Genomic DNA, 114,219 nt, shown 5'->3' with positions numbered 1-114,219 from the left:
GCCGCCCCTGATCGATGCGCCCGCCGCCGTGCAGGAAATCAAGCACCTGCTCGAAGACAACGCGCCCTACAACGCCAAGGTGACCTTCCACGCCGACAAGGGCGCGGCCACCGGATGGAACGCGCCGGAAACGGCCCTGTGGCTGGCTGACGCGCTCGACCGCGCCTCCAACCAGTACTATGGCGCGCCGTGCGGCTTCATCGGCCAGGGCGGCACGATTCCGCTCATGAGCATCCTGCAGCAGGGCTTTCCCAAGGCGCAGTTCATGGTGTGCGGCGTACTCGGCCCCAAGTCCAACGCGCACGGCCCCAATGAGTTTCTGCACGTACCCTACGGCAAAAAAATCACCGCTTCCGTGGCGCAGATCATGGCGGACCTGCCCGCATGAGCGCGCCGGGCCGCCCCAAGCGCTCATTCCCCCTTGGGGGGAGGGGCGCGCAGCGCCAAGGGGGCGTCCTGAGCGCGCCGGGCCGCCCCAAGCGCTCATTCCCCCTTGGGGGGGGGCGGGCGCGCAGCGCCAAGGGGGCGCCATGATCGTCGAAGACGTGTCGGCCTGTCAGGCGGCGGCCGACACACGGCTCTGGGTCGAGAGGGCCGTCATCGGCCTGAATCTGTGCCCCTTTGCCAAGGCGGTGCAGATCAAGGGCCAGGTGCGCTACGCGGTGAGCGACGCGGTGGACGAGGAGGGCGTGCTGGCCGACCTCGAGGACGAGCTGATGCTGATCTGCGAGGCCGACCCGGACGCAATCGATACCACGCTGCTTATCCTGCCCGAGGCCTTGCACGACTTCTACGCGTTCAACGATTTCGGCGAGCTGTCCGACCGCCTGCTCAAGCGCATGCGCCTGGTGGGCAGCTTGCAGGTCGCGACCTTCCATCCGGCGTTCCAGTTCGCCGATACCGATCCGCGCGACATGGGCAACTACACCAACCGGTCGCCGTATCCGACGCTGCATATCCTGCGCGAAGACAGCCTCGACCGCGCGGTCGAGGCCTTTCCCGAGGCCGAGACGATCTACGAAAGAAATATCGAGACCATGGAAAGCCTGGGAATCGAAGGGTGGCGCAAGTTGATGCAGGCGTAGCGCCCTGGCGTTGTGCAGGCTTGTAACGCAACGCATGGCGGCCGGCGAGCCGCGACTGGAATATGTAAGACGATGAATATCGAGGGAAACTCCGAAACGCTTATCGCGCGTCAGGCGATCATGAATCGGCAGAGCGAGTGCGTTGCCCATGAGTTGCTGTTTCGCGGGCGCAGCCGGGATACGTCGGCTGTCGTCGACGACGGCTTCGCAAGCACGATGACGGTTGTACAGAATCTGCTTGGCAGGATAGGCATCGAGACCGTTCTGGGCGAGGGCGACGGTTTTCTGAATTGCCCCGACGAATTCCTTGCTTCCGGATTCATCGACATTCTGCCTGCTCGTCGAATGGTGCTCGAGATTCTGGAGAGCAGCAGGCTGGGCGATGCGCTTGCGCGGCGGTGCCGCGCCTTGCGAAGCAGGGGGTTTCGTATCGCGCTGGACGATGTCAGGGCAATCAACCCGGAAATGCTCGCCTTTTTGTCCAATGTCGATCTGGTCAAGATAGACTGGCCCTACGTTGACCTGGACACCGCGACCCGCATCACGCAGGCGTGCCACGCAGCCGGCAAGATAGTGCTTGCGGAAAAGGTCGAAACGCCCGAGGACTACGCGCAGGCGCTTGAAATCGGCTGCGACCTGTTCCAGGGCTTCTACTTCACCCGGCCGCAGCTGCTAAAGAGCGGCAACAAGGCAACCGAGAATTCCGCAGCGCTGTTGGGCATACTCGACCTGGTCCTGCAGGAGGCCGATATCGAAGATATCGAGCACGCCCTGAAGATCGTGCCATCGCTGACGGTCAAGTTCTTGCGCCTGGCCAACAGCAGCAGCCTGTGGCGCACGCACATGTCCGAAATCACCTCGGTGCGCAAGGCCCTGTCCCTGGTCGGATACAAGCAATTGGCGCGCTGGTGCTGCTTCATGCTCTATGGCGCCGATAAGAACGGCGAGACGGATCCGCTCGCGCAGCTTGTCATGCGCCGCGCGGACTTCATGGAGCGTATCGCGCACAAGATATCTCCTTTTGACGAGCGCCTGCAGCACCAGGCCTATCTTTCCGCGCTGCTGTCCCTGGCCCATATTCCACAGGGCTCGGATGCGCACAGTTTCATGAGCGGCGTAGCCGTGGGGGAGGCGATCCGCGAGGCGGTCGTCTCGCACAGCGGCTGGCTTGGTACCTTGCTGACGGTGGCCGAGTGCGCGGAGAGGGGGGATTTCCCGACGCAGGCACAGCTTGCCGACCTCTGTCCCGAAGGTCAGCCGGAAGCGCTGCTGGACGGTCTCTACCTTTAGGTCCTTTCATGCCTGGCCGGCATTTGTTGACCTGAGTCAAATGCACCGACAGACTTACTTCCATACTAATTTCTAAGGATTAAGATCATGTGACGGATGGCGCAGTCGACGAGCGACTGGCGCCCTGGCCTCTGGGAGCGGGCCTATCGGTACAGCGTATAAGTGGCCCGCTGGCCGCCACGGGAACATAGAACAACGATGCATATCGAAGAAAGTTCCGAAACGCTCATTGCACGCCAGTCGATCATGAATCGACAAGGCGAGTGCGTGGCCCATGAGCTGCTGTTTCGCGGCCGCAGCCTGGATGCATCGGCCGTCGTCGACGACGACTTCGCAAGCACGATGACGGTCGTGCAGAATCTGCTTGGCAGGATAGGCATCGAGACCGTTCTGGGCGAGGGCGACGGCTTTCTGAACTGCACCGCTGAATTTCTTGAATCCAGCTTCATCGATATTTTGCCCGCCCCGCGGATCGTGCTGGAAATTCTGGAGACCTGCGAACTGAATGACGCGCTCGCGCAGCGGTGCCGCGTGTTGCGCGGCAGAGGGTTTCGCGTCGCGCTGGACGATGTCAGGGAAATGACTCCGGAAGTATCCGCCTTCCTGCCCTATGTCGACGTGGTCAAGATCGACTGGCCGTTCGTCGGGCAGGATATGTTGAAGCGCATCACGCAGGTCTGCCACGCGGCGGGCAAGTTGGTGCTTGCGGAAAAGGTCGAGACCCTCGAGGACTACGCGCAGGCGCGTGAAATCGGCTGCGACCTGTTTCAGGGCTTTTACTTCACCCGGCCGCAGCTGTTCAAGAGCAACAAGGCAACCGAGAATTCCGCAGCGCTGCTGGGCATACTCGATCTGGTTATGCGCGAAGTCGATGTCAACGACATCGAGCATGCGCTGAAAATGGCTCCTTCGCTGACCGTGAAATTTCTGCGGCTGGCCAACAGCAGCAGCCGGTGGCGCACGCGCGTGGCCGAGATTACCTCGGTGCGTAAAGCGCTGTCGCTGGTCGGATACAAGCAATTGGCGCGCTGGTGCTGCTTTATGTTGTATGGCGCCAATGAAAACGACGTTGCCGATCCGCTCGCTCAGCTCATCATGCGCCGCGCAAATTTCGTCGAGCGAATTGTGCGCAAGATATCTCCCCACGACGAGCGCCTGCAGCAGGAAGCGTATCTTTCAGCGCTGCTGTCGCTGGCTCATATTCCGCAAGGCACGGACGCGGGCAGTTTCATGCGCGGCGTGGCGGTGGGCGGCTCCATCCGCAAAGCGGTCGTCTCGCGCGGCGGTTGGTTGGGCACCTTGTTGGCGGTGGCCGAGTGTGTAGAAAGAGGGGAATTCCCGACGCAGGCCCAGCTTGCCGATCTCTGCTCCGACTGCCACCGCGAAGCGCTGTTGGACGGCCTCTATCTCTAGATTCTTCCGGGCCCTTGCAAAGTCCGGCTTTTGCACTGCGCCACCCTGTAGTTGCCTTATCCGGCCAGCATCTGTTGATCTGTGTCAAACGCGCCGGCGGCCTTGTTTTCTACACTGATTTCATTAACAAGCAACGCAATCGATGGACGTGCCGACCGCGGCGCATTCCGATTGCATAATTTCAAGGAGCGAGATCATGTTCAAGAAAATCCTGATTTCCACCGACGGTTCCGAACTGTCGAACCAGGCCGCCAGCGCCGGTGTCGACTTCGCGCGCCGCATGGGCGCCCAGGTGCTGGCGGTGTATGTCGCGCAGCCCATGGAAGCCTTCATGGGTTTCGAAGGCGCGGCGGTTGCCTATGCCGGCAATTACGAGAAAGATATAGCCGAACAGGCCGGAAAATATCTTACGCGTATCAGCGACCTTGCCCGGACCGCGGGCGTAAAAGCGCAGACGCTTACGGTGTCCGCCTATAACGCCGCCGACGGCATTATGCAGGCCGCCTCGGAAGAGCACTGCGACCTGATCTTCATCGGCAGCCATGGCCGTAGCGGCCTGTCGCGCCTGGTTCTGGGCAGCGTCTCGTCCAGGGTGGCCAGTCTCTCCAAAATTTCCACGCTGGTGTTCCACATCAAACAAGAGGCTTGAATGAAAGCCCTCTCCCCGCGCCGCGTGCCGCTGCCGTGGGAGCATGAAAAATCCCGCGATGAGGACGCACAGGCCGGGCAGCGCATCGGCGCGATCATGCGTGATGCCTCCTATTTGCAGGCCGATTGCGACACGACATTCCTGCGCGAGGACATCACGCGCGGCGTGCGCCTGCAGTTGGACTATCTCAAGGCCGAACAGGTGTTGCGCGCCCACGGCATCGACAGGACGATCGTCGTCTTCGGCAGTACGCGCCTTCGCGAACCGACGACCGCGCGCAGCGAACTGGAATCGGCCCGCGGCAAGGCGCTTGCCTGCCCCGGCGACGCAGTGCTCGGGCGGGCGCTGCGCATTGCCGAGCATCGCGCCGAACTATCCCGCTACTACGACATCGGAAGGCAGTTGGGGCGCCTGGTGGGCAAGGCGGGTGATCCGGGGCTGGCCGTCCTGACGGGCGGCGGTCCGGGCGGCATGGAGGCGGCAAACCGCGGTGCATTCGATGCGGGTGCCAAAAGCGTAGGCCTGAATATTTCCTTGCCGCGCGAGCAGTATCCCAACCCCTATCTGACGCCCGGCCTGTGCATGAGCTTTCACTACTTCGCCATGCGCAAGCTGCATTTCATGAAAAGAGCGGTGGCGCTGGTTGCGCTGCCGGGCGGATTTGGCACATTGGACGAATTATTTTGCGCGCTGACGCTGATCCAGACGCGCAAGACCGCCGCGATCCCCGTGGTGCTCATCGGCCAGGCGTATTGGCGCAAAGTCTTCGACGCCGATTTTCTCGCCGAGTCGGGCGGTATCGACGAGGAAGACCGCGAGCTGTTCTGGTATGCCGAGTCGGCGCAGGAGGCTTGGGACGGCATTCTTGCCTGGCATCGCCGCAACGGCGCAGCGCTATTCGCTCAAGCCGGGCCGAAAGAGAATCGATCATGAAAATTTCGTTTCACGGCGCGGATCGAGAAGTGACCGGCTCGTGCCATCTGCTGCAGGCTGGCGGCCTGCGCGTGCTGATCGATTGCGGCATGTACCAGGGTGGCCGCGAACTCGAAGAGGAGAACGCGCAGGATTTCGGCTTCGATCCGGGCTCGATCGATTACCTTCTTCTCACGCACGCGCATCTGGACCACTGCGGACGTATTCCTTTGCTGGTCAGGCGCGGCTTTCGTGGCGAGATCATCGCGACCGCCGCCACCCGCGAACTGGCGCGGCTGGTCATGCTCGATGCCGCGCGCCTGCAGGAAGAGGAAGCTGAGCGCGGCGCACGGCACGCGCGTCGCGGTGGCGCGGTGCCGGACCAGTCCCTCTACGGCACGCTGGACGCACTCAACGCGCTGGAGCGCTTCGGGCGCGCGGCAGCTTATGGCGAGCCGATCGCATTGACGCCAGCGTTGCGCGCCACGTTCCACGACGCCGGGCATATTCTCGGATCGGCGAGCATCCGTATCGAGGATACAAGCGGGCCGGTCCGGTCGGTCATTTTCTCCGGCGACCTGGGCAGCAGCGGCCGGGCGATCCTGAGCGATCCCGAAACACCGCCTCCGGCCGATGTCGTCGTGATGGAGACCACCTACGGCGACCGGGCGCACAAGGCACTGGAGCCGTCGGTCGAGGAGTTGTACCAGGCGATTACCGATACCTTCGCAAGAGGCGGCAATGTCGTAATCCCGACTTTCGCGCTGGAGCGCGCGCAGGAAATTCTCTTTTACCTGCGCCAAGGGGTGGAACTTGGGCGCTTGCCGCGTTCGATGTCGGTGTTCCTCGATTCGCCGATGGCGATCTCGGCCACGGAAATATTCCGCCGCCACGCGGAATGCTTTTCATCAAAAAGCCAGGCCTTGTTCGACGAAGGCCGCGATCCTTTCACGCTGCCGGGCTTGCGCTTTACACGCGATGTCGCGGGCTCGATGGCCTTGAACAGGATCGTAGGCGGCGCCGTCATCATGGCCGGCTCGGGCATGTGCACGGGCGGCCGGGTGCGCCATCACCTGCGGCACAATCTCGGGCGGCGCGATTCAAGTGTCATTTTCGTCGGCTACGCTGCGCGCGGCACGCTTGCGCGCGAGCTCATCGACGGAGCCAAGCAGGTGACGCTGTTCGGAGAAAAATTTTCCGTGCGCGCGCGGCTGCATACGATCAACGGCTTTTCCGCGCACGCCGACCGCGACGAATTGCTGGCCTGGCATCGTGCGCTGAAACCGGCGCACACGATACTCGTGCATGGCGACGAGCAGTCGATGCAGCGCTTCGCATCGGTGCTGGAAAACACCGAGGTTTGCATGCCCAAGCGCGGCGATGCGTTCGTCTTTTGAGCGATAGTCGCATTCAGCCATGGAAAATGCCGTCGCCCGCCCGCTATCGGATACCCGCATCGCCGCCATCGATCGGTACTGAAAGGCCTCGCTCTAGCTTTGCGCTGGCATGCTCTATCTCAGGGACAACCCCTTGCTGCGCGATCCGCTCGTTCCAGCCCACGCTTTTGGCGCAGCCTTGGACAATTTCGCATCAGGATCCGGGTTTTCTGGACGTCGTGGCCAACAAGAGTCCGCGTGTGACGCGCATCTATCTGCCTCCCGATGCCAATTGTCTTCTGGCCCTCGCCGATCAATGCCTGGACAGCCTGGACAGGATCAACGTGATCGTGGATGACAAGCAGCCGCATCTGCAGTATCTGTCCATGGACGACGCGATCTGCCATTGCGCAAAGAAAGGGCCTGGGTATATGGAACTGGGCCGGCAGCGATGCGGATATCGAGCCTGACCTTGTGATGGCGAACGCGGGCGACGTGCCGACGATGCAAGCGCTTGCCGCGACAGACCTGCCGCGCGGGTATTTCTCCGATCTGAGGATCCGCTTGGTCAACGTCGTGGATCTGTATCGCCTGATGCCTGATGACGACTACGATCATGACCTGAGCAATGCGGATTTTGATGCCATCTTCACGTCGGACAAGCCGGTGATCTTCAATTTCCACGGCTACCCATCCTTGATCCGCAAGCGGGTATACCGCCGTGACGGCGGCCGGCATTTTCATGTTCGCGGCTACCAGGAACATGGAAACATCGACACGCCGCTCGGGCTGGCGATCCGTAACCGGATCGAACGGCTCAATCTCGCAATCGATGCAATAGAGTGCGTGCCGCGCCTGCGTGCCATCGGCGCCTATGTACAGGAACGCATACGCGAGAACATCGCCCGATGCCAGCGCTTTGCATGGGAAGAGGGCTGCGACCCTCCCGACTACGCCGGTTGGACCGGCGCCGCTCGCCGCGCGGCCAGATCTGCGCTCGGGCTGAAATATGCCGCGGATGATCCCGTCCGCGTTGCTTGATCTGCGTCAAGCACGCGGGCGCCCCGGCTTCCTACACTGGACTTGATCGACCGGTTCTCCCTTACCGTCTTTTCCACGGCGGATCGAGTCCGATGCGAATTTAGCTACAGGAACATTCATGGCAGTCACCGAAAATCAATCGTTCGACGATTCGCAGCACGGGCAGGCGGCCGGCTTCATTGCGAGTCCCGCGCGCGCAGGCCTGGAACATGCGGAACCCGCGCCACCGGTGCACATCGGTTCGCGCGCGGGGCATCGCTACGAATACCTGATTGCCATGACGCGCGGGCTCGCGCCATTGCGTACCGCGGTCGTTCATCCTGTCGATGAGCCCTCGTTGACGGGCGCGATCGAAGCGGCGCGGGCCAATCTCATCGTTCCCGTCCTGATCGGCCCGCAAGCGAAAATCCGCGCGGCCGCCGACAAGGCGGGCATGGACATCACCGCGTTCGAAACCGTGCCGGTCGAGCACAGCGACGCGGCGGCCGAGCGCGCGGTGGCGATGGCACGCGCGGGACAGGTCGAGGCGCTGATGAAGGGCGCGCTGCATACCGACGAGCTGATGCGGGCGGTCGTCGACGCCGAGCATGGCTTGCGCACCGGGCGCAGGATCAGCCATGTGTTCGCGATCGACGCGCCGGCCTATCCGCGGCCGCTGTTCGTGACCGATGCGGCAATCAACGTCACGCCTACGCTTACCGACAAGCGCGACATCGTCCAGAACGCGATTGAGCTCGCGCATGCCCTGGGCAACCCTGATCCGCGCGTCGCGATCCTTTCGGCCGTCGAGACGGTTACCGAGAAGCTGCGTTCGACGATCGACGCCGCTGCGCTTTGCAAGATGGCCGATCGCGGGCAAATCACGGGCGGTATCCTCGACGGCCCGCTCGCGTTCGACAACGCGGTGTCGCCGGAGGCGGCGCGCATGAAGGCGATCATATCGCCCGTCGCTGGCCGCGCGGACATTCTCGTGGTGCCGGATCTTGAAGCAGGCAATATGCTTGCCAAGCAGCTCGAATATCTGGGAGGAGCCCAGATCGCGGGCATCGTGCTCGGCGCGCGCGTGCCGATCATCCTGACCAGCCGCGCCGACAAAACCTTGGCGCGGTTGGGTTCTTGCGCGATCGCGCTGCTGCTCGCGCGCCACGCGGCGGGAGCGCGCGCATGAACGATGCGATCCTGGTTTTGAACGCAGGTTCTTCGAGCATCAAATTCGCGCTTTTCCCCGGCGATGCCTATCCGGCGCGCCAGGCGCTCATCTGCGAAGGAGAAATCGAGAATATCGGCCATGTTTTGCATTTCATCGCCCGCGACGGCACAGGAGCTACGCTGGCCGCCAATCAGCCCCGCGGCACGAGTCACGAGGATGCGCTTGCCGCATTACTGGGCTGGCTGGGCGTGCGCTTCGAGCGCTATCGCCTGATCGCGGCGGGGCATCGCGTCGTTCATGGCGGCGCGAGTTATACCGGTCCGGTCCGTATCGACGCGCGCGTCATCGCCGCGCTGCGCGCGCTGATCCCGCTCGCGCCGCTGCACCAGCCGCATCATCTCGCGGCGATCGATGCGCTGTCGAAGCTGCATCCAGAGCTAGTGCAGATCGCATGCTTTGATACCGCCTTCCATCGCACGCAATCCGATCTGGCCACTGCGTTCGCACTACCGCGCGCACTGACAGCCGAGGGCGTACGCCGCTACGGCTTTCACGGGCTTTCGTACGAGTACATCGCGGATGCCTTGCCCGGCATCATGGGCGCCGCAACGGCAGACGGCCGTGTGGTCGTGGCGCATCTGGGCAGCGGGGCAAGCCTTTGCGCGATGCGCGGCCGCCGCAGCGTCGCGACGACCATGGGGTTCACCGCGCTGGACGGCCTGCCCATGAGCCGTCGCTGCGGCAGTCTCGATCCCGGTGTCGTGCTGTACCTGATGCAGCAAAAAGGCATGACGGCCGATCAGGTCAGCCATCTTCTCTACCAGGAGTCGGGACTTTATGGAGTGTCCGGAGTAAGCGACGACATGCGCGAACTGCTTGCAAGCAGGCAACCGGCGGCGCGGGAGGCAGTCGCCTTGTTCGCATACCGCATCGGCCGCGAGATCGGGTCGCTCGCGGCGGCGCTGGGCGGACTGGACGCGGTCGTCTTCACCGCCGGCATCGGCGAGCATGCAGCCCAAGTGCGCCGCATGGTTTGCGAGGGCGCAGCATGGCTGGGCGTGGCGCTGGACCCGGCCGCCAATGCGGCGGGCGCGCCGCGGATCACGCGCAAGACCAGCCGGGTGTCGGCCTGGGTCATTCCGACCGACGAGGATCTGATGATCGCGCGCCATGTATATGAGACGCTTTTTTCAAGGACGGCGGCGCTGGAAAGCCCGCAGCGAGTCCGGCGCGGCGCGCCGGCCAAGTCACCGGAAGTTCTTTAGAAAACCAGGAGAATCGATCATGTCCAGTACCATGAAGGCCGCTGTCGTACGGGAATTCGGCAAGCCGCTCGTTTTCGAGGAGGTGCCGGTTCCTATGCCCGGCCCGGGCCGGATACTCGTCAAAATCGCCGCGGCAGGCGTCTGCCACACCGACCTGCATGCCGCCGGCGGCGATTGGCCGGTCAAGCCCAAGCCGCCGTTTATCCCGGGCCACGAGGGCGTAGGCTACGTGGTCGCGGTCGGTTCCGGTGTCACGCATGTGAAAGAGGGCGATCGGGTCGGCGTGCCGTGGCTCTATACCGCCTGCGGCCATTGCAGGCACTGTCTGGGCGGCTGGGAGACCTTGTGCAACGAACAGCAAAATACCGGCTATTCGGTCAACGGCAGTTTCGCCGAGTATGTGCTGGCCGACCCGAACTATGTCGGGCATCTGCCGGACAATGTGTCCTTCGTCGACATTGCCCCGATCCTGTGCGCAGGCGTGACGGTCTACAAGGGGCTGAAGGTCACCGATACCAAGCCGGACGACTGGGTGGTGATCTCGGGTATTGGCGGCCTGGGCCATCTCGCGGTCCAGTACGCGAAGGCGATGGGACTCAATGTGATCGCGGTCGACATCGACGATGCGAAACTGGACTTGGCCCGCCGACTCGGCGCCGCGCTGGCGGTGAATGCACGCAAGCAGGATCCGGTAGCCTTCGTCAAGAATGAGGTCGGCGGCGCCCAGGGCGTGCTCGTGACCGCTGTTTCGCCCAAGGCTTTTGAACAGGCGCTGGGCATGGTCGGCCGCGGCGGAACCGTGTCCTTGAATGGACTGCCGCCGGGCGATTTTCCGATGCCGATCTTCGACACCGTGCTCAACGGCATCACCGTGCGCGGCTCCATCGTCGGCACGCGGCTCGATCTACAGGAAGCGCTGAACTTCGCCGGCGAAGGCAAGGTCAAGGCGACGGTCGAAACCGCCCGGCTCGAAGACATCAACAAGGTCTTCGACCGGATGCGCCACGGCGAAATCCAGGGCCGCGTGGTGCTCGACTTCGAGGCTTGAACCCTAGGTTGCCGGCGTAAAGAACCTGTCCTGGAGCTGCTGCAGGCCGATGCGATCGAGCATCTCCCGCAGGCGCTCGGCGGGCTTGCCGCGCGGCAGGTTCTTGTATTGCGCGATGATGAGTTCGTTCTTCATCGAGTGCTCCCATCCGACCAGCTCCGTCACGCTGACCTGGTAGCCGTGCGCTTCCAGCTGCAGGCAGCGCAGCACATTGGTGACCTGGCTGCCAAACTCGCGGGTGTGCAGCGGATGGCGCCAGATCTCGGCCAGCGGGTCGGACAGGGACCGGGCCTTGTTCTTGCGCAGCACCGAGGCTACTTCGGCCTGGCAGCAGGGCACCACTACCAGGTACCTGGCCTGCTTTTGCAGCGCGAACCGGATCGCATCGTCCGTGGCCGTATCGCAGGCATGCAGCGCCGTCACCACGTCAAGGGTGGGCGGCAGTTCGGGCGATGCGATGGATTCGGCCACCGACAGGTTCAGGAACGACATGCCTTGCGCGAAGCCCAGGCTTGCGGCCAGCTCGCGCGAGCGCTGCACCAGCTCCTCGCGGGTCTCGATGCCGTAGATGTGCGAGCGGAAGGGGGCATCGCCGGCCTGCCGCGCCATCTCGGCGCGCGCCTTGAAGAACAGGTCGTACAGGATGAAACCCAGGTAGGACTTGCCCGCGCCGTGGTCCACCAGTGTCACCGCGCCGCGCGCGTCCTGCACGCTTTGCAGCAGCGGTTCGATGAACTGGAACAGGTGGTAGACCTGCTTGAGCTTGCGGCGGCTATCCTGATTCATCTTGCCGTCGCGCGTCAGGATGTGCAGCGCCTTGAGCAGCTCGACAGACTGTCCGGGACGGATTTCGTGGGGGGTGTGGGGCATGGCGCGATTTTACCTGCGATCCCCGATTTCCTAGGGTTGACCCCTAGGAAATCGGGCAAGTACGCGTATAATCGGACTTTGCGCCTGGAGCTTTCTCATGCGTCTCGTCCAAAGAGCACTCACCTTCGACGATGTGTTGCTGGTGCCCGCTTATTCCGAGGTATTGCCGCGCGACACCTCGCTCGCTACTCGTCTTACCCGCAACATCACTCTCAATATTCCGCTCGTGTCCGCCGCCATGGACACGGTGACCGAATCGCGCCTGGCCATCGCCATGGCGCAGGAGGGCGGCGTCGGCATCATCCACAAGAATCTCACCGCCGACGAGCAGGCCAAGGAAGTCGCCCGCGTCAAGCGTCACGAGTTCGGGATCGTCACCGATCCGGTCACCGTTACGCCCGACATGAAGGTGCGCGACGTCATCGCCCTGCAGAGCCAGCACGGAATCTCCGGCCTTCCCGTGGTCGAGGGCCGCAAGCTCGTGGGCATCGTCACCAACCGCGACCTGCGCTTTGAGGACCGTCTGGACCAGCCCCTGCGCAACATCATGACCCCCAAGGAACGCCTGGTCACGATGAAAGAGGGCGCCACGCTCAACGAAGCCCAGGCCCTGATGCACAAGCACCGCCTGGAGCGCGTGCTCATCGTCAACGACGCCTTCGAACTGCGCGGCCTTGCCACTGTCAAGGACATTGTCAAGAACACCGCGCACCCGGTCGCCAACAAGGATGCGCACGGCCAGCTGCGCGTGGGCGCCGCGGTCGGCGTGGGTGAGGGTACCGAAGAACGCGTCGAAAAGCTCGTCGCCGCCGGCGTGGACGTGATCGTGGTCGACACCGCGCACGGCCACTCCAAGGGCGTGCTCGATCGCGTGCGCTGGGTCAAGCAAAACTTTCCCAAGGTCGAGGTTATCGGCGGCAATATCGCCACCGGCGCCGCGGCCCGGGCCCTGGTCGAACACGGCGCCGATGGCGTCAAGGTCGGCATCGGTCCCGGCTCCATCTGCACCACCCGCGTGGTGGCCGGCGTGGGCGTGCCGCAGATCACCGCCATCTCCGATGTGGCCCGCGCGCTGGAAGGCACGGGCGTGCCCCTCATCGCCGACGGCGGCATCCGCTACTCGGGCGACATCGCCAAGGCCCTGTCGGCCGGCGCCTCCTCCTGCATGATGGGCGGCATGTTCGCCGGCACCGAAGAGGCGCCCGGCGAGGTCGTGCTGTTCCAGGGGCGCTCGTACAAGTCGTACCGCGGCATGGGCAGCCTGGGCGCCATGACCGACGGTTCGGCCGACCGCTACTTCCAGGATCCGGCCAACAACGCCGACAAGTTCGTGCCCGAAGGCATCGAAGGCCGTGTGCCCTACAAGGGCAGCGTGCTCGCCATCATCTACCAACTGGTGGGCGGCGTCCGGTCCTCGATGGGCTATTGCGGCTGCGCCTCGATCGACGACATGCGCACCAAGACCGAATTCGTCGAGATCACCTCGGCAGGTTTCCGCGAGTCGCACGTCCACGACGTGCAGATCACCAAGGAAGCTCCCAACTACCGCGCCGATTGATTCCGGCGGCAGTAATGCAAGCCATCTCGCACCGGCAGAGCGCAAGCTCTGGCCGGTGCGCTCATTTTATCTTCTAACCGGCAGAACTCCATGCACCAGCGCATCCTGATTCTCGATTACGGTTCGCAAGTCACCCAGCTCATTGCGCGCCGCGTGCGCGAGGCGGGCGTCTACTCCGAGATCCATCCCGGCGACGCCCAGGACGACTTCATACGCGAACAGGCCAGGCTGGGCCTGAAGGGCGTGATCCTCTCCGGCAGCCACGCCTCGGCCTACGACGAGGCTTCGATGCGCGTGCCCCAGGCCGTGTTCGAACTGGGCCTGCCGGTGTTGGGCATCTGCTACGGCATGCAAGCCATGGCGCACCAGTTGGGCGGCAAGGTCACGTACAAGGACCACCGCGAGTTCGGCTATGCCGAAGTCCGCGCCCACGGGCGCACCCGGCTGCTCGACGGCCTGCAGGACTTCGCCACGCCCGAGGGCCACGGCATGCTCAAGGTGTGGATGAGCCACGGCGACAGCGTCGACGAAATGCCGCCGGGATTCAAGCTCATGGCCTCCACGCCCTCGTGCCCCATCGCCGGCATGGCCGACGAGGCGCGCGGCTACTACGCCGTGCAGTTTCACCCCGAGGTCACGCACACCGTACAGGGCAAGGCCCTGCTCGCGCGCTTCGTGCGCGAGATCTGCGGCTGCTCGGGCGACTGGAACATGCCCGACTATGTGTCCGAAGCCGTGGCCGGCATCCGCGAGCAGGTCGGCCAGGACGAGGTCATCCTGGGCCTGTCGGGCGGCGTCGATTCTTCCGTCGCTGCGGCGCTCATCCACAAGGCCATCGGCGACCAGCTTACCTGCGTCTTCGTCGATCACGGCCTCTTGCGCCTGAACGAAGGCAAGCAGGTCATGGAGACCTTCGCCAGGAACATGGGTGTGAAGGTCGTGCACGTGGACGCCACCGCCCAGTTCATGGGCAAACTCGCTGGCGTGAGCGACCCCGAAGCCAAGCGCAAGATCATCGGCCGCGAATTCGTCGAGGTCTTCTCGGCAGAGAAGGCCAAGCTCAAGAGCGCCAAGTGGCTGGCCCAGGGCACCATCTACCCCGACGTGGTCGAGTCCGCCGGCACCAAGACCGGCAAGGCCGCGGCCATCAAGTCGCACCACAACGTCGGCGGCCTGCCTGACGACCTGGACTTCAAGCTGCTCGAACCGCTGCGTGAACTCTTCAAGGACGAAGTGCGCGAACTGGGCGTCACCCTGGGCCTGCCGCCCGAGATGGTCTATCGCCATCCTTTCCCCGGCCCCGGCCTGGGCGTGCGCATCCTGGGCGAGGTCAAGCTCGAATACGCCGATCTGCTGCGCCGCGCCGATGCGATTTTCATCGAGGAACTGCGTTCGACTATCGACAAGGAAACCGGCAAGAACTGGTACGACCTGACTTCACAGGCCTTCGCCGTCTTCCTGCCGGTCAAGTCGGTGGGCGTGATGGGCGACGGGCGCACCTACGAATACGTTGCGGCGCTGCGCGCCGTGCAGACCTTCGATTTCATGACCGCCGACTGGGCCCCGCTGCCGCACGCGCTATTGGCCAAGGTGTCCTCGCGCATCATCAACGAGGTGCGAGGCTTCAATCGGGTGGTGTACGACGTGAGTAGCAAGCCGCCGGCGACAATCGAGTGGGAATGATTTGATGTCTGGCAACGGCAGGCATTGAGAAGCACAAAAAGCATGTAAGCCCGCGTCACTGCGGGCTTTTTTGCTTCTTTGTCTGGCACCGACTGGCAACACATAGCACCGCCAAGCACTGTTTTTTTATGGCATGGCGGATGGTACTATCTTCGCTGATGCCATGAACAGCGCTCGATACCATGCCATGATTTTTCAATGTCGCATGGTATTGAAATTTTCTAAGTAATTGATTTATAAAAAGAAAATTGAATATTTTGCGCCTGTTTTGAACATGGTATTTTGAGTCGAGATAGGACGGATACCATGCTGACCGATACCAAGCTGCGCAACCTCAAGCCGCAGGACAAGATCTACAAAGTGAACGACCGTGACGGCCTCTATGTGGCCGTCACGCCCGCCGGGGCGATCTCGTTCCGATACAACTACTCGATCAACGGAAGACAGGAGACCATCACCTTCGGGCGCTATGGCACCGGAGGCATCACCCTGTCGGAAGCCCGCGAGCAGTTGGGCGAGGCCAAGAAGATGATCGCCGCCGGGAAGTCACCGGCCAGGGAGAAGGCGCGTGACAAAGCCCGCGTGAAAGATGCCGAGACATTCGGTGCCTGGGCGGAAAAGTGGTTACGCGGTTACCAGATGGCCGACTCGACCCGCGACATGCGCCGTGCGGTCTATGAACGGGAATTGAAGCCCAAGTTCGGCAACCAGAAGCTAGCCGAGATTACGCACGAGGACTTGCGCACCCTGACCGATACGATTGTGGAACGCGGCGCACCGGCCACGGCGGTGCATGTGCGCGAGGTGGTCATGCAGGTGTTCCGGTGGGCGATTGAGCGTGGCCAGAAGGTTGAGAATCCGGCGGATATGGTCAGGCCAACCACCATTGCCAAGTTTGAACCCCGCGACCGGGCGCTGACACCCGACGAGATCGGGCTGATGTACCAGTACATGGAGCGTATCGGCACCACGCCCTCGATTCGGGCTGCGGCCAAGTTGCTGCTGTTGACGATGGTGCGCAAGAGTGAATTGACGAACGCGACATGGAGCGAGGTCAATTTCAGCGAGGCGCTTTGGACCGTTCCCAAGGAGCGGATGAAGCGGCGCAACCCGCACCACGTGTACCTATCTCGGCAGGCACTGGACATATTCATCGCGCTCAAGACGTTTGCCGGTGGGTCTGAATACGTGCTGCCGTCACGTTATGACTCGGACTTGCCAATGAGCAGTGCCACGCTCAACCAGGTGCTGACGCTGACCTACAGGCTAGCGCAGAAGGAGAGCAAGGCCCTGGCGAAGTTCGGGCCGCACGACTTGCGTAGGACGGCCAGCACCTTGTTACATGAAGCTGGGTACAACACCGATTGGATTGAGAAGTGTCTCGCCCACGAACAGAAGGGTGTGAGGGCGGTGTACAACAAGGCCGAATATCGGGAGCAGCGCACGGCCATGTTGCAAGATTGGGCTGACATGCTTGATGAGTGGACGGTCAAGCGACTGCGGCCGACGGAGTGAAGCCGGGGCGTGTGGCCTGGTTGCCCGATGACTTCCGAGCCTCGATCCATTCCTCAACATCGGTCAAGTCCCAAGCCACGTTGCGACTGGTGAGTGCGATGCGGCGCGGGAATTCACCCCGCTGCTCCATGTTGAAGATCGTGCGCTCAGACAGCGGAATCATCGCCAGTAGTTTCTTGCGGTTGATGAGCGTCTTGTTTGTGGTTGCGTGCATGCCTTGCCCTCTTTCAGTCACTTGCGAACATGTGCCTGATGGTGCCTGGCAATGCAGATTGTGTCGGCCTAGTTGTTGGTCAATTTGGTTGACGCCACGTAATGTCAGCGAACGGGGCGTTTCTTTTGCTTCAGGTGAAACATTGCGGGTATCGATGCGAGTGCCTTAGATACTGCCTGACGCGTCAGTGCCCGATTGTCTTTACCAAGAAGATGCTCCGCAATCTCCGATTGATTGAACCCAGAGTACCGGAGCATCAATATTTTCTTCCTGGTGTCCGATAGCTTTGAGTCCACCATCAGCCGCGCTAAGTTGCGCAAGTCTGCTTTGTCGGCAGGTTGTAAGGTTTGGCCTGAGAAATAGTGGAAAAAGTAGCTGTCAACCAGCGAGTCACCCGACGTCATCGCATTTGGGCTAGACCGCTTTGCGCACTGTCGATTTATCCTGCCCAGTTCAAGATTGAATTGCTCTATTGATCGCTTCGCCTGCCTGTATGCGGGGTTCCACTCGCCATTCGTTAGCTTTGGCCGATGCCCAGTGCAATACTGGTGGCTGAGTTCGAGCTTTTTTTCATCGTGAAGTTCTGTCTCATTGACCTGCTGCTCTGCAACCTTCGCCATGAAGGCCGAGAGTTCTGTCAGGTTTCCGCAGAGATCGCAAAAGCCGTGTTTCCGTTGTGCATTCAGGCTGACTCCCTTCGCGGGAACTGACGTTTTTGGGCGTTTGCAAGAGCAGGCCAATACCAATTCGATCAATGATTCGAGCGTGGCAACAAAGCGCTTATCTCTTGCAGTCTGTTTGTCCTCTGTGAGGATAAACGCCCGCAGCAACTGACGTTGCAGCCGAACCATTGCATCAAGTCCCACCAAGCGAATAATTCCGCTGACGGCCACCCCTGTCCCGGCTCCCGGAAGGTGGGCTAGGTAGCGTGGTGGCAGTTTAGCCGTGTACGCGGACACGGCGGGATCGATCAGCTCCTGTATCAATTTTCCGATAGGGTAACGCCGCGAGGATGCGGAATATGGCCGCCAGCGATCCTGAAAGCGTCCGATGGCCTCCGAGACGATGGAATCGCAACCGTCCCAGATGGCAATGGGTAGTTCCTTTTTGCTGGCACGTACCCAGCTAAAGAGGGTGCTTTTCGGTATCGCGAGCTGCTTCGCCACGCGATCCACAGACATACCGTCATCATTGACTAGGCTGACTGCTTTGGCTCGAAACGCTGGTGAGTACGATTTTTCCATGTCAACCATTATGTGCAATTAATGGGGTGTAGTAAATCCCAATGATGCCTAATCTCCGTAGTCATTCGGTTGATTACGGAGTTTTACGCAATGACGATAGAAGACACTTTGCTGCAACGGTTCGGCCCGCTGTTGAGCATCGCGCAATTGGCGGCTGTCCTTGACCGCTCACCCGACGGGTTACGAATCAGCCTGCGAACAACGAACGAGTGGACGCAACGCATAAACAAGACCCGCTTGAAGATTGGGCAGCGGGTTTACTTTCGTACCTCGCAGATCGCCGAACTCTTCAGTGACGAGTCCCTGAGCGACACGGGGAATTGAGCCGTGGCGATTGATGTACTGGAAGCATTCGAACACGAGCCGCCTACGCTGGATTTCATATGGCCAGGCTTTCTGGCGGGGACTGTCGGCGCGCTCGTCGCCCCAGGGGCCACAGGCAAGAGCTTCTGGGCGCTGGAAGCGGCGATGAGCATCGCATGTAGCGTTGCTGGTGGCGACCTTGTGGGCCTTGCTCCCCCACACACCGGGCGCGTGGTCTATCTGGCCGGGGAAGACCCGCCGCCCGCGCTTGTGCGGCGCATTCATGCCATCGGCCAGCACCTCGGGCACGCAGCCCGCCAAGCCATCGCGGAGAACCTCGCGCTAGAGCCGATCATGGGCAAGCGCCTGAACATCATGGATGATGCTCACTTGCGCCGTGTCATCGAGTACAGCGCCGGGGCGCGGCTGATCGTGCTGGATACCCTGAGCCGCATTCACGCCCTCGATGAGAACAGCAACGGCAACATGGCCCATCTCGTGGCCGTGCTTGAGCACGTTGCGGCTACTACGGGCGCATCCGTGCTCTACCTGCACCATGTCAGCAAGGGAAGCGTCCGTGAAGGGCAGACTGACCAGCAACAGGCAGCGCGGGGAGCATCGGCCCTGATCGACAACGCCCGCTGGTGCGGCTACGTCGCCAAGATGACAGAGCAGGAAGCCGAGCGCATGAGTGACCGGGGCTTTGATCGTTCGCCCATCGGCAACGACCGGCGCGGTCTCTTTGTCCGCTTTGGTGTGAGCAAACAAAACTACGACGCGACCCCGCTAGACCGTTGGTATCAGCGGCACAGCGGCGGGGTGTTGCTGCCCGTCGAACTACAAGATGCCGCCAGCAATGGCGCAGGAAAGAAAGGGGGAAAACGTGAGCAAGCATGACCTGACCCACGCACGGCACGACCCTGCGCATTGCCTTGCCCGCGGACTTTTCCGCAGCCTTCAGCGTGGCGAACGCAAACGCGGCAAGCTGGACGTGGTGCATGACTACGGCGACGGCAAGCGCATCGAGTTCAGCGGCCCAGAGCCGCTAGGTGCTGATGATCTCCGCATCCTGCAAGGACTGGTGGCAATGGCGGGGCCGAGTGGCATTGTGCTGTCACCTGAACCGCGAACCGAAGGCGGGCGACAACTCCGGCTATTCCTTGAACCGAAGTGGGAAGCTGTCCAGCAAGATGCAATGGTGGTCAAGGGCAGTTATCGGGCGTTAGCCCGCGAAATCGGCTACGCCAACCCCGACGACACCAAGCCGGTACGGGAGTGCATCGAACGGCTTTGGAAGGTATCCATCATCGCCCAGAACGGCAGGAAGCGGCAGGGCTTCCGCCTGCTGTCCGAGTACGCCAGTGATGAGCAGGATGGAAAGCTGTATGTGGCCCTAAACCCCCTGCTTGCCCAAGCTGTAATGGGCTGCGGGCAACATGTCCGCATCAACATGGACGAGGTGCGAGCGTTACAGGCCGACCCAACACGACTGCTACATCAGCGGCTGTGCGGCTGGATTGACCCCGGCAAGGCTGGCAAGGCTGAAATCGACACTCTGTGCGGCTATGTATGGCCAGATGCGGCCAACGATGAAGCAATGAAAAAGCGCCGCCAGACCGCCCGCAAGGCACTTGCCGAGCTTGCCGCCGTGGGCTGGACAGTGAGCGAGTACGCCAAAGGGAAATGGGAAATTAGCAGGCCGAAGGCTCCCGGAGTAACGTTCCCCACCCCCACGGTAACGTTCCCCCACCCCCACGGTAACGTTCCCCAATCCCCACGGTAACGTTCCCCGCCCAAATCTTAAAAACCCAGCAACGGCGCGGGTTTGCTGGCGATTCGCAAAATCCATCCATGATCTTCCAAGATCATCCACTAGGCGCGGCACTTGCCGCCGCCCTTTAGGGCGACGCCAAGCCTTTGCCGATGGTCGGCTTTCGGCCTTTGGGTTGTACGCCAGAAGGGAAGAGCAGTGTCGGCCACTTCGAAGACCGTGCCACCGTAATCGGCGCAAGGTCTTTGCGTTCTGGGCGGCTAACGCCGCTGTTTGGACGCCAGAAAGAAAGTAGCCCGAATCGCCGGCACCGTTGTCTTTTTAGCGGCTAAAGAACCGTGCGCCCCTCAAGTGTCAATGAAGTTGCATATGAAATGCGAACCCGGATTTTTTCTTCTCTCTCTGGCGTCAAAACAGTCTTGGTTTGATGGGGCGACCATTCTTGTGGCTTCGGCAGCGCTTTTCACTCGAATGGCATTGACACTTGAGGGGCGGTGCTGGTAAGAATAATAAGAATATTATTCTTATTATTCTTACCGGGAGCTGTCCGTTCATTACTCAAATTTTTAGCCGCTAAAATTTCACGCGAGCATCAAACCCGGCTGTTTTCAGTTTGCCCAGGCGAATCCTAGTGCCGCCCACCGGGAGTCGTGAGATATGAAGGCTAGCGGGTTCCTCACGTACCCGGCCAGGTCATCAACGGCAACGGACGCACGATAAGACCTTTCACGCTTCAGTCGGCCAAGTTCCATATCAGCTAAATGGCCTGCCAGTAGGTCACCAATGCCCAGGCGGCCTAATTCACTTCGCACCGCCGCATCTTCCAAGCACATGCGCACGCATCGATACGCGCCGACACCATCCACGTCGGACGGAGCAATGCTGTTCATGTGCTGGTGCAACCTGTAGAGGGCGATGGCTTCGGTCAAGTGACGAAGCGCGAGCGGTTCGCGATAGGCGTCGGCTAGCAATAAGTCACCCTCGAATTCCCGGAGCGTGGAACCGAAGGAAATTTCGTCAGCGAATTCGTCCTCAATTGCTGACCATATACGGTCATCCAGTGTTGAGCCATGGATGCAAAAGCGCCTGCGGGACAGCGCCCATAACTCGTGGACATCGCCCCACAGTGCACGCCATATGTCGGCGGGTCCATTGCGGTGCAGTTGCGCTACGTCGCCATCAAGGCGCGACAGCAATTGAAGCTGTTGAGGGGAAAGTGGCCGGTCGCCACTGAAATTCAGGCGCCATTTTCCTGACGCCTGCGTATCCATGCCGGTACGTTCATCAAACCATCCGGCGAACTGATGGGGGTTCTCCGCTCCGACTCGCTTGGCCAGCTCGCGCATGAGTGCCACTGCTCGCATTCCGCCACGTAGTTGTTCAGTCGTGGTGCGTGTTGGTCGGGCCATAGGGCAATTCGTCCTAGTAAGAAAACTCGATGTTTTTCACACTGACATCTTACCCCTGTCTGCCCAAGAATTCATACATGAGCTTCAGTCAATCAGCATTAGGCCAAGCATGTGAATTCGACATTCGAGATTCTTATAGAGCAATACGGGGTGGTCATGACGCTCGAACAAGTCGCCACGACTCTGAGCCGAAAACCAGAGGGATTGCGAATGGCATTACTCAAGCCAAAGGACGCGTGGGCACACGAGATGAATCATCGCAAGGTCTATATCGGGCGGCGGATGTATTTCCAAACCAAGGACGTTGCCGCGCTATTGGACGGCGACCTCAGCATCGGAGAAAAAAACAATGAAGCGAATCGTCATCCAAGTGAGTGAAGAAACGGTTTCAAATCTTCGCGCATTGGCCGTGCGCTGCACCGATGAACATCGACGCCAGAAAGGTTTTACAAGCCACGGGGAACTGACCGTATCGAAGCTACTTGCCATGCTGGCCGAGGACGCTGCAATGGTCATAAGTCGGCCGGGAAGCTGGGAAGGTTCGAATATGGCTCAAGTGTTCCAGTCGCATGGCTATGAGGTCTGATCCCATGAAAAGCCTATCCGAGCGGATCGCCGATAGCACATTGAAAAACAGCGCTGGTCGAAATGATAGAAATCGCGCGGCATTCATATTGGTTCGTGGCGATGTTTCAAAAGCTGTCGATGATGGTTATTCGCTGCTGTCGATTTGGGAAACGCTCCGTGACGAGGGGCGTATCTCGTACACATATCAGACGTTTCGCCGTTATGCCCGGGTCTTGCTTCCCGCTCGGCCTGGTAGGTCGCAAAAGTGGACAAGCAAATGATCCTGCTTCGTTCAATTGCCGAAATTGCATCCATCAAAACCATGCGCAACATCGTTCATGGCGTTGTTTCTCCCGTCTTCCTTCTTTCAATCGAAAGAAGAATGCTTAAAGGCAAGGGGCTGTTCGATGCCGTGATGGTGAGTCAGTGCGGAAAGCACGGTGAAGTACGGGGCAGGATATGTGAAGTAGGCCCACCCGCAAGCGGGTTGTCCTTCTTCACTGGCCCTTATTCGCACTACGTGCTCAACGGGCATCCTGCTCTGCGAGGCAGACGGCTACCGCCGTCAAAAGAAAGGCGGAACGATGGAAAAAACCGACAAAGCGACACGGAAATGCAGCCCACCAATCAAGGTGTATTGCCTTCCCGAAGAACGAAATCAGATCGAGGTGAACGCCAAGGCCACAGGCTTGAGCCTGTCCACCTACCTATTGAATGTGGGTATGGGCTACCGGGTGCGTGGAATTCTGGATCACAAGCGCGTGGAGGAACTGGCGCGTATCAATGGCGACCTTGGCCGCCTTGGTGGTCTGCTGAAACTCTGGCTGACCGACGACCCGCGAACCGCACGATTCGGCGAATCCACCATTCGCGCCCTGCTTTCCAAGATCGAGGATACGCAGGACAAGATGCACGAGGCCATGCGTGCCGTGGTCATGCCAAAGACTGACCAGTGAATTTTTAGCCGCTAAAACCAAAGGAGTTTTGATATGAGAAAGACGAAAGTAACCGCAACTCTTGCCCTGGTACTGACCCTTGCCGGTGGTATATCGATTCCGGCGCATGCTGGAATCCCCGTCATCGACGGTGGAAATTTGACTCAAAATATTTTGTCGGCGCAAGAATCAGTTGCGCAGACACTCAAGCAGATTTTGCAATATCAAACGCAGTTGCAGCAGTACGAGAACATGATTCAAAACACGGCGGCACCAGCCGCCTATATCTGGGATCAAGCCCAATCGACTATCAACGGTTTGATGAATGCCGTCAATACGCTGGATTACTACAAGAACCAGCTCGGCAGCCTCGATAGCTACCTGGGAAAGTTCCAGGATGTGAGCTACTACAAATACTCTCCGTGTTTCTCGTCGGCAGGATGCACGGCCGCCCAATGGGCAGCGATGGGGCAGGTCGGGCAGCTCGGGAGCGAGTCGCAGAAGAAGGCCAACGATGCGCTTTTTAAGGGATTGGATCAGCAACAAAGGAACCTGCAAAACGACTCAGCAACGCTGCAACGCTTGCAGTCTTCAGCTCAAGGTGCGAGCGGCCAAATGCAGGCAATCGGCTACGCCAACCAGTTAGCCAGCCAGCAGGCAAACCAGCTCTTGCAGATTCGAGGTCTGTTGATCGCGCAGCAGAACGCGGTGGCTACCAAGATGCAGGCTGATGCCGACAAAGAGGCGCAGCAGGCAACAGCGCACGCCACTTCAACGGAGAGCCGCATCGACAAGACCAACAGCCCGAAGAACTGGCTCGAACTAAACCGCTAACCAGGGGAATGCACCATGCAAGCCAAGCACATCACGCCTTTGATTTTCGCCGTGGCCGTGGCGCTTCTGGTTTCTGGGTGTGGTCGGCGTGAGCTTGACTGCAAAAACCCGAGCAACCAAGAAGAGCAGCGGCAATGTGCCCATAAGGCATCGACCGAAAGCAGGATCGCTCCGACCGAGAAGCCGAAAAACTGGCTCGAACTGACCAACCCGAAAAGGTGAAAATATGAAGGCAATCAAAACAGCAGCGCTCATCGGCACGGTTCTGATGCTGTACTCGGCTGGTGCTGCCGCCCAGCTCACCAATCAGGGAATGCTCGACCAGGTAGTAACTGAGTTCGCCACACGTGCATCAAGCTGGCAAACCGTAGTGTTGAACGCGGCCACGTGGCTTTTTTGGACGCTAGGCACCATCAGCTTGGTATGGACAGGTGGCATGCTCATTCTGCGTAAGGCTGACATTGGTGACTTCTTCGCCGAATTTGTCCGCTTCATCTTGTTCTTCGGCTTCTTCCTCTGGTTACTGAGAAACGGGCCTTCGTTCGCGTCCTCGATCATCCGATCCTTGCAGCAGCTTGGGGAGCAAGCCTCTGGCGTTTCGTCGGTCACGCCATCGGGCATTGTTGATATCGGCTTCATGATTTGGAAGCAGGCAATCACCAACCTGTCGCTCTGGAGTCCCATTGATAGCTTTGTTGGCACGGCCTTGAGCGCCGGGATCATGTTGCTGCTTGCAGCCGTTGCGGTGAACATGCTGCTGATATTAGTTTCCGCGTGGATATTGATGTATGCCGGAATATTTTTCCTTGGCTTCGGGGGATCACGTTGGACTTCGGATATGGCGATCAACTACTACAAGACCGTCCTCGGGGTCGCTGTGCAACTCTTCGCTATGGTGCTTCTGGTCGGCATTGGCAATGACTTGCTTTCGACCTTTTACGCCAAGATGAACAAGGGTGTGCTCAACTTTGAAGAGCTGGGCGTGATGTTGATTTTCTGCTTCGCCCTGCTGATGCTCGTCACCAAGATTCCGGGACTACTGTCCGGGGTTATCACCGGTGCCGGTGTTGGCCAGGCGGGCATCGGTAATTTCGGTGCGGGTGCTATTGCCGGTGCGGCAATGGGTGCAGCAGGAATGGCTGCTACGGCAGGCGCGGCGCTGGCCGCTGGTGCAACCAACATGGCGGGTGGTGCACAGGCCCTCATGGCGGCCTTCTCGAAAGCCAACGCCTCCGAAAGCGGTGGTGGTGGCAGTTCTGGCACTGGCGACCTGATGGCCGCTGCGGGCGGCGTCGGCGGTGGCTCTGGTGGTGACTCGGGCGGCGGCAGTTCCCTCGCATCCGCGATGGGCGATTCTGGCGGCGGCAGCGCCCCGGCGATGGGCGGCAGTTCATCCGGTGGCGGCTCGTCAAGCTCCGCAGACGGCGGCGGAGCACCTGGTGAAGTGAGGTCGGGCGGTTCGCGGGTTGCTGCTGCTGCCGCCAAGGTCGGTCGGGTGGCAGCCGGCACGGCTGGCAACCTGGCGCAAGGGTCGTGGGACGTTGCCAAGGCCAAGGCCAGCTCGATGAAGGACACTGCGATGGATCGCATCAGCGAAACCACGGGCGGCAAGATCGCGGCGGCGATTAAGGCCAGGGACACCTCGGAGCCAGCATTCGCGGGGGATAGCCTGAGTGGCGCAACCGATGAGGTATCAGCCTTCGTCAACAAGACAGAGGCCGGTGCCGATGAGAGGGGACTCGGTTCGTCCATGCCGGCCAGCACCGGCAGCAGTGATGTAAGCCCTAAATCCGTTTTTGATTGACGCCAGGAGAAATAGCCATGAATACCGTTATCACGAGTGAACGAGTCAAACAGTACGCCGAGGTCTTGCATGACATGCTGGCGGTTGCCGAGGCTCAGACTCAAGGCAGAGTGCGCCGCCCTCGCCGTGAAGTCGTGGATCTTCTTGAGGCGATGACGAGCGCCTGCGTCTTGCTGAATTGCCAGGTATCAGGTGGGCCGCAGCCTAGGCCACACGATATCGCCTCGATCAAGCAGCAGGCCGCTCGACTTATTCCGGGAACTGCGCAATGAGCGGCCCTGGCGGCATCGCCGATGATCGGGCACAAGAAGAGCCGGCATTCCTGGACGATGACGGCCCCAGCGCGGAAGTCCCGCCGTTTATCACCACGACCAACGCCCGCGAGCTGTACGACCTTCAGCCTGGTGAAACCGTGTCGGAGGCCATCGCCAGATGCAAGGCTAAAAAAGGATGATTAGATTCAATCAACGACTAATCGGCTCGGCAGGAGCTTGGCCACTCATGATGGTCTTGTGCGCGGCAGGGGGTTAATTGTCGCTGCTAGCCATCGTTGTCGCGCCTTGACGAATCTGTGCCCGCAATTCGTTCAGATGTGTTCGGGCCGAGATCACTCGCTCTACGCGCTCGTACAGCGATTTCCAGCCCGGCCAGTAGTCATGCTTCGGTGCCATCTCGTGATCCCATATGTCCTCCCACCACATAGACCGCGATCCCTCCTTGAGCAGAGACCCGGGGTGAGTGTTTCCATTGGTCAATTGCGCGATGTCGTCGGGCCGCAGTTGGTAACCTAGAACCATGATGCCGCTACCCATCGCGGTGTAGCGCTTGTACAGAAGTTCGAGCGTCACGAAAAGCGCGGCTAGTGAAGCTTCACCGCCTGCACCAATCTCCTCTGATACATGAATCGGCGTGTAAAACGTCCGAAAGTGACCCTTGTCGGATTCCTTCACCATGTACAGCCCGCCGGTGGGATTGTCGGCTCGGATCAGGTGCAAGGTTTTGAGCTTTTCATCATTCTGGTTGTTGACGAGGTTCCAGCTCAGAAGCCAATCCACGGCTTCGAACGGGTTCTCAGACAACCGTTCATATGCGGGTGGATAGAGCGTTTTGTCGCCATGCTTGAGCCAGTCTGAATCGACGCCTAGGAAGCTTGCGATGGCCGACAGTTGGGAAAAACTCGGCTCCTTTTCCCCAAGAAACCAGTCCTCGACATCTTCCGCTCGCTCCTCCTTAATGGCTTCGGCGATGTGTGATGGAGTGAGCTTTGTGCCTCGCTGGCCGGAGTTGACTTGCGTCAGCATTCGGTTGAGTCGCTCTGCGACTTCTTTGCGGCGGGTGTTTCGACTTTCTTGAACCAACAGCGGCTCAACCCAGGCTCGCAGCGCTTGCCGAGCTTCGGCCTCCGTGGAGCGGTCATGGAGGTCAGCCAGTGTTTCAAGTGCCCGAAAGATTTGGCTGGGTATGTTCCGAATCGCGATCTTGCTAAACATGATGGCTTTCTGATGTTGTAAAACATAATGATATCACTTTGATACATTGGTGCAATCTGTGCGTGTCTTGATTGTTTGATTTCATACTCGAAGTGGTATGGACTGGCTACTCGTTGAATGGAGCGAGTGTGGGCAAAGGAGCTACGACATGACAAAGCGCATGATTGAAGGCGTCGAGATCGGCACCAGCTCGGGCAACGTGTTCGCCGACCTCGGACTGCCCAATGCCGAGAAGCTCAAGATCAAGTCCGGGCTGGTGATTGAGATCATCCGCGCCGTGCGTCGTCTCGGCCTGACCCGAGAAGAGGCCGGTCGGCGCATGGGCATTCCACAACCGAAGGTGTCGGGGATGATGCGTGGTGACTTTGCCAACCTCTCTGAGCGAAAATTGATGGACTGCCTGAGTCGTCTCGGGTACGACATTGAGATCAAAGTACGGCCTGCCGCCGACCCGACTGGACAGCTGACGCTAGCAATCGCCTAATCTGGCGCGAAAGGATGACTGCTTTGAATGCTTCGCTTAGACAAATTCTCGGGCCGTGGGATGGCGGATGGGTGCTGGACAAGCGCACCCTGCAAAGCGTTTATTCCGACTATCCAAGGGCAGGCGCTGGATGCTTGGGGTGCGTTGTTCAGCCTGCCGGTAGTATGCGCCACGAACATTTGAGTTAGCTTCACATCAAACGGTGTTTTTAGTGAGGCACGTGGCGTGTTTCGTAGACTGGAAGGGCGGGGCACAAACAAGCGTAACTGATGTGGTTATGGTATAGTGAGCACAATTCCGTTTCTAGATTGCTTAACACAACAGGGCCGGAAGGAAGCTTTCTCCGACACGAGGTTGTCTAGTGTGCTAACCAACGCCACAGCATACTAAACACGCTTCGAGTATCGTCCAAGAAAGTATGGTGGCGTGACAAAATACACTAACGGGGCCATTGGCCCCGTTTTTCATTCGATAGAGAAAAGATCATGAGCCTGCAAGAAACTTGGGTACCGGTCGTTCAGGCCGCTCTCGAAGAGTATTTAAGCAAGAAATCAGGAGCCACCTCTGTCGTGGTGCCTGCCGCTCCGCTTAAGCCTTTGGTTGTTCGCAATGCTGAACAACTGGGTCTTAAATTTCCGCCCGAGGGATATGAGCGCATCAAATTTGTCGATTTTCTTGATCTCTTTCCCTCCGTTATCAGAACTCGCCGCCGCCCCGGGCAAGACACGTTAGTAGTAAAGGCTCAGGATGTTGATCTCCTGAATCAGGTAGATAAGGAAGACTCGGATCTTGCCACCAAGCGTGAGCGCATCTCGTTTAGGACGGATGTATTTAACGCCTTTACCAAAATACTTTCTGAGGGCCAATGCTACTGGTACTCCAGAGAAAAGGATGAATTTTTTGTAGATGGGGCAAACGCGGAAGGGCAGTCCGATATTCAGGTTCCTTTCCTCACTCTTGAAGATGTTCTTACTGAGAGACGAGATTTTGCCAACACAGTTACGGCTATGGCGCAGCGCGACGAATTACTTGGCGCACTGAATGCAGGAGAAGCTCCGCTTGGGTCGTTTAGTCGTGCGGTGAAGATAAATCACCTTGAACGCGCTTGGCATATATTTAGGGTTGCCCGTCTTGCGCAACGGATTAAGGGATGGGCAGAATCTGTCGGCGTAAAAAACAGTCCTTCTTGGGAGTGTGGGGCACAATCAGCCAAGTCAGAGCCAGATACGGTCACAGCGAGAGACACAAATGCTTTCCTGGCTGGATTGATGCAGATGAGACCAGAAGATGTGTCGCGCATCATGGTGCCTCTCGATATTGTTTTGAAATTGATTCGACGTGACTGACAATGCCAGTGGCTATCATTTTCGGCTTGCCTAAGCCGCAGGCTGATCGTATCAAGGGCGAAATCAAGAAGGGCGTCCATGTATGGAGCGACGGCTGGATTGTTCATTTTGTTCCACCTACTGGCGCAAAATCTCAAATGCGTGAGGCGGACATACGGGTGGCATTGACGAACGCAACAGCAGCAAATCAGTCGGTTCACGTGCTTGGTATTACAAACCAAGGGGGTGACACAAAGAAAGAGACTGCCGCACACTTCTTGCCGTACTTCCGATTTCGATGGCTCCCTGGCCAATGGTTGGCGCTTCCGTACCCCTCACCTGAAGACTTCATAAGCAAGGTTAATGAAACTTTGGTCGATGAGGATGACTGGAGGCGGGTAGTCCAGCCAGATAGTATTGCCTCGCCTTTGTTGCTACCAGAGTCTTCTTTTTCAACAAAGCTATCAGATATATGGGACTTGGCTACAAGGTACGGTGATGGGTGCAACGCCGGTTGTGATCGGCGGAAAAATGAGTTTGATCGCATTCATTACAAGCCGCACACCTCAAAAAAACACGCAAAGGATTATTTCTGGACGGACGATGCTCAACGGATATTTGACCACACCAAGGAGCAGCACGGAGAGGCCCCCGAATTGAGGCAATGGAAATATTCTTTTAGAATCCCCATTGGCTTTCACTACGATGTTCGGCATGCGGAAGCCCGCAAGTTTACTGTGGCCGGAGCTATTCGGTCTGAGAATGTTGAGTCGGGGGGATACGTAAATCTCGATTCACATGGGCACTTTCGCGATTGAGGGAAGACTCACGACGAGTTGCAAATTTCTCATGGCATGCATTCCTCTAAATATGGTATTTTTCATGGCATCGGATCGTATGCATTCACCTAAGCGATTGATTTTATTTGTATTTTCTACCTAATTGACATCTGAGTGGGAATGACCTAAACTGTTCCGAAGTCGCTTCGAGAGCTCGGTTTTTCGTGTTTTTCCTTTTAAAACATGGGGTTATTGTCCGTGTAGATCTGTGTTGATCCGGGCAATGCCAGGTGGGAATGTCGGTACTGTTGACGGTATTGACGTTCCCTCCTCGGATGGCCTTGCCCGATACCGTCAAACTGCTATGACGGTATCGGTTGACGGTATACGTTCGAGGAGGCTGTATGCTCACCGATATGCAACTACGGGCGCTAAAGCCCGGTGAAAGAATCTACAAAGTGGCTGACCAACTGGGGCTTTACGTCGCCGTAATGCCTTCCGGTGCGATTAGTTTCCGATATGACTATCGAGTGAATCGCCGTCGGGAGACCTTGGTCATCGGCCGATATGACCCGCAACTTCCGTCTCGGAAGGCACGTGAAGCAGACGAATTGAGTTTTGGTATGTCCGTCGGCCTCGCGGAAGCTCGGCTTTTGCTTGCTCAGGCACGTAGGGAAATCCAGCAAGGGAATAGCCCCTCCCGCTCAAAAGTCGAAAAGCGGGTGGAAGCCAATGACGCTTTCACGTTCGGAAATTGGGCCGAAAAGTATTTCGCGGAAGCGGCCTTAGCGGAGTCAACGTGCTCGATGCGCAAATCCGTGTACGAGCGCAATCCCGCGTCGGAACTTGGCAAGCTGAAGCTGGAGGAAATCACGCCGGCTCGACTTATGGCACGTTGCGAGAAGATTAAGGAGCGCGGTGCTGCTGCGCAGGCGGTCCACGCAAGGGAAATCGTGCTGCAGGTGTTTCGCTTCGTGCAGGCGAGGGGAATCAAGGTCGAGAATCCGGCTGCGTCCATCAGACCCAGTGCGATCGCCACGTTCAAGGCGCGTGATAGGGCACTGAACCCGGAAGAGATTCATATCTTCTTCAACGCTCTTGAGCAGACAGCCACTATGTCAACGTTACGTCTCGCAGTGAAGTTCATGCTGCTGACGCTTGTCCGTAAATCAGAATTTATCGACGCCACATGGAACGAAATTGACTTTGAAACTGCAATCTGGACCATCCCAAAAGAACGCATGAAGGCTGGACGTCCGCATCGGGTCTACAGCCATTGAACACTGAACTCTCTGTTCATGGAGAGTGGAGCCCCAAGGGGCGTGCTGAAATATAGTCGAAAGCCATCGTTTCCATTCTAATTCGTAATTATGCTAAATGGCTATATTGGCTGTGGTTCTGAATATGTCCGGTAATTTCGTGAGGTCTCTGAGCAGGTTATGTCCGCCTTGAAACCCGAAAAATACGAATGGCAGATGCGACCAACGCGAGGACTAGGTCCTGTTAACACAAAACACGAAGACCATCGACAACCAGCACGAAGCTGAGAAAGCCGAGGAACATCGCATCGAGTTTTTCGAAGCGAGAAAATATCCTCCGAAAACCTTTTAAGCGGCGAAACAAGCGCTCGACTTCGTTGCGGCGCTTGTACATCTCTCGGTCGTATTCCCAGGGTTCGATGCGGGTGCTGATCGGTGGGACCACCGGGATAAAACCGAGGTCCAGAGCGAGCTGACGCGTCTGGTTGCCTTCATAGGCTCGGTCCATCAGCAAGTGAATGGGACGACTCGTTGCGCCCAGGCTCGCGAGCAACCGCCTACCTTCTGGCGCATCGTGCGCCTGCCCGGGGGACAAGCCAAACGTTACGGCCGTTCGAGCATCCGCGGCAACCATATGAATCTTGGTGTTCCATCCGCCTCGGGACTTGCCGATAGCCTGGGGGCCGTTTTTTTTAGCGCACCTGTCCCATCGGGATGCACCTTGATGCTGGTGCTGTCCAGCGACACCGCCTCGATCTTGATGCGCACGACCTGCTCGCGCTGCAGTTGCTCGAACATCTTGTCCAGTACACCCGACTGGGTCCAGCGACGCATGCGCGTGTAGATCGTGTGCCAGTTGCCGAACCGCTTTGGCAGGCCCCGCCACTTGCAGCCATGTTCTGCAACGTACAGCATCGCGTTGACCACTTGCAAATTGGTCATGCTGACGTTGCCTCGCTGCTTGGGCAGACAATGTTCGACAAGGGCAAATTGCTCAGGTGTGATCTCCATGAACAACACTATCACGCATCCGAGGCATTAATTCAATTAGTGTTAACACGCCATAGTGTAGACCGGCTAAAGGTGATTGACCGATTGCCGTTAATGCAATGAGATCGCGTGCAGATGGCTATGGCGTGAATTTTTTCAGCTGATTCGCTTCGACAAACTGACGAACGTCGAGACTGGATTTCGGATGGGCACGAAACCGACTTACATTGTTTTGGTATTCACAGCGATGGATGGACACGCTGTCACGTCGTGTGTTCGACGCGCGATTGAAATTCAATGAATAGCGATAGCGTCAGTATCAAAGATACGGAAAGCAAATGTTCGGAAAAATCTGGCAAAGCATATCAGGGGTGCTCACAGAAGCATTTGGTATAAGGACATCGCCTGCCAGGAATGAGCCTGTCGCCGGCAAAAACAAACCATTTGACGAGGTGCGGAGCCATGTTGGGACGAAGCCGATTCCTGTCCTCGCGGCGTCTGATACTGATTCGTCTCCGCCAACGTCTCCTCGGCGCCTCGCACTTGCCGGGGACCGGTCGGTCCGCGTTCTGTCTCGCGATGTCTTGAAGTACTGGCACCAATGCCTGATTGCCGACGATGTATCCGGGATGGCGAGAGTCGATATCCGGATTGCCGTCAGCGAGCCAGGAAAACTCAAATGGAGTAATTTCAATCTCGGGTACGGTCCGAGGGCAGGTGAAGCGCTTCGAGTCCTGATTGCACGCGCCGATAAAGCCGATTCGCCCCGCTCGCAGGCGCTGCCGGTTGCGCCATCCGACATGGCTGATTCCGACGACGAGACAGAGGCCAGTGACGCAGACGATGAAGATGAACTCGATGACGAGCCGGAGTTCGTGGGCGACCTCCTGTCGATGGCGCTCGTCTTTCACCACACCGATAACCAGTCCTTCAGGACGATCTGGCCGAGCGAGGTTGTCGCCGATCAGAAGAAAAAGCAGGCGCCTGATCTGGATATCGTTTTCTGGTTTCCGTTCGATCTCGACAAGCAGGGTCACGTCTTTCCGCCGCGTGACGCGGAGGACCAATGGCCGCGCGTCGTGCGGCAATGGCTCGATCCACAACCTGCGAGTGAGCGCAAAGAGCTGCCGGATCCCATCGGCCATCTCGAATCATACCGGCAAACATTGGGGACTTTCTTTGCCGCCGCAGACCGGGACGCATCGTTTGACGGCTATATAGACGGCTGCTGTCGGGTTTTCGAGGCGTTGCAATCGAGCGCTGCCGATGCGGGCTACCGGCGTGCGCAGGGGCACTGGGTCGCCATTCCGCGAACGCTGGGTTTTGCGGTCCGAGCCCTATCGTCCGTCTACGAAGCCATGCCTGCGGATCGGCCGCTCGGCGCCCTGGAGCAACTGCTTGGCAACGGCGGCCCGTCGCTTGCCTCCGATGTGAGCGTGCCGCTCAGTGAAGACACCAGCCGGCGTCATATTGCAATGGTTGACAAAGGCGCGAAGGCTGAGCGTCCAGACCTCGAGCGGAGCGCGGATCCATTGAACGACTCCCAGCGCCGCGCGGTGCATGCGCTGATCGAGTTGCGCAACGAACCGGGCGTGATCTCGGTCAGCGGCCCGCCTGGGACCGGGAAAACGGCCATGTTGCGGGCCATGATCGCTAATCAGTGGGTCACTGCGGCCTACGAAGGCCGCGATTCATGTCCGGTGACGCTGGTATGCGGCGCGACTAATCAAAGCGTGGAAAACGTCATGGGTACGTTTGACGGCGCGGTGGGTGAAAAAAACGCGCTTTCGAAACGCTGGCTCAGGGGGTTCGGCAGGCAAAGACTTGGGCTTACCGCCAGTCTTCCGTCCGGAAGGAAGCGTGACAATCATAGGAAGCGCTTTGCCATCATGGTGACGCGGCGCAACGGCACGATCCAGGTCGGCGGAGTCGGTGCGTCGCGCACGTACGCCAGGAAGCGGCATCTGCCTGCGGCTGCGTTGCACTGGGCTAGCGAATTCGCGAACGCGCTCCAGCACGTCGATGCGCTGCGTGCGATGTTTACCGACGCGCAGCGCACGGAGGTCGAACGCGGGGTAAAGGCGCTTGTTTCGATTGCCAAGGCCGTCGGTCAGTGGAGCAAACAATGCAAGTATCGCGATTTGCCGACCGGCGCGGTGACCGACAAGGTGCTCGGCGACACGGTGTCGCTATTGAGCGGGCTTGTGAGCATTTTGCATGAGGGCTTGCGCATGGCTGTTCATACACAGGCTCAGGCGCGTGACGCGCTGCTACTCGAACCGGGTATGGACCTGGAGGCGCGGTTTCCGTCCGTGGGCGGGTCGTCGAAGTGGATTGCGGCGTTGTGCGAGGACCTCGCGCAATCGGCGAGTAGCGATGAACGGCGGCTCGGCGCCGAAAAAATGCTCGATGTCGTGCTTCGTCCGACCGCGTTTCATCTGGCGGCACGTTACTGGGAAGTGCGCTGGCTGATCGGTCTTGCCTCGCCTGAAGCCGGCAGGCAAGCGGAATTGCGGCGTCTCGCGATGTTGTTTCCTTGCATGGTCTCGACCCTGCACAGCGCACCGAGGTTATTGAAGGACGGTGACTCGCCGATGTTCGGCTTCGCCGATCTGCTGATCGTCGACGAAGCGGGGCAGGCGGCGCCGGAACTGGGCGCGGCCGTCTTGAGCCTCGCGCACCAGGCCGCGGTGGTGGGCGACATGAAACAGCTTGCGCCCATCTCGTCGGTGACGCAGGAGTTGGACAAGCGGCAGATCGACGATCGTTGGGGCGGCGACGCCGTGCTTGATGTCTGGAAGCGGCGCGGCGCAGATGCCGCAACCGGGTCGGTCATGAAGCTCGCGGCAACGGGCGCGTCGCGGTCGGAATGCGCGCCGGACGGTACGGTGCGCGATGGCCTGCTGCTGCGGGAGCACTACCGCTGCGCTCGATCGATCATCAACGTCTGCATCGATCTGCTGTACCACGATCATGACCGCGACGCGAAAGGAAATGTGGTTGCGCGCGAGCTGGTGCCAATGATCGGGGACCCGCTTGCCGGCGCGTTGAGCGACGCCGATCTGGCGATTTTCGACGATGAGTCGCATGAGGGGGTATTGCGCGAGCGGATGAAACGCAGCTATCCGCTGCCGCCGCTCGCCTTCTATCAAACCGGTGGTCCGAACGATGAGCCGGTCAAGGGTGATTCATGGTCGAATCAGGGCGAAGTCGATGCGATCGTGCAGTGGCTGGCGACGACGGGACGGCAACTGTGCAAGTGGATCGCGCGCTCTGAGGGCCGGGTCGGGCAGTTCGAAGACCTGGCGAGCGTGGTGGCGATTGTCACGCCGTTTCGAGGCCAGGCGCAGGCGATCCGCGAGGCCATCGAGAAGGCGCTCGACGCCGACTGGTCGTTGGCCGGGAAGCCCGATCTGAGCAAACGGATGACGATCGGAACCGTGCATACGCTGCAGGGTGCCGAAAAGCCGGTGGTGCTGTTCAGCGCGGTGAACAAGGACAGCCGCGCGACGCGGCGCGCGCCCGACAACTACCGCGAGCGGGTATTCATCGACCGCGACGACGGCCGCCTGTTGAACGTCGCGATCAGTCGCGCGCAGAAGAGTTTCATTCTGTTCGGTCACACGGATCTGTTTTTCTCGCAGGAAGCGTTGCATCCGGAAAACGATCTGCCGTCTGCGATAGTGGGCCGGTGCCTTGCCGGTGTGCGCGAGCCTGAGCGCGAAGCGCGCACCGGCGCATGCCGTGCCCCGGCAACCAAGCTCGGACCGACACAACTGATGGTCGTGGAATCCACCCACAAGGCGAAGATCATCCAGGCGCTGATGCCGCTGCAGATGCAGGTCTTCGGTTCCGGCGGTCATATCCGGGATTTGCGCGGACCCGGCGCGGTTCGCTGGGAGGAGGGGCTGCTGCCTCGCTGGCATCTCAGCGAACGGGACGTTCAGAACGACGTGCAAGGGTTGTTGAGGCGTACGGCATCACGCTTGCTACAGTGCGAAGAACTGGTGCTGGGCACCGACAACGATGCGCAAGGCGAGGCGATCGCATGGCATATCCTCGACGTGTTGCGAACCGCACCATGGTTTGCACATGTGAAACGGATCCGGCGCGTCCGGTTCGACGCACTGACGGCGCCGGCGCTCACCAGCGCGCTCGCCGTCGCGACCGTCGTCGAGTTGACCGGCGATACGCCGCAAGCCCGTCTGCACAGCGCGTGCGCGGCGTTGAACATGGGTGTGGCCTACGGCGCACTGGCAACGAGAGTGCTCGACAATCTGATTGGCTCGGTCTATGCGCGACATGACGTGCCAGGCGGCGGCCGGGTCAAGGGCCCCTTGCTGCGCGCGCTGGCGGGCGAGGGCGATGAACGCGACGCGCCCGGTGGTTGCTACGGTCTCGACATCCACCTGCGGATGAAGCAGATCCCGCAGTCCGTTCCGGCGCGTCTGGTCGTGAGCCGCGCGGCGGGCGCCTGGAGACCATGGGGCACGGCGAGCCGCGAGGACGCCGAGCGCAGTATCGAACTGCTTCGACAGGCACGGTTGAGCACGCACGCCTGTCTCGTGTCGGAAGACATTGTTAGTGTGCCGAGCGACGCGGCGATCGGCACCAATGCGGTGTTGAGGGAAGCGTTTCGCCGTTTGGGCCTGATGCCATGGGAGACCATGGCAGCGCTGCAGGCACTGTATGAGCATCTGCCTGCGGCGAGCGTGTCGCAGCAAGGTGCCGATGCACCGCGCAGCCGTCTGGCGGCCGGTGCGTGGGCCTTGGTGGACGAGGCCGGCGTCATCCAGTTGACGCAGGAGGGCGTCGTGCAGGCGGGCAAGGTGCTGCGCGATCCGTGGCTGTCGACCATCAGTTCTGGAGCGCTGCTCAATGCGTTCGATCACGCGCTTTCGCTGTTGGCGCAACAGCGATCCGCGAGCGTCGACGACTATACGGCTTTCGTGTCGCACTGGGCGCGTCGTTTCGACGATGCGCCCAGTGCCGCAAGTGTGCAAGCGCCGGCCGGCCCGACGCTCCATGCATCCGGCTGCGAACTCGACCTGTTCGCCGGGCTGCCGCACGTGGCCCGTCCCGCCTGGCGAAGCTGCAGCGCTCATCCAGCCGTGAACGATCGCGGTGCAAATTTCGAAACCCTCGGAGGCGAGCTTGCGCCGGCCGACCCCGCAGCGGGCGAAGACGCCGGCGCGCGCGACGGCGCTCACGGCGCGTTGACGCCGCTCGATATGAGGTTGTCCGCGCAGAGCGAGCTGATGGCGCGGTTTTCGCCTAGGCAACGCGAGGTCTATGCGATGTTGCGCGATATGACGCTGGCGTCGGTCGTCAGGGATGGCGAGGTAAGGCTGCTTCGGCAGGTCTTCCCGCTTGAAGGCATCGACATCGGAAGCGGCGGCGTGCAGTGGGGTGTCGAGATCGTCGCCGCCGCCGAGGTGACGTATCGCGGGTGGTTCGACGCCGACCCGGCCGGCTGGGAATGCGTGGCACGCCAATGGGGTGGTGCCGGCGTCGGTGCGAGGCTGTCTGATGGCTATGTGAACGGCGTGCTGCGGGTCGACCCGCATGTGCGTACGCGATCCCTGTCGACGCCGACCGTCGACCGTCTGTTGGACTGGATGGAGGCGCGTGGCCTCGGCCGGCCGTCGACCTTCAGCGCGCACATCGAAGCCTTGCTGAATGGCGTTCCCCGCGTCGCGCAGGTGTCCAGCGAAGCGGAACTGGAGACCGCGCCATGAGCCAGGTTTTCCAGCACATGACGGCCGTGCGGACAGCTTTCGACGCCTGTCTGCGGACTCCGGGCGATGCTGCGGCGCGCGCCCGGTTCGTCGCCGAGCATCAAAACCACCAGGGCAGTTTCGTCGAGTCGTTCGATGTGGGTGGCATCACCTATCCACGCACCGATGGCCATCGGCTCAGCGAATTGCTAGCTCGCTCCGCGATCGATGAATTCTTGAACCGCAACGGTGCGCCGTCCGATCTAAAGCTGGATGTGGTTGCGGTGGCCTATCCCCTGTCGGGCGAAGTGCTGCGACAGGAAATCGAGGCGGTCGTGAAGACGGCCAGGGCCATTGCCGCACTGGACTGGAAGGCGGCGAGCGTTGCCGTGGACGACGCTCGCGCACTGCGCGAGTTGCTGCGTATGCCAACCACCGCCGACACTTATGACGCGCTTCGGGCGAAGGTGCGGACCGGCATGGTGGACGGCATCAATCCGTATTTCGGCTTTAACGCCGATCACCTGATCGCGGACAAGGCATTGCGCGGCGTTGGCACGGGGCGCGGCGATTCCAGTACCAAAGCGGAAGGTTTCGCCACGTTTTTGCAGGATGGGCAGAACAAGGGCTCGCAGCACAAGTTCGCGACCGACGCGCAAAACGCGGTGTATCAGACATTCAAGCTGCTTGGCCGCAATCCGACTCTGGGTGAATATCTCGAACGCGTGCATATCTGGATGACGAATATCTATACGCTGGCGGATCTGACAGTCGACGCCGTGGCGAACAACCGTCACATGAGCAGCGCGCGAGACTTTCAGGAACATCAGGTCAAAGGTTTCGCGATAGCTCAGGCCGGTTTCATGACCTGGCCGGAGCGTCAACAGGTGGGACGGGCCATCGCGACCGCCTTGCTGATCGAAGCGCGTGAACACTACACCCGAATCGGCTGGCCGATGACGCGTGAATTGCCCTTGATCAGTGACACGCTCGCGGCGTCTGCCCCCGTCATTGTGCCGCCACAACCCGCGCTGGGCGGTGACGCATGACGTCCTCCAATGCAACTGACAAAGCAATGCGTTTTCATCGATATGAATCGGCCGATCTCACGATGATCCAGGACACGGCTTTTTGGGCGATCCATGCGCGAGACGACGAAGGTCAGAAAACGTCGTGGATACTGCATGGCAATCTGCAACGGGATCGCTTCGAACTGTCGTGCGACGTCTGGGTGCCGGATGCGATTCAGGCGATTGTCGGCGATGTGAACGGGTATGTCTGGGGTATCACGGCCAATAACCTGCTCGTGACCAACGCGCCGATGCACGGACAGTCCGGTTGGTCGGCGATGGCAGTGCATCCCGGTCTTCATGGCGCGCCGGTCTGGCATGCGCGCGAACTGGTATTCGCGCGCGCCGGCGGTGCGGCTGGCGAGGTGGCGGTCTGCCTGCTCTGGGACGCGGGCGATTTGCTGATCGGAACGTTCAGTCGGCGCGTGTACTGTTGGGACGGTGAGGTCGCGCGTCTTGAATACGACGGCGGGGCGCCCGATTTCGCCGGCGGCATCAACGATCTGGTGGCGACGCGCAGTGGCGTGTTTGCGCTTGGATACGGCGGCACGCTCGTGCGGCGCGGCGACAATCGGAACTGGTTGGCACTCGATACGCCGTGGTCCAGGGACGACGCTGCATACGTGAACGTGGTCGCGGGCGTCCAAGATCCGAGCGGAGAACTTCGTGTGGTCGTCGATGGCGGCTGGGTGTTGGCGGCGGATCATGCAACCGCGCGCGTGACGCAGAGGGTTTCGGCCAAGCCGCTTGGCATTGCGCTGTTTCAGGAAGACCTGTACGTCGGCACGATGGCCGGCTGCTATCAACTGATGGGGGCGGGCTACGCCGCGCCGGTCAAACGCGGTGTGGCAATAGGCAAGCTGATAGGCGCCGGCCACACTTTGTTGGCTATCGACGCGGCGCCGGACGATCCGGATCGGGCCGCGCTCCGTGTATGGATTCGGACGCGGACGACTGATCGGTGGTTGACGCGCTCCGTTGGCTAAGCGAAGTTTACCGGCAGCCGCGAAGAACCTCTACGGGTCGATCGCGAACCGGAGCGAGTAAGAGTATACGCGGCTTCGCGCATCCTCGGATCCACAACAGCTGATCAAAAGTCAGTTCGATGGCAAGTTGAACCGCCCCGGGTTTCGCGGAGGCTGTTTAGTTAAAGTAAGACGGCCTCATCGGATGGGGTTCCGAGTCGGTTGTAGTAGTTTGCCTCAGCTTCGGCAGGCGGGATATAGCCGATCGATGAGAGCAGGCGTTTATGGTTGAACCAGGCGACCCATTCGAGGGTAGCCAGTTCGACCGATTCCCGGTTTTTCCAGCGGCCGCGCCGATGAACCAATTCGGCTTTGTAGAGTCCATTGATTGTCTCAGCCAGTGCGTTGTCGTAGCTGTCGCCGCGGCTGCCGACCGAGGGCTCGATGCCAGCCTCGGCCAGGCGCTCGCTATAGCGAATACTGACGTATCGGGCGGATTCAACCGGTCGTCGGTGTTCTTTCGTTCCAGCAACCAGCGCGCTTCAGCTGCGCCGGCGCAGACCGCTTCGGTCGCGTCGGCATCCGGCCTGGCGGGCTTCGACCCGCAGGCCGCCGGCCTGGCCTCGATGGCGGCGCAGCCGGCCGACCCGACTGCCGTGCAGAACCGGCAAGACCAGAAGGAGGCGTTCCAGAAAGCCGGAACTACGGAAATCCATAATTCCGGCAACCTGCAAATGCCGACCTCGCCGTATCAGGTCATGGCCGGAACAGTAATCGCGGCGGCGCTGGTGACGGGCATCAAATCCGACCTGCCGGGTGACGTGATCGGCGCTGTGACAGCGCCGGTCTACGACACGGCGACCGGACGCTATCTGCTGATCCCGCAGGGCTCGCGCATCCTCGGCAAATACAACAGCCAGGTCGCCTACGGGCAGAGCCGTGTGCAGATCGTGTGGAACCGCATCATCCTGTCGGACACGTCTTCGCTCACGCTCGACAACCTGGTCGGTGCCGATCCGGCCGGCTATGCCGGCCTAGAGGATGGCGTCGATTGGCATTGGGGACGCATCCTGGCGGGTGCAGCACTGTCCACCGTGTTGGGTGTGGGTTCCGAACTGGCTGTCTCCAATCAGGGAAACGTCAACGGCAATACCGTCATCGCGCTACGAGACAGCGCGCAGGACACGGCCAATCAGGTCGGCCAGGAATTCACGCGCCGCAACCTCAACATCCAACCGACGCTGACCGAACGGCTGGGCTTGCCGGTCAGCATCATCGTCAACCGCGACCTAGTGCTGCGGCCGTACCAGCCGATGTTCTTCAACCGGGGGACTTCACGATGAGCACGGCTCGTAAGCTGCGGCTGGGGCCGCTACCCAAGACCGAGAGCGTGAAGCTGACCTTCGCGTGCCCGGCCACGCTCAAGGCCGACCTCGACCGATACGCGGCCATGCACGCGCAGACCTACGGCGAAGCGGTCGATGCGACGACGCAGATCCCGCACATGCTGGAGGCGTTCATCGCGGGGGATCGGGGGTTCAGACGGGGCAGGGGAGACGACACCCGACTAGCCCCCCCGCGCGGCTATGCCGAAGGGGTGAGATTTTGGAAATGTTGTTGTTGTCGTATCTATACTACGACTGGTTGCACCATATCAAATTGACTTCCACTTGGGAAAGTTATAGAAGTCGTAGTATGGCTACGACTAACTCAAGCAAACTAAATGCGCTCTACACCCGGCTGGCACCGGGGACGCCACTGACTTCTGAGGACTTGGCGGCGCTGGGCATCTCTGCCGATCTGGCCGTCCACTACGTCCGGGCAGGTTGGCTCACGCGCCTGGCCCGCGGGGTGTTTGGTCACCCGAACGATCCCTTGGCCCTGCATCCCAGCCTGCTGCTGTTGCAGCGTAGGTTCGAGGGCTTGCACGTCGGCGGCAAGTCGGCGCTCGACTGGTATGGCGTGCGCCAGTACGTGTCGCAACAGCCGGTGCTGCATCTGTATGGATGGACGGCGGCGCGTCTGCCGGAATGGTTCACCGAACGCTTCCCGGCCGAGTACCACCGCAAGCGTCTGTTCGACGAACAGCCGGACGCCTTGCTGCACGTCGGCCCGTTCGAGCAGCGCAGCGGAGCGCCGAAGGTGTCGGCGCCGGAGCGCGCCTTGCTGGAACTGTTGAGCGAAGTTGGCGTGCGCCAGCCCTTGCAGGAAGCCCGCGAACTCGTCGAAAGCGCGTACAGCCTGCGCGCCGACGTGCTGCGCGAGCTGTTGCAGCACTGTACGAACATCAAGACTGTACGGCTGTGCCTGCAACTCGGCCGCGAGGCATCGCTGCCTTGGGTGGACAAGCTTGATCCTGCCACACTGCCAACGGGCAGCGACCGGCCCTGGGTGTCTCGCTCGACCGATGGCCTCTTGGTACTCAAGCCATGAACCAGACCTATCTCGATACCGCGCGCCTGCTGACGCAGGTGGCGCCGCTGGTGTTCGTGGACGACACCTTCGCATTGAAGGGCGGCACGGCAATCAATCTGTTCGTGCGCGACATGCCGCGTCTGTCGGTCGATCTCGATTTGGTTTTTCCCGATCACACGTCGCCGCGTGACGAGGCGCTGGCGCTCATCAACGAGGCCGTCAGGCAAGCCGCCGAGCGGCTGAAGAAGCGAGGGTTCCAGACACACACGCCGGCGGCGGCAGCAGGGGAGACGAAGCTGCTGGTGCGCCGTGGCTCGATCCAGGTCAAGGTCGAAGTCAACTTCGTCATGCGTGGCACGGTGCAGCCGGTGCGTCACGCGTCACTCACGCCGACCGCGCGCGACGTGCTGATGGCCGATCTGGACATCCCGGTGGTGTCGTTGGAGGACGTGTACGGCGGCAAGCTGGTTGCGGCGTTGGATCGGCAGCACCCGCGCGACCTGTTCGACGTGATGCAGCTCTTTGCACACGAGGGCATCACGCCCGGCATCCGGCGCGCCTTCGTGGTCTATCTGTCCAGCAGCAACCGGCCGATCCATGAAGTGCTGTTCACACCATTGCGGGACATCCGGCACGACTACGAGCACAACTTTCAAGGCATGACGGCCGAGCCGGTGCCGCTCGATGCGCTGCTCGCCGCGCGAGAACGTATGGTGCGCGAAATCCAGCAGGGCTTGGACGAGAACGAAAGACGCTTCCTGCTGTCGCTGGCTGCCGGCACACCGCAGTGGTCGTTGCTCGGCATCGCGCACCTCGAACACCTGCCGGGCATCCGTTGGAAGCTGCACAACCTGGCGCAGTTGCAGAAGACCGATGCGAAGAAGTTTGCCGAGCAAGCAGATACGCTGGCCGCACGGTTGGGGTAGGGGAGATTCCTCAACACAAGTCGGCCTGCCCCGAAGCCCGTTGGACCTTAACAATGGACACGAAACCCAGTGACTTCTCCTCGCATTGCCGACCGATTTGCGTTCCATCTTTCTACGCCACAGATCACGGTCGATGAGTACGAGCGACGCCGCGTGATCGAACTCGGCGAGTGGGTCGCTGCGCGGGATCGTATCTATCTCGACAAGTGCTTCTGGATTCACCTGCGCGCCGCACGCACGCTCGCGTCGAGTCCACCGGGCGCGGCGGATCTGTTGGATGCCCTCGTAGCGGGTGTCTCCAATGGGCAGTTGGTGTGTCCCATCAGCGATGCACTGTTTCTTGAACTAATGAAGCAGTCGGACCCAGTAACCCGGGGTGCAACGGCCGAACTGATTGACGAGCTGAGCTGCGGTATCACGCTTAGCCCCGAACCGACGCGCGTGGCGACGGAGGTGGCGCATTTCCTCCACGCGAATGTTGGGCACAGCGTTCATCCATTGGAACACTTGGTCTGGACCAAGGTCCCGTACATCCTGGGTGTCCAGCATCCGGTGGCCACAGCCTTCCCAGAGGATGAGCGGCTCGTCATTCAGAAGGCGTTCTTCGACCACTTCTGGGAGGTTTCTTTATCGACGATGGTTGGGACCATCGGAGACGCTTGGCCGCTCGCTTCGCCATTCGTCGACATCGCCGATCGGCTGAATCGTGACAACGCGGCGCATGCTCCGTCGATGAAGAGCTTCGCGCAGGTCTATCGCGACGAGATTAATGGTGTCCTGGAACTCGCAGCTCCGATCGCCGCCGAGGTGCTGCACGACATGGCCGTGAAGTCGCTTGGCCCTGGCATCCAACCTTCAGCAGATGAGCGGGAAGGAATCACGAGGCAGTGTCTCGGCTTGTTACGGGCAGCGGTTCGGAAGCCAGTCGGTCGGCGGGCTCTGCGCACGCTGCAAGTTGGTGCTCTGTTGCATGCGGCGCTACGCTGGAACCGCACGCAGAAACTGAATGCCAACGACATGTTCGACTTTCATCATGCCGGCGCCGCGTTAGGCTACTGCGATGCTCTTTTGACGGACGGGCCTATGCACACGCTTCTGATGCAGCGGCACTTGGCCATTGAGCGCGATTTCCCGTGCCGGGTCATGTCTTCCGTTGAAGACGCTGCCACTTGGGTTCGGCATCGCATCGCGTGATGGGTCGGAAGAAACTCTCGTATGCGAAATCACAGTGCGAGGTGAGAGGCTGAAGTTCGGCCCCTTGTTCGGTATGATCGAAGCTGATTGATGATGAGCCGATGCCGCGTAAACCCGCGCCAGCAAAGGGTGTGTTTTTCTGACGGTAAAAGCGACGGTAAAGGCTCATGTCGATCAAAGCCAATCCCTTTAACCACGCGGACTTGCATGACTCGTTGATGATCGAGTGGGAGTGAGGGGTGTGTATAATTCCTATATAAATCAATGGTTTATATCGATTTTTGATGTACGTGAGCACGATATCAATGGTGCTTCTCGAAAACTCTAAGCTATTGAAAGATATGGATTTTTTGTTGCAGTAAAAAACCTTTCGAAGTGATCAGCGAAGAATGCTGCGCTACTTTTTGACGGTATTTTTGACGGCATCCCAGCGTTGCTGGATTGACGCCGATTTTTACCGCCATTCGCTCGGGCAGAACGAGGCCGCGTTCTGGCGCGGGAGGATGCCGCCAAGGAACTGCTGAAGCTGGAGAACACGTGAGCATGGCTGCAAAGAAAGCGCCGGGGTGGAGCGACGTCAAGGAGAAGCTTGCCGACTTCGAGCGTTCGGGCTTGATCGGCCTGCTGCAGGACCTCTACGCCGCCAGCAAAGATAACCAGGCGTTCCTGCACGCGCGCTTCGGGCTCGGCGACGATGTGCTGAAGCCGTATAAGGTAACCATCGACCGCTGGCTTTGGCCCGATGTGTTCAAGAATCAGGACACCTCGGTCGCGAAGGCCAAAAAGGCCATCGCGGATTACAAGAAGGCCATCGGTCAGCCGGAGAGCCTGGCCGAGCTGATGGTATTTTTCTGCGAGCGGGCGGCGGGCTTTAGCAACGATGTCGGTTCGCAGGACGAGGGCTACTTCGACGCCCTGGTGCGTATGTTCGGGCAGGCGTTGAAATTGATCGACGCTTTGCCCGAGGGACGCAGGTACGCATTGTTGGGTCGCCTCGCTGCTGTCCGAAGCCTCGGCCACAACTTGGGTTATGGCGTTGGTGACGACATGGACGACCTGCTGGTCGAGCATGGATTTGATGGCGGACAGTGATGAGTTCACCACGCTGCGCGCGGAGAACGGCCGGCTGATCGCGCTGCTCGAATCGCACGGCATCGAATGGCGGGCACAGCAGCAGCCGTCCGCACCGCCCGTCGAGCCATCGAGACTGTCCACCGACGAGAAGGTCGCTATCTTCCGACGGCTCTTCCGCGGCCGTACCGATGTGTTCCCTGTCCGATGGGAAAGTAAGACCACGGGCTAGGGCGTGTTAACACTAATTGAATTAATGCCTCGGATGCGTGATAGTGTTGTTCATGGAGATCACACCTGAGCAATTTGCCCTTGTCGAACATTGTCTGCCCAAGCAGCGAGGCAACGTCAGCATGACCAATTTGCAAGTGGTCAACGCGATGCTGTACGTTGCAGAACATGGCTGCAAGTGGCGGGGCCTGCCAAAGCGGTTCGGCAACTGGCACACGATCTACACGCGCATGCGTCGCTGGACCCAGTCGGGTGTACTGGACAAGATGTTCGAGCAACTGCAGCGCGAGCAGGTCGTGCGCATCAAGATCGAGGCGGTGTCGCTGGACAGCACCAGCATCAAGGTGCATCCCGATGGGACAGGTGCGCTAAAAAAAACGGCCCCCAGGCTATCGGCAAGTCCCGAGGCGGATGGAACACCAAGATTCATATGGTTGCCGCGGATGCTCGAACGGCCGTAACGTTTGGCTTGTCCCCCGGGCAGGCGCACGATGCGCCAGAAGGTAGGCGGTTGCTCGCGAGCCTGGGCGCAACGAGTCGTCCCATTCACTTGCTGATGGACCGGGCCTATGAAGGCAACCAGACGCGTCAGCTCGCTCTGGACCTCGGTTTTATCCCAGTGGTCCCACCGATCAGCACCCGCATCGAACCCTGGGAATACGACCGAGAGATGTACAAGCGCCGCAACGAAGTCGAGCGCTTGTTTCGCCGCTTAAAAGGGTTTCGGAGGATATTTTCTCGCTTCGAAAAACTCGATGCGATGTTCCTCGGCTTTCTCAGCTTCGTGCTGGTTGTCGATGGTCTTCGTGTTTTGTGTTAACAGGCCCTAGAACGATCCGCGCACTGGGGTTGATGTACTCGAATGGCGCGTAATAGATCTTCACGTCGCCGCTTGCATCCATCAACAGGCGCAGATCGCGCACTACCGGAGGCATAAGCCCACAAAGAATCGGCTCGTACTTTTCGATCAAGTCTGTTTTCATTGTTTGATGTGTCCTGGTCTACGACTGGTCCGCCAGCCTGCTGGAATCAGTCCGAAGCCCACAGCCGGTCGTCATCCTGGGTCGCGGCCCAGAAGTCATCGAAAAGGGCCAGCTTGGCTTCGTCCTTGGTTGTGTAGGTCTTGGTGCTGAACCGGCTGCCGATCCGGTAGCCCCAGCGCTTAAACTTGTTCATGTGGACGCCGAGGTTGTGCCCATCGACGTTCAGAAAGCTGTTCCCCTTGGGGACACCCGCCACTTGCGCTGCAGCCATCGGGTCCGGCGTGCTGCGCGGTTGCGCAACTTAGCCTCACGCCGTTTCGGCCCCTCGTAGTCGCCGCTCATCTTCTCGGCGCAGACGCACCCTACGTCGAAGCTCTCGTCCAGATCTGGATGCTCCATGATGTGGACGTAGCGGATCTTCTCGTTGCCGCACATTTGGCAGGTCGCGGAGTCGGTCTCGCCTGCGGACGCGACCGTCGGCCCGCAGGTCGACCACGTCAACGCAGTGCCATCCCTTGTGGGGTACACCCGACTGGTCCCATCGATTTCCACTCACCACTGACCTCCCTGATCCTGGATCATCGAATACTTTCCTGTATGGCATTCCACGCCACATCCCAGCGTATCCGCTCCTGTTCGAGGCGGACTTGTTGGTCCCAGGCATTTCCTTTAATCGACTGGTAGAGCCTTTGTTCGGTATTGGTGAGTAGTGGGAGTTCTGTGGAAGAGTGCTGGTCTTTCTCCTCGACCCATAAATCGCGATGACTCATCAGCGTTGACTCATCCATCAGCACGGCCTTCAGGCTTGGGATGTATGTTCTGGCTCGATTAAGAATGGCAAAGCCATGAGTATCGATGTCACCCCAGTAGATACATTGCGCCTGTTGTAGCCATGGAAGCTGTCCCAAAACGTCAACCGCGTAGCCTAGTCGCATGATCACAACTGCCCCTGGTAGATCATCAAAAGCAAGGCCAGTTTGAAGGTTCTCAACAACGAAGACATGCTTTGGTCGTACACCAATGCTTGCGAACTCCTCACAGGGAGCGGAGATATCGCCAAGACCGCCCAAACGGGTTCTTAACTCCGGGTCTAGAACGCGCATGCGCAATAACTGCGGCTGTGCCCTCAAGCCGCAGCGCCAGAAGAAGTCGCGCTCTCCTGTTGGGTCACCCTGGAGCGTTGCAATCAAGTCAGAGATGATGCCCTTTCGAGAATCCAGCCATTTGCTGTCGGCACCGGCAACCGGAATTTGTCGTGGGTAGAGATTCGATTTCGGATTGCGATTGATCCAATCCAACATCTCTGCCAGTCGATGGAAATCGGCATCGCGGTAGTCAGCGAGGACATCAAAATATCTCGGCAACTGCTGCGCAAGTACCGGCCAGAGAGCAGTGAGCGTCTGATACCGAGACAGGGCGCGAACCCACCGTGCGGATGCACCGATCCACAGGGCAACATCTTCAGGGCCTCGTAACGCCAGTTTCTCTGGCAGTCGCTGAACGCCAAGCGCTTTCCATCGCCGCTCACACCAAGATAGTGTGCCGACCCCTTGCCAGCCTTGCCATGCGCTCACCCAAGCACGAACGCCGTCGACTTGTCTCAGTGCAGCCTGCTCCGTCGGAATGCCGAGCGGAACTTCCAGCGGCCATTGGACCTCGCCCGGATCACCGATCAACCATTCGCGGTGCTTGCTTTGAAAGCGACGGGCAAGAAGCTGCCGAACATCTTCAGGAAGCTTCAACGCTAGCCTCCTCTCGTGCGTGCTCTGGCAGCTTCAACCGCTGACGATCACCGTCGTACTCGATCAGCAGGACGCCTGAGACTCGCCGATCGCTGATATCCACGAAACAGGCACCACCGATGAATGGTTCAAGGGTCATGACTGACTTCAACGGCGTAGCGACCACCATCTGGAATCCGAAATTGGTAAAGATGTTCATCGCCAAAGCGGTGAACTCATTATCCGCCTTGTCGAAGGCTTCATCCAGCACGACGGGCGCGTACATCGGCACGCCGTGGTCGTTCCCGCCCAGTTGATATCGCAGGGCTGCGGCCAAGCACGTGGTGGCTAGCTTCTGCCGTTGGCCGCCAGACTTGCCTGCTCCGCTGCGGTAGATCTCGATCTCGACACCGCTTTCATCGATTTCCCGTCCGATGAACTCGACATGCTGTCGAACATCGAGCACAGTCTCACGCCAGCGCTTTTGCTCGGGGTCCTGACTGGCGAGTCGATCAACAAGTCGTCGCAAGGCCAGAAACCGTGCCTCGGCAAACTCGCGATCCTCCGTCCATGCATGGCTCAGCGCCTGCTGGATCTCCTGCTTGAACTCCTTGACGTCGACAAGCTGCCGGTCACTGGCGTCGATGTGGAGATAAGTGCGTTGATTGGCGCTCTGGTTGAAGGGCACCTGGCCAAGGCTGTCGTTGACCAGATCCATCCGTTCCAGGATCGCCTTACGCGCATCGTTCAGGTAGGTGGAAAGCGCCGCCAGATTCTGGTGACTTTGGTTCTGCAGCAATTCAAAGAACCGCTGCTCATAGGCGGGCAGACCATCCGTCTCCAGCCGAACCAGTTTGGCGAAGAAGTCTGGCGCGCTGGCAAGGCTCGTGTCCATATCGCCCGCGTCCATCGGCCATTGCCGTTTGAAATCGGCAAAGCGTGCTTCTATTTCTTTCTCGCACTCGGCGATCTTATCTTTGATCTCACTGATTTCTGTGTTGAGCCCTCTCTCAACAGCAGTTGTTACCTTGTCGAGGCTTTCGAGCCTGATCACGTCTGACTGCTGGGTGAATCGTTCGTCGAGCCCCTTGATCTGGTGGGGGGTCAATGAAACTCTGGAAGCATCTTGAAGGAGGGATTCGAGCTTTTGCGTGCTGTCTTTGATCTGCTTGAGAACTGAGTCATGCGCGACCTTGGCTTCGCGGAGATCCTTGTCAGCCTGCTCAACCAGGTCCTTTTGCTTGTCGATCCGTTGACTGATTTGCAGTAGGGCTGTATTGCCTTCCCGCGCTTCGCGGATCTGTCGCTCAATGGTGGAAATGCGATCCAGCAATGGGAGCAGATCTATTTCTTGCCACTGGAGATTCACCAGGGTTTGGCACTGTATCGCTCGGGTCGCACGATTCTTGTCTTGGTCGGAGAGTTTGTCGATCTCCCCGCCGAGGCGAGAAATGGTGTCAGCCAGTTCCTGCGCCTGAGCTTGAAAGAGCTCGAGCTTCTCCCGGTTATCGAATCCGAGCACCCAGTTTCGTCGGTCGCCGACACTTCTACGGTCGTCTTTTTCGTGCCGGGTTTTGCTGTGCTTGACCTGGCCTTCACGGGTGATGGCTCGATCTGCGCTCCTGAAGGACTGAATAGAGTCGACGCACGCGTAATCGAAGCGTTGCCGTAGTTCGGCCTGGAGCCAATCGGCATACGTCCCCTCCTTGACGTTCAGCTTGAGGACGAGCGAATTGGCACCAATGGGCTTGGCCTGCCACGTCTCCGGGCGGCCAGTCCGGTAATACACCAAGCGCTGCCCAAGGTGGGTGGTGTTGATGTGATTGGCCAATGCCGAATACTGGCGTTCGTCTACCAGGAGTGAGAGCGCAAATCCGTGCAGTACGCGCTCGATGGCTCCCTGCCATTCGGCCTCGTCAGGCTTCACCTCGACGAGTTCGCCAACAAAGGGAAGCGCCGACTCCGAGATTCCGATGGCGGCAGCGATGTCTCGACGCATTTCCAGCATGTCCGCCGGAATGTTCGATGGCTGGCGCTGAAGTGCCTGCACCTCTTTCAGTGCTTGCGAAAACGCGGTCTCGGCATCCTTCTTTTCTCTGTCCAGGCGGAACTGCTCGGCGCGGCTATCGTTGCTGCGCTGCTCCCAGTTTTCGACTTCCTGCCGCGCGCTGCCCAACAGCTCAGCGAAAGATTGAGGCGAATCCGGGAGACTCCAGCCCAGCTTCTTGCACGCATCTTCGGCCTGACCGCGTTTGCGCAGGCGATCTGTGCGCTGACCCTCCAGCCCCAATTTCTCGGCTTCCCATTGCTCGATCTGATCACCGCCTGCTTCACGGTGCTGTCGCTCCAGATCGCGCAAGGTCGTGGAATGGTTATCCAGAGTGCTTTGACGTCGACTGACTTCGCCTTCAGTGCCACTCGCTTGCACCTGCAGGGATTCGACATGCTGCTTGAGCAGATCAATGCGGCGGGTCTCTCGGTAGCCGTCCACGCCCAGTCGAAGCTCATCCAAGCCATTGCGCTGCAGCATCAACGAGTCCCTACGGATGTGCTGGTCCCGCGCTGGCGCGAGCGTTTGAACCTGCTCGCGGGCCGTGACGACTGCCTGGTGGGCCGCACTGAGTTCGCCGAATTCGCTGACCAAGCGATCCGCCACCTCGAAGGTCTCGGGCTTGTCGAGCATGAAGTCGCGCAGGAAGGTATTGAGGTCGCCGAGATTCTTGGCCGACTGGGTTTTGTGCAGCAAACGCAGCGCCATTTCGCTCTCGATGCCAAGCAGGCGACAGAACCGTTCGCAATAGGGACGAAATTCGTCGCGGGCGAATGCCTCCGGGAAGGACTGCTTGAGCTTACGGATGTCGAAGTTGGATTGGCCGAAGTCCTCGAGCTCGCGCAGGTCAAAGGCCCGCTCCATGACGAGGTGGTGGCGTTTGACGTCGGCGTTGCCGTTCGCATTGCCTCGCAGCCAGAACACCTGAACCAGCACCACAGACTGACCCAACGCATTCTGGTAGGTCAGCGCCAAGGCAGACCAGGTCGTCCCCGCGCGCAGGTAGCGAGTTGCGATTTCTCCCGACTCCCCATCCTTCTGTTCAGCCCACGCACCACGTATGTAGGTGACGAGGTTCCGGTCACGGCCACTGCGGTCCGCCTCGCGCGCAGCCGCGTTGAAATCGATCCAGCGAGGTGGCGTCAGCAATGCCGAAAATGCATCGAGAAGCGTTGACTTCCCAGCGCCGGATCGACCTACAAACAGAAAGCCTCGCTCGCTGATCGGCACGTCGTGCAGGCCGGAGAAAGTCCCCCAGTTGTAAACCTGCAGGCGGGTCATCCGGAACTGCTCGCGGGCAAACAAAGAGGCGGTTTGGGGTTTCGGGATCATTGGTCGGCCTCCTCATCAGCTTCAGTCTGAACCAATTGCGCTGGTGTCTCTCCGGCCGCCATGCGCTGATACAGGTGCGTCAGCGCTTGTATTTCCTCCGCCGAGAAGAGGAGCTTCAGCGTCGGCGAAATCTCGAAGCGATCCTCGCTCGAGCGAATCTTCTGCAGGATGCTGTGCTTCTTAATCTTCTCAATGGAGGCGTGAACTCGTTTCACGAACCCTGCACGGTCGGTATTGGCGGCGCGCTCGTAGAGGGAGAGAAACTCTGTGATCTCGTCTGTCGACACCACGGCACGGTCGCCCTGCGAGTCCGCCTGGGTCAGTCGTTGGCGAAGGTGAAGCAGCAGAATGGAGTCAATGAACGTAAGCTGGGCGCGACGCAACAGGAGAGGCACCTCAAGGTCGCCGGTATCTGCCTGGCGCGTGAAAGCCACTTGTACGTCTCTGTCGATAACCAGTTCGAGAAACAGCTCGGCAAGGCGCCGACGGATCACCGCTTCGTCTCGTACCAAGATCGGCCAGAGTTTTGGATGTCGACGTCTGTCGAGCGATGGCCCTGCCAGTAGCTGCACCAGGGCGCGCCGGGTATCCAGCGGCAACTCGCCGGTGTCGCCCATGAACAGGGTGTTGGCGGGTGCCTGAGCAGCATCTGGTGCTTGTGCTTCGGCTGGCATTGCCGCTTCGTCGTTCTCAGACCAGTTCATTGGCCCGCTCCCTCAAAAAGAAGATCTTTGGAATTCGGGCGCTACGACGCTCGTCGTCGCCTCCAACCCAGCCTACGGTTTCACTGTGGGCGGCCTTGAACCCATGCCGACTGCCCAACGCAAGCAGGCCGACGACGCTGCCCAACCCCTGTGCAGCGGGGAACTGCTCCAGCACGTCGGCAATCGATGCCTGAGAGCGCTGATCCAGGACTGCCAACACGTTGGCCTTCAGTGTTCGGAAGTCGATTTCCGACTGTGCGACCAGTTCGCTCACAGACTCCAGGTCGATTGGCGGCGCATCCCCTTCTGCCATCTGCCCGGGTAATGCTTGTAGTGATGGGTCGTGCAGCACCCATTGGGACAAGGAGCGCAATCGACTGCTCGTGAGCTCAAGCGTGTACTGGAGGGTTTCTGTGGCCCTGACCTCGTTCTTCAGGGCCAGTGCTGCGCGCTGGGCGTCTTTCAGTAGGTGGTTGAGTCGGCGTTGCTCGAGGTATTCACGACTCTGGACGAAGTGCTTCAGGCTGCGCGCGAAAGTCTGGAGCACCTCGTGAACCATGCCGCCCTGCTCAAGAAGGGTGCGCGTTAGCCGCAGTAGGAATCGTCTTTCCTTGGCTTCGAGCTGCCCCACGAACTCCCGCGACATGACGTTATCGAGCGCCTGGTCGAGCGTGGCCGCCTGTTCTGGGTCCGTAAGCAATCGCCAGAAAGCGGAGAAAGTCCTTCCGGCGTCGCTCTCTGAAATCAGGTCTATTCCGGCGAACAGCGAATCCAGCACATCTCCACGATTGCCATCGTTGTCCATGATGCGTTCACGGAGATCGCGATTGAGCTGGTCGAACTGATCGCGGACACGGCGGAAATCACCGGCCAGATCGTCGGCCAGCATGATGATCTCCCGCGTGCGCTCGAGCGCCATTGTATGAGGCAGCACGCGCATCTGCCCCTTCTGGATAGCGTCAATCTCCTTGTCGATGCGGGCTTGCTCGGCCATGAGCCGGTCGATGCGGCGGAATTTGTCAGTGTCGGTGTCCTCGGCAAGTCGGGCCAAGGCTTCAATGACGAGCGTCAGGCGACTTTCGGTTGCAGCGGAGTGCGGCTGTGCCAGTCCAGATACAAACCGAATGGCTTCGACGGCCGCCGTGGAGAGTTCATATTCCTCCTCTGAAGCCCCAGCCGGGAAGCGTCGCTCCAGGAACCCATCGGCGAGCCAGCTGGCGACATACGCCTGCGCCGTTTGAGGAAAGTCTTCACCTTGGGCGCGCAGCTCTTCCAGATCTCTTGCGATGCGTTCGTGAAAAATGGAGGCAGGGAGGCTTCGCTCGCCCTCATACAGATGAGATTGAAGCAGGCCAATGACGGTAGGCCCGGTAGTCGAGGCAAGCAGACGCCACGGCGGCTGCGCCCGCATGCGCCGGTAGGTTGCGATGGCTTTGTCTGCTTTCACTCCCATGCTCCAAAGTGCGGGCATTGCCCATCATACGGTAATCATAGTACGACGTATACAAGAATTAAAAACATTGTATTGTCACATTTTAAAGCGGCTTATATACTTAATACAACAATCCGCACAAGCATTCGTTAACCCGATAGAGCACTCAGGAATGCCCAAAGACCAACTTGCAGAACTAACCCAGCCTCAGCGCGACCGGCTCGCGTTCATTGAGCTGCGTGTGCGCTTCGTGGGGGAGATCCGTCGGCAGGACCTGGTTGCGCGGTTTGGCATCCAGTCCGCAGCGGCAACCCGGGATTTGGCGCTCTACAAGGAATTATCTCCGGGCAACATCGACTACGACCCAAAAGGCAAGGCCTACGTCCTGGGGCCCGACTTCCGCCCAATCTTCGACTTTCCTGCGGAGCGGGCGCTGTCTTGGCTGACGCAGGGCTTTGGAGACGGCGAGCCGATGCGGCTCAAGGCATGGGTGGCCAGCGAAAGCCCGTCACGGCTTACGCATCCGGATCTGGATGTGCTGGCAAGGGTGACCCGGGCGATCCATCAGGGGTGTCCGCTTGGCATCGAGTACCACTCAATCTCTAGCGGGCGGTCGGATCGCGAGATCGTTCCTTTCGCCCTGATCGACAACGGCCTGCGCTGGCATGTCCGTGCCTTCGATCGCAAGTCTCAAGAGTTCAGAGATTTCGTCATCACCCGCATCAAGCAGCCAATGGTGCTCAAGGGGATGCCGGTGGCTTCTCACGAAGTCAATGACCAGGACATCCAGTGGACCCGAATTCTGGAGCTGGATCTGGTTCCACACCCTGACCAGCCGCACCCTGAAATCTCCGAGATGGACTACGGTATGGAGCGGGGCATGTTGAAGATGAAGCTGCGCGCTGCCATGGCCGGTTACATCTTGCGTAAATGGAGCGTGGACTGCTCACCGACCCATAAATTGAACAGCCCTGAGCACAGGCTCTGGCTCAGAAATCACCTGGCGCTGTATGGCGTCCGAAGCGCTGTACTGGCACCCGGCTACGAAAGCCCAGAGCCCGTTGAGCCAGAACAGGACTGCGACTGATATGAATCCTCCACCAAACAATAGAGGAAGGTCGGGTGCATCCGATCATCATCGGACTTGCTGCGTCACCACGGACGGAGGTCCCCGATGAGTGGGCGCTGGAAGACGATTTCGCCATCCCAATTTCCGTGGGAGCAGGACGCTCTCGACTTTGTGCGGCGCGCGCTGCCAAACCGCGAGCCTTTTCGCGCCTACAGCAACTTCGAGTTTGTTGCCGATGACGGGAGCATTAATGAAGTCGATTTGCTGATCGTTTCCCGTTACGGCATCTTCCTCGTTGAAATCAAGAGCCGCCCCGGGGAGGTCAGTGGCGACTCCCGCACCTGGATCTGGCGAGACGGAGCGCGCGAATACTTTGACGACAACCCCTTGCTGCTCACGAACCGCAAGGCAAAAAAGCTCGCATCGCTGCTGCGAAAGCAGTTGACTGTTCAGAAACGTCGCACGCCCTACATCCAGTCCCTGGTCTTCCTGTCCGACCCGGCGCAACGGTGCAAGCTCGCAGGTCCTGCCCGGGAAAATGTCCATCTGCGGGCCGACATAGCAAACAAGCTGTTTGACGAAACAGCCCCGGTTGCCAGCGCGCAGCCAATTGACCGTGATCTGGCGACGTCGCTGAACCGGGCTCTGGAGACCATCGGCATCCGACCGCCGCAGCAGAGCCGGCGCGTTGGCGATTACCAGCTCGAGCAAGTCCTCGCTGAGACAGACTTTCACCAGGACTGGGAGTGTGTGCAGAATTTTGTGTAAACGGTTCGTTGGTAGGAAACTTCCGCAATCTGACCTGGAAACACGATGTCTACGAAGAGGCACGACGTACCGAGTCAGTTGCACATGGCATCTTGATTTATATATACAAATACGTTAACGTTTTTGTATATATTTCTGCTTGGAGATGGTCATGCCCATCACTTCCCAGGACATCGTTCCTTTCAACAAAGCGCGCACCAACCTGACGGCCTTGGCGGATGAGGTTCGCGCTGGTAGCGAAAAAATCATTACGCGCAATGGCGAAAGCTATGTGGCCTTGGTGGATGCACGCAAGCTCGACTATTACCACGAGCTAGAGCGTGAAAAACAGGCCCAGGCCGGTTTTCATGCAAGCCTATTGCACGATGCGATTGGTGGCATGCGGGACATTCGTGCGGGCAAGCCCGGCATCGACCCGGAGCAGGCCAAGGCGCGCGGTCAAAAAAAACTGGACGCAGCCATCGCCGCGCACAAGGCGCGGGTGTAGTTCATGCGTGTTGTGCTGCGCGAAGCCTACGAGCGTAGGGTTGATGAAGAACTGGCGTATCTGATTGAAAATGGCGCATATGCCGCCGCGCAGCGTCTGCTCAATCAAGCCTATGACGTGCTGCCGGATTTGCTGGGAAAATTTCCTCAGATTGGCCGAGACTTCATTGGCCGCAATCCAGCAACGCCGCAAGTGCAGGATGCATGGGAGCAAGCCCGCGAACTATTGGGCGACGACATGGAGCTGCGCGAATACATCTTGGGTGACCCTGTCTCGTTTCCACGTACATCAAGTCATGCAGCCGAACGGGCATTCTCCCATGCGACAGGGGCGAGGAAGCCGTTGGCCGAGTGCAGGCGCTGGCGGTTGTACCAGCCCTCGATCCAGTCGACGATGTCTAGCCGCGCCTGCGCCCGCGTTTCGTAGCGTACCTGGTAGACACGTTCGACCTTCAGCGTCTTGAAGAAACTCTCCATCGGTGCGTTGTCCCAAGCATTGGCCCTGCGGCTCATAGACATCGTGATGCCCAGGCCGGCCGCCAACGCTCGGTAGCGCCCGCTGGCATACTGCGATCCGCGATCGGTATGTACGAGCAGACCCTTTTCGGGCTTGCGTTGCCACCAGGCCGATTGCAGCGCGGCGCATACCAAGCCCGCATCGATGGCCTCGGACATCGACCACCCCACGATCCGCCGGCCTGCCAAGTCCATCACTGCCGCAAGATACAGCCAGCCCTCGCCGGTGGGCACATACGTGATGTCGGCCACCCAGGCTTGGTCGGGCTGCCAGCCATCGAAACGTCGATCCAGCAGGTTCGGCGCCACCGGCAGGCGGTGGGCCGAGTCGGTAGTCACCACGAACGGCCTTCTGTACACCGGCCGCAGCCCTTGGCGCCGCAGGCTTTTGCGAACCCGCTCGGCACCGACGATCTGGCCCTGCTGGCGCAGTCTTTGCACGATTCGAGGACGTCCGTAGCTGCGGCGGCTGGCCTGGTGGAGAGCGGCCACCTTGGCATCCAGGGCCTGATTGGCCAACGCCCTCTTGCTGGGCGGGCGCACGCGCCATTGGCAGTAGCCGCTGCGCGAGACACCCAGCACGCGGCACAACCGGCTAACAGGGTACTGGTCGCGATGTTTGTCGATCCAGGCGTACTTCATCGCGACACTTTGGCGAAGTACGCCGTCGCTTTTCGCAGGATTTCTACATCCAGCTTCGCTTCGGCCAATTCCCGGCGCAGGCGGCTGTTCTCCGCCTCCAACTCACTGATGGGGCGACGGGTAGGCGCCTCCCCCGCGACTGCCCCTACGCCGGTGCTGGCCGAGGCAACGCTCCGCCTTGACCAGTTTCCCAGCGTGGCCACCGGCACGCCAAGGCGCCGTGCCGCTTCGTGCCCGCCCACCGAGGCCGCGAGCCTGACAGCCTCTGCCTTGAATTGCTCTGTGTACTGCCTCTTGGGCAGCCTGCCTTCTTTCATCTCGATTCTCCGTACCTTTGAAGTTAACAACTTCTTGATGTACGTGAAATCGAGGCAGGGTCATTCGCTGCTTGTCAGCCCTTCGCGCTTGCCATTGTCGATCTCCTGGCGCTTGACCCAGGTCAGCAGGGTCTGCGATGAACAGCCAATCTTCGGCGCGATCGACTCGACCGCCAGCCACAGCGATGGGTAGTCCGCACGGTGCTCCTGCACCAGGCGCACCGCCCGTTCACGCACTTCCGGGGAAAACTTGCTCGTATTGCTCTTGCTCATGGCTCTATTCTCTCAAGAGTTAGAGCCTCCGCAAAACCCGGGGCGGTTCAATACTGATTTAGACTGTTTAGGGCAAAAAAAAGCCTTAGAGCTTTGATCTCTAAGGCTTTTTAGTCTAATTTAGACTCATTGATACGGGTTTTTGGTGGAGCCGGCGGGAATTGAACCCGCGTCCGTAAACCGTCCACAATCAGTTCTACATGCGTAGTCGGCCTATTTGGATTTAACCCTGGACTTAGCCGGACGACAGGCCGGACCAGGGCGATTCACGTAATTTAAGCGGGCGCCGTGTGACCCCAGCGCAAACCGATTCCCTGTAAATGACGCTGCTGCGGTTCAGGATGAGCTTGCTTCGGGGGTTATGGCCCTATGCAAGAATCCTTAGAAGGGTTGCCCCCTCTCCGCCCGACCCAAGGACAGATCGGTGCAGCGGCTCACCGCTTACGCGGCGAGAGCGAAACGCTCGTCGTTGGCGTTTAGTTTGTTTCCAGTGGTTTTACGAGCTTACTGGTGCTCGGCATGCGCTGAGTTGTTTCTTGATCCACGTCGAATCCGGATCGGCCCCGCAGAGCTATTGTAACCCGCAATTGATCAAAATAGCCGGTTTTAGGGCCGCGTGCGCAATCAATCAGTACGGCGCTGCTCAGCTACATTCAGGGCTGGCACAAACTCGTGGCCATGCCGTTTCAGGCTGAATAAAAGGGTAATCTTGCCGCCTGCCTCGCCCGATACCTCGCTGATCCACCGGTTGTCCCTGACGCTTTGGGGGCTGTTCCTGGCATTGCTTCTGGCGCTGTCGATATTGGGATTTGCCGCGTTGCGGCTAGCGGCTGATCGGGTCGTGCCGTTGGTCATCCAGCAGTGGGCGCAACTGAAGGCGCAAACCAACGAAGGTCTGCTCGTGCAGGCCGAGGCCAGCGTACGCCGGCTGCGTACGCAACTGGTACAGCGTCTGGACAACGCTGCGCCCGGCACTATCGCGCGTTTTGATAATTTGTTCGAACTCGATCCTGATGGCTTGTGGCGCGTGCGCTTCGATCAGGTGGATCCGATCAATGCGCCCACGCTGTACCTGCACAATGGGCCCGATGGCCTATCCGATTCGGAAAAACTGCGTGCCGTGGTCAGCTACGATCTCTTGCGCGAGCAGGGTCCGGCGTTGGTGCCGCCATTCTTCTCGGTCTACATGGATTTCGTGGAAAACGGGTTGATGGTGTATTCCCGCGGCATCAATTGGGGCGGCAACGCAGACGCGAACGCCAGCAACGCCGACTACCCCACCATGCGGGGTTCCGATCCGCGCCGCAATCCCAAGCGCCAGGTCTTCTGGACGCCGGTGTACCTGGACAAACAGGTCCACACGTGGATGGTTTCGGTCATCGCGCCACTGGACTGGCGGGGGCGCTGGATAGGTACCGTAGGACACGATGTGGCCATCCAGACCTTGATCGATTCGGTGGACAGCAATAACGGCACGTCCGTGCGGCAGCTCATCATGGACGGTCATGGCAACCTGATTGCCTACTCACAGTTGCGCCGGCGCATCGCCCAAGCGCAGGGCCAGCTGAGAATTTCCATGCTGCAAGATCCGGCGCTCGAGCAGGTGCAGCACATGGTGTTAGCCGCTCATACCGACACTGGCGCGGGCCGTACGCCCGACGGCAGCCAGTGGGTGGCCTGGTCACGCATCCGCGGACCGGACTGGTTCCAGGTCGACGTGCTGCCGCAGGCGCGCGTCAACCATCTGGTGCAACTGGGCTGGATGGCGATGTTCGTTACCGGCTTGGTGATCCTGTTGCCCTTGCTGTGGCTGCTGCGCAGGCGTGTTCATACGCTGGTAACCCGCCCCTTGCTAAGGCTGACAAATGCCGTGGACGCGCTGAGTCAGGGACGTATGCCGCAGCCCATCGGGCTGGGCAGCCCTGATGAGCTGGGTCGGCTGGCGGCGGCCTTCGACACCATGGTGGCCGAGTTGGCGCAGCGGCGCGAGCAGCTTGTCACTCAGGCCGAACGTGACGCGCTCACCGGGCTTTACAACCGCCGCCGCTTCGAGGACGAACTGGCGCGTTTCCTCAAGGACGATTCGGGTGCGGACCAGCATGGCGCCGTGCTGCTGTTCGACCTGGACGAGTTCAAGTACGTCAACGACACGTTCGGCCATCTGGCCGGAGACGCGATGCTGGTTCGCGTGGCGGGCGAAGCCGGTGCGCTGATGCGCGACACCGACATTCTTTGCCGGTTGGGTGGCGACGAGTTCGCCGTGTTCATGCCTCGTGCTACGCCGGCAGGCGTGCAGGCGCTGGCCGAGCGCATTGTGCGCGTCGTGGCGCTCACTACACTGGAAATCGAAGGCCGGACCGTGCGCCTGACCACCAGCCTGGGCGTGGCGAACTATCCGGAGCACGGGCAAGGCGCCGAGGAATTGGTCTCGCACGCTGATATGGCCATGTACCAAGCCAAGCGCCTGGGCAAGAACCGCTGGAGCATCTACCGGCCCGACCATGACGCCGTTCGGGCTATGGCGGCTCGCATGGCTTGGAACGAGCGCATCGACCGCGCGCTTGAGCGCAGTCTGTTACGTCTGCACTTCCAGGGCGTATACCGCGCAGACTCCGGCGAACTGGCGCACCTGGAAGCCCTGCTGCGAATGGTGGACGAAGCCGACCCGACGCAGTGCATCCTCCCAGGTCAATTCATCCTCCACGCCGAAAAAAGCGGCAGGATCCTCGATATCGACCGCTGGGTGGTGCGCGAAAGTATTGCGTTGCTGGCCGCGCATCCGGGGCTGCCCGCGCTGGCCGTCAATATTTCCGGTCGCTCGCTCGACGACCCCGATCTGCCCGGATTCATCGCTACGTTGCTGGCCGAGCACGGGGTGGCTGCGCAGCGGCTGCTGCTGGAGTTGACCGAGACGGCCGCCATCTCCGACCTGTGTGAGGCCGAGCGCTTTATCGACGCGCTGCGGCACACCGGCTGCACCCTGTGCCTGGACGACTTCGGCAGCGGTTTCGCCTCGTTTGCCTACCTCAAGCACCTGAAGGTTGGCGTCCTGAAGATCGACGGCATGTTCATCCGCGATCTTCCGCAGGAACACGGCAATCAGGTGTTCGTGCGCTCCATCATCGAAGTGGCACGCAGCATGGGCCAGCAAACCGTGGCCGAATTCGTGGAAGATGCCCAAACCCTGCGCTTGCTGCAGGAATACGGCATCGATTTCGTGCAGGGCTATTATCTGGACAGGCCTCGGGCGGATCATCCCGCACTGCGCAAGTAAGGCGCCGTCCCGAGGGGGCAGGCGTGGCACTTCAGGCCGGATCCGGCGCGACGGTCTTGGCGTGGGCGCGGCCGCGCAGCCATTCGAGCGTCAGCAGCAGCAGCACCGAGAACACGATCAGTATCGTGGCCACGGCCGCAATCACGGGGCTGATGTTTTCGCGTATGCCCGTGAACATCTGGCGCGGCAGGGTAACTTGATCGGGGCCGGCCAGGAATAGCGTTACTACGACCTCGTCGAACGAGGTGGAAAACGCGAACAAGGCTCCCGACACAACGCCTGGCGCAATGATGGGCAGCGTGATGCGCAGGAACGTGCCTACCGGCCCTGCGCCCAGACTATTGCTCGCGCGCACCAGATTCTGGTCGAATCCCTGCAAGGTGGCGGTGACCGTAGTGACGACGAAAGGCGCGCCCAGCGCCGCATGGGCCAGTATCAGGCCGGTATAGCTGTTGGTCAGGCCGTAAGGGGCGAAGAATAGGTAGATGCCCACGCCCACCACAACCAGCGGCACGATCATGGGCGAGATCAGCACTGCCATGAGCAGGCCCTTGCCGCGAAACTCGGTGCGGTGCAGGCCGGCTGCGGCCAGCGTGCCCAGCACCGTGGCGACGATCGTAGCCGAGGGCGCCACGATGAAGCTGTTGCGGGTCGCGCGGATCCACTCGTCCGAGTGAAACAACGCGTGATACCACTTGAGCGAGAAAGCGTGGATGGGATAGAGCAGCAGCGAGCTGTCGCTGAACGACAGCGGCACGATCACCAGTATCGGCAGCAGCAGGAAAAGCAGCAGCAGGAGACAGTAATAGCGCTGGAAGTAAAACCAGGCTTTTTCCAGGCGCGAGGCATGAGGCGGGAAGCGGTTCAGCTGTTTGTGCATGGTGTCACCCGAGTCCGAGTTCCCGTCCCGACAGCCGCCGGTAAAGCGAATAGAGCAGCAGCGTTCCCAGGAGCAGGATGAAGCCTAGCGCGCTCGCCATGCCCCAGTTGATGGTTTCGTTGGTGAAATAGGCGATGTAATAGCTGATCATCTGGTCGCTCGCGCCGCCCAGCAGGGCGGGGGTGATGTAGTAGCCGATGGCCATGATGAAGACCAGCAGCGTGCCCGCGCCGACGCCGGGGTAGGTCTGCGGCACATAGACGCGCCAGAACGCCGCGAACGGGTGGCTACCCAGCGAAATCGCGGCACGCTGGTAGGTACCGGGCACCGACTGCATCACGCTGTAGACGGGCAGCAGCATGAAGGGCAGCAGGATGTGCGTCATGGCGATGTAGACTCCGACGCGGTTGAACAGGAGGTCGAACGGCGTCTCGATCAGGCCCAGGTGCATCAGCGCCTTGTTGACCAGGCCCTCGCGCTGCAGCAGCACGATCCACGCGGCGATGCGCACTAGGATGGAAGTCCAGAACGGGATGAGCACGCAGATCATGACCAGGTTGGCCTTGCGCCGAGGTAGTCTGGATATCCAGTAGGCCAGCGGGTAGCCTAGCGCCAGCGTCAGCAACGTGACCACCAGGCTGATCAGGAAGGTTCGGCCGTAGATGTCGCGAAACGCCGAAGATCCGGCCGGGACATGGACGATGTCGCCGTGCGCATCGCGCTGCAGGTCCATGGACGCAAGCAGGTAGTACGACGAATACCGCGAGTCGTTGTCGACGATGGCGCGCCAGAATCGGGGCTCTGCCCAGCGCGGGTCGATGCCGAGCAATCTGTCCTTGGCGCTCTGGCCGGCATCGGCGGTTTCAAGATGCCGCATGGTCTTGAACACCAGCGAGCGGTATCCGGGAATTTCGTAGTTCAGCCGGCGCGCCAGTGTGCCGGCGCTTGCCGTGTTCCGGACTTTGCCCAGGTCTTGGATCAGCGCATCGTAGACTGCCGGGGCGGGCTCGGAGGTCTTGTCCCAGGACTTGAGCGCAGCGAGCGTGCGCGGCAGGCTATGGATGACTTCCGGGTTGTCGATGGCGCGTTCCAGCAGCGCGCCGATGGGGATAATGAAGATCACCAGCAGGAACAGGACCAGCGGCGCCACCAGGAAAAAGGCGCGAAGCTTGCGCCGCCGGTCGGCTTTGCGCATGGCCGACCGGATGGCGCGGGTATTGGATTCGAAGAGGGTTGCCGTCATGCCGGTGCTCGCTCGCGTGAGAACCCGCCGCCCCTCGGGGAGGCGGGGCCGGAAGTGATATCCGGCGGGTTACTGCGTGGACCAGGCGGTGAAGCGCTGTTCGAGCTCTTCGCCGTGATCAGCCCAGAAATCGTAGCTGGACAGCAGGGCGTTTTTACCGTTCTCGGGCGAGTTCGGCAGGTCGGCCAGGGTCTTGGCGTCGAGATTCTTGATGGCGGCCTTGTTGGTCGGACCGTAGGCGATCTGGTGGGAATAGGCAGCTTGCGGGCCGGGCGAGGTGGCGAACTTGATGTATTGCTCGGCCAGCGCCTTGTTGGGCGTTCCGGTCGGGATGACCCAGTAGTCCAGATCGTAGATGTTTTGGTTCCAGACGGTCTTGAGCGACAGGTGATTCTCCTGATTGGCGGCGCTGATGCGTCCGTTGTAGGCGGTGGACATGACCACGTCGCCGGCGGCCAGCATCTGCGGCGGCTGTGCCCCCGCTTCCCACCATTGGATGTAGGGCTTGAGTTCGGTCAGCTTCTTGAAGGCGCGGTCCACGCCGGCGGGCGTGCTCAGCACTTTGTAGACGTCCTGGGGAGCCACGCCATCGGCCATCAGGGCGAATTCCAGGTTGTAGCGTGCTCCCTTGCGCATGCCGCGCTTGCCGGGGAATTTCTTCACGTTCCAGAAGTCGGCCCAGCTCGTGGGCGCTGTCTTCAGGGCCTTGCCGTCGTAGGCCAGCACGGTGGACCACACGAAGGCGCCAACTCCGCATTCGCGCACGGCGGCGGGGATAAAATCGGATTTCTTGCCGATGTGGTCCCAGTTCAGTTTTTCGTACAGCCCTTCGTCGCATCCGCGGCCCAGGTCGCCGGTCTCGACCTCGACGGCGTCCCACACCACATCGTGGGTATCGACCATGGCCTTGATCTTGGCCTGCTCGCCGTTATAGGCGACGGCGATGATTTTCTTGCCCATCTCTTTTTCGAGCGGCTTGATGAAGGCGATCTTCTGCGCGTCGCCATTGGCGCCGCCGAAATTGACGACAGTAAGGTCGCGAGCCTGCGCATGTCCTGCTCCCACGGCGAGAAGGGCCGAGGCGAACGCGAGCGAGGAAAACTTTTTGCTGACTTTCATGGATTGTCTCCGTTATGGTTTGCTTGCTGGGTCAGTCGGTTGTTGCGAGCGGAAAAACAGCGTTGAAGGAACACCGCCGCGTCAGGGTTCGAAAGCCCGGACGTGTTCGGTGGGTACGGAAAGAAACAAGGGACTGCCGGCGCTGGCGCGGCTCAGGGATGCTCTCTGGTCCAGCGGCAGCTTGACGAACACGGTGGTCGAGTCCAGGACGCGGCAGCGCAGCCGCACGTGGTCGCCGAAATACACCTGGTCCTGGGCCTGCGCGGGCAGCGCGTTGCCGTCCTGTGGACCTTCGGCGATGCGCATACGCTCGGGGCGGATCGCCAGTATGCAGGCGGAGCCGGGCTGCAGTCGGCCGATGTTCAGGGCGTGGACGGCGGTGCCGTCGGAAAGGCGCACCACGCAGTTTTCACCGTTTAGGGTCTCGACCGTCCCGGCTATCTGGTTGCAGTCGCCCACGAAGCTCGCGACGAAGCGGTTGCGTGGTTCCTCATACAGGGTGCGCACGGGCGAAATCTGCTGGATCACGCCCTGGTCGAACACCGCGACGCGGTCGGACATGGTCAGCGCTTCGCTCTGGTCGTGCGTGACATAGACGAAGGTAATTCCCAGGGAACGATGCAGCGCCTTGAGTTCGAGCTGCATGTGTTCGCGCAACTGCTTGTCGAGCGCACCCAGGGGTTCGTCCATGAGCACCAGCTTGGGACCGAATACCAGCGCGCGCGCCAGCGCGATGCGCTGTTGCTGCCCGCCGGACAGCTGACCCGGATAGCGTTTGGCAAACCCGCTCATCTGGACCATGGCAAGCGCCTCGGCCACGCGCCTGGCGCGTTCGTCGGCGGGGACGTTGCGCACCTTCAGCGGGTAGTGCAGGTTCCTTTCCACCGTCATGTGCGGGAACAGGGCGTAGTTCTGGAAGACCATGCCAATGTTGCGCTTGTGGGGCGGCACGTCGTTCAGGCGCTGGCCGTCCAGAACGATGTCGCCGGCCGTGGGGAATTCGAAGCCGGCGAGCATCATCAGGCAGGTGGTCTTGCCCGATCCCGAAGGCCCCAGCAGGGACAGGAATTCGCCGTGCTGGATGTCAAGGTCCAGGTTGCGCACGACCAGCGTCTGGCCGTCGTAGGATTTCTGGACGCCGCGAAAGCGGACTAAAGGCTCGGACGGGGCGATGGACACGTGGCGGGCTCTTGTGGGTTGTTGTGTACGTTGACGGAGCGTCTTTAGCCCCGGATCGCTTCGGAAAGGATGTGCAGTCCTTCATCCAGGACGGCGTCTTCTATCGTGAGCGGGAACAGGAAGCGGATGACGTTGCCGTGGACGCCGCAGGTTAGTAGGACCAGGCCGTTGCGCAGAGCCCGCTTCTGGATGCCGGCCGCCAGTTCGGCGTTGGGACGGCGATCTTGCGGATGGTGGAATTCGACCGCGATCATGGCGCCCAGACCGCGCACTTCGGCGATGGCGGGTGTCGAGGCGGCCAGATCGTTTAGCGTGGCGCGCAGCCTGCTGCCCGTGACGCTCGCGCGTTCGACCAGGCTTTCGGTATCGATGATGTCCAGCACCGCCAGCGCCGCAGCCACGGCCAGCGGGTTGCCGGCATAGGTGCCGCCCAGGGCGCCGGGGACCGGGGCATCCATGATGTCGGCGCGCCCGCAGACGCCGGACAGGGGCATCCCGCCAGCCAGACTCTTGGCAATGGCCATCAGGTCGGGAACGACGCCCGAGTGCTCGATGGCGAACATCCTGCCGGTGCGTCCGAAGCCCGTCTGGACTTCGTCGGCGATCAGCAGGATGCCGTGCTGGTCGCACAGGCTGCGCAGCGCCTGCAGGAACTGCGGCGGGGCGACGTTGAACCCGCCTTCGCCTTGCACCGGCTCGACGATGATGGCGGCCACGCGGCGCGGATCGATGTCGGATTTGAACAGGGCCTGGACGGCGTCGAGCGAATCCTGCACGCTGACCCCATGCAGGGCATTGGGGAACGGCGCATGGTAGACCTCACCGGGGAAGAGGCCGAATCCCAGCTTGTAGGGAGCGACCTTGCCGGTGAGCGCCAACCCCATGAAGGTGCGGCCGTGGAACGCACCCGAGAACGCGATGACACCGGTACGCCCGGTGGCCGCGCGCGCAATTTTCACCGCGTTTTCGACGGCCTCGGCGCCGGTGGTGAAAAAGGCGGTCTTCTTCTTGTGGCTGCCAGGCGCGCGTGCGTTGATTTTTTCCGCCAGTTCGACGTAGCTGGAATAGGGCGAGACCTGGAACGCCGTATGCGTGAACTTGTTCAGCTGTTGCGAGACGGCGGCCACGACGCGCGGGTGGCAGTGCCCGGTATTGGTGACGGCGATGCCTGCGGCGAAATCGATGTAACGGCGGCCCTGGACGTCCCATAGCTCTGCGTTGAGCGCCCGATCCATATAGAAGTCGCACAGAACGCCGATGCCGTGGGGTATCGCTTCGGTTTTGCGGGCTTGCCAGGTTTGATTGTCCATGAGGTCTGTCCGTCTACAGATGGCAGCAAAGGGCGGGTTTTGCGGCCATTATGTGGATTGTCTGGTCTACAATCCAGAGCCATTTTTAAAAAAATGATGGAGCCAATCATGGATTCAGGATCGTTCACGCTGGCGGACTGGTTACAGCAGTGGCTGGACGTGGGCGCGGACGAGCCGGCCTACCGGCAGTTGTACCGCCTGATCCGCGACGCCATTCTGGACAACCGGCTGACTGCGGGTGCGCGGCTTGCGTCCTCGCGCGTCCTGGCCCGCGACCTGTCCATCGCGCGCAATACGGTGCTCCAGGTCTACGAGCAGCTCGAAATCGAAGGGTATGTCACCGCCGCCACCGGCCGCGGCACCTTCGTCGTCGACATCAGCCAGGACATGCCCGACCAGGCGGAGGCCCGAGCCAGCGCTCCGTCGTCTCGGAGCCCGGCGCAGGGACTTTCGCCGCGGGGCAGCAAGCTGATCGAGGGGGCCGGCTTCTCGAACCGGCAATGGGGAGCGTTCATGCCGGGGATCCCCGACGTAGCGGAGTTTCCGTACAAGGCATGGAACCGCATCCAGGGCAGGCACTGGCGCCGCGCGCCGACCGAACTGCTCATCTACGCGCCTGCGGGGGGGTATGAGCCGCTACGCCATGAAGTCGCCAACTACCTGAACAGCGCGCGGTCGGTCAACGGCACCGCGGAACAGGTCGTCATGACGACGGGCATCCACCAGGCCGTGGACGTGGCGACCCGGCTGCTGTGCCAGCCGGGCGACCTGGTCTGGATCGAAGAGCCTTCCTACTGGGGGGTGCGCAATCTGCTACTGTCGTCTGGCCTGCGCGTGGTTTCGGTGCCGGTGGACGACGAAGGCATGTGCCTGGCATCGGCGGACCTGTCGCGCCCGCCCAGGCTGATCGTCGTGTCGCCCTCGCACCAGTACCCCCTGGGCATGGTCATGAGCCTCGCGCGCCGGCGCATGCTGCTGGAATACGCCCGCCAGCACGGCTGCTGGATTCTCGAGGACGACTACGACAGCGAATTTCGCTATGGCAGCCGGCCGCTGCCTTCCCTGCAGGGACTCGATGAAAGCGGCCTGGTGCTGTATGCGGGAAGTTTCAGCAAGACGCTATTCCCGGGCTTGCGCGTGGGCTACCTGGTCGTGCCTGAGCACCTGTCTAGCGCCTTTGCCGTCGCAGTCGCGGAGTTATACCGTGAAGGGCAGCTGATCACGCAGTCGATCCTGGCCGAGTTCATCCGCGAAGGCCATCTGTCCTCGCACATCCGCCGCGTGCGCAATCTGTATGCCGAACGGCGGGTGGCCATGATCGCGGCCATCGAGCGGCACTTCGGCGACAGCCTGGAAATCCACGGTGGGCAGGCCGGCCTGCATCTGGTGCTGGGCCTGCCGCCCCACGTTGATGACTGCCTCGTCACGAAGGAGGCCTTTGTGCGCGGCGTGATCGTGCGCTCCCTGAGTCGCTACTACATGCGGCGCGCATGCGTTCGTCAGGGGCTGCTGCTTGGCTACGCCTCGGTGCCGCTCGATCGTATCGACGCCGCGTTCGACGTGTTGGCGACCGTGATCTGCCGCCACGTGCGCGGCGAGATCATATAGCGGGGATTGCGGCGGTCAGGCCGCCAGGGCTTGCGCCTCGGCCGGCACCGGCATGCGGATCAGGTGGTCGAAGGCCGAGAGCGCGGCCTTGGAACCTTCGCCCATGGCGATGACGATCTGCTTGTACGGCACGGTAGTGCAGTCGCCGGCGGCGAATACGCCTGGCACCGAGGTCTGGCCGCGGGCATCGACCTCGATTTCGCCGAACCTGGACAAGGCCACCGTGCCCTTGAGCCATTCCGTGTTGGGCACCAGGCCGATCTGCACGAACACCGCTTCAAGCGCGACGTGACGGCTTTCGCCCGTCTTGCGGTCGGTATAGGTCAGGCCGTTGACCTTGGTGCCGTCGCCGGTGATCTCGGTGGTCTGCGCCAAGGTATGCACCGTGACGTTGGGCAGGCTGTACAGCTTGCGCTGCAGGACGGCATCGGCACGCAGCGCTTCACCGAATTCCAGCAGGGTCACGTGCTCGGTGATGCCGGCCAGGTCGATGGCCGCCTCCACGCCGGAGTTGCCCCCGCCGATCACCGAGACGCGCTTGCCCTTGAACAGGGGGCCGTCGCAATGCGGGCAGTAGGCCACGCCGTGGTTGCGGTATTCCTGCTCGCCCGGCACGTTGACGTTGCGCCAGCGCGCTCCGGTGGACAGGATGACCGAGCGGCTTTTGAGCAGGGCACCGTTTTCGAGCTTGACCTGGATGCAATCCGCGCCAGGAATCAGTTCGACGGCGCGCTGCGTATTCATGATATCTACGCCATATTCCTTGACGTGCTCTTCGAGTGCCGCGGCCAGGCGTGGGCCTTCGGTCTCCTTGACCGAGATGAAGTTCTCGATGGCCAACGTGTCGAGCACCTGACCGCCGAAACGCTCGGCAACCACGCCGGTGCGCACGCCCTTGCGGGCTGCATAAATAGCCGAGGCTGCACCGGCCGGGCCGCCGCCGACGATCAGTACGTCAAAGGGGTCGCGGGCATTGAGCCTGGCGGCGTCGAGGGTGCTGGCATTGGCGTCGAGCTTGGCGAGGAAGTCGGCAACGCCCATGCGACCCTGACCAAAAGTCTCGCCGTTCAGGTAGATCGTGGGAACGGCCATGATCTCGCGGCTTTCGACTTCGTTCTGGAAGAGGGCGCCGTCTATCGTGGTGTTGCGGATGCGCGGGTTGATAAGCGACATTACGTTGAGCGACTGCACTACTTCCGGGCAGTTCTGGCACGACAGCGACATATAAGTCTCGAAGGTGTAGTCGCCGTCGAGGTTCTTGATCTGCTCGATCACGTCGGCATCGAGCTTGATCGGGTGGCCGCCGGCTTGCAGCAGGGCAAGCACCAGCGAGGTGAATTCGTGGCCCAGGGGAATGGCGGCAAAGCGGATGCCAAGATTTTCGCCGGGGCGGTTGATGCTGAAGGACGGCTTGCGCTCGTTGTCGTCGCGACGTTCGGTGTAGGAGATCTTGTCCGACATGGCGGCGATATCCTGCAGGAGCTCGATCAATTCGCGCGATTTCTCGCTGTCATCGACCGATGCGACGATCTCGATGGGCTGCGAGATCATCTGCATATAGGTTTGCATCTGGGTCTTGATGGCGGCGTCCAGCATGATCGTATTTCCTGTGTTCTGGTAGTTCGTGGGCTTGCTGCGCGTGCCCGGGACTCGTGGCCCCGGGCATCAGGGGGCTTGCATACTGCTTGCCGCTCTCGCGGCGTTACTTAGATCTTGCCGACCAGGTCCAGCGAGGGGGCGAGAGTCTTCTCGCCTTCTTTCCACTTGGCGGGGCAGACTTCACCCGGGTGCGAGGCCACGTATTGGGCGGCCTTGACCTTGCGCAGCAGCTCCTTGGCGTCGCGGCCGATGCCTTCGGCGGTAACTTCGACGCCCTGGATCACGCCGTTGGGGTCGATGATGAAGGTGCCGCGGTCGGCCAGACCCTGGCCCGCGCGCAGAACCTCGAAGTTCTGCGACAGTTCCCAGGTCGGATCGCCGATCATCGTGTATTTGATCTTCTTGATGGCGTCCGAGGTGTCGTGCCAGGCCTTGTGCGAGAAGTGGGTGTCGGTCGACACGGAGTAGACCTCCACGCCCAGTTTCTGGAATTCAGCGTAGTTGTCGGCCAGATCTTCCAGTTCGGTGGGGCACACGAAAGTGAAGTCGGCGGGATAGAACACCATCACGGCCCACTTGCCCTTCAGGGTGGCTTCGGTCACTTCGATGAACTTGCCGTCGCGCAGCGCTTGGGCCTTGAAGGGTTTGATTTGGGTATTGACGAGAGACATTGCAATTTCCTCTGTACGTGGGTGAAAAGACGGTATGGATGCAATGTTAGGGAGTCTTGTCGATTAGATCAAATTTATTAATTAAATCAAACCTATTGTTTTTAACTATACAAAGGGGGTGAACCCTCGATATCGACAAGTCGACCCATGCATCATTGGAGGGAAAGAACTGTCGTGTCGCGCCGGGAGCGGGAGCCGGGCGCTGGTGCACACCCGCTATTTTGGCAGCAAAGCGGTGATAGCGGGCCATAGTCCCGCGACGTCGTCGGCGCGCGCCTCGGCCCGCCAGGTATCGACCGCGCCGCTATCGCCCAGATAGCCGTAGGCGGCGGCAATGGCCGGCATGCCGGCGGCGTGTGCGGCCTGCACGTCGCGCAGATCGTCCCCCACGTAGAGGCAGCGGTCGGTGCCGAAACCGGCTTCCTGGGCCGCGTGCAACAGCGGTGCCGGGTGGGGTTTGGAGTGGGGGGTGGTATCGCCGCATACCAGGGTGGCGCAGTGCCGTGCCAGGCCCAGATGCGAAACGAGGGGGCGCGTGAGATGGGTGGCCTTGTTGGTGACGATGCCCCAGGCATGGCCCTGCATGCGGAGGTGTTCCAGCAGTTCGGCAATGCCCGGGAAAAGCCTGCTGTGCACGGTGGAATTGGCCGAGTAATGATCGAGGAACTGACGGCGGGCGGTTTCGTAATCGGGATGCTCGGGCTGCAGATCCAGCGCCACGCGCAGCATGCCGCGTGCGCCTTGCGAGGCGACGGGCCGCAGCACGTCGACGGGTAGGGGCGCCATGCCGCGCAGCGCGCGCTGAGCATTGGCTGCCGCGGCCAGGTCGGGGGCCGTATCGGCCAGGGTGCCGTCGAAGTCGAATAAAACCAGCGCGCTCATAAGGGTCATTGCTCTTTGCGTGTGGCGACCAGGTAGTTCACCGAGGTATTGCCGCTGAGCGTATAGACCTGGGTGAGGGGGTTGTATTCCATGCCCTTGAGCTCGACGGTGGTCAGGTCCGCCTTGCGTGTGTAGGCCGCCAGTTCGCTGGGCTTGATGAAGCTGGCATAGCTGTGGGTGCCACGCGGCAGGAGCTTGAGCAGGTATTCGGCGCCGACGATGGCAAACAGGAAGGACTTGGGGTTGCGGTTGAGCGTGGAGAAAAACACCCAACCGCCGGGTTTGGCCAACTGGGCGCAGGCATGCACGATGGAACCCGGATCGGGGACATGTTCGAGCATTTCCATGCAGGTGATTACGTCGAAGGAAGCGGGCTGCTCGGCCGCCAGCTGTTCGACCGGCACATTGCGGTAGTCCACCTTAATTCCGGATTCCAGGCCGTGCAGCTTGGCGATTTTCAGCGATCTCTCTGCCAGATCGATACCGGTGACCTCGGCGCCGGCTCGTGCCATGCTTTCGGACAGGATGCCGCCGCCGCAGCCCACGTCCAGGATGCGCCGCCCGGCAAGGCTGCCTAGGCGCTCGCGTATCCAATCCAGGCGCAGGGGGTTGATGGCATGCAGAGGCTTGAACTCGCTTTCCGGGTCCCACCAGCGGGAGGCCAGGGCACTGAATTTATCGAGTTCGGCTTGGTCGGCATTCACGCCGGTATTGGAGGAGGTGTCGGTGCTCATGGCATTAGGAAAAAAAAAGAGCCTCGCATGGCGAGGCTCTTCATTGTAGCGGCTGGGGGGGGCCAGCCGCGCGTCGGCAGCAATTACTTGCGGGTACCGACGATTTCGATTTCCACGCGGCGGTTCTTGGCACGGCCAGCGGCGGTGGCATTGCTCGCGACGGGATTGGACTTGCCCTTGCCTTCCGTGTAGATGCGGTTGGCGTCGATGCCCTTGCCCACCAGATAGGCCTTGACGGCGTTGGCGCGGCGTTGGGAAAGCTTCAGGTTGTAAGCAACCGAACCGATCGAGTCGGTGTAGCCGACGGCGATGATGGTTTCCAGGTTGATGGTCTGGACTTGAGTAGCGACCTGGTCCAGCAGTTTGCGGCCTTCGGGCTTCAGGACAGCCTTGTCGAAGTCGAAGAAGGCGTCGGCGTTAAAGACGACCTTCGAAGCCACCGGCGTGGGCTTGGCGGCCTGGGCAACCTGGGCGCCGCAAGCTTGCGAAGCGGTAGCGGGCGTCCAGAAATTATCGCGCCAGCACAGTCCAGTGTTGTTCTTGACTACTTCGCCAAAATTGCCGTGCCAGTTGTTGATGACGGTTTGGGCGGAAGCAGCGCCCGAAGCCGTCACGGCGGCAAAGGCGAGCGCCAGGGCGAATTTGGAGGGTTTGTTCATGTTTCTCCTCGTTGAGCTTGAAGCTGAGATAGGTGACTCGCAGCGTCCCCCGCCGCATATTAGGAAAACGGGGCCAGTATAGCAGTGCAAAGAACAGGTTCAAAGCGCGCCACTGGCTGCGTGCTGGAAACAATCTTAAGCCATTTACCGGGCTTTGGCGCCTCCCGCTTCTCGCATTGCCGCGGGATGTGATCTTTTCGGCACTGTAAGGGATTTTCCTGTTGGTTTTTGGCAACAAGCCTCAATGAGATGAACTGAATAAATTCATGAATTTGTCAGATTTTCGGCTGCTGATGCGTATTTCTGGCGCCAGCGCAATGGCCGACAGGACAAAAGTAGGTCAATGATAGAATTTTCTGTTTCCCGGCCAGGGCCATCGGCTCGGCTTGCCCCCGGACTTATCCCAGGGCCGGGTCCGGCTTACTCTTTGACGACCTAATCGCTAATTCAATATGGATTCCTTTGCCAAGGAGACGCTTCCGGTATCGCTGGAAGAAGAGATGCGCCGCAGCTACCTCGATTACGCCATGAGCGTGATCGTGGGGCGGGCCCTGCCGGATGTGCGCGATGGCCTCAAGCCGGTGCATCGGCGCGTGCTGTTCGCCATGCACGAACTGAACAACGACTGGAACCGGGCCTACAAGAAGTCGGCCCGTATCGTCGGCGACGTCATCGGTAAGTACCACCCGCACGGCGACCAGTCGGTCTATGACACCATCGTCCGCATGGCGCAGGATTTCTCCATGCGCTACATGCTGGTGGACGGCCAGGGCAACTTCGGCTCGATCGACGGCGACAACGCCGCGGCCATGCGCTACACCGAAATCCGCCTGGCCAAGATCGCCCACGAACTGCTGGCCGACATTGACCAGGAAACCGTTGATTTTGGCCCCAATTACGATGGCAGCGAACAAGAACCGCTGCTGCTGCCTTCGCGCCTGCCCAATCTGCTGGTCAACGGCAGTTCGGGTATCGCGGTGGGCATGGCCACCAATATTCCGCCGCACAATTTGTCGGAAGTGGTCGACGGCTGCCTGTATTGCCTGCGCAATCCCGAATGCACGGTCGACGAGCTGATCGAGCTCATCCCAGCTCCGGATTTCCCCACGGGGGCCATCATCTATGGCATCTCGGGTGTGCGCGAGGGTTATCGCACCGGCCGCGGTCGGGTGGTGATGCGTGCCAAGACGCACTTCGAGGACATGGAGAAGGGCAACCGTCAGGCCATCGTGGTCGACGCGATTCCTTATCAGGTCAACAAAAAATCGCTGCAGGAGCGCATTGCCGAGCTGGTCAACGAAAAGAAGATCGAAGGTATCTCCGATATCCGCGACGAGTCCGACAAAGACGGCATGCGCCTGGTGATCGAGCTCAAGCGCGGCGAGGTGCCCGAGGTCGTCCTCAATAATCTGTACAAGAACACGCAGTTGCAGGACACCTTCGGGATGAACCTGGTGGCGCTGGTCGACGGCCAGCCGCGCCTCCTGAACCTGAAGCAGCTGATCCACTACTTCCTGCTGCATCGCCGCGAAGTGGTGACGCGCCGCACGGTGTTCCAGCTGCGCAAGGCGCGCGAGCGCGGGCACGTACTGGAAGGCCTGGCGGTGGCGCTGGCTAATATCGACGATTTCATCGCCATCATCCGTGCGGCGCCCACGCCGCCGGTCGCCAAGCAGGACCTGATGGCGCGCTCGTGGGATTCCTCCCTGGTGCGCGAGATGTTGGCGCGCGCCGAAGGCAATGTGCTGGGCGGCAGCGCGGCGTATCGCCCCGATGGCCTGGAAGCCAATTACGGCCTGCAGGGCGATGGCCTGTATCGCCTGAGCGATACCCAGGCGCAGGAAATCCTGAACATGCGCTTGCAGCGCCTGACTGGCCTGGAGCAGGACAAGATCGTCGGCGAATACCGCGAAGTGATGGACAACATCTCCGACCTGCTCGACATCCTGTCGCGCCCCGAGCGCATCACGGACATCATCAGTGACGAACTCACGGCGATCAAGGCCGAGTTCTCGACAGGCGCGAAAGACACGCGCCGCGCCGAGATCGAAACCAATGCCACCGAGATCGACACCGAAGACCTGATCACTCCCATGGACATGGTGGTGACCATGTCGCACGGCGGCTATATCAAGAGCCAGCCGCTGTCCGAATACCGTTCGCAGCGTCGCGGCGGCCGCGGTAAGCAGGCCACCACCATGAAGGAAGACGACTGGATCGACCAGCTCTTCATCGCCAACACGCACGATTACCTGCTGTGCTTCTCCAACCGCGGCCGGGTGTATTGGCTGAAAGTCTGGGAAGTGCCTTCGGGCTCGCGCGGTTCGCGCGGCCGGCCTATCGTCAACATGTTTCCGCTGGCCGACGGCGAGAAGGTCACGGTGGTGCTGCCGGTCAAGGAGTTCAGCGACGATCACTACATCTTCATGGCCACATCGCGTGGCACGGTCAAGAAGACGCCGCTGTCCGATTTCTCCAATCCGCGCAAGGCCGGCATCATTGCGGTTGACCTGGACGAGGGCGATTACCTGATCGGCGCTGACCTGACCGACGGCAAGCACGATGTGATGCTGTTCTCCGACTCCGGCAAGGCGGTGCGCTTTGACGAGAACGATGTGCGCCCGATGGGTCGCAATGCCCGTGGCGTGCGCGGCATGATGCTCGAGGACAGCCAGTCGGTGATTTCGTTGCTGGTGGCCGGCGACGAGTCGCAAAGCGTGCTCACCGCCACCGAGAACGGCTACGGCAAGCGTACGTCCATCGTGGAATACACTCGCCACGGCCGCGGCACCAAGGGCATGATCGCCATCCAGACCTCGTCGCGCAATGGCAAGGTGGTGGGAGCCGTATTGGTGGATGCGGCCGACGAGATCATGCTCATCACGACGGGCGGCGTGCTGGTGCGCACTCGCGTGAGTGAAATCCGCGAGATGGGCCGCGCCACGCAAGGCGTGACGCTCATCAACGTCGACGACGGCAGCAGCCTGTCGGGCGTGCGCCGCGTGGTCGAGAGCGATGCCGACGAAGAAGATGTCGCGGAACAGGACGACGGCGCTCAAGCGCAGCAAGATACACAATAGAGGTGAAGGAGCAGCAGTATGGCGCGTCCCTGGAATTTTTCGGCCGGTCCGGCCGCCATCCCCGAGGCCGTGCTGCGGCAGGCGGCCGCCCAGATGCTGGACTGGCACGGCAGCGGCATGTCGGTGATGGAAATGAGCCATCGCGGCAAGCACTTCGTGCAGATCTGCGATGAGGCCGAGGGCGATCTGCGCGAACTGCTGTCCCTGCCTTCCGATTACGCTATTCTTTTCATGCAAGGCGGCGGCCTGGGCGAGAACGCCATCGTGCCCATGAATCTGCTGGGCCGGCGCGCCAGCCCGGCGGCGGATTTCCTGGTGACGGGCCACTGGTCCGTGCGCTCGCACAAGGAAGCCGGCCGCTATGGCGATGCCCGCGTCATCGCATCGAGTGCGCAAGCCACACAGATCGACGGGCGCGAACAATTGCCCTGGACCTGGGTGCCGGGCACGGACACCTGGACCGTCAACCGGGACGCGGCCTATCTGCATTTGTGCAGCAACGAGACCATAGGCGGCCTCGAGTACATGGACTGGCCGGATATGGCCGCGCTGGGCGCCCCCGACGTGCCGCTGGTGGTCGATGCGTCCTCGCATTTCCTGTCGCGCGCCTTGCCCATCGAGAAGACGGGCTTGGTGTTCGCGGGCGCGCAGAAGAATGTCGGCCCGGCCGGCGTCACCGTGGTGATCGCGCGTCGCGACCTGCTGGGCCACGCGCTGTCCATCTGCCCCTCGGCCTTCGATTATGCCAATGTGGCGGCCGAGCATTCGCGCTACAACACGCCGCCCACCTTCGGTATCTACATGGCCGGGCTGGTGTTCAAGTGGATCAAGGCGCTGGGCGGCGTCGCGGCTATCGAGGCTGCCAACATTGCCAAGTCCGAGCTGCTGTACGGCTGCCTGGATGCAAGCGGGTTCTATCGCAATCCGGTGCACAAGCCACTGCGCTCGCGCATGAACGTGCCTTTCGTGTTGCGCGATGAATCGCTCAATGATGCCTTTCTGGCCGGCGCGGACCAGGCCGGTTTGTTGGCCCTGAAGGGGCACAAGAGCGTGGGCGGTATGCGCGCCTCGATCTACAACGCCATGCCGCTCGAAGGTGTGCAGGCCTTGGTCGACTACCTCAAGGATTTCGAGCGACGCTATGGATGAGACATTGCAGGCCAGACTGGCCCCCTTGCGGGCGCGCATCGACGCGCTCGATGCGCAGATCCTCGATCTGTTGAGCCAGCGCGCCCGCGCGGCCCAGGAGGTTGGGGCGGTCAAGCACGAGCTGCACGCCGACGGGCCGGTGCTCAAGCCCGAGCGCGAGGCGCAGGTCATACGCACCTTGCAGGACAGCAATCCGGGGCCGCTGCCCGATGTGGCCATCGCTGCGGTATGGACCGAAATCATCTCCGCCTGCCGCGGGCTGGAACGGGGCATGACGGTGGCCTATCTGGGGCCGCGCGGCTCGTTTTCCGAGCAGGCTGCTTACGAGCACTTTGGCCGCGCAGTGAGCGGCCTGCCGTGCTCCTCTTTCGACGAGGTGTTCCGAGCGGTGGAGGCCGGTCAGGCCGAGGTGGGCATGGTGCCGGTCGAGAACTCCACCGAAGGCGCAGTCAATCGCAACCTGGACCTTTTGCTGAGTTCACCGCTTAAAATCCTGGGCGAGCGTTCGCTCCTGATACGCCACTGCCTGATGACACGCTCGGGCAATATGGATGGCATCACCACGATTTCGGCTCATCCGCAGGCGCTGGCCCAGTGCCAGGGCTGGCTGGCGCGCCATTATCCCGACCTGCGCACCGCGGCGGCGGCCAGCAATTCCGAGGCGGCGCGCGTGGCAGCCGAGGACGCGAGCGTTGCCGCGATCGCGGGCGAGACCGCGGCAACGGCCTGGGGGCTGTCCGTGGTGGAGGCCGGCATCCAGGACGACACCCAGAATCGCACGCGTTTTCTGGCCATAGGCCGCATCCAGCCGACAGGCAGCGGCCGCGACAAGACCAGCCTGATACTAGCCGTGCCCAACCGGGCCGGCGCGGTGTACGAGATGCTGGCGCCGCTGGCCGAGAACGGCGTGTCCATGAGCCGCTTCGAGTCGCGCCCGGCACGCACGGGGCAGTGGGAGTACTACTTCTACGTCGACATCGAAGGTCATCGCGACGATCCGGCGGTGGCTAAGGCGCTGGCCATTCTGCAAAAGCAGGTGGCGTATTTCAAGCTGCTGGGTTCGTATCCGGCCCAGTAGGCCGAGTGCGGCGGCATGCAGTGACGGATTCCGACAATATCCACGAGACATCGAGCCAGACATGAGCAAGCAAGAGTTTGCAGCACCGTCCTATATCGGCAACCTGCCGGCCTACCAGGCCGGCAAACCCATCGAAGAACTGGCCCGAGAATACGGGCTGGATCCGAAGCGCATCATCAAGCTGGCCTCCAACGAAAATCCGTTGGGCATGCCGGCTTCGGCGCGCGCAGCGCTGGGTGAGGCGGCCGCGACGCTGGCGCGCTACCCCGATGCCAACGGCTTCGACCTGAAATCGGCCCTGTCGTCGCGCTACGGCGTGCCCATGAATTGGCTGACGCTGGGCAACGGTTCGAACGACCTGCTCGAGATGATTGCGATGACGCTGCTGCCGAGGGAAAGCTCGGCTGTGTATGCGCAATATGCCTTCGTGGTGTATCGCCTGGCCACGCAGGCGCGCGGCGCGCGTCACATCATGGTGCCGGCCAAGGACTACGGCCACGACCTGGAAGCGATGTTCGAGGCCATCGCCGACGACACGCGGCTGCTGTTTCTGGCCAACCCCAACAACCCCACCGGTACCTTCCATACCGGCGCGCAAATCGAGGCTTTCCTGGCCAAGGTGCACGCCGCTCACGGCGACCGGGTGACAGTGGTCCTGGACGAGGCCTACAACGAGTTCCTTGATCCCGAGTTGCGTTTCGACAGCGTGGAACTGGTGCGCCGCTATCCCAATCTGGTGGTGTCGCGCACTTTCTCCAAGGCCTATGGCCTGGCAGGCCTGCGCGTGGGCTACGCGATCGCGCAGCCTTACCTGACCGAGTTGTTCAACCGCGTACGCCAGCCTTTCAACGTGAACACGCTGGCTCAGGCCGCAGCGATCGCGGCGCTCAAGGATGCGGACTTCCTGCAGCAAGCCTACGAAAGCAACAAGGCCGGCAAAGCGCAACTGTCGCAGGCCTTCGAGAAATTGGGCCTGCGCTATGTGCCCAGCTATGGCAATTTCGTGCTGGTGCACGTGGGCGATGCCGCGCGCATCAATCTCGAACTGCTCAAGCGCGGCATCATCGTGCGTCCCACGGCCAACGACGGCCTGCCCGAGTGGCTGCGCGTCTCCATCGGCCTGCCGCAGGAGAACGAGCGTTTCATCGAGGCGCTGGCGCAGATCCTGCAAGACAAATGAACGCGCCCAGTCGCCTCAAGGGTGCCAAGGGGGCTTCATGAGCGCTCTGCGCGTTCCGGTGTTGGCCGTGATCGGCGTCGGGTTGATCGGCGGATCCTTTGCGGCGGCTCTGAGGCGCGCCGGAGGGGTGGGGCGCGTGCTGGGCATCGGGCGCGATCCGAATTCGCTGGCGCGCGCCCGCGAATTGGGTCTGATCGACGAAGCCGTGAGCGCCGCCGAGGCGGCGCAGCGCGCCGATCTGGTGATGCTGGCCACGCCGGTGGGCAGCGTGGGCCGATTGCTGGCCCAGATGCGCCCACACCTGAAGCCAGGCATCGTGCTGACCGACGCCGGCAGCACCAAGGCCGAGGTGGCGCGCGCTGCGCGCCAGGCGCTGGGCCAGGACATAGGCTGCTTCGTGCCGGGCCACCCCATTGCCGGAGCCGAACGCACCGGGCCGGATGCCGCCGATGCCGATCTGTATCGGGATCGCAACGTGGTGCTGTGTCCTTTGCCGGAAAACCCGCCTCAGGCGGTCGATCTGGTGCGCCTGACGTGGCAGGACTGCGGCGCGCGCCTGATCGAGATGGACGTCCAATTGCACGATCGCGTGCTGGCTTCGGTAAGCCATATTCCTCATTTTCTTTCGGCCGCGTACATGGCGCAGGTGGCGGGCGAGCCGGATTCCGAGCGGCGCCTGGGCCTGGCCGGTTCGGGCTTTCGCGATTTCACGCGCATCGCGGCGGGTTCGCCCGAGATGTGGCGTGATATTTTTCTATCGAACCGCTCTGCCATGCAGGCTGAGTTGCTTGCCGTACGCGCCGTGTTGGATCAGGCCGAGCAGGCGCTGGCGGCCGGCGACGGTGCCGCGCTGCTGCAATTGCTGCAGCGCGCCGCATGCGCGCGCCGCGATTGGCGGCTCGGATCAACGGAGTCGTAATGACGCATGACTATCTCGACCTACCGCACGCGGCCCGGGCCCAGGGCACCGTGGCGCTGCCGGGTTCCAAGAGCATTTCCAACCGCGTGCTGCTGCTGTCCGCGCTGGCCGAGGGCAGCACGGAAATTTCCGGCCTGCTCGATTCCGACGACACTCGCGTCATGCTGGCAGCTTTGCGTCAATTGGGCATTCCGGTGAAGGAAAGAGGCCGCGGCAGTGCGCGCGTGCAGGGCACCGCGTCCTTTCCCGTCAAACAGGCCGATATATTCCTGGGCAACGCCGGCACGGCGTTCCGGTCGATGACGGCGGCACTGGCCTTGATGGACGGCGACTATCGTCTGTCGGGCGTGCCGCGCATGCACGAGAGGCCCATCGGCGACCTGGTCGATGCCCTGAACGCGCTGGGCGCGAGGGTCGAGTATCTGGGCCAGCCGGGCTATCCGCCGTTGAGCATCGGCCGCGGAAGGCCGCGCGCAGCTACCCCGGTGCGGGTACAGGGCAATGTGTCCAGCCAGTTCCTCACGGCCTTGCTGTTGATCTCGCCCCTGCTGGCGCGTGCCGCGGACCGGGAGGTCGTCGTCGAAGTCGTCGGCGAGCTGATATCCAAGCCCTATATCGAAATCACGCTCAACCTGATGGCGCGCTACGGCGTGACGGTGGCGCGCGAGGGCTGGCAGCGTTTCACCGTGCCGGCCGACGCCATCTATCGCAGCCCGAGTCGCATTCTGGTCGAAGGCGATGCCTCGTCGGCCTCTTACATTCTGGCGCTGGGCGCGATCGGCGGCGGTCCGGTGCGCATGAGCGGCGTGGGGGTCGACAGCATCCAGGGCGACGTGGCCTTTGTCCAAACCCTGAAGGCCATGGGCGCGCGCATCGACGCCGGTCCCGACTGGCTTGAATCCCGCGGTGTGCATGTCGCCGCAGGGGAGCGGCTGCGCGCCTTTGACGCCGACTTCAATCTCATCCCCGACGCCGCCATGACGGCCGCGGTCCTGGCGCTGTACGCCGACGGCCCTTGTCGCCTGCGCAATATCGGCAGCTGGCGCGTCAAAGAAACGGATCGTATCCATGCCATGCATACCGAGTTGGCCAAGCTGGGCGCCCGGGTCCAATCCGGTCCGGACTGGTTGCAAGTGGCGCCGCCCCTCCAATGGCGCGATGCGCACATCGGCACCTATGATGACCATCGCATGGCCATGTGTTTTTCGCTGGCCGCTTTCGGTCCGGCAAAGGTGCGCATACTTGACCCCGGCTGCGTGAGCAAGACCTTTCCGACGTATTTCGAGGTGTATTCGGGGTTGGTGAGTCATTGAGGCGTTTGTCGTGTGCGGGCAGTGTTGCTGCACGGGAAACCATTGGACTTGCGCGTTAAGAATTCGACATTTCAACCACATCGCTCCCCATCATGAATCCCATTCCAGTCATCGCCATCGACGGCCCCACCGCCTCCGGCAAGGGTTCCGTGGCCCATCTCGTCGCGCAGGCCCTGGGCTGGTCGGTGCTGGACAGCGGCGCGCTTTATCGCCTGACCGCCCTGGCTGCGCTCAGGCGCGGCATCGCGGTCGAGGATGCGCCCGCCCTGGCCCAGGCCGCCGCGCGGCTGGACGTGCGATTCCAGAGCGAATGCATCTACCTGAAGGGCGAGGATGTCACTGACGCCATTCGCCAGGAGCAGGTCGGCAACCTGGCCTCGCGTATCGCCGGCTACCCTGATCTGCGCCGCGCGCTCCTGGAGCGGCAGCGGGCTTTTCGGGTCGCGCCGGGGCTGGTGGCTGATGGTCGGGATATGGGGACGGTTGTCTTTCCCGATGCGCCCTTGAAGGTCTTTCTTGTCGCGGCCGCCGAGGCTAGGGCGAAAAGACGCCATAAGCAATTGATCAATAAGGGAATTTCTGCTAATATAGAAGAGCTTTTGCAAGATTTGCGGGCGCGGGACGCGCGTGACATGCAGCGCGCCGCTGCGCCGCTGAAGCCTGCGCAAGATGCCCGCGAGCTCGATTCGTCATGCTTGACCCTCGAGCAAACGGTGCAAGCCGTGTTGGATATGTGGAAAGTAATCTCCGCATATTGATGTGCGTTTTTTAAGCAGCAACGTCCTGTCGGCCGTGTTCGATTCCGAGTGGCGGCGGCAGGTTTTACCACTCCACTGCGTGCGTCGCGGTGTGTATTTTTAACGGCCAATTCCGGCCAGGACCTTTAACCTAAATGTCTTCCCTTAACCAAGCTACCGGCGGCGAAAGCTTTGCCGACCTGTTTGCCCAAAGCCTCAAGAGCCAGGACATGAAGTCCGGCGAGGTCATCAGCGCCGAAGTCGTGCGCATCGACCACAATTTCGTGGTCGTCAACGCCGGCCTGAAATCCGAAGCGCTCATCCCGCTCGAAGAATTCCTGAACGATCAGGGCGAGATCGAAGTCAACCCCGGCGATTACGTCTCGGTGGCCATCGATGCCCTGGAAAACGGCTACGGCGACACCATCCTGTCGCGCGACCGCGCCAAGCGCCTGTCGGCCTGGCTGTCGCTGGAAACCGCGCTGGATAACGGCGAACTGGTCACCGGCACCATCACCGGCAAGGTCAAGGGCGGCCTGACCGTCATGACCAACGGCATCCGCGCTTTCCTGCCCGGCTCGCTGGTCGATCTGCGTCCCGTCAAGGACACCACGCCGTACGAAGGCAAGACCCTCGAATTCAAGGTCATCAAGCTCGACCGCAAGCGCAACAACGTCGTGCTGTCGCGCCGCCAGGTGCTGGAAGCCAGCATGGGCGAAGAGCGCCAGAAGCTGCTCGAGACCCTGCACGAAGGTGCCGTGGTCAAGGGCGTGGTCAAGAACATCACCGATTACGGCGCGTTCGTGGACCTGGGCGGTATCGACGGCCTGCTGCACATCACCGACATGGCCTGGCGCCGCGTGCGTCACCCCTCCGAAGTCCTGGCCGTTGGCCAGGAAGTCGAAGCCAAGGTCTTGAAGTTCGACCAGGAAAAGAGCCGCGTCTCGCTGGGCGTCAAGCAGCTGGGCGAAGATCCGTGGGTGGGCCTGGCTCGCCGCTACCCGCAAGGCACGCGCCTGTTCGGCAAGGTCACCAACCTGACCGACTACGGCTCGTTCGTTGAAGTCGAAGCCGGCATCGAAGGCCTGGTGCACGTGTCCGAGATGGACTGGACCAACAAGAACGTCGATCCGCGCAAGGTCGTGACCCTGGGCGAAGAAGTCGAAGTCATGGTCCTGGAAATCGACGAAGACCGTCGCCGCATCTCGCTGGGCATGAAGCAGTGCCGCCAGAACCCGTGGGAAGAGTTCGCCACCAACTTCAAGCGTGGTGACAAGGTCCGCGGCGCCATCAAGTCGATCACCGACTTCGGCGTGTTCGTCGGCCTGCCCGGCGGCATCGACGGCCTGGTGCATCTGTCCGATCTGTCCTGGACGGATACCGGCGAAGAAGCCGTGCGCAACTTCAAGAAGGGCGACGAGATCGAAGCCGTGGTTTTGGGCATCGATACCGACAAGGAGCGCATCTCGCTGGGCGTCAAGCAGTTGGAAGGCGATCCCTTCAACAACTTCGTCGCTACGCATGACAAGGGTGCCGTCGTCCCCGGCACGATCAAGTTGGTCGAAGCCAAGGGCGCCATCGTGACCCTGTCGGTCGAAGTCGAAGGCTACCTGCGCGCTTCGGAAATCTCCGCGGGCCGCGTCGAAGACGCCACCACGGTCCTGAAGGCCGGCGAGAACATCGAAGCCATGATCATCAACGTCGACCGCAAGACGCGCTCGATTCAGCTGTCGATCAAGGCTCGCGACAACGCCGAGACCGCTGAGACCATCCAGCGCATGTCCGAAGCCAGCGCTTCGTCGGGCACGACCAACCTGGGCGCTTTGCTCAAGGCCAAGCTCGACCAGCAGCGCGGCGAAGGCTGATAGCGGGTTGGTGCCTCAGTGACCAAGTCGGAGCTGATCGCAGCGTTGGCGGCCCATTATCCCCAGTTGGCCGCCCGCGACACCGATTACGCCGTCAAGACCATGCTCGATGCCATGACCCAGGCCCTGGCCACGGGTCAGCGCATCGAGATCCGTGGCTTTGGCAGCTTCTCGCTGTCGCAACGGTCTCCTCGCGTCGGACGCAACCCCAAGTCGGGCGAGCAGGTGCTGGTGCCTGGCAAGCAGGTGCCGCACTTCAAGGCCGGCAAGGAGTTGCGCGAGCGTGTCGACCAGGTTGCCGACGAACAACTTGCCGGCAGTGCTGAAGGGTCTTCCGATCCCGCGTCATCCGAGATGGATCTGCACGCCATGCATTGAGCTTCTCATGGCGGCGAACCAAAGAGAAAACCCTTCCGACCAGGAAGGGTTTTTTGTTTGCAAAGCGGACTTGTATTCGAGTTTCTTGCCCGTTACCCGGCAGCTTCAATCAGACCGCTTCGAGCGCCGCCGCGACCGCCTTGCCCGCCTCGGTGGTATTGAGCTTGCCGCCCAGGTCCGCCGTGGTCTGGCCTGCGGCCAGGGTCTTCTCGATGGCCTGCAGGATGGCGTCGTGGGCCTGGCGGTAGACGCCCTGGCCGTTGCCCAGGAAGTCCAACATCATGGCCCCCGACCAGATCATGCCCACCGGGTTGGCGATGTTCTGGCCGTAGATGTCGGGTGCCGAGCCGTGCACGGGTTCGAAAAGAGAGGGGAAGGTGCGCTCGGGGTTGAGGTTGGCCGACGGGGCGATGCCGATGGTGCCGGTGCAGGCCGGACCCAGGTCGGACAGGATGTCGCCGAACAGGTTCGAGGCCACGACCACGTCGAAGCGCTCGGGGCTGATGACAAAGCGAGCCGCCAGAATGTCGATGTGATATTTGTCCTGGCGTACGTCGGGGTACTGCTTGCCCATTTCGGCGAAGCGCTCGTCCCAGTAGGGCATGCTGATGAAGATGCCGTTGGACTTGGTGGCCGAGGTCAGATGCTTCTTGGGCCGGCTTTGCGCCAGTTCGAAGGCGTATTTGAGGATACGGTCGGTGCCCTTGCGGGTGAAGATCGATTCCTGCAGCACGAACTCGCGGTCGGTGCCCGCGAACATCTTGCCGCCCACGGACGAATATTCACCCTCGGTGTTCTCGCGCACGATGTACATGTCGATATCGCCCGGCTTGCGGCCGGCCAGGGGGCAGGGTACGCCGGGCATGAGGCGGGCGGGGCGCAGGTTGACGTATTCGTCGAAGTCGCGGCGGAACTTCAGGAGCGATCCCCAGAGCGAAATATGGTCGGGCACGATGTCGGGCCAACCCACGGCGCCGAAATAGAGGGCATCGCAGTCCTTGAGCTGGTAGAACCAGTCGGCCGGCATCATGTCGCCGTGCTTGGCGTAGTAGTCGCAGCTCGCCCATTCGATGTGCTTGAATTCGAGCTTGATGCCGAATCGCCTAGCGGCGGCCTCGACCACGCGCAGGCCTTCGGGCATGACTTCCTTGCCGATGCCGTCTCCGGGAATGACGGCGATCTTGTGCGTCTTCACTGCTTGCCTCGCTGTGTTCGTTGATGGTATCGGACAATCTAGCACGGCCGTCGACGGGTGGGATTAGGCCGCCGTGCAAGTTACAATCCGAAGCCCGAAGTCCGAATTCCTAGCTGGGAGTCTGTCTCATGCGCTATTTCGTCTGGATCCTGCGCCTGTTGGTCTTCATCGCCGTATTGATCTTCGCCGTGAAGAACACCGATCCGGTCAAGGTCAATTTTTACGCCGACTACGCGATACAGAACGTGCCGCTCATCGTGGTCATGCTGGTCACCTTCGTGGTGGGGGCCGTTTTCGGCCTACTGCTGACGGTGCCCATGGCCATGCGCCGCCGCCGTGAGGCCTCGCGCCTGCGCCGCGAGGTCGACCGCCTGAAGTCCCTGGCCCAAGCCGCCGCGTCGCCGACCCCGGTGTCGCCGGAGGCCATCGCACCCATGTCGCCGCTGTGAGTCGGCTGTTTTTCTTAGCATCGAGCACGATACGTGGATTTTGAACCCTGGTGGCTGATTTTCATTCCCATGCTGTTCGGCCTGGGATGGGTGGCTGCGCGCTTCGATTTTCGTCAGATGTTGCGTGAAACGCGCACCCTGCCGGATTCGTACTTCCGTGGCCTGAATTTTCTGCTCAACGAAGAACCCGACCGGGCCATCGACGCCTTCGTCGAGGTGGCCAAGCTCGATCCGGAAACCACCGAGCTGCACTTTGCCTTGGGCAGCCTGTTTCGCCGGCGCGGCGAAATGGAGCGCGCCATCCGCGTGCATCAAAGCCTGCTGAACCGTGCCGATCTGCCGGTGGCCGAGCGCGACCACGCCCAGCACGAACTAGCGCAGGATTTCCTCAAGGCCGGCATGCTGGATCGCGCCGAAAGCACCTTCAACACGCTCAAGGACACGCGCTTTGCCTTGCCGGCGCTGCGTTCGCTGGTGCGCATCTACGAATCCGAGCACGACTGGCCGCGCGCCATCGAGGTGGTCAAGACGCTGCAAGGCCTGGTGGACGAGCCTGTGCCTCAGATCGTGCACTACCACTGCGAACTGGCGCAGACGGCGCTGGCTGCCAAGCCAATGAACGCCGAGGCTGCCAATGTGGCGCTGGACGCCGCCGATCACGCAGCCAAAGGTTTCGACGCGGCAGCCTCGCGCGGGGCGCGGGCGCGCGTCGCCATGCTGCGCGCGCAGTTGGCGCAGATCGAGCAGAACCCCAAGCGCGAGCGCCTGTACCTGGAGTCGGTCCTGACCGACGCGTCGGAATATGCGGGCCTGGTGGCCGAGCGCCTGCTGGCCAATTACACCCAGTCGGGCGAGGCGGCCCAGGGGCTGGACGTGCTCAGCCGGCACTATGCGCAGCATGCCTCGCTCGATCTTTTCAACGTGGTTTTCCGCGAGTTGCGGGCCCAGCGAGGCCAGGCGCAGGCCTGGCGTTTCGCGCGCGAGGCAATGCGCAGCCATCCATCGTTGCTTGGGCTGGATCGCCTGCTCGAAGTCGAGCTGGCCAACCCCACGGCGGGCAGCCCGGCCGCAGGCGCTTCCGATGCCGTGCCCACTGATGCGCGCCGCGACGATGCCGTGCCCGGCGGGGATCTGACCCTGCTGCGCAGCCTCATTCACAAGCACACGCAGCGGTTGGACCGCTACGTTTGCAAGTCCTGCGGCTTTCAGCCGCGCCGTTTCTATTGGCAATGCCCGGGCTGCAATGCCTGGGAAACCTCGGCTCCTCGTCGTCTGGAGGAACTGGAATGACCGACATATCGTCTTTTCCTGCCCGTGCCATCGCACGCAGTCGCGTGCTGGTGGTGGGCGATGTCATGCTGGATCGCTACTGGTTCGGCGAAGTGGACCGCATTTCGCCGGAGGCGCCGGTGCCCGTGGTTCACGTGGCGCGCCGTGAAGACCGACTCGGCGGGGCGGCCAACGTGGCGCGCAACGTCGCAGCCCTGGGCGGCCTGGTCACGCTGGTGGGCGTGACGGGTGCGGACGAGGCCGGCGCGTGTGTCGGCCAGCTTGCGCAGCAAGCCGGCGTGCATGCGGATCTAGTCAGCGACGCTGCGCATCCCACCACGCTCAAGATGCGTGTGCTGGGACGACAGCAGCAGATGCTGCGCATCGATTTCGAGCAGCGTCCTGCGCAGACCTCGCTAGATGGCGTGAGCGCGGCCGTGGCGCGCCATCTGCCCAATCACGATGTGATTGTTCTGTCCGACTATGCCAAGGGCGCGCTGGACCGCGTCCAGGACCTGATCGCCCTGGCGCGCGAGCACAAGGTGCCGGTACTGGTCGACCCCAAAGGCGACGATTACGATCGCTATAAGGGCGCGACGCTGGTCACGCCCAACCGCTCAGAAATGCGCCAGGCCGTGGGCCGCTGGAAGGACGAGGACGACCTGACCGCGCGCGCGCAGCTACTGCGTGCCCACCTGCAGCTTGAGGCTTTGCTGGTGACGCGCTCGGAGCAAGGCATGACGCTGTTCTCGGCGGGTTCGCGCGAGCACGTCGACGCGCAGGCGCACGAAGTGTTCGACGTTTCCGGCGCGGGCGATACCGTGCTGGCCACTCTGGCGCTGATGCGTGCCGCGGGCCTGTCCTGGGTCCAGGCCATGGGCTGGGCCAATCGAGCCGGCGGCATTGTGGTGGGCAAGCTAGGTACTTCAACCGTCACCGCCGCGGAACTGGCGGGAGGCTGATCATGACATATATTGTTACCGGCGCTGCCGGCTTTATCGGCAGCAATCTGGTGCGAGGCCTGAACCGCCGCGGCATCGACGACATCATCGCCGTCGACGATCTGACCGATGGCGACAAATTTCGCAATATGACTGACTGCCGCATCGCCGATTACCTGGATAAGGACGATTTCCGCGTTCGCGTGCGGGAAGGCCGCTTGCCCGACGTGCGTGCCGTGTTGCACCAGGGCGCCTGCTCGGACACGACCGAGCGCAACGGACAATTCATGCTCGATAACAATTACCGCGTCACGCTGGAATTGTTCGAATATTGCCAGAGCCGCGCCACCCCCTTCCTGTATGCCTCGTCGGCGGCCGTGTATGGCGGCTCGGCGGTCTATGCGGAAGAGCCGGCCAACGAGGCGCCGCTCAACGTCTACGGCTATTCCAAGCTGCTTTTCGACCAGGTGCTGCGTCGGCGCATGCAGCGGCTTGTCGCGCAGGTGGTGGGTCTGCGCTATTTCAACGTCTATGGTCCGCACGAGCAGCACAAGGGTCGCATGGCCTCGGTGGCCTTCCATAATATGAATCAGTTCCTGGCCGAAGGACATGTGCGCCTGTTCGGCGGTTGGGACGGCTATGGCGACGGCCAGCAGAGCCGCGATTTCATCTCGGTGCAGGACGTGGTGGCCGTGAACCTGTACTTCCTCGACCACCCTGAGCAGTCCGGCATCTTCAATTGCGGCACCGGCCGCGCCCAGCCGTTCAACGACGTGGCCGCTGCCGTGGTCAACACGCTGCGCGCCGAGAAGGGCGAGGCGGCGCTGCCGTTGGCCGAACTGGTCGAGGCCGGGCTCATTCGCTACGTGGCGTTCCCCGACGATTTGAAGGGCTACTACCAGAGCTATACCCAGGCCGATGCATCCAATCTGCGCGCTGCTGGTTTTACTGAACCCATGCGCGATGTGCAAACCGGCGTAGCCGAATACGTGCGCTATTGGCGCGCCAAATAAGGCCGCGCTAGGTACTTCCCGGGACGGACATTTCCGTACACCGCGTTCTCCGGCATCGCGCGCCGCCGCGCATGATGGCCGGCCGGGCTGCATCCAGCACCCCGGCCAACCAGGAGAAGCGCATGAATCCCTTTCTGAACGACACGATTGCCCGGCCTGCGCCGCGCGCCGATTTCGCGATGGGCCGCCTTTTGCCGGCGGGCCGCCGGTTCGTGGGTGGTGTGGCGGGGCGCCTGGCGGTGGCGGGCGGTCTGGCCCTGGTCATGGCATCGTCGGCCCACGCGCTCGACGCCAACAGCGCCAGCGCCGAGCAACTGGAGTCCTTGCGCGGCATCGGCCCCAAGACGGCACGCATCATCGTCCAGGAGCGCCAGCGTGGCGGCCGCTTCGAATCCATCGAGGATCTTTCCGATCGCGTGCGGGGCATCGGTCCGAAGCGGGCCCAGTCCCTGCAGGCTGCCGGACTTACCGTGGGCGGCAGCCCGGCTGCCGGCACACCGGCAGGCGCGCCCCGACCCGTGCCGGCGCGGCTGCCGGGGCGGCCTTGAGTAGGCCACCCTGAATTGAACATGGATATGCCGGGTTGGAATTTGGCCGGGCGGTATGATCGAAGCCTGTATTTTTCGGCATCCAGCAATGAACATCATCGATTACCCCACCATCGAACAGACCATCGGCAACACGCCCCTGGTACGCCTGCAGCGCATTCCCGGACAGGCCGGCGCGGCGCGCGGCAACGTTATCCTGGCCAAGCTCGAAGGCAACAATCCTGCGGGTTCCGTGAAAGACAGGCCGGCCCTGTCCATGATCCGGCGCGCCGAAGAGCGCGGCGAGATCCGGCCCGGCGACACCCTGATCGAAGCCACCAGCGGCAATACCGGCATAGGCCTGGCCATGGTTGCGGCCATGCGCGGCTATCGCATGATCCTCATCATGCCCGACAATCTTTCGCTGGAACGCCGTGCTTCCATGACAGCCTATGGCGCCCAGCTTATTCTCACGCCCGCCGACAAGGGCGGTATGGAATACGCGCGCGACCTGGCCATGGAAATGCAGTCCGAAGGCAAGGGCAAGGTGCTCGACCAGTTCGCGAATCCCGACAATCCGCGCGCCCACATCGAGACCACGGGTCCCGAGATTTGGCAACAGACGGGAGGGCGCGTTAGCCATTTCGTCAGCGCCATGGGGACGACGGGCACCATCATGGGCATGTCCATTTACCTCAAGGAGCGCAACCCGGCCATCCAGGTCATCGGCGCCCAGCCGGCTCCCGGCTCGCAGATTCCCGGCATCCGCAAATGGCCCGAGGCCTACCTGCCCAGGATTTTCGATGCCAGCCGCGTCGACGCATATGAGTCGATCGAGCAGAACGATGCGCAAGAGATGGCCCGACGCCTCGCGGCCGAAGAGGGTATCTTCGCGGGTATTTCATCGGCTGGCGCCCTGGTGGCCGCGCTGCGCCTGGCCGAGCGCGTGAACGACGCCACCATCGTCTTCATCGCCTGCGATCGCGGCGATCGCTATCTGTCCACCGGCGTGTTCAATTCGCAGGGTTGACCGGGTTCCCGAGACGTGCGAGGCGGCTGGAACCCCGACGCCGCGCAGATGAATCAAGAACCCAGGCAGTCAAAGCCCGGATCCCGCCAATATCGGCCCCACCTGCTGCGCGACGGCATCCGCCAGATCCGATACCGCCGTCGCATAGAAGTAGCTGTGGTTGTACTGCGTGATCGCAAAGAAATTCGGCGTTCCCGTCCGGTACTGCGCCGTTCCGCGCGCTTCTTCGTCCAGATCGACGATGCCCAGCCGCTGCTGGCCCCATCTCCCGGCCTGGGCGCCAGGCGCCAGCCGGGCGCCGTCGGCCTGCAATTGGTCCCAGCTCATGGTGGGCGCCAGCCCCCCCACCACCAGGGCGGAAGGGTCTGCCGGCAGTCGCACCGGCGCGAATACGGGCACGCCGCGCACCCAGCCGTGCTGAGCCAGGTAATTGCCCACCGACATGATGGCGGCGGCCGGATCGTTGGCCAGGTCGATATGTCCGCCGGTATTGCCCGAACTGTCCACTGCGTATTGCATGATGCTGCGCGGCATGAACTGCGGCATGCCGATCGCGCCGGCATACGAGCCGCGCGTATCGATGTCCAACCTGCCCTGCAGCGCCAGCGTGAGGAAGTCGCCCAACTGGCCGCGGAACATCGCCGCGCGATCGGGCTTGTCGGGCACCGGGTAATCGAAGGCCAGGGTCGAGAGCGCATCGATCACACGAAAGCTGCCCATATTGCGGCCGTAGAGGGTTTCCACGCCGATGATTCCGGCGATAATTTTGGCCGGCACGCCATAGCGCTGTTGCGCCTGATTCAATGCCGCGGCGTTTTCGCGCCAGAATTCGGCGCCCCAGCGGATGCGCCTGGGTTCGACGAAGCGCGAGCGGTAGGTGAGCCAACTGCGCCACACCTTGTGTCCGGGCACGGACGGCATGATCAGGCGCGCCACCGTCGCGCTATAGCGCGCGCCGGACAGGCTTGCAAGCACCTGATCCAGCGGCAGGTCCCGGCGGGCGGCCAGATCGCGCGCGAAGTTGTCCACGTCGGGGCGAAGCCGGCCGTCTGGCAGGGTGGTGGAGGACGGTTCGTCCGAGGGACCGGGTTCGGACGGTCCAATGTGTATCGCGCCGGAAGACGAGGATGTGGGGGGCAGGGTTGGAACAGGCGTCCTGGGGGGGGAGGAAGCGCAGCCGGCAAGCATGAAGGGAACCACCAACCCGCCGATCCGCAGCAAACGCCTGAGCATGAACATACAATCTTCCCTATGGAGACCTTGTATTTTACCCACCCGTCGTGCCGGCAGCACGAAATGGGCGACTGGCATCCCGAGAGTCCGCAGAGGCTCGATGCCATATCCGATCAATTGCTGGCCAGCGGGCTGATGTCCTTGCTCGATGCGCGCCCGGCGCCTGCGGCGGACCGCGCGGCGCTGCTGCGCGTGCACGAGGCGGCGTATCTCGACTTCCTGGCGGCGAGCGTGCCGGCGCAGGGCGAGTACACCCCCCTGGACCCCGATACGCTGATGAACTGCCATACGCTGGATGCGGCGCTGCACGCGGCCGGCGCCGCGGTGGCGGCGGTAGACGCCGTGATGACGGGCCAGGCCGAGACCGCCTTCTGTTCGGTTCGTCCCCCCGGGCACCATGCCTGCCGCGACCGCGCCATGGGCTTTTGCTTTCTCAACAATATCGCCATCGGCGCCGCGCACGCCATGGCCGTTCATGGCCTGCGGCGTCTGGCCATCGTCGACTTCGATGTGCATCACGGCAACGGCACCGAGGAGATGTTCGCGGGCGACGATCGCGTGCTGATGTGCAGTTTCTTCCAGCACCCGCTCTTTCCCCACAGCGGGACGAGCCAGCCGGCGGCCAATATGGTCAATGTGCCGGTGCCGCCCTATACCACAGGGCCGGCCGTGCGCGCCATCGTCTCCGAACAGTGGCTGCCGCGGCTGGACGCGCACCGGCCCGAGCTGATCCTGGTGTCGGCGGGCTTTGACGCCCATCGCGAGGATGACATGAGCCAGATGGGCCTGGTCGAGTCCGACTACGCTTGGATTACCGACAAAATCGTGGGTGTGGCCGACCGCCACGCGGGGGGGCGCATTGTCAGCACGCTCGAGGGTGGCTATGAACTGTCGGCCTTGGGCCGCAGCGTGGTGGCCCACATACGGGCGCTGTCCAAGCTGTAGAATCGAAAGATTGCCGTAAAAATTTCATAGTCGGAAAGGTTACTCGGATAGATAGGAGACTGTTGGATGAAGGTGCTTGTACCCGTCAAGCGCGTGGTTGACTACAACGTCAAGGTGCGCGTCAAGAGCGATCAGACCGGTGTCGATATCGCCAATGTAAAGATGTCGATGAATCCGTTCGACGAGATCGCGGTGGAAGAAGCCACGCGGTTGAAGGAATCGGGCAAGGCCACCGAAGTGGTGGCGGTGTCGTGCGGCGTGGCCCAGGCGCAGGAAACCCTGCGCACGGCGCTGGCCATTGGCGCGGACCGCGGCATCCTGGTGCAGACCGACGCCGAACTGCAGCCGCTGGCAGTAGCCAAGCTGCTCAAGGCGCTGGCCGAGAAGGAAGCCCCGCAACTGATCATCCTGGGCAAGCAGGCCATCGACGACGACGCCAACCAGACCGGCCAGATGCTGGCCGCGCTGCTGGGCTGGCCTCAGGCCACCTTCGCCAGCAAGATTGAACTGGGTGATGGTTCGGCCACGGTGACCCGAGAAGTGGACGGCGGCCTTGAGACGATCAAGATCAAGCTGCCCGCCATCGTCACCACCGACTTGCGCCTGAACGAGCCGCGCTACGTGACGCTGCCCAACATCATGAAGGCCAAGAAAAAGCCGCTCGAGACGCTGACTCCGGCCGACCTGGGCGTCGATCCAGCTCCGCGCATCAAGACGCTGAAGGTGACCGATCCGCCGGCGCGCAAGGCCGGCATCAAGGTGGCTGACGTGGCCGCGCTGGTGGACAAGCTCAAGAACGAAGCGAAGGTGGTGTGAAGATGACGATCCTGGTTATTGCCGAACACGATAACGTCCACCTGAAGGGCGCGACGCTGAACACGGTGGCCGCGGCAGCGGGGATACAAAAATACGCCGGCGGCGAGGTGCACGTGCTGGTGGCGGGCAGCAGCGTGCGCGCCGTCGCCGATGCCGCCGCGCAGGTCGCGGGCGTGGCCAAGGTGCTGCTGGCCGACGCGCCGCATCTGGCCGACGGCCTGGCCGAGAACCTGCAGGCCCAGGTGCTGGCCATTGCCTCGAGTTACAGCCACATCCTGTTCCCGGCCACGGCCTCGGGCAAGAACGTGGCCCCGCGCGTGGCGGCCAAGCTGGATGTGGCGCAAATTTCGGACATCATCGGCGTGGAATCGGCCGATACCTTCGTGCGCCCGATCTACGCGGGCAACGCGATCGCCACCGTGCAGTCGGGCGATGCGGTCAAGGTGATCACGGTGCGCACGACGGGCTTTGACGCGGTGGCCGCCACGGGCGGTTCGGCTGCGGTGGAGCCGCTGGCCGCCGCCGCCGATTCGGGGCTTTCCAGCTTCGTGGGCCGCGAGGTGGCCAAGAGTGACCGCCCCGAACTGGCAGGCGCCAAGGTCGTGGTCTCGGGCGGTCGCGGCATGGGCAGCGCCGAGAATTTCAAGATTCTCGAACCGCTGGCCGACAAACTGGGCGCGGCCATGGGCGCCTCGCGCGCGGCAGTCGATGCGGGCTACGCGCCCAACGACTGGCAGGTGGGCCAAACGGGCAAAATCGTCGCGCCGCAGCTATACGTGGCCGTGGGCATTTCGGGCGCGATCCAGCACCTGGCCGGCATGAAGGATTCGAAGGTGATCGTGGCGATCAACAAGGATCCTGAGGCGCCGATCTTCGGCGTGGCAGACTACGGCCTGGTGGGCGACCTGTTCCAGCTCGTGCCCGAGTTGGCCGAGGCGCTTTAAGGCCGCTATACGGCGTGATGCTGCAAACCCGAGGCTGCCGGGGGGATCCGGCGGTCTCGGACGATTGAGCAATCGGAAATTCAGCGGTGGCCTTGCATCCTCTTGGCGACCATGCCCTTGAGCGCGGCGTCCCTCACGAATATGCCGGCACGGCATTCGAATTGGATGGGGCTGGAGAAGACGCTTTTCTCGTCGTGGCGGGCGGTTGGTTTTTTTGAATGCCGGCCGACTGTCGACCTTGCCGAAGCCGCGCTCATTACGCGTTACCTTACATGTCGTCACGCCCGTGCCGATCGGGAGGGAACCGGAAATATAATGATGGGATAAATCGAGGAGACAACCTTGGCCTATCAGGTTCCACTGCAGGACATACGTTTCACGCTCAACGAGCTGGCTGGCCTGTCCGATGTGCTCGGGCTGCCGAACCAGGAGGAGATCGGCCCCGATCTGGTCGACGCGATACTTGAAGAAAACGCCCGGTTGGTCGAGGAGGTGGTGGCGCCGTTGAACGCGCAGGGCGATCGTCAACCGCCTGTCTGGCAGGACGGCCGGGTGCATGTGCTGCCTGCCTGGGCGAAGGCTTACGCTCAGTATGGCGAGGGCGGCTGGCAAGGTCTGCCGCACCCCGTGCGGTGGGGCGGACAGGGCCTACCCAAGCTGGTGGCGGCACCGGTGCATGAAAGCTTCCAATCAGCCAGCCTGGCCTTCACGCTGTGTCCCATGCTGACCGATGCGGTAATTGAGGCGCTGCTAACGGTGGGCAGTCAGGCGCAGCAGCAGCGCTATCTGCCCAAGCTGGTCAGCGGCCAGTGGTCGGGTACCATGAATCTGACCGAACCGCAGGCCGGCTCGGACCTGGCCCTGATCGCTTCACGCGCCGTGCGCCAGAACGAGGGCAGCTACCGGCTTTACGGCCAGAAAATATTCATCACCTACGGCGAGCACGACCAGGCCGAGAACATCGTGCATCTGGTGCTGGCGCGCACGCCGGACGCGCCGCCGGGCGTGAAGGGCATCTCGCTTTTCATCGTGCCCAAGTTCCTGGTCGAGGACGACGGCAGTCTGGGCAAGCGCAACGACATCTGGTGTGCCAAGCTCGAACATAAGTTGGGCATACACGCCAGCCCGACCTGTGAACTGATCTACGGTTCGGGCAAGGGCGAAGTGGGCGAGGGCGCAGTGGCCTATCTGGTGGGCGAGGAAAGGCGCGGCCTGGAATACATGTTCATCATGATGAACGCGGCGCGTTTTGCGGTGGGGCAGCAGGGCGTCGCGGTGGCCGAGCGGGCCTATCAGCATGCGCGCGATTATGCTCTGGGGCGCATCCAGAGCCGCGCCGTGGAGGGTTCGGCCGGCCCGGTGGCGATTGCGCACCACCCCGACGTGCAGCGCATGCTGCTGACCATGCAGGCCCTGACCGAGGCGGCACGATCCGTCTCCTACGTGGCTGCGGCGGCTCACGATTTGGGCGCACACCATCCCGACGCGGCCGTGCGCGCGAGCCAGCAGGCCCTGTACGAATACCTGGTGCCCGTGGTGAAGGGTTTTTCCACCGAAGCGGCCGTGGAGGTGGCTTCGCTGGGCATCCAGGTGCACGGCGGCATGGGTTTCATGGAAGAGGCCGGCGCGGCCCAGTATTACCGCGATGCCCGCATCCTGCCCATCTACGAAGGTACCACGGCCATCCAGGCCAATGACTTCGTGGGCCGCAAGATCGCGCGCGACGGCGGCGCGGCGGCCCACGCTTGCATTACCGCCATGCGCGAGACGCTCAAGTTTGTGGCGGCTCAGGCGCAGAAGGCCGATGCCGGTGACCGCGACGCGCTAGAGCTGCTGCGTCTGAATTTCGAGCAGGCCATCTGTGCCTATGAAGATGCCGTGGCCTATGTGGTGCAGAACGCCGCAGGACAGATCAGGGCGGTGTATTCGGGCAGCGTGCCCTTGCTGATGCTGGCGGGCACGGTGCATGGCGGCTGGCAGATGGCGCGCGCGGCTCTGGTCTGCCGCAGGCACCTGGCCGCGGGTTCCACCGATGCCTATCACCGCCGCAAACTGGCGACCAGCCTGTTCTATGCCGCGCATATCCTGCCGCGCGCGCTGAGTCTGTCGGCCGCGGTGCGCGGCGGCGCTATTGCCGATGCGTGCGGCATGCAATGGGAAAAGGCCAGCATTACATAAGATTATGCGGGCAGGCTATTTTTGCCTGTCCTTCTTGGGTGCCAGAATGACCGACATGGCCCCATAACTTTGCAGGAGAGTTTCCATGGCACAGCTACGCCTGGGCGACGTCGCCCCCGATTTCGAACAGCAATCTTCCTCCGGCCCCATTCGTTTTTACGAATACCTGGGCAACAGCTGGGGCGTGCTGTTCTCGCATCCCGCCGACTTCACACCAGTGTGCACCACCGAACTGGGCTATACCGCCAAGCTTGCCAGCGAGTTTGCCCGGCGCAACGTCAAGGTGTTGGCCTTGTCGGTGGATGGTGCCCAGTCGCACAAGGACTGGATCCACGACATCAACGATACGCAATCGACCACGGTGAACTTTCCCATCCTGGCCGACGAAGACCGCAAGGTTTCCGAACTCTACGACATGATCCACCCCAATGCCAGCGCCACGGCCACGGTGCGCTCGGTATTCATCGTCGACCCGGCCAAGAAGGTGCGGCTCATCATCACCTATCCGGCCAGCACAGGGCGCAATTTCAATGAGATCCTGCGCGTGATCGATTCGCTGCAGCTGACCGACAGCCACAGCGTGGCCACGCCGGTGAACTGGCAGGACGGCGACGACGTGATCATCGTGCCTTCGCTCAAGGACGAGGCCGTGCTCAAGGAAAAATTCCCCAAAGGCTACAAGGCCGTGCGGCCCTATCTGCGCATCACGCCGCAACCCAACAAGTGACCCCAGGCCGGCAATCGGCCGTAATTCGGGGCCGGGCGCACGAGCGTCCGGCCTTTTTGATTCGGGTATGCTCTTGCGCGAACCTAAAATGGCATGTAACCCGCAATGAATACTTCTCCAGCACAAAGCGCTACACAGAATCTGGACGTCCCGCGCTGGAACAGGCCAGTCTTCAAGGCCGCGCTGATTCTGAATGGCATCGTCGCCTATTGCATCCTGCATGCCGACCGCCTCTACGTGGACGACCTGGGCCGAGTGCATAGCGGCTACACGGGCTGGACGGGCGATGGCCGGCCGCTGACCACACTGGTCATGCAGTCGCTCAACATGGGCACACCCTTGACCGATCTGACGCCGCTGCCGCAGATCCTGGCCGTGCTGCTTCTTGCCTGGTGCGCCATGCTGGTCGCCCGCAAATTCGCGATCCGCGATGCCGCGACAGCGACACTGGTCGCCTTTCCGCTGGGCGCCAGCCCCTTCTTCCTGGAAAACTTGTCGTACAAATTCGACGTGCTGACCATGGTGCTGGCCCTGACCTTGGCCGTTGCGGCGGTCTGCGAGACGCCGTGGCGCGGACGCAGAATGGGGTGGGGCGCGCTCTGCCTGTTGGGCACGCTGTGCCTGTACCAGCCCGCGCTCAATGCCTTCCTGGTCTTGAGCGTGCTGGAGTTCCTCTACCTGATGTGGCGCGATGCCACGCCCGGCACGCTCGCGCGCCAGGTGCTGGGCCGTCTGGCCCAGGCGGTGGCGGCGATGATTCCTTACAAAATCATCGCCGATGTGATCCTGCGCAACCCTTATGCCAGCTACCACGCTGCCTTGCTGCGCCCCGGACAGTGGTCGGCCTTGTCCGACAATGTGCTGAGCTATTGGGAGCTGATACGCGAGGGCTTGAGCGAGACCGGCTCCTGGCCTTTGAGGGCGGCGCTGGCGCTGGGCCTGGTCATCGCCCTGATGTTCGGGCTGCGCTATGCGGCCCGCTCCTGGCGGTACTGTAGTCTGGCCGGACGCATTGGTCTCGTGGTGCTTGTTCCGATCATTCCGGTGGCGTTGACCCTCAGTGCCCTGGGGCCTCTGCTGTTTCTCAGCGAGGCCGTGATCGAGCCGCGCATCCTGGTGGGTATCGGGGCCTTGATCTCGGCCTGTCTGGTGCTGCTGTGCATATATTGGCGTGAAACCGTGCCTTGGGCTGGCCTGCGGCGCTACGGCCTGTGGACGCTTCTGGGGCTGCCGGCCTACAGCATGCTGCTCCTGGCAGCAGTCTACGGCTATGCCATGCAGGCGCAGAACAGCTATGAACACCGTATCAGCGCCAGCCTGGCTGATGACTTCGTCAACATCAACCAACGCTATGCGGCGCGCGGTGTCGACCTGGAGCACTATGTTTTGAACGGCACGGCCGGATATCCGCCGGTGCTCAACCTGACGATGAAAAAGTATCCCTTCCTGCGGCGCTTGGTCCCCATCTATCTGACCTCGGGCTGGGGGTGGGTGCGCGATCTGCTGGGCCAGTACCGCATGCGCGAGACCATGGACACGCTGCCGGGCAGCTTGAGCGACGCCGTCAGCCATCAATGCGACAACCCGCCTGTGCGCATTACCTCCAACTACAAGCTCTATGTGGTGGGTTCCATCGTGGTGGTGTCTTTCAATAATGCGGTGCAATGCACGTTCGATCAATTGCAGCAACCCGTGGCCCCTCTCAAGCACTTGGGCATCCCGAAGGGCAAGCTGCCGCAGTGACCGTGCGATGGTTCGCCCTGCGCGCTGCCGGCGCTGGTGGGAATAAGCTGATAACAGCAATGGCCAATACAGGTCAACGATTAATTTTTTGCCCTGTTGCTTTGTTGATAAATTGTTTAAAAACAATAGCTTGTAATATTTTTTGAAGGTTTTTTCATCAGGCGAAATCAAGAGTTCTCCAGGGGTCTTTTCTTGGAGTAAATTGGACTCGTCGATTTGAGGGCGATGGATTGCTTGCAAAAAGTACTGTTTTTTTATACAGTACTCGAATGGCAAACATCGATCGTTCCTCTTTCGCTGTTTCCGCCGGTTCTGGGTCCCCGGCTACCGCCCCCGCCGCTTTGCGCGGTCGGGGTGCGGTTACTAACGTGGGGCACCGCTACCAGTCGGATACCCGTGTCGAACCTCTCGAAAACGAGTGGGCGGTCGAGGCTGCCGACGACTGTGTCGGCGAGGAGGGCGACGCTGCGCCGGCTCCTCTGACGCAAGTGCGCCCCGAGCAGGTCCGCACGCTGCTCTCCCGTAACGATTCCCCCGATATTCCCTTCGAACTGGCCATCAACCCCTACCGGGGCTGCGAACACGGCTGCGCCTATTGCTACGCGCGCCCTACGCATGCCTATCTGGGGTACTCGCCCGGACTCGATTTCGAAACCAAGCTGACCGCCAAGGTCAACGCCGTCTCGGCGCTGCGCGCCGATCTGGCCAAGCGCAGTCATCGTGTCTCCCCCATCAATTTGGGTTCGGCTACCGACATCTACCAGCCCATCGAGCGGCAATGGCGCCTGACGCGCGGACTGCTCGAACTCATGCTCGAAACCCGCCACCCGGTCACCCTGGTCACCAAGAATGCCCTGGTCGAACGCGACCTTGATCTGCTCACCGCTCTTGCCGAGCGCAATCTGGTCATGGTCTACGTCAGTATCACCACGCTCGATGCGGACATGGCACGCACGCTCGAACCCCGGGCGTCGGCGCCCTGGCGCCGGCTGCAGGCCGTGCGCACCTTGACGGCCGCCGGCGTGCCGGTCGGGGTGCTGGCAGCGCCCATGATTCCCTTCATCAACGACGCCTTCCTCGAAGCCATACTGGCTGAGGCGGCCGGGGCAGGTGCCCGCTGGGGCAGCTACACCGTGATCCGGTTGCCCTGGGAAGTCCACGCGGTGTTCGAGCAGTGGCTGCGCACGCATTTCCCCGACCGTGCCGAACGCGTCCTGCACCGCATCGAGGACTTGCGCGGCGGCCGTCGCAACGATCCACGCTTCGGTACCCGTATGCGCGGCACTGGCCTTTGGGCAGACCTGTTGCGCCAGCGATTTTCGCTTGCAGCGCGCAAGCACGGCCTGAACCTCACCCCCCGGGCGCAGCTCGACTGCCAGCAGTTCGTTCCTCCTGTCACCCGCATTCTCAGTGTCCGCAGTACCCCGACGTCTCCCCAGTTGTCCCTGTTCGTTTAATCCGATCCAAGGCTAGGCGGGCATGATGCCCAGGCTGGCCGTTAGACCCCAGGAGTGCCACCATGAGCATCGCCGCTTCAGCTGTTCTTCCCTCGCTGCCGGTTTCGGGTTTGCGCCAGCCGGCATTCGGTGTGTCCGCCCCCGGCAAGTCCCGCTCGGGCCAGGCCCCGCTCCGGGAGCCTGCGGCGCAGGTCCCTGCGCGCAAATGGCCTTTTCCGCCCGAACCCCAGTCGACGGCAGCGCAGCCACCCGTTTTTCGGCCGGCGTCGTCGCTGGGCGACGTACGCAAGCTGTCCTCCAGCCAGATCGTGTCGCGCAAGGACATGCTGCTCGACGTGCTGATGGTTGTCGCCTGGGGCATCGCCATTCCCGCTCTCATGTGGCTGGGCGCGGTTGCGGGTTTTTGAGCAAATCCGGCTGCTCGGTCTCGGTGCTTGCGGCTTGACGCGCAGAGCGGTGCGGTTCAATCCGATGGGCAGCCTCGATACTTAGGCTTGCTGTGCTGTGCTGTGCTGTGCTGTGCCGGCCAAGGACTGTATTGGTGAAGAAAGGGCTAAGTGCTTTGCATATATAGGTTTTTTGGTATAGAATCTTGGGTTCGCTTCATCCTCTGCCTACAGACAAAACAACTTTCTCCTCTGCTGGCAAGATGCTTAAGGAGCTAATTTCCATGAATCTCATCCAAACTCTCGAGCAGGAAGAAATTGCTCGCCTGACCGGCGGCAAAGCCATGCCTGACTTTGGCCCCGGCGATACCGTGATCGTCAACGTGAACGTGGTCGAAGGCACCCGCAAGCGCGTGCAGGCTTTCGAAGGCGTGGTCATCGCTCGTCGCAACCGTGGCCTGAACTCGTCCTTCATCGTGCGCAAGATCTCGTCGGGCGAAGCGGTTGAACGTACCTTCCAGCTGTATTCGCCGCAGATCGCTTCGATCGAAATCAAACGCCGCGGCGACGTGCGCCGTGCCAAGCTGTACTACCTGCGCAGCCGTTCGGGCAAGTCGGCTCGCATCAAGGAAAAGCTGGTCAGCAAGACCCAGCGGCAAGCCCAGGCCTGACCCGGTTTTCAGCCCGAAGCCCTTGCAAGGCAAAAAAAAGGCACCCGGTGGGGTGCCTTTTTTACACCGATTCATCATGTCCGACTCCGCATCCCCTCGATCTCGCAATGCGTTCGCGCCCGGCTTCGATCCGTCGAACCAGCCCTGGCAGGTGGCCGATAAGGGATTGTCCGCCCTTGGCCGGCAGTGGTTCGAGCCTGAGCCGTTTCGCCGGCTATGGTCGGCCATTCCGGGGTGGCAGCAGGACGAGAAGTCAGGCGGAGCCGATCTGCGCTCCACCGGGCGCCAAGCCGCCGTGCTGTTGCCGCTGGTGGCACGTCCTGAAGGCTTGCACATCATGCTCACCCAACGTACGGTGCACTTGCGCGACCACGCCGGGCAGATCAGCTTTCCCGGCGGCAGCATCGAAGCCGAAGACGCCAGCCCTATAGAGGCTGCCTTGCGTGAGGCATTCGAAGAAACCGGCCTGCCGCATTCTCACGTGGAAGTGCTGGGCACCATGCCCCAGTACGCCACCGGCACCGGTTTTGCCGTGACGCCGGTGGTTGGGCTGGTAAGCCCCGGGTTCGCGTTGACCCCCGATGACTTCGAGGTCGCCGAGGTGTTCGAGACGCCCATGGCGTTTCTGATGGATCCGGCCAATCACAGGTTGTACCAGGCCCAGTTGCCCGATGGCCGCCAGCGCCAGTATTTCGCCATGCCCTGGGAAGGATATTTCATTTGGGGAGCCACGGCGGGAATGCTGCGCAATCTGTACCGTACATTGCTCAGCGCGGTACTCAGGGTCGAGGATCCGGGTTTTTGAGCTTGATGAATGGGCCGGCACTGTGGGTTCGCCCATTCATTGCCTTTCAGGCGCCCGCGCGGACCTAACGCAGCCGTGACAGAGGAAGTCCCGAAGTCGGAGCCTGGGCGGTCAGGATCGAACCCGAGGCAGACTCGGTGCAATACAAAGTGCGCTTGCCAGGGCCTGCGAATGCAATATTGGTGGTGGATGTGCCCATTGGGCTGCGCCAGACCACGATGGGTTCGGCGCGAGGATTGAGCAGCCATACATAGCCCAAACCCGGGTTGGCGACGATGACATTGCCTTGCACGTCCACGGCAAGGCCGTCCGGTCCACTAGGGCCATAGGATGTGAAAAACTGGCTCACCTTGCTGACGCTGCCATCTGGCAGCAGTGGCACGCGCCACACGCAATTGCCGCGCGTAACCGCAAGGTAAAGCACTCGTTCGTCGGGCGACAGGGCCACGCCATTGGGGCTGGGCACGTTGTCGAGCAGCAGATCGAGTTGCCCATTCTTTCGCAGGCGATAGAGGCGCCCGCTGGGATCGTGCAGGCCGCTCTGGCCTTGATCCGTGAAGTACAAATTGCCTGCGTTGTCGAAAATCAGATCGTTGACGCCCTTGAATCGCTCACTGTTGCGGCGTTCCAGGTAAGGCTCCACGCGTCCGGTCGACAGATCCAAAAGCATCAAGCCGTTCTTATAGTCGGTAATGAGCAGCCGGCCGGCATCCAGGAATTTCATGCCGTTGGGTTCCCCGTCATATTCAGCCACGAGCGTCCAGAGTCCCGAGCCGTCTATCCGGAATATGCGTCCCCACGGAATGTCCGTGACATATAAATTGCCGGTATCGTCAAATACCGGCCCTTCCAGGAAGCAGTCCGTCGCGGCGCCCGCACGGTTCGCGTCGGCCCAGGCGCTGCGCTGGGGCCGGCGCAAGGACTCCGGCATCGAAGAGAACACCGAGAAATCCTGGATTTGACATGCATTGAGCAGGAACATGGGGGATTCTTCGTTCAGCGTTTTTCGAAAGCGATCGCGTGAGCTACCTTACTCCACATGGCGCCGCTGTCGTGCAGCATGCGCGCGAAGCCCTTTGCGTCCACGTAGCGGGGGTCGGCGCCCATCTTGTGTGCGAACGTCTGCATGTCGGAAGACGCCATGGCCTTGGCGATCTCGCTTTGCAGCCGGTTCATGACCGCGGGCGGCGTGCCTTTGGGGGCCCAGAGCCCCGTCCAGTTGACTACCCCATCGAAGTTCTTCACCCCGGATTGCGCGAAAGTCGGGACATCGGGAAGGACCGCCAGGCGTGTCTTGCCGCTGACGGCCAGTAGGCGCAGATTACCGCCTTGCACGGGTCCCATGATCCCCGTGGTGGAGGCAAACTGGAAGTCGATGACATGGCCCAGCAGCGCCTGCGTGGCTTCGGCCGCGCCCTTGAACGGTATGTGCATGAATTTCACATGGGCGGCGATGGCCAGGCCCTCGGCGGCAAAGTGGGGGGTCGTGCCGGGCCCGCCCGAACCGAATTTCACGGTTCCCGGCGCAGCCTTGGCCTTGGCCAGCAGATCGCTCAGCGACTTATAGGGGCTGTCGGCGTTGACGGCCAGGGCCATCGGCGCGAATAGAAATGCCGCAACGGGCTGCAGATCGTGGGCGGGATCGAAGGGCAGCTTCTTGAAGATATAGGGCAGGAGAGAATAGGTCGTGTCGTTGGCGACCAGGGTGTAGCCATCGGGCTTGGCCTGGGCCACGTAATTGACGCCTATGGTCCCCGTCGCGCCAGGCTTGTTCTCGACGATGAAGCTCTGGCCGGTCTGCTCGGTCAGCTTCTGGGCGATCTTGCGCGTGGCCACGTCGACCGCCCCGCCGGGGCCATAGGGAACGATGATGCGCACGGGGTGCGCGGGCCATTGCTCCTGGGCGTGGGCCGTGCCGGCGCCCAGCAAGAGGGTCGCGGTGCCCAGCAGCGCGGTCAGGAATTTGCCGGGATTGGAAAAAACGCGATATTTCATTGTCTGTCTCCTTTGAGTTGTCGATTGAGCTGTCTGGTGGTGCGGCTATTGGGCTTGCAGGTTCAGTTCGTGTGCCAAGGTCTTGTATTCGTCGATTTCATGCGCCAGCCGGGCCTGGAACGCATCGCCGCAGGTGTGCTGGGGCTGCAGTCCCAGCCTGTGCAGGGAGGTGGCCGTCTTGGGATCTTCGGCGAAGTCGGTGGCTGCGCGGATCAATGCCTGGCGCACCGCATCCGGCATGCCTGCAGGTCCGAGCACCCCATACCAGGCTTCGGCGGTATAGCCCTTTACGCCGGCCTGGGCGAAGGTCGGCACTTGCGGCAATTGCGGCAGGCGCTGGGCCGTGGCAGCGGCCAGGGCGGTCAGTTTGCCGGCCTGTATCTGGGGCAATACGGACCCCAGGGTCGCTATCGAGCTGTCGACCTGTCCACTCATCAGGTCGGATATCGCCTGGGATGCGCCTTTGTAGGGAATGTGCGTCATCGAGGTGCCCGTCAGGCGCAGGAAGCGTTCGGTGTCGAAATGGCCGGAGCTGCCGATGCCGGGCGTCGCAAAGGTATGCTTGCCTGGCTGGGCCTTGAGCTGGGCGATGAAGTCGCCCAAGGTCTTGACCGGCATGGCGGGACCGACCACCAATACGGATGGGCTGCTGGCCACCGAGCAAAGCGGGGTGAAGGAACGCAAGGCGTCGAACTTGATCTTGTCGCTGTAGAGCGCTGGCAGCATCGCATGGTTGGTTGCGCCAAACAGCAAGGTATAGCCGTCGGCCGGCGATTGCGCGACGAACTGGGCCGCCACGATGGTGTTGGCGCCAGGCATGTTCTCTACGATGAACGATCGTCCCAGTTCATGCGCAGCGTAGGCCGCAAAGGCGCGCGCCACGATGTCGGTGGGGCCGCCAGCGGAAAAGCCGACGATGACGCGCACAGGCTTGGCAGGATAGGCTGCCATGGCGGCCTGGGCGCAAAATGCCAGGACGATGCCCAGCAATATCTTCAATGTCTTCATGTTGTCTCCTTGTTTTTGAAATTTGCCCTAGGGGCGTCAAACGGTGGCTATGGGTGTGAGAGGGGATCCGGCTGCTCCCGGCAGGCGCAAGGGCGGCGCGGTGAGCAGGAATTGGCTGCGGCCATGCGCTCGCAGCCAGCGCGCCAACGGGGTCAGCCACCACAGTTCGCCCAGGTGGATGCCGTTCTTGAACAGGCAGTGTTCGTGCAGAGGCAGCCGCGGCCCGCGCATGGGTTGTCCTTGCCCGCCGAATCCGACGGTCTGGATCAGTTCGACGGCAGGGTTGTCGCAGATCAGGCAGGCCAGCCGCACGTCGATAATCCAGTCCAGCAGGCGCTGGTCGTTGCCGTCCAGCCCGCTGCCTGTCGCGTGCAGCCGGGCAACATCCGGCTGGCGGTTCATGGCCGTCAAGGTGTCGCCGAATCCCGTATGCAGGCACACCATGTCGCCCGGTTCGATCGATACCGCATCGGCTTCAATGATCCGCATGAGTTCGTCGTAGCCCACGGCGTGTCGCGTGCGTCCGACGTGGCGCTCCAGGTCGATCAGTACGCCGCGGCCCTGAACGCCATGCCGGGCGAGGTTGTCGATGCCCAATGCCCCGGCATCCGGCCCGGGGAAACGGGCCCATTCGGCGACGGCGGCCGGATCTTCGGCCGCGGCCAGCACATGTTCGCCGGCGCGAAATCCGTTGTAGAACACGGCTTCAGGAAAGCCGTCGCCATCGGCGTCGAAGCGGCTGCCCATGTGGGCCAGGCTGTCCCATTGCGTGGAATACTGCGTATTCATCAGCAGGACATCGTCGCAGACCACGTCCGTCAGCGCCTCGTTTTCGCTTGCATACGACCAGCAAAACCCCTGCGCGCCGACACTCTTGCCGTCGCGCAGCGTGGAGAAACGCTGGGTGGGAAGCCGTCGGGGATTGAGTTGCGTGCCGCCCGGCATGTCCAAGGGCAGCGACAGGCAGAACGTCAGTCCCTCGCGTACCTGCGCGATGCCCTGCAAGACCTTGCCTCGATCGACGAGGTTCATGCGGCCGAGCCGGTCGTCGGGGCCGAATTCCCCCCAATGACTTGCGGGTGGGGCATGCTTCCAGCGTGGACCCGGGAGAGTCGTCATTGCTGTCTTCGCTCAGGCCTGGCCATGCAATGCGGCCAGTGCGTTCTTGGCGGCGGCAATGCCCATGTTGACGTAGGCTTCTTGCGTGACGCCGCCGATGTGGGGGCTGAGAATGATGCCGGGTTCGTTGCGAAACGGATGCCCGGCCGCCATGGGTTCGACGCCGAAGCTGTCCAGTCCCGCGGCCTTGACCTGCCCGGACCGGATTGCCTCGAGCAGCGCCATTTCGTCGACCAGGCCGCCGCGCGCCGTATTCACGACGTATACGCCGCGCTTGCACTGCGCGAGCGTTTGCGCATTGAGCAGGTTGCGGTTTTCCTCGGTCAGCGGGCAATGCAGGGAAATCGCGTCGGACTCGCGCCAGATCGTTGCCAGATCGGCCCGGCTTAAATAGCCTGGAAGATCGGTTGCATAGGGGTCGTAGCCCAGGATCCGCATATCCATGCTGTCGGCCATGCGCGCCATTTTCCGACCGATGGCGCCCAGTCCGACCAGTCCGAGCGTCTTGCCGGCAAGTTCAGCGCTCTTGTGCGTGGCCTTGTCCCAGTAGCCTGCGTGCATGCGGGCATTCAAGCCCACAATCGACTTGGCGCAGGCCAACAGCAGCGCCATGGCTTGCTCGGCCACGGCAGCGGCATTGGCGCCGGCAGCCGCGACGACCTGGATGCCGCGCGCCGCCGCCGCGGCCTTGTCTATGGTGTCGGTGCCGCTGCCGTGTTTGGAAATGACTTTCAAGGAGCGTGCCGCGTCCATCGCGGCCGCACCGACCTTGCTGTAGCGCACGATGATCGCAACCGGGTCATGGTCCCGGCAGAGCGAGACGATGTCTTGCTCAGTGGGATTTTTCCCGGCGTAGACGATGTCGTAGGCGTCCAGCAGTTCCAGCGCCTGCGGCGCCAGGTCGGCTGCAGTGACGAGAATGGCAGGCTTGCCGACGCCGTCGCGGTGAGATGTGCTCACAGCGTCTCCCCTTCCTTGAGCACGCCGGCGGTGCGCAGCGACGAGTCCAGCCACTTGGCGGCGGTATCACCGGCCTTGATGGCAGCGATGCGCGCGGCTTCGTCCTTGACCTTCTTGTCAGCCATGGGTAGCAGTCCGGCCACTTTTTCACGCTCGACCACCACCACGCCGTCGTTGTCGCCGATGATGAAATCGCCGGGATGAACGGTGATTCCGCCGACGGTCACCGGATGCCCAATGCGCCCGCCGATATTCTTGGTCGGGCCGTTGGGGTTGGTTCCAGCCGCAAATACCGGATAGTCCATCTCGATGATTTCCAGGCTGTCGCGCGCCGCACCGTCCATGACCACGCCGGCCAGCCCCAGTTGCTTGCACGCAGTCATCATGATGGTGCCCATCAGCGCCGAGTTCAGATCGCCCTTGCCGTCGATGACCAGCACATCGCCGGGCCGGGCCAGCGCAATCGCCGCGTGGATCATCAGGTTGTCGCCCGGCCTGACTTCCACGGTAAAGGCCGTGCCGGCCAGTTTCATGGCCGGATGCAGCGGCCGGATGCGGCCATGCATTGCGCCGCGCCGGCCTGCCACATCGGCCAGGATGGCAGGCTGAAAGCGGCTAGCCTGCGCCACGATGTCTGCGGGAACCCGCGTGAAGTTTTTGATGATGTCGGGATTGCCCATGTTGGATCCTGATTTGCGAATGAACGATGAATATGCGGAAACTCCAATGGGGAATTCCCGGGGAAAATGTGCCGGTTTGCGGCCGGCGCTTTTTTTTGGAGCGGACGAGTCTTAGGCCTTGATTCCCGCCTCGCGGATGAGCCTGCCCCATTTCTCGTAATCGGCGCGGCGCAGAGCGTCGAGCTCATGCGGCGTTCCGCCTACCAGGGTGATGCCCAGCTTGCCGGCCAGGTCCGCCACGGCAGGCGCTTTCAGGGCCTTGTCGATTGCCGTGTTCAAGCTCTGAATGACGGGCGCCGGGGTGGCTGCGGGTGCGAAGACGGCTTGCCACTGCACCACCACGAAATCCTTGAAGCCCTCTTGCGTCATGGTGGGCGTGTCGGGGAGTTCGGGTAGTCGCTCGGCGCTGGTCACGGCCAGCGCGCGCAAGGCGCCGCTCTGAACGTAGGGCAAGGCCGCGGCGGCCGGGGCAAACATGAATTGCACCTGCTCGCTCAAGGTATCCTGCAGCGCAGGCGTGTCGCCCTTGTACGGCACATGAATGAATTTCGCGCCGGTCTGCTTCTGCAGGAGCTCGCCCTGCATGTGCAGAATCGTTCCCGTGCCGCCGGAGGCGAACGCGATTCTTCCCGGCGCGGCCAGGGCCGCGGCGACCAGCTCCCCGACCGATTTGTACGGCTGCCTGGCGCCCACGACCAGGATGTGCGGAATTGTGCCGACGGTAGTGATCGGAGCGAAAGAGCCGATGGGGTCGTAGTTGAGCTTGCCCATCAGGTGGGGGGCAATCGCCTGGGGGCCGATGGAAGTTCCCAGCAACGTCAGGCCGTCCGGTGCGCTGCGCGCAACAAAGGACGCGCCTATGGTGCCGGTGGCTCCAGGCCTGTTTTCCACAATCACTTTCATGGAAGACTGCAGGCCTAGCTGCTGGGCAATGCTGCGGCCCAGGACGTCGGTGCTGCCGCCCGCGGGATAGGGCACCACCCATACGATGGGCTTGCCATCCGGCCAGGCGCTCGCGGCTCTGGCGATCATGGGCAGGGCCGCGGCGCCGGCCAGAAAGCGCCGGCGAGTCAAGCGAGGGAGACGGAACGATGCGTCCATGTTTTTTCCTTCTGATGTGTGGGTTCGGCAGCGAAGCCGTAGAGCCTCGCGGGATTCGTGACCAGAATGCGTTCGAGCGTGGCGGCATCGCCGGCCCATCGGCTCAGCCGGTCCAGTTGCAGCGCGTCGTCGGGCATGGGCTGCATGCCTGCCGATGCCGTGGCATGCGGCCAGTCGCTGCCCCAGACCACCCGGTCAGGCGCCGCGTCGATATAGCTGCGCGCCAGGTCATCCAGATCGGGATCGTCGGCTCGGCCGATATCGCTGACGATGTAGCCTCCGGAGAGCTTGACCCAGGCCAATCCGTCGCGCAGCAGCGCCATCAAGACGGCATGGGCTGGCTGGCGGAACACGGGCTGGCGCAATGCCGGATGGCGCAACGCATGACCGGGATTGATGCGCCCCATGTGATCGAACACCAACTGCACGGGAAGCCGGCGAAGACGATCGGCTATTTGCGCCAGGAGACTGGGAGGCATCAGCAGCTGGATGTGCCAGCCCAGATCCTTGACGCGTCGAGCCAGGGGCTGGAGATCGTCTAGCGTGTTGGCCACGCCCAGCGAAAGATTCAGGCGGATGCCTCGTACGCCCGCCTCGTGCAGCGCCAGCAACTGCGCGTCGCTCTGCGTGCCGTCGATGACCGCCACGCCGCGTGCCGCCTGTCCCAGCTGGGCCAGGCCCTGCAGCATTGCGCGATTGTCGTAGCCGTAAGTCGACGGCGTCACCAGCACCGCGCGCTGTAATCCCAGGCATTGCTGCAAGGCCCGGTACTGAGCCGCCGAGGCATCGGGCGGCACCAGCTTTGCGGTGGGCGCCGCCGGAAAGCGGCTGTCATAGATATGTACGTGGCAGTCGCAAGCCCGCCGCGCTATGACCGTGCGGGGAGCCGTCGTCGTGGAGGTGTAGGCAAACGTGGCCATGGCATGCCTGGATCAGTCGATGTGCGCTCCGGATTCCTTGACCAGCTCACCCCAGCGGATCCGGTCCTTGTGGATCAGGGCGGCAAAGCCCTGAGGGCTGCTGATGTCGACCTGGGCGCCCTGGGACTTGAATTGCTTTTCGATCTCCGGCGACTTCAATGCCTTGACCAGAGCATCGTTCAGCGTCTTGACCACAGCAGCCGGCAGATGCGCCGGACCGAGCAGGCCGAACCAGGTGATTCCCTCGAAGCCCGGATAACCCGATTGCGCGAACGAAGGCACGTCCGGCAGATCGTCGGAGCGCTTGAGCGAAGTGACCGCCAGCGCGCGCACGATCCCGCTGCGAATGGGACCGATCAAGGTCGGTACCGACGACATGTACATGTCGACGCGGCCGCCGATGACATCGGTCAGGCCTTGCTCGGCGCCCTTGTAGGGAACGTGTGTGACCCGGATCCGCGCGTCTTTCTGGAATTCAACGGTCGACAAGTGGGCCACCGTTCCGATGCCCGATGTCGCGACCGTAAGCGAGCCGGGTTTGGCCTTGGCCGCCTTGACCACGTCGGCCAATGTTCTGAAGGACGACTTGGCGCCGGTGACCAGTACCAGCGGAGCCTGCGCCACCAGGCCGATGGGCGTCAGGTTCTTTTCCGGGTCGTAGGGCAGGTGGGCATACAGCGTGGGGTTGATGGCCAGGTTGCTGGTCTGGCCCAGCACGATGGTGTAGCCGTCGGGGGCGGCTTGAGCAGCCACGTTGACTCCGATGTTGCCGCCCGCGCCGGGGTGGTTTTCAACGACGAAGCTCCAGCCGGTATCGGCGCCGATCCTGGAGGCGATTTCGCGCGCCAGTGCATCGGTGCCGCCTCCCGGAGGGAAGGGCACGATCAGACGGATGGGCTTGTCCGGGTAGGCTGCTTGCGCGCTCAGGGGCAGAACGGCGCAGGCCAGTGCGGCGGCCGTCAATACATGACGAGCGATTTTCAATTTTGTCTCCTAGTTGTTTTTTGAATGCGACGGAATTGTGTCTTCTTGTTCTGCACAATACAATGGCATTTCGTATAGTGAGACATGTTCCGGTAAATGAACAAAATTGATGATTCAAAAGATACGGAATTGACGCCCGAAGATGGCGTGGTTGCGGTCAGGCGCGCCATGCGCATCCTGGAAGCGTTCGGCGGAGAAAGCGCCTATCTGTCGCTTGCGGAATTGAGCCGGCGCACGGGCTACCACCGCTCTACCGTGCTGCGTCTTGCGCGTACGCTGGCATTGGACGACTACCTGGCCCAACAGCCGGACGGCTCATGGAGACTTGCCCATGCAGCGGGTTGGCTCGGCGCCTGCTATCAGGCAACTTTCAATGTGCATGATGTCGTCGAACCCATGCTGCGGGAACTTTCCATCGCAACGGGCGAAAGTGCGACGTTTTATGTGCGCGAGGGAAGCCAGCGCATTTGCGTGGCGCGTATCGATGGTTCCAAATCCATACGCCATCATGTCCGCGTGGGTTTGACCCTGCCGCTCGAGCTGGGCAGTCCGGGACGCGTGCTATTGGCTTTTTCGGGGGCCGAGGGAGAGCCCTATGAATCGATCCGCCGGGCAGGCTACGCCACGTCTGTGGGCGAGCGGGATCCGGAGGTATCCAGCATCTCGGCGCCTGTGTACGGCATTCAATGGAAATTGCTGGGGGCTATCGGTATTTCAGGACCCATGTCCCGCCTGACGAATCAGACGCTGATCAAGCACAAGGAAGCTGTTTTGTCCGCCGCCAGCAGTATCTCGCGGGCCATGATGGGGGTGCGTCAGGACGGGTCATACCGGAAATTTTGAGTCGGCGCCTGTGTCAAATGCAGCAGGCGCCGGTATTTACTCAATACCGCTGCGCCGTCTCGTGCTCGTGCAGAATGCGCTGGTACAAGGCGTAGCGTTGCGGCGCGATCTGTCCGCCCCGGGCTGCGGCGACCACGCCGCAGCCCGGCTCGTGTCGGTGACTGCAGTTGTAGAAGCGGCAATGCTCGATGTGCGGCAGAAATTCCGGAAAGCCGCGCACGATTTCTTCGCGCGACAGATGCGAGAGTCCGAAGGCCTGGAATCCGGGGGAGTCGATCAAATCGCCGCCCGGCTCGGGCAGATGGTATAGCCGGGTGCTGGTGGTGGTGTGGCGGCCCATGTCCAGCGCGGTCGAGTATTCCTGCGTGGCGGCCAGTGCCTCGGGCACCAGGGCATTGAGCAGGGTGGACTTGCCCATGCCGCTCTGGCCCAGCAGCAGGCTGGTCTTGCCGGTCAGGTACGGTGCCAGTCGTTCGCGCACGGCCTGCGGTTCTTTCGCGCTCAGTTCGACGACGGGTACATCCAGGGCCTGCAACGGCGCCAGCCGTTCGCGCGCGGCAGCCAGGCCGTCGACCAGGTCGGTCTTGTTGAGCACGATCAGCGGAACGATGTCCGCGCTCCAGGCGCCGGCCAGTGCGCGGCCCGTCAGGTCGTCGGAAAAAGTAGGTTCCACCGCCACCACGATGAGCAACTGGTCGACGTTGGCGGCGAACTGCTTGGAGCGCATTTCGTCTGAGCGGTAGAGCAGGTTGCGGCGCGGCAGCACGGCGTCGATGGCGCCTTCGTCCTGGCCCTGGAGCGTGATGCGCACGTAATCGCCCACCGCAGCGCCGGCTTTCTTGCCGCGCGGAAAGCATTGCCGCACGCTTGCGTCAGGAAATTCCACACGGTAGTGGCGGCCGTGCGCCGCAATGATGCGCCCTTCAGTCATGAGGCTCCCAGGGCGCAGCGCGCCCGCCGGTTAAAGAGAATGAGCGCACCAGGCGGCTCGGCGCGCTCATGTCTGCAGCAGATGGCGGATGCGCACGGACGCGGGCGGGTGACTGTCGTAGAAAGCCGAATGCACCGGGTCGGGCGTGAGCGTGGCTGCGTTGTCGTCATACAGCTTGACCAATGCCGATACCAGTTGCGCGGCCGAACTTTGCATGGCGGCATAGCGGTCTGCCTCGAACTCGTTGCGCCGTGAGTACCAACTGCCCAGCGGAGTGAGCGGGAAGGTGAACACCGGCAGCACCAGGAAAAAGAGCAGCAGGGCCAGGGCATTGTCGCTGCCGTCGC

The 114,219-nt window shown here is 61.6% G+C and carries 104 protein-coding genes, 1 other RNA gene and 6 pseudogenes (2 of these 111 running past the window's edge); 73 read left to right on the top strand and 38 right to left on the bottom strand.

Translation table 11 applies throughout. The annotated features are described in order from the left end of the window. The 12 genes from H143_RS0117495 to adhP form a co-directional block, all read left to right on the top strand. A protein-coding gene (locus tag H143_RS0117495) for a M20 family metallopeptidase (RefSeq protein WP_019939559.1) crosses the window boundary here: on the top strand, nt 1–388 show its final stretch. Its footprint begins 1,082 nt before the window's first position; 388 of the gene's 1,470 nt are visible here — the last part of the coding sequence; the start codon falls outside the window, past its left edge; it ends in the stop codon at nt 386–388. A 142-nt stretch (nt 389–530) separates the two neighbouring features. Further along, the gene (locus H143_RS0117490) at nt 531–1,085 is read left to right on the top strand and encodes a DUF1415 domain-containing protein (protein WP_019939558.1); all 555 of its coding nucleotides are present in this window, start codon (nt 531–533) and stop codon (nt 1,083–1,085) included. A gap of 72 nt (nt 1,086–1,157) precedes the next feature. Beyond that, nucleotides 1,158–2,375: an EAL and HDOD domain-containing protein gene (locus tag H143_RS21040; protein WP_019939557.1), complete on the top strand. Its 1,218-nt coding sequence runs from the start codon at nt 1,158–1,160 to the stop codon at nt 2,373–2,375. Between the two features lie 198 nt (nt 2,376–2,573). Next, nucleotides 2,574–3,788 (top strand): EAL and HDOD domain-containing protein, encoded by a 1,215-nt coding sequence (locus H143_RS21035; protein WP_019939556.1) that lies wholly within the window; start codon nt 2,574–2,576, stop codon nt 3,786–3,788. Between the two features lie 196 nt (nt 3,789–3,984). Next, entirely contained in the window at nt 3,985–4,437 is a 453-nt protein-coding gene (locus H143_RS0117475) for a universal stress protein (RefSeq protein ID WP_026350193.1), read from the top strand. Beyond that, the gene (locus tag H143_RS0117470) at nt 4,438–5,370 is read left to right on the top strand and encodes an LOG family protein (RefSeq protein WP_019939554.1); all 933 of its coding nucleotides are present in this window, start codon (nt 4,438–4,440) and stop codon (nt 5,368–5,370) included. Beyond that, nucleotides 5,367–6,746, top strand: coding sequence for an MBL fold metallo-hydrolase RNA specificity domain-containing protein (locus H143_RS0117465; RefSeq protein ID WP_019939553.1), 1,380 nt, complete (start codon nt 5,367–5,369; stop codon nt 6,744–6,746). Before H143_RS0117470 ends, H143_RS0117465 begins: the two co-directional genes overlap by 4 nt. Nucleotides 6,747–6,913: 167 nt before the next feature. Continuing rightward, nucleotides 6,914–7,195 (top strand): hypothetical protein, encoded by a 282-nt coding sequence (locus tag H143_RS23295; RefSeq protein ID WP_026350192.1) that lies wholly within the window; start codon nt 6,914–6,916, stop codon nt 7,193–7,195. Beyond that, nucleotides 7,080–7,766 carry a hypothetical protein gene (locus tag H143_RS22190; protein WP_369751156.1) on the top strand — a complete coding sequence of 229 codons (687 nt, stop codon included), beginning with the start codon at nt 7,080–7,082 and terminating at the stop codon, nt 7,764–7,766. The genes H143_RS23295 and H143_RS22190 overlap by 116 nt, the downstream gene beginning before the upstream one ends. A 118-nt stretch (nt 7,767–7,884) precedes the next feature. Next, nucleotides 7,885–8,934: a bifunctional enoyl-CoA hydratase/phosphate acetyltransferase gene (locus H143_RS0117450; protein WP_019939551.1), complete on the top strand. Its 1,050-nt coding sequence runs from the start codon at nt 7,885–7,887 to the stop codon at nt 8,932–8,934. Further along, a complete protein-coding gene (locus tag H143_RS0117445) occupies nt 8,931–10,181 on the top strand; it encodes an acetate/propionate family kinase (RefSeq protein WP_019939550.1) in 1,251 nt (416 codons plus the stop codon). The genes H143_RS0117450 and H143_RS0117445 overlap by 4 nt, the downstream gene beginning before the upstream one ends. Nucleotides 10,182–10,200: 19 nt before the next feature. Beyond that, nucleotides 10,201–11,229, top strand: coding sequence for an alcohol dehydrogenase AdhP (gene adhP / locus H143_RS0117440; RefSeq protein ID WP_019939549.1), 1,029 nt, complete (start codon nt 10,201–10,203; stop codon nt 11,227–11,229). 3 nt (nt 11,230–11,232) lie between these two features. On the opposite strand, the gene H143_RS0117435 is transcribed toward adhP, so the two are convergent. Further along, on the bottom strand, nt 11,233–12,099 hold the full coding sequence (locus H143_RS0117435) for an SAM-dependent methyltransferase (RefSeq protein ID WP_019939548.1): 867 nt from the start codon (nt 12,097–12,099) through the stop codon (nt 11,233–11,235). A gap of 97 nt (nt 12,100–12,196) precedes the next feature. Here H143_RS0117435 and guaB point away from each other — a divergent pair, with 97 nt between their 5' ends. From guaB to H143_RS0117420, 3 genes are all read left to right on the top strand, one after another. Next, nucleotides 12,197–13,657, top strand: coding sequence for an IMP dehydrogenase (gene guaB / locus H143_RS0117430; RefSeq protein WP_019939547.1), 1,461 nt, complete (start codon nt 12,197–12,199; stop codon nt 13,655–13,657). 90 nt (nt 13,658–13,747) lie between these two features. Beyond that, on the top strand, nt 13,748–15,340 hold the full coding sequence (gene guaA / locus H143_RS0117425) for a glutamine-hydrolyzing GMP synthase (RefSeq protein WP_019939546.1): 1,593 nt from the start codon (nt 13,748–13,750) through the stop codon (nt 15,338–15,340). Nucleotides 15,341–15,646: 306 nt separating this feature from the next. Continuing rightward, nucleotides 15,647–16,855: a site-specific integrase gene (locus H143_RS0117420; protein ID WP_019939545.1), complete on the top strand. Its 1,209-nt coding sequence runs from the start codon at nt 15,647–15,649 to the stop codon at nt 16,853–16,855. Here H143_RS0117420 and H143_RS0117415 read toward each other — a convergent pair. Both H143_RS0117415 and H143_RS0117410 read right to left on the bottom strand, forming a co-directional pair. Then, nucleotides 16,830–17,069: an AlpA family transcriptional regulator gene (locus tag H143_RS0117415; RefSeq protein ID WP_019939544.1), complete on the bottom strand. Its 240-nt coding sequence runs from the start codon at nt 17,067–17,069 to the stop codon at nt 16,830–16,832. The genes H143_RS0117420 and H143_RS0117415 overlap by 26 nt on opposite strands. A gap of 104 nt (nt 17,070–17,173) precedes the next feature. Continuing rightward, nucleotides 17,174–18,313, bottom strand: coding sequence for a transposase (locus tag H143_RS0117410; protein WP_081627148.1), 1,140 nt, complete (start codon nt 18,311–18,313; stop codon nt 17,174–17,176). 90 nt (nt 18,314–18,403) lie between these two features. On the opposite strand from H143_RS0117410, the gene H143_RS0117405 reads away from it, so the two are divergent. Genes H143_RS0117405 through repC form a run of 3 tightly spaced genes read left to right on the top strand, consistent with a single transcriptional unit; the run spans nt 18,404 to nt 20,399 of the window. Continuing rightward, complete coding sequence (locus H143_RS0117405) at nt 18,404–18,637, top strand: hypothetical protein (RefSeq protein WP_019939542.1); 234 nt, start codon at nt 18,404–18,406, stop codon at nt 18,635–18,637. 3 nt (nt 18,638–18,640) lie between these two features. Further along, nucleotides 18,641–19,513, top strand: coding sequence for a helicase RepA family protein (locus H143_RS0117400; RefSeq protein ID WP_019939541.1), 873 nt, complete (start codon nt 18,641–18,643; stop codon nt 19,511–19,513). Beyond that, nucleotides 19,473–20,399: a replication protein C, IncQ-type gene (repC, locus tag H143_RS0117395; protein ID WP_196801326.1), complete on the top strand. Its 927-nt coding sequence runs from the start codon at nt 19,473–19,475 to the stop codon at nt 20,397–20,399. Before H143_RS0117400 ends, repC begins: the two co-directional genes overlap by 41 nt. Nucleotides 20,400–20,995: 596 nt before the next feature. Here the strand turns inward: repC and H143_RS21030 are convergent. After that, nucleotides 20,996–21,733 (bottom strand): hypothetical protein, encoded by a 738-nt coding sequence (locus H143_RS21030; protein WP_019939539.1) that lies wholly within the window; start codon nt 21,731–21,733, stop codon nt 20,996–20,998. A 219-nt stretch (nt 21,734–21,952) separates the two neighbouring features. On the opposite strand from H143_RS21030, the gene H143_RS0117385 reads away from it, so the two are divergent. The 9 genes and pseudogenes from H143_RS0117385 to H143_RS21025 all read left to right on the top strand — a co-directional run. Continuing rightward, on the top strand, nt 21,953–22,174 hold the full coding sequence (locus tag H143_RS0117385) for a hypothetical protein (RefSeq protein ID WP_051094510.1): 222 nt from the start codon (nt 21,953–21,955) through the stop codon (nt 22,172–22,174). Further along, nucleotides 22,146–22,382 (top strand): hypothetical protein, encoded by a 237-nt coding sequence (locus H143_RS22560; protein WP_155803427.1) that lies wholly within the window; start codon nt 22,146–22,148, stop codon nt 22,380–22,382. Before H143_RS0117385 ends, H143_RS22560 begins: the two co-directional genes overlap by 29 nt. Nucleotides 22,383–22,386: 4 nt before the next feature. Further along, a complete protein-coding gene (locus H143_RS22555) occupies nt 22,387–22,644 on the top strand; it encodes a TraK family protein (protein WP_155803426.1) in 258 nt (85 codons plus the stop codon). A gap of 303 nt (nt 22,645–22,947) precedes the next feature. After that, nucleotides 22,948–23,319, top strand: coding sequence for a conjugal transfer transcriptional regulator TraJ (gene traJ / locus H143_RS0117380; protein ID WP_026350190.1), 372 nt, complete (start codon nt 22,948–22,950; stop codon nt 23,317–23,319). A 33-nt stretch (nt 23,320–23,352) separates the two neighbouring features. After that, on the top strand, nt 23,353–24,132 hold the full coding sequence (gene trbJ, locus H143_RS0117375) for a P-type conjugative transfer protein TrbJ (protein WP_019939536.1): 780 nt from the start codon (nt 23,353–23,355) through the stop codon (nt 24,130–24,132). Between the two features lie 15 nt (nt 24,133–24,147). After that, nucleotides 24,148–24,354, top strand: a complete 207-nt coding sequence (locus H143_RS22550) for a hypothetical protein (RefSeq protein WP_155803425.1) — start codon at nt 24,148–24,150, stop codon at nt 24,352–24,354. Nucleotides 24,355–24,358: 4 nt separating this feature from the next. Continuing rightward, nucleotides 24,359–25,936 carry a P-type conjugative transfer protein TrbL gene (gene trbL / locus H143_RS0117370; RefSeq protein ID WP_019939535.1) on the top strand — a complete coding sequence of 526 codons (1,578 nt, stop codon included), beginning with the start codon at nt 24,359–24,361 and terminating at the stop codon, nt 25,934–25,936. Between the two features lie 17 nt (nt 25,937–25,953). Then, complete coding sequence (locus H143_RS0117365; RefSeq protein ID WP_019939534.1) at nt 25,954–26,208, top strand: hypothetical protein; 255 nt, start codon at nt 25,954–25,956, stop codon at nt 26,206–26,208. A 38-nt stretch (nt 26,209–26,246) separates the two neighbouring features. Then, nucleotides 26,247–26,390, top strand: a pseudogene (locus H143_RS21025) (conjugal transfer protein TraD); the annotation flags it as partial. A 73-nt stretch (nt 26,391–26,463) separates the two neighbouring features. Here the strand turns inward: H143_RS21025 and H143_RS21730 are convergent. Next, nucleotides 26,464–27,426: a hypothetical protein gene (locus tag H143_RS21730; RefSeq protein ID WP_019939532.1), complete on the bottom strand. Its 963-nt coding sequence runs from the start codon at nt 27,424–27,426 to the stop codon at nt 26,464–26,466. A 148-nt stretch (nt 27,427–27,574) separates the two neighbouring features. Here H143_RS21730 and H143_RS0117350 point away from each other — a divergent pair, with 148 nt between their 5' ends. From H143_RS0117350 to H143_RS21005, 4 genes and pseudogenes are all read left to right on the top strand, one after another. After that, entirely contained in the window at nt 27,575–27,910 is a 336-nt protein-coding gene (locus H143_RS0117350; RefSeq protein WP_026350189.1) for a helix-turn-helix domain-containing protein, read from the top strand. Nucleotides 27,911–28,395: 485 nt separating this feature from the next. Further along, the gene (locus H143_RS21015) at nt 28,396–29,256 is read left to right on the top strand and encodes a hypothetical protein (protein ID WP_033365601.1); all 861 of its coding nucleotides are present in this window, start codon (nt 28,396–28,398) and stop codon (nt 29,254–29,256) included. A gap of 8 nt (nt 29,257–29,264) precedes the next feature. Beyond that, nucleotides 29,265–30,053 (top strand): hypothetical protein, encoded by a 789-nt coding sequence (locus tag H143_RS21010; protein ID WP_155803424.1) that lies wholly within the window; start codon nt 29,265–29,267, stop codon nt 30,051–30,053. Between the two features lie 365 nt (nt 30,054–30,418). After that, nucleotides 30,419–31,285 (top strand): annotated as a pseudogene (locus tag H143_RS21005) (tyrosine-type recombinase/integrase); the annotation flags it as partial. Between the two features lie 232 nt (nt 31,286–31,517). Here the strand turns inward: H143_RS21005 and H143_RS22185 are convergent. Then, nucleotides 31,518–32,284 (bottom strand): IS5 family transposase gene (locus tag H143_RS22185; protein WP_155803420.1). Its coding sequence is split into 2 segments (ribosomal slippage): nt 31,518–31,969 and nt 31,969–32,284, totalling 768 coding nucleotides; the frame shifts between segments, so codons are not numbered across the junction. Between the two features lie 563 nt (nt 32,285–32,847). Here H143_RS22185 and H143_RS0117320 point away from each other — a divergent pair. The 3 genes from H143_RS0117320 to H143_RS0117310 are packed head-to-tail and all read left to right on the top strand — an operon-like array spanning nt 32,848 to nt 40,036. Beyond that, entirely contained in the window at nt 32,848–38,001 is a 5,154-nt protein-coding gene (locus H143_RS0117320; protein WP_155803423.1) for an AAA domain-containing protein, read from the top strand. Continuing rightward, nucleotides 37,998–39,029, top strand: coding sequence for a hypothetical protein (locus tag H143_RS0117315; RefSeq protein ID WP_019939527.1), 1,032 nt, complete (start codon nt 37,998–38,000; stop codon nt 39,027–39,029). Before H143_RS0117320 ends, H143_RS0117315 begins: the two co-directional genes overlap by 4 nt. Continuing rightward, nucleotides 39,026–40,036 carry a hypothetical protein gene (locus H143_RS0117310; RefSeq protein ID WP_155803422.1) on the top strand — a complete coding sequence of 337 codons (1,011 nt, stop codon included), beginning with the start codon at nt 39,026–39,028 and terminating at the stop codon, nt 40,034–40,036. The genes H143_RS0117315 and H143_RS0117310 overlap by 4 nt, the downstream gene beginning before the upstream one ends. A gap of 161 nt (nt 40,037–40,197) precedes the next feature. Here the strand turns inward: H143_RS0117310 and H143_RS22180 are convergent. After that, nucleotides 40,198–40,509, bottom strand: a pseudogene (locus tag H143_RS22180) (integrase core domain-containing protein); the annotation flags it as partial. On the opposite strand from H143_RS22180, the pseudogene H143_RS21000 reads away from it, so the two are divergent. From H143_RS21000 to H143_RS22175, 8 genes and pseudogenes are all read left to right on the top strand, one after another. Next, nucleotides 40,414–41,358: pseudogene (locus H143_RS21000) on the top strand (TrbI/VirB10 family protein); the annotation flags it as partial. The pseudogenes H143_RS22180 and H143_RS21000 sit on opposite strands and share 96 nt — an antisense overlap. After that, nucleotides 41,355–41,597, top strand: a pseudogene (locus H143_RS20995) (DUF2274 domain-containing protein); the annotation flags it as partial. The pseudogenes H143_RS21000 and H143_RS20995, both read left to right, overlap by 4 nt. A gap of 113 nt (nt 41,598–41,710) precedes the next feature. Beyond that, nucleotides 41,711–42,448 carry a type IV toxin-antitoxin system AbiEi family antitoxin gene (locus H143_RS0117295; RefSeq protein WP_026350188.1) on the top strand — a complete coding sequence of 246 codons (738 nt, stop codon included), beginning with the start codon at nt 41,711–41,713 and terminating at the stop codon, nt 42,446–42,448. Beyond that, on the top strand, nt 42,445–43,356 hold the full coding sequence (locus tag H143_RS0117290) for a nucleotidyl transferase AbiEii/AbiGii toxin family protein (RefSeq protein WP_019939522.1): 912 nt from the start codon (nt 42,445–42,447) through the stop codon (nt 43,354–43,356). The genes H143_RS0117295 and H143_RS0117290 overlap by 4 nt, the downstream gene beginning before the upstream one ends. Before the next feature lie 69 nt (nt 43,357–43,425). Further along, nucleotides 43,426–44,550 carry a hypothetical protein gene (locus H143_RS0117285; RefSeq protein ID WP_155803421.1) on the top strand — a complete coding sequence of 375 codons (1,125 nt, stop codon included), beginning with the start codon at nt 43,426–43,428 and terminating at the stop codon, nt 44,548–44,550. A 543-nt stretch (nt 44,551–45,093) separates the two neighbouring features. Further along, on the top strand, nt 45,094–45,642 hold the full coding sequence (locus H143_RS0117280) for a hypothetical protein (RefSeq protein WP_019939520.1): 549 nt from the start codon (nt 45,094–45,096) through the stop codon (nt 45,640–45,642). After that, nucleotides 45,620–45,853, top strand: a complete 234-nt coding sequence (locus tag H143_RS0117275; RefSeq protein WP_026350186.1) for a helicase — start codon at nt 45,620–45,622, stop codon at nt 45,851–45,853. The genes H143_RS0117280 and H143_RS0117275 overlap by 23 nt, the downstream gene beginning before the upstream one ends. A gap of 52 nt (nt 45,854–45,905) precedes the next feature. Then, nucleotides 45,906–46,672 (top strand): IS5 family transposase gene (locus H143_RS22175; RefSeq protein ID WP_155803420.1). Its coding sequence is split into 2 segments (ribosomal slippage): nt 45,906–46,221 and nt 46,221–46,672, totalling 768 coding nucleotides; the frame shifts between segments, so codons are not numbered across the junction. 209 nt (nt 46,673–46,881) lie between these two features. Here the strand turns inward: H143_RS22175 and H143_RS23035 are convergent. The 5 genes from H143_RS23035 to H143_RS0117240 all read right to left on the bottom strand — a co-directional run bounded on the left by H143_RS23035 (nt 46,882) and on the right by H143_RS0117240 (nt 54,113). Then, nucleotides 46,882–47,028: a hypothetical protein gene (locus H143_RS23035; protein ID WP_019939516.1), complete on the bottom strand. Its 147-nt coding sequence runs from the start codon at nt 47,026–47,028 to the stop codon at nt 46,882–46,884. Nucleotides 47,029–47,413: 385 nt separating this feature from the next. Continuing rightward, the gene (locus H143_RS0117255; protein ID WP_019939514.1) at nt 47,414–48,577 is read right to left on the bottom strand and encodes a Wadjet anti-phage system protein JetD domain-containing protein; all 1,164 of its coding nucleotides are present in this window, start codon (nt 48,575–48,577) and stop codon (nt 47,414–47,416) included. Next, nucleotides 48,564–51,938 (bottom strand): ATP-binding protein, encoded by a 3,375-nt coding sequence (locus H143_RS0117250; protein WP_019939513.1) that lies wholly within the window; start codon nt 51,936–51,938, stop codon nt 48,564–48,566. The genes H143_RS0117255 and H143_RS0117250 overlap by 14 nt, the downstream gene beginning before the upstream one ends. Next, nucleotides 51,935–52,642, bottom strand: a complete 708-nt coding sequence (locus H143_RS0117245; protein ID WP_019939512.1) for a DUF4194 domain-containing protein — start codon at nt 52,640–52,642, stop codon at nt 51,935–51,937. The genes H143_RS0117250 and H143_RS0117245 overlap by 4 nt, the downstream gene beginning before the upstream one ends. Then, nucleotides 52,629–54,113 carry a DUF3375 family protein gene (locus H143_RS0117240; protein WP_019939511.1) on the bottom strand — a complete coding sequence of 495 codons (1,485 nt, stop codon included), beginning with the start codon at nt 54,111–54,113 and terminating at the stop codon, nt 52,629–52,631. Before H143_RS0117240 ends, H143_RS0117245 begins: the two co-directional genes overlap by 14 nt. A 133-nt stretch (nt 54,114–54,246) precedes the next feature. On the opposite strand from H143_RS0117240, the gene H143_RS0117235 reads away from it, so the two are divergent. The 3 genes from H143_RS0117235 (at nt 54,247) to H143_RS0117225 (ending at nt 56,398) form a co-directional block, all read left to right on the top strand. Continuing rightward, nucleotides 54,247–55,161 carry a YafY family protein gene (locus H143_RS0117235; RefSeq protein ID WP_019939510.1) on the top strand — a complete coding sequence of 305 codons (915 nt, stop codon included), beginning with the start codon at nt 54,247–54,249 and terminating at the stop codon, nt 55,159–55,161. A gap of 87 nt (nt 55,162–55,248) precedes the next feature. Further along, nucleotides 55,249–55,911 (top strand): NERD domain-containing protein, encoded by a 663-nt coding sequence (locus H143_RS0117230; protein ID WP_019939509.1) that lies wholly within the window; start codon nt 55,249–55,251, stop codon nt 55,909–55,911. 151 nt (nt 55,912–56,062) lie between these two features. Continuing rightward, on the top strand, nt 56,063–56,398 hold the full coding sequence (locus tag H143_RS0117225; RefSeq protein WP_019939508.1) for a type II toxin-antitoxin system Phd/YefM family antitoxin: 336 nt from the start codon (nt 56,063–56,065) through the stop codon (nt 56,396–56,398). Nucleotides 56,399–56,691: 293 nt separating this feature from the next. Here H143_RS0117225 and H143_RS0117220 read toward each other — a convergent pair. The 3 genes and pseudogenes from H143_RS0117220 to ssrA form a co-directional block, all read right to left on the bottom strand. After that, nucleotides 56,692–57,872 (bottom strand): IS3 family transposase gene (locus H143_RS0117220; RefSeq protein ID WP_155803331.1). Its coding sequence is split into 2 segments (ribosomal slippage): nt 56,692–57,584 and nt 57,584–57,872, totalling 1,182 coding nucleotides; the frame shifts between segments, so codons are not numbered across the junction. A 63-nt stretch (nt 57,873–57,935) separates the two neighbouring features. After that, nucleotides 57,936–58,145, bottom strand: a pseudogene (locus H143_RS20985) (IS3 family transposase); the annotation flags it as partial. Between the two features lie 143 nt (nt 58,146–58,288). Beyond that, nucleotides 58,289–58,710: a transfer-messenger RNA gene (ssrA, locus tag H143_RS22165) on the bottom strand. A 144-nt stretch (nt 58,711–58,854) separates the two neighbouring features. On the opposite strand from ssrA, the gene H143_RS21725 reads away from it, so the two are divergent. Further along, nucleotides 58,855–61,419, top strand: coding sequence for an EAL domain-containing protein (locus H143_RS21725; RefSeq protein WP_019939506.1), 2,565 nt, complete (start codon nt 58,855–58,857; stop codon nt 61,417–61,419). A gap of 31 nt (nt 61,420–61,450) precedes the next feature. Here the strand turns inward: H143_RS21725 and H143_RS0117200 are convergent, their stop codons facing one another. From H143_RS0117200 to gabT, 5 genes are all read right to left on the bottom strand, one after another. Then, nucleotides 61,451–62,299, bottom strand: coding sequence for an ABC transporter permease (locus H143_RS0117200; RefSeq protein WP_019939505.1), 849 nt, complete (start codon nt 62,297–62,299; stop codon nt 61,451–61,453). A gap of 4 nt (nt 62,300–62,303) precedes the next feature. Further along, a complete protein-coding gene (locus H143_RS0117195; protein WP_019939504.1) occupies nt 62,304–63,542 on the bottom strand; it encodes an ABC transporter permease in 1,239 nt (412 codons plus the stop codon). A gap of 69 nt (nt 63,543–63,611) precedes the next feature. Continuing rightward, nucleotides 63,612–64,661: an ABC transporter substrate-binding protein gene (locus H143_RS0117190; RefSeq protein ID WP_019939503.1), complete on the bottom strand. Its 1,050-nt coding sequence runs from the start codon at nt 64,659–64,661 to the stop codon at nt 63,612–63,614. Between the two features lie 81 nt (nt 64,662–64,742). Next, a complete protein-coding gene (locus tag H143_RS0117185) occupies nt 64,743–65,834 on the bottom strand; it encodes an ABC transporter ATP-binding protein (protein ID WP_155803671.1) in 1,092 nt (363 codons plus the stop codon). Between the two features lie 50 nt (nt 65,835–65,884). After that, complete coding sequence (gene gabT, locus H143_RS0117180; RefSeq protein ID WP_019939501.1) at nt 65,885–67,150, bottom strand: 4-aminobutyrate--2-oxoglutarate transaminase; 1,266 nt, start codon at nt 67,148–67,150, stop codon at nt 65,885–65,887. Between the two features lie 108 nt (nt 67,151–67,258). On the opposite strand from gabT, the gene H143_RS0117175 reads away from it, so the two are divergent. Then, nucleotides 67,259–68,758: a PLP-dependent aminotransferase family protein gene (locus tag H143_RS0117175; protein WP_019939500.1), complete on the top strand. Its 1,500-nt coding sequence runs from the start codon at nt 67,259–67,261 to the stop codon at nt 68,756–68,758. A 15-nt stretch (nt 68,759–68,773) separates the two neighbouring features. On the opposite strand, the gene ahpF is transcribed toward H143_RS0117175, so the two are convergent. The 5 genes from ahpF to ompA all read right to left on the bottom strand — a co-directional run bounded on the left by ahpF (nt 68,774) and on the right by ompA (nt 73,303). Then, complete coding sequence (gene ahpF, locus H143_RS0117170; RefSeq protein WP_019939499.1) at nt 68,774–70,354, bottom strand: alkyl hydroperoxide reductase subunit F; 1,581 nt, start codon at nt 70,352–70,354, stop codon at nt 68,774–68,776. A gap of 110 nt (nt 70,355–70,464) precedes the next feature. After that, nucleotides 70,465–71,028: an alkyl hydroperoxide reductase subunit C gene (gene ahpC, locus H143_RS0117165; protein WP_019939498.1), complete on the bottom strand. Its 564-nt coding sequence runs from the start codon at nt 71,026–71,028 to the stop codon at nt 70,465–70,467. 216 nt (nt 71,029–71,244) lie between these two features. Beyond that, nucleotides 71,245–71,910 (bottom strand): phosphoglycolate phosphatase, encoded by a 666-nt coding sequence (gene gph, locus H143_RS0117160; protein ID WP_019939497.1) that lies wholly within the window; start codon nt 71,908–71,910, stop codon nt 71,245–71,247. A gap of 5 nt (nt 71,911–71,915) precedes the next feature. Continuing rightward, nucleotides 71,916–72,644, bottom strand: coding sequence for a bifunctional 2-polyprenyl-6-hydroxyphenol methylase/3-demethylubiquinol 3-O-methyltransferase UbiG (gene ubiG, locus H143_RS0117155; protein ID WP_019939496.1), 729 nt, complete (start codon nt 72,642–72,644; stop codon nt 71,916–71,918). A gap of 83 nt (nt 72,645–72,727) precedes the next feature. After that, nucleotides 72,728–73,303, bottom strand: coding sequence for an outer membrane protein OmpA (gene ompA / locus H143_RS0117150; protein WP_019939495.1), 576 nt, complete (start codon nt 73,301–73,303; stop codon nt 72,728–72,730). Between the two features lie 452 nt (nt 73,304–73,755). Here ompA and gyrA point away from each other — a divergent pair, with 452 nt between their 5' ends. The 9 genes from gyrA to H143_RS0117105 all read left to right on the top strand — a co-directional run bounded on the left by gyrA (nt 73,756) and on the right by H143_RS0117105 (nt 85,002). Beyond that, nucleotides 73,756–76,383 carry a DNA gyrase subunit A gene (gyrA, locus tag H143_RS0117145; protein ID WP_019939494.1) on the top strand — a complete coding sequence of 876 codons (2,628 nt, stop codon included), beginning with the start codon at nt 73,756–73,758 and terminating at the stop codon, nt 76,381–76,383. Nucleotides 76,384–76,401: 18 nt separating this feature from the next. Further along, nucleotides 76,402–77,532 (top strand): 3-phosphoserine/phosphohydroxythreonine transaminase, encoded by a 1,131-nt coding sequence (gene serC, locus H143_RS0117140; protein ID WP_019939493.1) that lies wholly within the window; start codon nt 76,402–76,404, stop codon nt 77,530–77,532. Next, entirely contained in the window at nt 77,525–78,610 is a 1,086-nt protein-coding gene (gene pheA / locus H143_RS0117135) for a prephenate dehydratase (RefSeq protein WP_019939492.1), read from the top strand. Before serC ends, pheA begins: the two co-directional genes overlap by 8 nt. Before the next feature lie 61 nt (nt 78,611–78,671). Next, nucleotides 78,672–79,790: a histidinol-phosphate transaminase gene (gene hisC / locus H143_RS0117130; protein ID WP_019939491.1), complete on the top strand. Its 1,119-nt coding sequence runs from the start codon at nt 78,672–78,674 to the stop codon at nt 79,788–79,790. Between the two features lie 37 nt (nt 79,791–79,827). Then, nucleotides 79,828–80,709, top strand: a complete 882-nt coding sequence (locus tag H143_RS0117125) for a prephenate dehydrogenase/arogenate dehydrogenase family protein (protein ID WP_019939490.1) — start codon at nt 79,828–79,830, stop codon at nt 80,707–80,709. Beyond that, on the top strand, nt 80,709–82,022 hold the full coding sequence (aroA, locus tag H143_RS0117120; protein WP_019939489.1) for a 3-phosphoshikimate 1-carboxyvinyltransferase: 1,314 nt from the start codon (nt 80,709–80,711) through the stop codon (nt 82,020–82,022). Before H143_RS0117125 ends, aroA begins: the two co-directional genes overlap by 1 nt. A gap of 92 nt (nt 82,023–82,114) precedes the next feature. Continuing rightward, nucleotides 82,115–82,780: a (d)CMP kinase gene (cmk, locus tag H143_RS0117115; protein ID WP_019939488.1), complete on the top strand. Its 666-nt coding sequence runs from the start codon at nt 82,115–82,117 to the stop codon at nt 82,778–82,780. A 134-nt stretch (nt 82,781–82,914) separates the two neighbouring features. After that, complete coding sequence (gene rpsA, locus H143_RS0117110) at nt 82,915–84,624, top strand: 30S ribosomal protein S1 (protein WP_019939487.1); 1,710 nt, start codon at nt 82,915–82,917, stop codon at nt 84,622–84,624. An 18-nt stretch (nt 84,625–84,642) separates the two neighbouring features. After that, complete coding sequence (locus H143_RS0117105) at nt 84,643–85,002, top strand: integration host factor subunit beta (RefSeq protein ID WP_019939486.1); 360 nt, start codon at nt 84,643–84,645, stop codon at nt 85,000–85,002. A gap of 109 nt (nt 85,003–85,111) precedes the next feature. On the opposite strand, the gene H143_RS0117100 is transcribed toward H143_RS0117105, so the two are convergent. Next, nucleotides 85,112–86,197, bottom strand: a complete 1,086-nt coding sequence (locus tag H143_RS0117100) for a tartrate dehydrogenase (protein ID WP_019939485.1) — start codon at nt 86,195–86,197, stop codon at nt 85,112–85,114. A gap of 128 nt (nt 86,198–86,325) precedes the next feature. On the opposite strand from H143_RS0117100, the gene H143_RS0117095 reads away from it, so the two are divergent. From H143_RS0117095 to cysM, 6 genes are all read left to right on the top strand, one after another. Next, entirely contained in the window at nt 86,326–86,646 is a 321-nt protein-coding gene (locus H143_RS0117095; RefSeq protein WP_019939484.1) for a lipopolysaccharide assembly LapA domain-containing protein, read from the top strand. Between the two features lie 33 nt (nt 86,647–86,679). Further along, nucleotides 86,680–87,936 carry a lipopolysaccharide assembly protein LapB gene (gene lapB / locus H143_RS0117090; RefSeq protein ID WP_019939483.1) on the top strand — a complete coding sequence of 419 codons (1,257 nt, stop codon included), beginning with the start codon at nt 86,680–86,682 and terminating at the stop codon, nt 87,934–87,936. After that, nucleotides 87,933–88,877, top strand: a complete 945-nt coding sequence (gene rfaE1 / locus H143_RS20975; RefSeq protein WP_019939482.1) for a D-glycero-beta-D-manno-heptose-7-phosphate kinase — start codon at nt 87,933–87,935, stop codon at nt 88,875–88,877. Before lapB ends, rfaE1 begins: the two co-directional genes overlap by 4 nt. 2 nt (nt 88,878–88,879) lie before the next feature. Next, nucleotides 88,880–89,869: an ADP-glyceromanno-heptose 6-epimerase gene (gene rfaD, locus H143_RS0117080; protein WP_019939481.1), complete on the top strand. Its 990-nt coding sequence runs from the start codon at nt 88,880–88,882 to the stop codon at nt 89,867–89,869. A 122-nt stretch (nt 89,870–89,991) separates the two neighbouring features. Continuing rightward, nucleotides 89,992–90,417 carry a DUF655 domain-containing protein gene (locus tag H143_RS0117075; RefSeq protein ID WP_081627146.1) on the top strand — a complete coding sequence of 142 codons (426 nt, stop codon included), beginning with the start codon at nt 89,992–89,994 and terminating at the stop codon, nt 90,415–90,417. An 88-nt stretch (nt 90,418–90,505) separates the two neighbouring features. Then, nucleotides 90,506–91,426: a cysteine synthase CysM gene (gene cysM, locus H143_RS0117070; RefSeq protein WP_019939479.1), complete on the top strand. Its 921-nt coding sequence runs from the start codon at nt 90,506–90,508 to the stop codon at nt 91,424–91,426. 69 nt (nt 91,427–91,495) lie between these two features. On the opposite strand, the gene mltB is transcribed toward cysM, so the two are convergent. Continuing rightward, a complete protein-coding gene (mltB, locus tag H143_RS0117065) occupies nt 91,496–92,665 on the bottom strand; it encodes a lytic murein transglycosylase B (RefSeq protein ID WP_026350181.1) in 1,170 nt (389 codons plus the stop codon). A 12-nt stretch (nt 92,666–92,677) separates the two neighbouring features. Between mltB and H143_RS0117060 the strand changes: the two genes are divergently transcribed. The 10 genes from H143_RS0117060 to H143_RS0117015 all read left to right on the top strand — a co-directional run bounded on the left by H143_RS0117060 (nt 92,678) and on the right by H143_RS0117015 (nt 103,331). Beyond that, entirely contained in the window at nt 92,678–93,604 is a 927-nt protein-coding gene (locus H143_RS0117060; RefSeq protein ID WP_019939477.1) for a histone deacetylase family protein, read from the top strand. A 66-nt stretch (nt 93,605–93,670) separates the two neighbouring features. Then, nucleotides 93,671–94,420, top strand: coding sequence for an electron transfer flavoprotein subunit beta/FixA family protein (locus H143_RS0117055; protein WP_019939476.1), 750 nt, complete (start codon nt 93,671–93,673; stop codon nt 94,418–94,420). Nucleotides 94,421–94,422: 2 nt separating this feature from the next. Further along, the gene (locus H143_RS0117050) at nt 94,423–95,364 is read left to right on the top strand and encodes an electron transfer flavoprotein subunit alpha/FixB family protein (protein WP_019939475.1); all 942 of its coding nucleotides are present in this window, start codon (nt 94,423–94,425) and stop codon (nt 95,362–95,364) included. A 342-nt stretch (nt 95,365–95,706) separates the two neighbouring features. Continuing rightward, on the top strand, nt 95,707–97,542 hold the full coding sequence (locus tag H143_RS0117045; protein ID WP_019939474.1) for an acyl-CoA dehydrogenase: 1,836 nt from the start codon (nt 95,707–95,709) through the stop codon (nt 97,540–97,542). An 85-nt stretch (nt 97,543–97,627) separates the two neighbouring features. Continuing rightward, nucleotides 97,628–98,269, top strand: a complete 642-nt coding sequence (locus H143_RS0117040; protein WP_019939473.1) for a peroxiredoxin — start codon at nt 97,628–97,630, stop codon at nt 98,267–98,269. A gap of 105 nt (nt 98,270–98,374) precedes the next feature. Beyond that, a complete protein-coding gene (locus H143_RS0117035) occupies nt 98,375–100,012 on the top strand; it encodes a glucosyltransferase domain-containing protein (protein ID WP_019939472.1) in 1,638 nt (545 codons plus the stop codon). Nucleotides 100,013–100,281: 269 nt separating this feature from the next. After that, nucleotides 100,282–101,469 carry a PA0069 family radical SAM protein gene (locus H143_RS0117030; protein ID WP_081627083.1) on the top strand — a complete coding sequence of 396 codons (1,188 nt, stop codon included), beginning with the start codon at nt 100,282–100,284 and terminating at the stop codon, nt 101,467–101,469. 62 nt (nt 101,470–101,531) lie between these two features. Next, entirely contained in the window at nt 101,532–101,876 is a 345-nt protein-coding gene (locus H143_RS20970) for a hypothetical protein (RefSeq protein ID WP_019939470.1), read from the top strand. Between the two features lie 263 nt (nt 101,877–102,139). Then, entirely contained in the window at nt 102,140–102,526 is a 387-nt protein-coding gene (gene rplS, locus H143_RS0117020) for a 50S ribosomal protein L19 (protein ID WP_019939469.1), read from the top strand. Nucleotides 102,527–102,602: 76 nt separating this feature from the next. Beyond that, on the top strand, nt 102,603–103,331 hold the full coding sequence (locus H143_RS0117015; RefSeq protein ID WP_019939468.1) for a CoA pyrophosphatase: 729 nt from the start codon (nt 102,603–102,605) through the stop codon (nt 103,329–103,331). Nucleotides 103,332–103,395: 64 nt separating this feature from the next. Here H143_RS0117015 and H143_RS0117010 read toward each other — a convergent pair whose 3' ends face one another. The 9 genes from H143_RS0117010 to H143_RS0116970 all read right to left on the bottom strand — a co-directional run bounded on the left by H143_RS0117010 (nt 103,396) and on the right by H143_RS0116970 (nt 112,098). Next, entirely contained in the window at nt 103,396–104,313 is a 918-nt protein-coding gene (locus H143_RS0117010; protein WP_019939467.1) for an SMP-30/gluconolactonase/LRE family protein, read from the bottom strand. 14 nt (nt 104,314–104,327) lie between these two features. After that, on the bottom strand, nt 104,328–105,326 hold the full coding sequence (locus H143_RS20965; protein WP_051094436.1) for a tripartite tricarboxylate transporter substrate binding protein: 999 nt from the start codon (nt 105,324–105,326) through the stop codon (nt 104,328–104,330). Between the two features lie 45 nt (nt 105,327–105,371). Continuing rightward, complete coding sequence (locus tag H143_RS0117000) at nt 105,372–106,334, bottom strand: tripartite tricarboxylate transporter substrate binding protein (protein WP_019939464.1); 963 nt, start codon at nt 106,332–106,334, stop codon at nt 105,372–105,374. Nucleotides 106,335–106,370: 36 nt separating this feature from the next. Then, nucleotides 106,371–107,453, bottom strand: a complete 1,083-nt coding sequence (locus H143_RS0116995) for a cyclase family protein (RefSeq protein WP_026350180.1) — start codon at nt 107,451–107,453, stop codon at nt 106,371–106,373. A gap of 12 nt (nt 107,454–107,465) precedes the next feature. Beyond that, complete coding sequence (locus H143_RS0116990; RefSeq protein WP_019939462.1) at nt 107,466–108,413, bottom strand: NAD(P)-dependent oxidoreductase; 948 nt, start codon at nt 108,411–108,413, stop codon at nt 107,466–107,468. After that, nucleotides 108,410–109,093, bottom strand: a complete 684-nt coding sequence (locus tag H143_RS0116985; protein ID WP_019939461.1) for an RraA family protein — start codon at nt 109,091–109,093, stop codon at nt 108,410–108,412. Before H143_RS0116985 ends, H143_RS0116990 begins: the two co-directional genes overlap by 4 nt. 111 nt (nt 109,094–109,204) lie before the next feature. Next, on the bottom strand, nt 109,205–110,194 hold the full coding sequence (locus H143_RS0116980; protein WP_033365567.1) for a tripartite tricarboxylate transporter substrate binding protein: 990 nt from the start codon (nt 110,192–110,194) through the stop codon (nt 109,205–109,207). Then, the gene (locus H143_RS20960) at nt 110,164–111,114 is read right to left on the bottom strand and encodes an amidohydrolase family protein (RefSeq protein WP_019939459.1); all 951 of its coding nucleotides are present in this window, start codon (nt 111,112–111,114) and stop codon (nt 110,164–110,166) included. Before H143_RS20960 ends, H143_RS0116980 begins: the two co-directional genes overlap by 31 nt. 12 nt (nt 111,115–111,126) lie before the next feature. Next, nucleotides 111,127–112,098: a tripartite tricarboxylate transporter substrate binding protein gene (locus H143_RS0116970; protein ID WP_026350178.1), complete on the bottom strand. Its 972-nt coding sequence runs from the start codon at nt 112,096–112,098 to the stop codon at nt 111,127–111,129. Nucleotides 112,099–112,194: 96 nt separating this feature from the next. Between H143_RS0116970 and H143_RS0116965 the strand changes: the two genes are divergently transcribed. Next, the gene (locus tag H143_RS0116965; RefSeq protein WP_019939457.1) at nt 112,195–112,941 is read left to right on the top strand and encodes an IclR family transcriptional regulator C-terminal domain-containing protein; all 747 of its coding nucleotides are present in this window, start codon (nt 112,195–112,197) and stop codon (nt 112,939–112,941) included. 40 nt (nt 112,942–112,981) lie between these two features. Here H143_RS0116965 and rsgA read toward each other — a convergent pair whose 3' ends face one another. Both rsgA and H143_RS0116955 read right to left on the bottom strand, forming a co-directional pair. After that, nucleotides 112,982–113,872, bottom strand: a complete 891-nt coding sequence (gene rsgA / locus H143_RS0116960; RefSeq protein WP_019939456.1) for a ribosome small subunit-dependent GTPase A — start codon at nt 113,870–113,872, stop codon at nt 112,982–112,984. Nucleotides 113,873–113,938: 66 nt separating this feature from the next. Beyond that, a protein-coding gene (locus H143_RS0116955) for a M48 family metallopeptidase (protein WP_051094508.1) crosses the window boundary here: on the bottom strand, nt 113,939–114,219 show its 3' end. 913 nt of this gene lie beyond the right edge of the window; the window shows 281 of its 1,194 coding nt (coding positions 914–1,194); its start codon lies beyond the right edge, outside the window; it ends in the stop codon at nt 113,939–113,941.

Source organism: Bordetella sp. FB-8, from assembly GCF_000382185.1.
GTDB lineage: Bacteria > Pseudomonadota > Gammaproteobacteria > Burkholderiales > Burkholderiaceae_B > Bordetella.
This window is presented reverse-complemented; position numbering and strand designations above follow the sequence as displayed.

What these genes read in the sequence shown, in the direction of transcription:
- H143_RS0117365 (WP_019939534.1), top strand. Translation starts at nt 25,954, where the DNA reads ATGAATACCGTTATCACGAGTGAACGAGTCAAACAGTACGCCGAGGTC.
- H143_RS0116995 (WP_026350180.1), bottom strand. Translation starts at nt 107,453, where the DNA reads ATGACGACTCTCCCGGGTCCACGCTGGAAGCATGCCCCACCCGCAAGT.
- H143_RS0117245 (WP_019939512.1), bottom strand. Translation starts at nt 52,642, where the DNA reads ATGAACTGGTCTGAGAACGACGAAGCGGCAATGCCAGCCGAAGCACAA.
- H143_RS0117490 (WP_019939558.1), top strand. Translation starts at nt 531, where the DNA reads ATGATCGTCGAAGACGTGTCGGCCTGTCAGGCGGCGGCCGACACACGG.
- cysM (WP_019939479.1), top strand. Translation starts at nt 90,506, where the DNA reads ATGAACATCATCGATTACCCCACCATCGAACAGACCATCGGCAACACG.
- hisC (WP_019939491.1), top strand. Translation starts at nt 78,672, where the DNA reads ATGAGCAAGCAAGAGTTTGCAGCACCGTCCTATATCGGCAACCTGCCG.
- H143_RS0117055 (WP_019939476.1), top strand. Translation starts at nt 93,671, where the DNA reads ATGAAGGTGCTTGTACCCGTCAAGCGCGTGGTTGACTACAACGTCAAG.
- H143_RS21730 (WP_019939532.1), bottom strand. Translation starts at nt 27,426, where the DNA reads ATGTTTAGCAAGATCGCGATTCGGAACATACCCAGCCAAATCTTTCGG.
- H143_RS20960 (WP_019939459.1), bottom strand. Translation starts at nt 111,114, where the DNA reads ATGGCCACGTTTGCCTACACCTCCACGACGACGGCTCCCCGCACGGTC.
- H143_RS0117125 (WP_019939490.1), top strand. Translation starts at nt 79,828, where the DNA reads ATGAGCGCTCTGCGCGTTCCGGTGTTGGCCGTGATCGGCGTCGGGTTG.
- H143_RS0117475 (WP_026350193.1), top strand. Translation starts at nt 3,985, where the DNA reads ATGTTCAAGAAAATCCTGATTTCCACCGACGGTTCCGAACTGTCGAAC.
- H143_RS0117040 (WP_019939473.1), top strand. Translation starts at nt 97,628, where the DNA reads ATGGCACAGCTACGCCTGGGCGACGTCGCCCCCGATTTCGAACAGCAA.
- H143_RS0117095 (WP_019939484.1), top strand. Translation starts at nt 86,326, where the DNA reads ATGCGCTATTTCGTCTGGATCCTGCGCCTGTTGGTCTTCATCGCCGTA.
- H143_RS0117075 (WP_081627146.1), top strand. Translation starts at nt 89,992, where the DNA reads ATGAATCCCTTTCTGAACGACACGATTGCCCGGCCTGCGCCGCGCGCC.
- cmk (WP_019939488.1), top strand. Translation starts at nt 82,115, where the DNA reads ATGAATCCCATTCCAGTCATCGCCATCGACGGCCCCACCGCCTCCGGC.
- H143_RS22550 (WP_155803425.1), top strand. Translation starts at nt 24,148, where the DNA reads ATGCAAGCCAAGCACATCACGCCTTTGATTTTCGCCGTGGCCGTGGCG.
- trbJ (WP_019939536.1), top strand. Translation starts at nt 23,353, where the DNA reads ATGAGAAAGACGAAAGTAACCGCAACTCTTGCCCTGGTACTGACCCTT.
- rplS (WP_019939469.1), top strand. Translation starts at nt 102,140, where the DNA reads ATGAATCTCATCCAAACTCTCGAGCAGGAAGAAATTGCTCGCCTGACC.
- H143_RS0116980 (WP_033365567.1), bottom strand. Translation starts at nt 110,194, where the DNA reads ATGGACGCATCGTTCCGTCTCCCTCGCTTGACTCGCCGGCGCTTTCTG.
- H143_RS0117000 (WP_019939464.1), bottom strand. Translation starts at nt 106,334, where the DNA reads ATGAAGACATTGAAGATATTGCTGGGCATCGTCCTGGCATTTTGCGCC.
- H143_RS0117410 (WP_081627148.1), bottom strand. Translation starts at nt 18,313, where the DNA reads ATGGAAAAATCGTACTCACCAGCGTTTCGAGCCAAAGCAGTCAGCCTA.
- H143_RS0117385 (WP_051094510.1), top strand. Translation starts at nt 21,953, where the DNA reads ATGACGCTCGAACAAGTCGCCACGACTCTGAGCCGAAAACCAGAGGGA.
- H143_RS0117240 (WP_019939511.1), bottom strand. Translation starts at nt 54,113, where the DNA reads ATGCCCGCACTTTGGAGCATGGGAGTGAAAGCAGACAAAGCCATCGCA.
- H143_RS0117010 (WP_019939467.1), bottom strand. Translation starts at nt 104,313, where the DNA reads ATGTTCCTGCTCAATGCATGTCAAATCCAGGATTTCTCGGTGTTCTCT.
- H143_RS20965 (WP_051094436.1), bottom strand. Translation starts at nt 105,326, where the DNA reads ATGAAATATCGCGTTTTTTCCAATCCCGGCAAATTCCTGACCGCGCTG.
- H143_RS0117350 (WP_026350189.1), top strand. Translation starts at nt 27,575, where the DNA reads ATGACAAAGCGCATGATTGAAGGCGTCGAGATCGGCACCAGCTCGGGC.
- H143_RS0117035 (WP_019939472.1), top strand. Translation starts at nt 98,375, where the DNA reads ATGAATACTTCTCCAGCACAAAGCGCTACACAGAATCTGGACGTCCCG.
- ubiG (WP_019939496.1), bottom strand. Translation starts at nt 72,644, where the DNA reads ATGAGCACCGACACCTCCTCCAATACCGGCGTGAATGCCGACCAAGCC.
- serC (WP_019939493.1), top strand. Translation starts at nt 76,402, where the DNA reads ATGGCGCGTCCCTGGAATTTTTCGGCCGGTCCGGCCGCCATCCCCGAG.
- H143_RS0117280 (WP_019939520.1), top strand. Translation starts at nt 45,094, where the DNA reads ATGGCTGCAAAGAAAGCGCCGGGGTGGAGCGACGTCAAGGAGAAGCTT.
- H143_RS0117235 (WP_019939510.1), top strand. Translation starts at nt 54,247, where the DNA reads ATGCCCAAAGACCAACTTGCAGAACTAACCCAGCCTCAGCGCGACCGG.
- H143_RS0117445 (WP_019939550.1), top strand. Translation starts at nt 8,931, where the DNA reads ATGAACGATGCGATCCTGGTTTTGAACGCAGGTTCTTCGAGCATCAAA.
- repC (WP_196801326.1), top strand. Translation starts at nt 19,473, where the DNA reads ATGGCGCAGGAAAGAAAGGGGGAAAACGTGAGCAAGCATGACCTGACC.
- H143_RS0117415 (WP_019939544.1), bottom strand. Translation starts at nt 17,069, where the DNA reads ATGCACGCAACCACAAACAAGACGCTCATCAACCGCAAGAAACTACTG.
- adhP (WP_019939549.1), top strand. Translation starts at nt 10,201, where the DNA reads ATGTCCAGTACCATGAAGGCCGCTGTCGTACGGGAATTCGGCAAGCCG.
- H143_RS0117310 (WP_155803422.1), top strand. Translation starts at nt 39,026, where the DNA reads ATGACGTCCTCCAATGCAACTGACAAAGCAATGCGTTTTCATCGATAT.
- rsgA (WP_019939456.1), bottom strand. Translation starts at nt 113,872, where the DNA reads ATGACTGAAGGGCGCATCATTGCGGCGCACGGCCGCCACTACCGTGTG.
- H143_RS0117420 (WP_019939545.1), top strand. Translation starts at nt 15,647, where the DNA reads ATGCTGACCGATACCAAGCTGCGCAACCTCAAGCCGCAGGACAAGATC.
- H143_RS21015 (WP_033365601.1), top strand. Translation starts at nt 28,396, where the DNA reads ATGAGCCTGCAAGAAACTTGGGTACCGGTCGTTCAGGCCGCTCTCGAA.
- aroA (WP_019939489.1), top strand. Translation starts at nt 80,709, where the DNA reads ATGACGCATGACTATCTCGACCTACCGCACGCGGCCCGGGCCCAGGGC.
- H143_RS0116985 (WP_019939461.1), bottom strand. Translation starts at nt 109,093, where the DNA reads ATGGGCAATCCCGACATCATCAAAAACTTCACGCGGGTTCCCGCAGAC.
- H143_RS0117450 (WP_019939551.1), top strand. Translation starts at nt 7,885, where the DNA reads ATGGCAGTCACCGAAAATCAATCGTTCGACGATTCGCAGCACGGGCAG.
- gyrA (WP_019939494.1), top strand. Translation starts at nt 73,756, where the DNA reads ATGGATTCCTTTGCCAAGGAGACGCTTCCGGTATCGCTGGAAGAAGAG.
- rfaD (WP_019939481.1), top strand. Translation starts at nt 88,880, where the DNA reads ATGACATATATTGTTACCGGCGCTGCCGGCTTTATCGGCAGCAATCTG.
- H143_RS22190 (WP_369751156.1), top strand. Translation starts at nt 7,080, where the DNA reads ATGACAAGCAGCCGCATCTGCAGTATCTGTCCATGGACGACGCGATCT.
- traJ (WP_026350190.1), top strand. Translation starts at nt 22,948, where the DNA reads ATGGAAAAAACCGACAAAGCGACACGGAAATGCAGCCCACCAATCAAG.
- H143_RS21030 (WP_019939539.1), bottom strand. Translation starts at nt 21,733, where the DNA reads ATGCGCGAGCTGGCCAAGCGAGTCGGAGCGGAGAACCCCCATCAGTTC.
- H143_RS0116965 (WP_019939457.1), top strand. Translation starts at nt 112,195, where the DNA reads ATGAACAAAATTGATGATTCAAAAGATACGGAATTGACGCCCGAAGAT.
- H143_RS0117315 (WP_019939527.1), top strand. Translation starts at nt 37,998, where the DNA reads ATGAGCCAGGTTTTCCAGCACATGACGGCCGTGCGGACAGCTTTCGAC.
- H143_RS0117060 (WP_019939477.1), top strand. Translation starts at nt 92,678, where the DNA reads ATGGAGACCTTGTATTTTACCCACCCGTCGTGCCGGCAGCACGAAATG.
- pheA (WP_019939492.1), top strand. Translation starts at nt 77,525, where the DNA reads ATGGATGAGACATTGCAGGCCAGACTGGCCCCCTTGCGGGCGCGCATC.
- H143_RS0117200 (WP_019939505.1), bottom strand. Translation starts at nt 62,299, where the DNA reads ATGCACAAACAGCTGAACCGCTTCCCGCCTCATGCCTCGCGCCTGGAA.
- H143_RS0117030 (WP_081627083.1), top strand. Translation starts at nt 100,282, where the DNA reads ATGGCAAACATCGATCGTTCCTCTTTCGCTGTTTCCGCCGGTTCTGGG.
- H143_RS21035 (WP_019939556.1), top strand. Translation starts at nt 2,574, where the DNA reads ATGCATATCGAAGAAAGTTCCGAAACGCTCATTGCACGCCAGTCGATC.
- H143_RS22555 (WP_155803426.1), top strand. Translation starts at nt 22,387, where the DNA reads ATGAAAAGCCTATCCGAGCGGATCGCCGATAGCACATTGAAAAACAGC.
- H143_RS0117405 (WP_019939542.1), top strand. Translation starts at nt 18,404, where the DNA reads ATGACGATAGAAGACACTTTGCTGCAACGGTTCGGCCCGCTGTTGAGC.
- H143_RS0117190 (WP_019939503.1), bottom strand. Translation starts at nt 64,661, where the DNA reads ATGAAAGTCAGCAAAAAGTTTTCCTCGCTCGCGTTCGCCTCGGCCCTT.
- H143_RS0117465 (WP_019939553.1), top strand. Translation starts at nt 5,367, where the DNA reads ATGAAAATTTCGTTTCACGGCGCGGATCGAGAAGTGACCGGCTCGTGC.
- H143_RS0117290 (WP_019939522.1), top strand. Translation starts at nt 42,445, where the DNA reads ATGAACCAGACCTATCTCGATACCGCGCGCCTGCTGACGCAGGTGGCG.
- rfaE1 (WP_019939482.1), top strand. Translation starts at nt 87,933, where the DNA reads ATGACCGACATATCGTCTTTTCCTGCCCGTGCCATCGCACGCAGTCGC.
- H143_RS21040 (WP_019939557.1), top strand. Translation starts at nt 1,158, where the DNA reads ATGAATATCGAGGGAAACTCCGAAACGCTTATCGCGCGTCAGGCGATC.
- H143_RS0117230 (WP_019939509.1), top strand. Translation starts at nt 55,249, where the DNA reads ATGAGTGGGCGCTGGAAGACGATTTCGCCATCCCAATTTCCGTGGGAG.
- gph (WP_019939497.1), bottom strand. Translation starts at nt 71,910, where the DNA reads ATGAGCGCGCTGGTTTTATTCGACTTCGACGGCACCCTGGCCGATACG.
- gabT (WP_019939501.1), bottom strand. Translation starts at nt 67,150, where the DNA reads ATGGACAATCAAACCTGGCAAGCCCGCAAAACCGAAGCGATACCCCAC.
- H143_RS0117195 (WP_019939504.1), bottom strand. Translation starts at nt 63,542, where the DNA reads ATGACGGCAACCCTCTTCGAATCCAATACCCGCGCCATCCGGTCGGCC.
- ahpF (WP_019939499.1), bottom strand. Translation starts at nt 70,354, where the DNA reads ATGCTGGACGCCGCCATCAAGACCCAGATGCAAACCTATATGCAGATG.
- H143_RS0117275 (WP_026350186.1), top strand. Translation starts at nt 45,620, where the DNA reads ATGGATTTGATGGCGGACAGTGATGAGTTCACCACGCTGCGCGCGGAG.
- H143_RS0117225 (WP_019939508.1), top strand. Translation starts at nt 56,063, where the DNA reads ATGCCCATCACTTCCCAGGACATCGTTCCTTTCAACAAAGCGCGCACC.
- rpsA (WP_019939487.1), top strand. Translation starts at nt 82,915, where the DNA reads ATGTCTTCCCTTAACCAAGCTACCGGCGGCGAAAGCTTTGCCGACCTG.
- H143_RS0117015 (WP_019939468.1), top strand. Translation starts at nt 102,603, where the DNA reads ATGTCCGACTCCGCATCCCCTCGATCTCGCAATGCGTTCGCGCCCGGC.
- H143_RS0117050 (WP_019939475.1), top strand. Translation starts at nt 94,423, where the DNA reads ATGACGATCCTGGTTATTGCCGAACACGATAACGTCCACCTGAAGGGC.
- H143_RS20970 (WP_019939470.1), top strand. Translation starts at nt 101,532, where the DNA reads ATGAGCATCGCCGCTTCAGCTGTTCTTCCCTCGCTGCCGGTTTCGGGT.
- H143_RS0117470 (WP_019939554.1), top strand. Translation starts at nt 4,438, where the DNA reads ATGAAAGCCCTCTCCCCGCGCCGCGTGCCGCTGCCGTGGGAGCATGAA.
- trbL (WP_019939535.1), top strand. Translation starts at nt 24,359, where the DNA reads ATGAAGGCAATCAAAACAGCAGCGCTCATCGGCACGGTTCTGATGCTG.
- H143_RS23035 (WP_019939516.1), bottom strand. Translation starts at nt 47,028, where the DNA reads ATGAACAAGTTTAAGCGCTGGGGCTACCGGATCGGCAGCCGGTTCAGC.
- H143_RS0117175 (WP_019939500.1), top strand. Translation starts at nt 67,259, where the DNA reads ATGGATTCAGGATCGTTCACGCTGGCGGACTGGTTACAGCAGTGGCTG.
- ahpC (WP_019939498.1), bottom strand. Translation starts at nt 71,028, where the DNA reads ATGTCTCTCGTCAATACCCAAATCAAACCCTTCAAGGCCCAAGCGCTG.
- mltB (WP_026350181.1), bottom strand. Translation starts at nt 92,665, where the DNA reads ATGTTCATGCTCAGGCGTTTGCTGCGGATCGGCGGGTTGGTGGTTCCC.
- ompA (WP_019939495.1), bottom strand. Translation starts at nt 73,303, where the DNA reads ATGAACAAACCCTCCAAATTCGCCCTGGCGCTCGCCTTTGCCGCCGTG.
- H143_RS0117250 (WP_019939513.1), bottom strand. Translation starts at nt 51,938, where the DNA reads ATGATCCCGAAACCCCAAACCGCCTCTTTGTTTGCCCGCGAGCAGTTC.
- H143_RS22560 (WP_155803427.1), top strand. Translation starts at nt 22,146, where the DNA reads ATGAAGCGAATCGTCATCCAAGTGAGTGAAGAAACGGTTTCAAATCTT.
- H143_RS0117435 (WP_019939548.1), bottom strand. Translation starts at nt 12,099, where the DNA reads ATGCCCCACACCCCCCACGAAATCCGTCCCGGACAGTCTGTCGAGCTG.
- guaA (WP_019939546.1), top strand. Translation starts at nt 13,748, where the DNA reads ATGCACCAGCGCATCCTGATTCTCGATTACGGTTCGCAAGTCACCCAG.
- H143_RS0117295 (WP_026350188.1), top strand. Translation starts at nt 41,711, where the DNA reads ATGGCTACGACTAACTCAAGCAAACTAAATGCGCTCTACACCCGGCTG.
- guaB (WP_019939547.1), top strand. Translation starts at nt 12,197, where the DNA reads ATGCGTCTCGTCCAAAGAGCACTCACCTTCGACGATGTGTTGCTGGTG.